The organism is Sutcliffiella sp. FSL R7-0096 (assembly GCF_038595065.1).
GTDB lineage: Bacteria > Bacillota > Bacilli > Bacillales > Bacillaceae_I > Sutcliffiella_A.
In genome coordinates, this window is record NZ_CP152003.1 from 692,059 (window position 1) to 807,401 (window position 115,343).

Annotated in this window: 96 protein-coding genes, 2 pseudogenes and 1 riboswitch (2 of these 99 only partly in view); of the genes and pseudogenes, 74 read left to right on the forward strand and 24 right to left on the reverse strand. The window is 39.1% G+C overall.

Going from position 1 to position 115,343, the window contains the following annotated elements:
• The 6 genes in view from MKY77_RS03720 to MKY77_RS03745 are tightly spaced (at most 1 nt apart) and all read left to right on the forward strand, a layout consistent with a single transcriptional unit that may run on beyond the window.
• On the forward strand, positions 1–1,778 hold the 3' portion of the coding sequence (locus tag MKY77_RS03720; RefSeq protein ID WP_339148942.1) for an IucA/IucC family protein. It extends 49 nt beyond the left edge of the window; only the last 1,778 of its 1,827 coding nucleotides appear in the window; its start codon lies off the left edge, out of view; the stop codon is at positions 1,776–1,778.
• Positions 1,750–3,480: an IucA/IucC family protein gene (locus tag MKY77_RS03725; RefSeq protein WP_339148943.1), complete on the forward strand. Its 1,731-nt coding sequence runs from the start codon at positions 1,750–1,752 to the stop codon at positions 3,478–3,480. The genes MKY77_RS03720 and MKY77_RS03725 overlap by 29 nt, the downstream gene beginning before the upstream one ends.
• A gap of 1 nt (position 3,481) precedes the next feature.
• Positions 3,482–4,717: an AMP-binding protein gene (locus MKY77_RS03730; protein ID WP_339148944.1), complete on the forward strand. Its 1,236-nt coding sequence runs from the start codon at positions 3,482–3,484 to the stop codon at positions 4,715–4,717.
• Positions 4,714–4,989 (forward strand): petrobactin biosynthesis protein AsbD, encoded by a 276-nt coding sequence (asbD, locus tag MKY77_RS03735; protein WP_339148945.1) that lies wholly within the window; start codon positions 4,714–4,716, stop codon positions 4,987–4,989. Before MKY77_RS03730 ends, asbD begins: the two co-directional genes overlap by 4 nt.
• Positions 4,986–5,969: a DUF6005 family protein gene (locus MKY77_RS03740; RefSeq protein ID WP_339148946.1), complete on the forward strand. Its 984-nt coding sequence runs from the start codon at positions 4,986–4,988 to the stop codon at positions 5,967–5,969. The genes asbD and MKY77_RS03740 overlap by 4 nt, the downstream gene beginning before the upstream one ends.
• Positions 5,966–6,811 carry a sugar phosphate isomerase/epimerase gene (locus MKY77_RS03745; RefSeq protein WP_339148947.1) on the forward strand — a complete coding sequence of 282 codons (846 nt, stop codon included), beginning with the start codon at positions 5,966–5,968 and terminating at the stop codon, positions 6,809–6,811. The genes MKY77_RS03740 and MKY77_RS03745 overlap by 4 nt, the downstream gene beginning before the upstream one ends.
• 377 nt (positions 6,812–7,188) lie before the next feature.
• Here MKY77_RS03745 and MKY77_RS03750 read toward each other — a convergent pair whose 3' ends face one another.
• A complete protein-coding gene (locus MKY77_RS03750) occupies positions 7,189–8,538 on the reverse strand; it encodes a mechanosensitive ion channel (protein WP_339148948.1) in 1,350 nt (449 codons plus the stop codon).
• Positions 8,539–8,903: 365 nt separating this feature from the next.
• Between MKY77_RS03750 and MKY77_RS03755 the strand changes: the two genes are divergently transcribed.
• The 5 genes from MKY77_RS03755 (at position 8,904) to MKY77_RS03775 (ending at position 13,714) form a co-directional block, all read left to right on the forward strand.
• A complete protein-coding gene (locus tag MKY77_RS03755; RefSeq protein WP_339148950.1) occupies positions 8,904–10,094 on the forward strand; it encodes a glycerate kinase in 1,191 nt (396 codons plus the stop codon).
• Positions 10,091–11,548 (forward strand): SLC13 family permease, encoded by a 1,458-nt coding sequence (locus MKY77_RS03760; RefSeq protein WP_339148951.1) that lies wholly within the window; start codon positions 10,091–10,093, stop codon positions 11,546–11,548. The genes MKY77_RS03755 and MKY77_RS03760 overlap by 4 nt, the downstream gene beginning before the upstream one ends.
• A 415-nt stretch (positions 11,549–11,963) precedes the next feature.
• Positions 11,964–12,461, forward strand: coding sequence for a DinB family protein (locus tag MKY77_RS03765; protein WP_339148952.1), 498 nt, complete (start codon positions 11,964–11,966; stop codon positions 12,459–12,461).
• 89 nt (positions 12,462–12,550) lie between these two features.
• Positions 12,551–13,240: an aspartate/glutamate racemase family protein gene (locus MKY77_RS03770; RefSeq protein ID WP_339148954.1), complete on the forward strand. Its 690-nt coding sequence runs from the start codon at positions 12,551–12,553 to the stop codon at positions 13,238–13,240.
• A gap of 84 nt (positions 13,241–13,324) precedes the next feature.
• Entirely contained in the window at positions 13,325–13,714 is a 390-nt protein-coding gene (locus MKY77_RS03775) for an ASCH domain-containing protein (RefSeq protein WP_339148955.1), read from the forward strand.
• Between the two features lie 69 nt (positions 13,715–13,783).
• On the opposite strand, the gene MKY77_RS03780 is transcribed toward MKY77_RS03775, so the two are convergent.
• The 3 genes from MKY77_RS03780 to MKY77_RS03790 all read right to left on the reverse strand — a co-directional run bounded on the left by MKY77_RS03780 (position 13,784) and on the right by MKY77_RS03790 (position 16,747).
• Positions 13,784–14,224 (reverse strand): hypothetical protein, encoded by a 441-nt coding sequence (locus tag MKY77_RS03780; protein ID WP_339148957.1) that lies wholly within the window; start codon positions 14,222–14,224, stop codon positions 13,784–13,786.
• A 342-nt stretch (positions 14,225–14,566) separates the two neighbouring features.
• A complete protein-coding gene (locus MKY77_RS03785; RefSeq protein WP_339148959.1) occupies positions 14,567–15,295 on the reverse strand; it encodes a FadR/GntR family transcriptional regulator in 729 nt (242 codons plus the stop codon).
• Positions 15,296–15,382: 87 nt separating this feature from the next.
• Positions 15,383–16,747 (reverse strand): sodium/glutamate symporter, encoded by a 1,365-nt coding sequence (locus tag MKY77_RS03790; protein WP_339148960.1) that lies wholly within the window; start codon positions 16,745–16,747, stop codon positions 15,383–15,385.
• A gap of 165 nt (positions 16,748–16,912) precedes the next feature.
• Between MKY77_RS03790 and MKY77_RS03795 the strand changes: the two genes are divergently transcribed.
• From MKY77_RS03795 to MKY77_RS03810, 4 genes are read left to right on the forward strand one after another with little or no spacing between them, the layout of a single operon-like run.
• A complete protein-coding gene (locus tag MKY77_RS03795; RefSeq protein ID WP_339148962.1) occupies positions 16,913–17,836 on the forward strand; it encodes an alpha/beta fold hydrolase in 924 nt (307 codons plus the stop codon).
• Positions 17,808–18,692 (forward strand): DUF6282 family protein, encoded by an 885-nt coding sequence (locus tag MKY77_RS03800; protein WP_339148963.1) that lies wholly within the window; start codon positions 17,808–17,810, stop codon positions 18,690–18,692. Before MKY77_RS03795 ends, MKY77_RS03800 begins: the two co-directional genes overlap by 29 nt.
• Positions 18,685–20,094, forward strand: a complete 1,410-nt coding sequence (locus MKY77_RS03805) for an FAD-linked oxidase C-terminal domain-containing protein (RefSeq protein ID WP_339148965.1) — start codon at positions 18,685–18,687, stop codon at positions 20,092–20,094. Before MKY77_RS03800 ends, MKY77_RS03805 begins: the two co-directional genes overlap by 8 nt.
• Before the next feature lies 1 nt (position 20,095).
• Entirely contained in the window at positions 20,096–21,436 is a 1,341-nt protein-coding gene (locus MKY77_RS03810) for a (Fe-S)-binding protein (protein ID WP_339148966.1), read from the forward strand.
• A gap of 145 nt (positions 21,437–21,581) precedes the next feature.
• On the opposite strand, the gene lgt is transcribed toward MKY77_RS03810, so the two are convergent.
• The 3 genes from lgt to MKY77_RS03825 are packed head-to-tail and all read right to left on the reverse strand — an operon-like array spanning position 21,582 to position 24,807.
• Positions 21,582–22,406, reverse strand: a complete 825-nt coding sequence (gene lgt / locus MKY77_RS03815; protein WP_339148967.1) for a prolipoprotein diacylglyceryl transferase — start codon at positions 22,404–22,406, stop codon at positions 21,582–21,584.
• A gap of 50 nt (positions 22,407–22,456) precedes the next feature.
• A complete protein-coding gene (locus MKY77_RS03820) occupies positions 22,457–23,545 on the reverse strand; it encodes a class II aldolase/adducin family protein (protein ID WP_339149946.1) in 1,089 nt (362 codons plus the stop codon).
• A gap of 38 nt (positions 23,546–23,583) precedes the next feature.
• Entirely contained in the window at positions 23,584–24,807 is a 1,224-nt protein-coding gene (locus tag MKY77_RS03825) for a zinc-binding dehydrogenase (protein ID WP_339148968.1), read from the reverse strand.
• A gap of 332 nt (positions 24,808–25,139) precedes the next feature.
• On the opposite strand from MKY77_RS03825, the gene MKY77_RS03830 reads away from it, so the two are divergent.
• The 7 genes from MKY77_RS03830 (at position 25,140) to MKY77_RS03860 (ending at position 31,739) form a co-directional block, all read left to right on the forward strand.
• Positions 25,140–26,027, forward strand: coding sequence for a diacylglycerol kinase family protein (locus MKY77_RS03830; protein WP_339148969.1), 888 nt, complete (start codon positions 25,140–25,142; stop codon positions 26,025–26,027).
• 549 nt (positions 26,028–26,576) lie between these two features.
• Positions 26,577–26,774, forward strand: coding sequence for a hypothetical protein (locus MKY77_RS03835; protein ID WP_339148970.1), 198 nt, complete (start codon positions 26,577–26,579; stop codon positions 26,772–26,774).
• A gap of 23 nt (positions 26,775–26,797) precedes the next feature.
• Positions 26,798–27,637: an MBL fold metallo-hydrolase gene (locus MKY77_RS03840; RefSeq protein ID WP_339148971.1), complete on the forward strand. Its 840-nt coding sequence runs from the start codon at positions 26,798–26,800 to the stop codon at positions 27,635–27,637.
• Between the two features lie 24 nt (positions 27,638–27,661).
• The gene (locus MKY77_RS03845) at positions 27,662–28,795 is read left to right on the forward strand and encodes a zinc-dependent alcohol dehydrogenase (RefSeq protein ID WP_339148972.1); all 1,134 of its coding nucleotides are present in this window, start codon (positions 27,662–27,664) and stop codon (positions 28,793–28,795) included.
• A gap of 111 nt (positions 28,796–28,906) precedes the next feature.
• Positions 28,907–29,010, forward strand: a riboswitch (TPP riboswitch).
• 143 nt (positions 29,011–29,153) lie between these two features.
• Entirely contained in the window at positions 29,154–29,843 is a 690-nt protein-coding gene (gene tenA, locus MKY77_RS03850) for a thiaminase II (RefSeq protein WP_339148974.1), read from the forward strand.
• 376 nt (positions 29,844–30,219) lie between these two features.
• On the forward strand, positions 30,220–30,549 hold the full coding sequence (locus MKY77_RS03855; RefSeq protein WP_339148975.1) for a PadR family transcriptional regulator: 330 nt from the start codon (positions 30,220–30,222) through the stop codon (positions 30,547–30,549).
• A complete protein-coding gene (locus tag MKY77_RS03860; protein WP_339148976.1) occupies positions 30,546–31,739 on the forward strand; it encodes a DUF2812 domain-containing protein in 1,194 nt (397 codons plus the stop codon). Before MKY77_RS03855 ends, MKY77_RS03860 begins: the two co-directional genes overlap by 4 nt.
• Positions 31,740–31,802: 63 nt before the next feature.
• On the opposite strand, the gene MKY77_RS03865 is transcribed toward MKY77_RS03860, so the two are convergent.
• The 3 genes from MKY77_RS03865 to MKY77_RS03875 form a co-directional block, all read right to left on the reverse strand.
• Positions 31,803–32,291, reverse strand: coding sequence for a hypothetical protein (locus tag MKY77_RS03865; protein ID WP_339148977.1), 489 nt, complete (start codon positions 32,289–32,291; stop codon positions 31,803–31,805).
• Entirely contained in the window at positions 32,291–32,497 is a 207-nt protein-coding gene (locus tag MKY77_RS03870; RefSeq protein WP_339148978.1) for a helix-turn-helix transcriptional regulator, read from the reverse strand. Before MKY77_RS03870 ends, MKY77_RS03865 begins: the two co-directional genes overlap by 1 nt.
• A 194-nt stretch (positions 32,498–32,691) precedes the next feature.
• A complete protein-coding gene (locus MKY77_RS03875; RefSeq protein WP_339148979.1) occupies positions 32,692–33,315 on the reverse strand; it encodes a glycosyltransferase in 624 nt (207 codons plus the stop codon).
• 174 nt (positions 33,316–33,489) lie between these two features.
• Here MKY77_RS03875 and MKY77_RS03880 point away from each other — a divergent pair, with 174 nt between their 5' ends.
• The 12 genes and pseudogenes from MKY77_RS03880 to MKY77_RS03935 all read left to right on the forward strand — a co-directional run bounded on the left by MKY77_RS03880 (position 33,490) and on the right by MKY77_RS03935 (position 39,986).
• A complete protein-coding gene (locus tag MKY77_RS03880) occupies positions 33,490–33,864 on the forward strand; it encodes a hypothetical protein (protein ID WP_339148980.1) in 375 nt (124 codons plus the stop codon).
• Between the two features lie 129 nt (positions 33,865–33,993).
• Entirely contained in the window at positions 33,994–34,185 is a 192-nt protein-coding gene (locus tag MKY77_RS03885) for a DUF4083 domain-containing protein (protein WP_339148981.1), read from the forward strand.
• Positions 34,186–34,351: 166 nt separating this feature from the next.
• Positions 34,352–34,822 (forward strand): GNAT family N-acetyltransferase, encoded by a 471-nt coding sequence (locus MKY77_RS03890; protein ID WP_339148982.1) that lies wholly within the window; start codon positions 34,352–34,354, stop codon positions 34,820–34,822.
• A 458-nt stretch (positions 34,823–35,280) separates the two neighbouring features.
• A complete protein-coding gene (locus MKY77_RS03895) occupies positions 35,281–35,664 on the forward strand; it encodes a hypothetical protein (RefSeq protein ID WP_339148984.1) in 384 nt (127 codons plus the stop codon).
• 39 nt (positions 35,665–35,703) lie between these two features.
• Positions 35,704–36,360 (forward strand): Type 1 glutamine amidotransferase-like domain-containing protein, encoded by a 657-nt coding sequence (locus MKY77_RS03900; RefSeq protein WP_339148985.1) that lies wholly within the window; start codon positions 35,704–35,706, stop codon positions 36,358–36,360.
• Positions 36,361–36,393: 33 nt separating this feature from the next.
• Positions 36,394–36,558, forward strand: a complete 165-nt coding sequence (locus MKY77_RS03905; RefSeq protein ID WP_339148986.1) for a hypothetical protein — start codon at positions 36,394–36,396, stop codon at positions 36,556–36,558.
• A 43-nt stretch (positions 36,559–36,601) separates the two neighbouring features.
• The gene (locus MKY77_RS03910; protein WP_339148987.1) at positions 36,602–37,018 is read left to right on the forward strand and encodes a GNAT family N-acetyltransferase; all 417 of its coding nucleotides are present in this window, start codon (positions 36,602–36,604) and stop codon (positions 37,016–37,018) included.
• Positions 37,019–37,176: 158 nt separating this feature from the next.
• Entirely contained in the window at positions 37,177–37,623 is a 447-nt protein-coding gene (locus MKY77_RS03915; protein WP_339148988.1) for a DUF2500 domain-containing protein, read from the forward strand.
• Between the two features lie 16 nt (positions 37,624–37,639).
• Positions 37,640–38,140 carry a ClbS/DfsB family four-helix bundle protein gene (locus MKY77_RS03920; protein WP_339149947.1) on the forward strand — a complete coding sequence of 167 codons (501 nt, stop codon included), beginning with the start codon at positions 37,640–37,642 and terminating at the stop codon, positions 38,138–38,140.
• 23 nt (positions 38,141–38,163) lie between these two features.
• On the forward strand, positions 38,164–38,622 hold the full coding sequence (locus tag MKY77_RS03925; RefSeq protein WP_339148989.1) for a hypothetical protein: 459 nt from the start codon (positions 38,164–38,166) through the stop codon (positions 38,620–38,622).
• A 383-nt stretch (positions 38,623–39,005) separates the two neighbouring features.
• Positions 39,006–39,362, forward strand: coding sequence for a GNAT family N-acetyltransferase (locus MKY77_RS03930; protein ID WP_339149948.1), 357 nt, complete (start codon positions 39,006–39,008; stop codon positions 39,360–39,362).
• Positions 39,363–39,522: 160 nt separating this feature from the next.
• A pseudogene (locus MKY77_RS03935) lies at positions 39,523–39,986 on the forward strand (GNAT family protein).
• A gap of 80 nt (positions 39,987–40,066) precedes the next feature.
• Here MKY77_RS03935 and MKY77_RS03940 read toward each other — a convergent pair.
• Positions 40,067–41,347, reverse strand: coding sequence for an HRDC domain-containing protein (locus tag MKY77_RS03940; RefSeq protein ID WP_339148990.1), 1,281 nt, complete (start codon positions 41,345–41,347; stop codon positions 40,067–40,069).
• Between the two features lie 147 nt (positions 41,348–41,494).
• On the opposite strand from MKY77_RS03940, the gene MKY77_RS03945 reads away from it, so the two are divergent.
• The 3 genes from MKY77_RS03945 (at position 41,495) to MKY77_RS03955 (ending at position 44,046) form a co-directional block, all read left to right on the forward strand.
• Positions 41,495–42,529: an HNH endonuclease gene (locus MKY77_RS03945; RefSeq protein WP_339148991.1), complete on the forward strand. Its 1,035-nt coding sequence runs from the start codon at positions 41,495–41,497 to the stop codon at positions 42,527–42,529.
• Positions 42,530–42,875: 346 nt separating this feature from the next.
• Positions 42,876–43,757 (forward strand): hypothetical protein, encoded by an 882-nt coding sequence (locus MKY77_RS03950; RefSeq protein ID WP_339148992.1) that lies wholly within the window; start codon positions 42,876–42,878, stop codon positions 43,755–43,757.
• Between the two features lie 109 nt (positions 43,758–43,866).
• A complete protein-coding gene (locus tag MKY77_RS03955; protein ID WP_339148993.1) occupies positions 43,867–44,046 on the forward strand; it encodes a hypothetical protein in 180 nt (59 codons plus the stop codon).
• Positions 44,047–44,252: 206 nt separating this feature from the next.
• Here the strand turns inward: MKY77_RS03955 and MKY77_RS03960 are convergent, their stop codons facing one another.
• Complete coding sequence (locus tag MKY77_RS03960) at positions 44,253–44,969, reverse strand: hypothetical protein (RefSeq protein WP_339148994.1); 717 nt, start codon at positions 44,967–44,969, stop codon at positions 44,253–44,255.
• A gap of 278 nt (positions 44,970–45,247) precedes the next feature.
• Here MKY77_RS03960 and dcm point away from each other — a divergent pair, with 278 nt between their 5' ends.
• Positions 45,248–46,495, forward strand: coding sequence for a DNA (cytosine-5-)-methyltransferase (gene dcm, locus MKY77_RS03965; RefSeq protein ID WP_339148995.1), 1,248 nt, complete (start codon positions 45,248–45,250; stop codon positions 46,493–46,495).
• Positions 46,496–46,527: 32 nt separating this feature from the next.
• Here the strand turns inward: dcm and MKY77_RS03970 are convergent, their stop codons facing one another.
• Complete coding sequence (locus tag MKY77_RS03970; protein WP_339148996.1) at positions 46,528–47,898, reverse strand: Sau3AI family type II restriction endonuclease; 1,371 nt, start codon at positions 47,896–47,898, stop codon at positions 46,528–46,530.
• 254 nt (positions 47,899–48,152) lie between these two features.
• On the opposite strand from MKY77_RS03970, the gene MKY77_RS03975 reads away from it, so the two are divergent.
• The 9 genes from MKY77_RS03975 (at position 48,153) to MKY77_RS04015 (ending at position 57,080) form a co-directional block, all read left to right on the forward strand.
• Complete coding sequence (locus MKY77_RS03975; RefSeq protein ID WP_339148997.1) at positions 48,153–50,336, forward strand: hypothetical protein; 2,184 nt, start codon at positions 48,153–48,155, stop codon at positions 50,334–50,336.
• A 20-nt stretch (positions 50,337–50,356) separates the two neighbouring features.
• Positions 50,357–50,944: a hypothetical protein gene (locus MKY77_RS03980; RefSeq protein WP_339148998.1), complete on the forward strand. Its 588-nt coding sequence runs from the start codon at positions 50,357–50,359 to the stop codon at positions 50,942–50,944.
• A 724-nt stretch (positions 50,945–51,668) separates the two neighbouring features.
• Complete coding sequence (locus MKY77_RS03985) at positions 51,669–52,595, forward strand: hypothetical protein (protein WP_342515653.1); 927 nt, start codon at positions 51,669–51,671, stop codon at positions 52,593–52,595.
• Complete coding sequence (locus MKY77_RS03990; protein WP_342515654.1) at positions 52,573–53,061, forward strand: hypothetical protein; 489 nt, start codon at positions 52,573–52,575, stop codon at positions 53,059–53,061. The genes MKY77_RS03985 and MKY77_RS03990 overlap by 23 nt, the downstream gene beginning before the upstream one ends.
• Positions 53,062–53,420: 359 nt before the next feature.
• Positions 53,421–53,576: a hypothetical protein gene (locus MKY77_RS03995; protein ID WP_339149001.1), complete on the forward strand. Its 156-nt coding sequence runs from the start codon at positions 53,421–53,423 to the stop codon at positions 53,574–53,576.
• A complete protein-coding gene (locus tag MKY77_RS04000) occupies positions 53,573–55,096 on the forward strand; it encodes a sodium/proline symporter (protein WP_339149002.1) in 1,524 nt (507 codons plus the stop codon). The genes MKY77_RS03995 and MKY77_RS04000 overlap by 4 nt, the downstream gene beginning before the upstream one ends.
• Before the next feature lie 130 nt (positions 55,097–55,226).
• Positions 55,227–56,018, forward strand: a complete 792-nt coding sequence (locus MKY77_RS04005) for a YwqG family protein (RefSeq protein WP_339149003.1) — start codon at positions 55,227–55,229, stop codon at positions 56,016–56,018.
• Positions 56,019–56,031: 13 nt separating this feature from the next.
• Positions 56,032–56,634, forward strand: a complete 603-nt coding sequence (locus tag MKY77_RS04010; protein ID WP_339149004.1) for a GNAT family N-acetyltransferase — start codon at positions 56,032–56,034, stop codon at positions 56,632–56,634.
• A 5-nt stretch (positions 56,635–56,639) separates the two neighbouring features.
• A complete protein-coding gene (locus MKY77_RS04015; protein WP_339149005.1) occupies positions 56,640–57,080 on the forward strand; it encodes an HIT family protein in 441 nt (146 codons plus the stop codon).
• Between the two features lie 56 nt (positions 57,081–57,136).
• On the opposite strand, the gene MKY77_RS04020 is transcribed toward MKY77_RS04015, so the two are convergent.
• Complete coding sequence (locus MKY77_RS04020; protein ID WP_342515655.1) at positions 57,137–57,286, reverse strand: hypothetical protein; 150 nt, start codon at positions 57,284–57,286, stop codon at positions 57,137–57,139.
• A gap of 382 nt (positions 57,287–57,668) precedes the next feature.
• Between MKY77_RS04020 and MKY77_RS04025 the strand changes: the two genes are divergently transcribed.
• The 7 genes from MKY77_RS04025 (at position 57,669) to MKY77_RS04055 (ending at position 64,801) form a co-directional block, all read left to right on the forward strand.
• Positions 57,669–58,952, forward strand: coding sequence for an extracellular solute-binding protein (locus tag MKY77_RS04025; RefSeq protein ID WP_339149006.1), 1,284 nt, complete (start codon positions 57,669–57,671; stop codon positions 58,950–58,952).
• 80 nt (positions 58,953–59,032) lie between these two features.
• Entirely contained in the window at positions 59,033–59,965 is a 933-nt protein-coding gene (locus MKY77_RS04030) for a sugar ABC transporter permease (protein WP_339149007.1), read from the forward strand.
• A 12-nt stretch (positions 59,966–59,977) separates the two neighbouring features.
• A complete protein-coding gene (locus MKY77_RS04035; RefSeq protein WP_339149008.1) occupies positions 59,978–60,805 on the forward strand; it encodes a carbohydrate ABC transporter permease in 828 nt (275 codons plus the stop codon).
• 13 nt (positions 60,806–60,818) lie between these two features.
• On the forward strand, positions 60,819–61,835 hold the full coding sequence (locus MKY77_RS04040; RefSeq protein ID WP_339149949.1) for a LacI family DNA-binding transcriptional regulator: 1,017 nt from the start codon (positions 60,819–60,821) through the stop codon (positions 61,833–61,835).
• A gap of 33 nt (positions 61,836–61,868) precedes the next feature.
• A complete protein-coding gene (locus tag MKY77_RS04045) occupies positions 61,869–62,474 on the forward strand; it encodes a DUF624 domain-containing protein (RefSeq protein WP_339149009.1) in 606 nt (201 codons plus the stop codon).
• Between the two features lie 31 nt (positions 62,475–62,505).
• Positions 62,506–63,849, forward strand: a complete 1,344-nt coding sequence (locus MKY77_RS04050; RefSeq protein ID WP_339149010.1) for a GH1 family beta-glucosidase — start codon at positions 62,506–62,508, stop codon at positions 63,847–63,849.
• Between the two features lie 202 nt (positions 63,850–64,051).
• Entirely contained in the window at positions 64,052–64,801 is a 750-nt protein-coding gene (locus tag MKY77_RS04055) for an SDR family oxidoreductase (RefSeq protein ID WP_339149011.1), read from the forward strand.
• 21 nt (positions 64,802–64,822) lie between these two features.
• Here the strand turns inward: MKY77_RS04055 and MKY77_RS04060 are convergent, their stop codons facing one another.
• The 3 genes from MKY77_RS04060 to MKY77_RS04070 all read right to left on the reverse strand — a co-directional run bounded on the left by MKY77_RS04060 (position 64,823) and on the right by MKY77_RS04070 (position 67,279).
• Positions 64,823–65,596, reverse strand: a complete 774-nt coding sequence (locus MKY77_RS04060; RefSeq protein ID WP_339149012.1) for an ABC transporter permease — start codon at positions 65,594–65,596, stop codon at positions 64,823–64,825.
• Positions 65,593–66,540 carry an ATP-binding cassette domain-containing protein gene (locus MKY77_RS04065; protein ID WP_339149013.1) on the reverse strand — a complete coding sequence of 316 codons (948 nt, stop codon included), beginning with the start codon at positions 66,538–66,540 and terminating at the stop codon, positions 65,593–65,595. Before MKY77_RS04065 ends, MKY77_RS04060 begins: the two co-directional genes overlap by 4 nt.
• A gap of 139 nt (positions 66,541–66,679) precedes the next feature.
• Positions 66,680–67,279: a TetR/AcrR family transcriptional regulator gene (locus tag MKY77_RS04070; RefSeq protein WP_339149014.1), complete on the reverse strand. Its 600-nt coding sequence runs from the start codon at positions 67,277–67,279 to the stop codon at positions 66,680–66,682.
• A 107-nt stretch (positions 67,280–67,386) separates the two neighbouring features.
• On the opposite strand from MKY77_RS04070, the pseudogene MKY77_RS04075 reads away from it, so the two are divergent.
• Both MKY77_RS04075 and MKY77_RS04080 read left to right on the forward strand, forming a co-directional pair.
• Positions 67,387–67,674, forward strand: a pseudogene (locus MKY77_RS04075) (HIT domain-containing protein); the annotation flags it as partial.
• A 92-nt stretch (positions 67,675–67,766) separates the two neighbouring features.
• Positions 67,767–68,069 carry a hypothetical protein gene (locus MKY77_RS04080; protein WP_339149015.1) on the forward strand — a complete coding sequence of 101 codons (303 nt, stop codon included), beginning with the start codon at positions 67,767–67,769 and terminating at the stop codon, positions 68,067–68,069.
• A 62-nt stretch (positions 68,070–68,131) separates the two neighbouring features.
• Here the strand turns inward: MKY77_RS04080 and MKY77_RS04085 are convergent, their stop codons facing one another.
• Entirely contained in the window at positions 68,132–69,610 is a 1,479-nt protein-coding gene (locus MKY77_RS04085; protein ID WP_339149016.1) for an Lsa family ABC-F type ribosomal protection protein, read from the reverse strand.
• A 1,160-nt stretch (positions 69,611–70,770) separates the two neighbouring features.
• Here MKY77_RS04085 and MKY77_RS04090 point away from each other — a divergent pair.
• The 3 genes from MKY77_RS04090 (at position 70,771) to MKY77_RS04100 (ending at position 72,462) form a co-directional block, all read left to right on the forward strand.
• A complete protein-coding gene (locus tag MKY77_RS04090; protein ID WP_339149017.1) occupies positions 70,771–71,190 on the forward strand; it encodes an SRPBCC domain-containing protein in 420 nt (139 codons plus the stop codon).
• Positions 71,191–71,508, forward strand: coding sequence for a metalloregulator ArsR/SmtB family transcription factor (locus MKY77_RS04095; RefSeq protein ID WP_339149018.1), 318 nt, complete (start codon positions 71,191–71,193; stop codon positions 71,506–71,508).
• A 204-nt stretch (positions 71,509–71,712) separates the two neighbouring features.
• Entirely contained in the window at positions 71,713–72,462 is a 750-nt protein-coding gene (locus MKY77_RS04100; protein ID WP_339149019.1) for a YqcI/YcgG family protein, read from the forward strand.
• A 112-nt stretch (positions 72,463–72,574) separates the two neighbouring features.
• On the opposite strand, the gene MKY77_RS04105 is transcribed toward MKY77_RS04100, so the two are convergent.
• Positions 72,575–73,021 (reverse strand): GNAT family N-acetyltransferase, encoded by a 447-nt coding sequence (locus tag MKY77_RS04105; RefSeq protein WP_339149020.1) that lies wholly within the window; start codon positions 73,019–73,021, stop codon positions 72,575–72,577.
• Between the two features lie 322 nt (positions 73,022–73,343).
• On the opposite strand from MKY77_RS04105, the gene MKY77_RS04110 reads away from it, so the two are divergent.
• Positions 73,344–74,633 carry a hypothetical protein gene (locus MKY77_RS04110; RefSeq protein WP_339149021.1) on the forward strand — a complete coding sequence of 430 codons (1,290 nt, stop codon included), beginning with the start codon at positions 73,344–73,346 and terminating at the stop codon, positions 74,631–74,633.
• The gene (locus MKY77_RS04115; protein WP_339149022.1) at positions 74,630–75,184 is read left to right on the forward strand and encodes a hypothetical protein; all 555 of its coding nucleotides are present in this window, start codon (positions 74,630–74,632) and stop codon (positions 75,182–75,184) included. The genes MKY77_RS04110 and MKY77_RS04115 overlap by 4 nt, the downstream gene beginning before the upstream one ends.
• A gap of 77 nt (positions 75,185–75,261) precedes the next feature.
• On the opposite strand, the gene MKY77_RS04120 is transcribed toward MKY77_RS04115, so the two are convergent.
• Complete coding sequence (locus tag MKY77_RS04120; protein WP_339149023.1) at positions 75,262–80,166, reverse strand: DUF4132 domain-containing protein; 4,905 nt, start codon at positions 80,164–80,166, stop codon at positions 75,262–75,264.
• Between the two features lie 59 nt (positions 80,167–80,225).
• Positions 80,226–80,651 carry a hypothetical protein gene (locus tag MKY77_RS04125; protein WP_339149024.1) on the reverse strand — a complete coding sequence of 142 codons (426 nt, stop codon included), beginning with the start codon at positions 80,649–80,651 and terminating at the stop codon, positions 80,226–80,228.
• 173 nt (positions 80,652–80,824) lie between these two features.
• Here MKY77_RS04125 and MKY77_RS04130 point away from each other — a divergent pair, with 173 nt between their 5' ends.
• Positions 80,825–81,385: a hypothetical protein gene (locus MKY77_RS04130; protein WP_339149025.1), complete on the forward strand. Its 561-nt coding sequence runs from the start codon at positions 80,825–80,827 to the stop codon at positions 81,383–81,385.
• Between the two features lie 103 nt (positions 81,386–81,488).
• Here MKY77_RS04130 and MKY77_RS04135 read toward each other — a convergent pair whose 3' ends face one another.
• On the reverse strand, positions 81,489–81,632 hold the full coding sequence (locus MKY77_RS04135) for an Ltp family lipoprotein (RefSeq protein WP_339149026.1): 144 nt from the start codon (positions 81,630–81,632) through the stop codon (positions 81,489–81,491).
• Between MKY77_RS04135 and MKY77_RS04140 the strand changes: the two genes are divergently transcribed.
• From MKY77_RS04140 to MKY77_RS04150, 3 genes are all read left to right on the forward strand, one after another.
• Complete coding sequence (locus MKY77_RS04140) at positions 81,626–81,916, forward strand: Lrp/AsnC family transcriptional regulator (protein WP_339149027.1); 291 nt, start codon at positions 81,626–81,628, stop codon at positions 81,914–81,916. The two genes, MKY77_RS04135 and MKY77_RS04140, sit on opposite strands and share 7 nt — an antisense overlap.
• Before the next feature lie 263 nt (positions 81,917–82,179).
• Entirely contained in the window at positions 82,180–86,292 is a 4,113-nt protein-coding gene (locus MKY77_RS04145; RefSeq protein WP_339149028.1) for a S8 family serine peptidase, read from the forward strand.
• Between the two features lie 225 nt (positions 86,293–86,517).
• The gene (locus MKY77_RS04150) at positions 86,518–90,549 is read left to right on the forward strand and encodes a S8 family serine peptidase (RefSeq protein ID WP_339149029.1); all 4,032 of its coding nucleotides are present in this window, start codon (positions 86,518–86,520) and stop codon (positions 90,547–90,549) included.
• Positions 90,550–90,679: 130 nt separating this feature from the next.
• Here the strand turns inward: MKY77_RS04150 and MKY77_RS04155 are convergent, their stop codons facing one another.
• A complete protein-coding gene (locus MKY77_RS04155; protein WP_339149030.1) occupies positions 90,680–94,747 on the reverse strand; it encodes a S8 family serine peptidase in 4,068 nt (1,355 codons plus the stop codon).
• Between the two features lie 507 nt (positions 94,748–95,254).
• Between MKY77_RS04155 and MKY77_RS04160 the strand changes: the two genes are divergently transcribed.
• From MKY77_RS04160 to MKY77_RS04190, 7 genes are all read left to right on the forward strand, one after another.
• Positions 95,255–99,355 carry a S8 family serine peptidase gene (locus tag MKY77_RS04160; protein WP_339149031.1) on the forward strand — a complete coding sequence of 1,367 codons (4,101 nt, stop codon included), beginning with the start codon at positions 95,255–95,257 and terminating at the stop codon, positions 99,353–99,355.
• A gap of 225 nt (positions 99,356–99,580) precedes the next feature.
• Positions 99,581–100,816 (forward strand): helix-turn-helix transcriptional regulator, encoded by a 1,236-nt coding sequence (locus MKY77_RS04165; RefSeq protein WP_339149032.1) that lies wholly within the window; start codon positions 99,581–99,583, stop codon positions 100,814–100,816.
• Between the two features lie 392 nt (positions 100,817–101,208).
• On the forward strand, positions 101,209–101,748 hold the full coding sequence (locus tag MKY77_RS04170; RefSeq protein ID WP_339149033.1) for a signal peptidase I: 540 nt from the start codon (positions 101,209–101,211) through the stop codon (positions 101,746–101,748).
• Between the two features lie 18 nt (positions 101,749–101,766).
• Complete coding sequence (locus MKY77_RS04175; protein WP_339149034.1) at positions 101,767–102,477, forward strand: hypothetical protein; 711 nt, start codon at positions 101,767–101,769, stop codon at positions 102,475–102,477.
• Positions 102,478–102,645: 168 nt separating this feature from the next.
• A complete protein-coding gene (locus tag MKY77_RS04180; RefSeq protein WP_342515656.1) occupies positions 102,646–106,044 on the forward strand; it encodes a S8 family serine peptidase in 3,399 nt (1,132 codons plus the stop codon).
• Positions 106,045–106,133: 89 nt separating this feature from the next.
• Positions 106,134–106,394: a hypothetical protein gene (locus MKY77_RS04185; RefSeq protein WP_339149036.1), complete on the forward strand. Its 261-nt coding sequence runs from the start codon at positions 106,134–106,136 to the stop codon at positions 106,392–106,394.
• Between the two features lie 235 nt (positions 106,395–106,629).
• Positions 106,630–110,796, forward strand: a complete 4,167-nt coding sequence (locus MKY77_RS04190) for a S8 family serine peptidase (RefSeq protein WP_339149037.1) — start codon at positions 106,630–106,632, stop codon at positions 110,794–110,796.
• Between the two features lie 287 nt (positions 110,797–111,083).
• Here MKY77_RS04190 and MKY77_RS04195 read toward each other — a convergent pair whose 3' ends face one another.
• The gene (locus MKY77_RS04195; protein WP_339149038.1) at positions 111,084–112,313 is read right to left on the reverse strand and encodes a helix-turn-helix transcriptional regulator; all 1,230 of its coding nucleotides are present in this window, start codon (positions 112,311–112,313) and stop codon (positions 111,084–111,086) included.
• Between the two features lie 216 nt (positions 112,314–112,529).
• Here MKY77_RS04195 and MKY77_RS04200 point away from each other — a divergent pair, with 216 nt between their 5' ends.
• Positions 112,530–113,786, forward strand: a complete 1,257-nt coding sequence (locus tag MKY77_RS04200) for a helix-turn-helix transcriptional regulator (RefSeq protein ID WP_339149039.1) — start codon at positions 112,530–112,532, stop codon at positions 113,784–113,786.
• A gap of 211 nt (positions 113,787–113,997) precedes the next feature.
• On the forward strand, positions 113,998–115,343 hold the 5' portion of the coding sequence (locus tag MKY77_RS04205; RefSeq protein WP_339149040.1) for a spore germination protein. 106 nt of this gene lie beyond the right edge of the window; the window shows 1,346 of its 1,452 coding nt (coding positions 1–1,346); the start codon lies at positions 113,998–114,000; its stop codon lies off the right edge, out of view.

Here is a 115,343-nt window from a genome sequence, read left to right on the forward strand (position 1 = left end):
TTATAAATAGTTACTTAAAAGAAGTGGACTGCGGAAATTGGATGGGCATGAAGGAATGGGTGCGGGAGCAGAAACCATCCATGACGCTATCAGGGGAGTCGGTAGTGGAGATGGAACTACCAGGGCAGTCTGCCACCTTTGCGGTGGAAGTGATGTACCGATCGCAAACAGGCAGGCATCGACTTGGATTTGTTCTTAAATATTGTGACCGAAGCCGCGAATGGGTTCCCCAAGACAGGCTGCCGATGATGATCGCCCTTATCCATGAGCTCCACCTGATGGCCAAATCAAATGGGTGCCACGAACTTGCATCCCATTATGATGAACTGGTGCTCAGGCTGATTGAGAGCTACCAGACGATGGCGACTTACATAGAAACTAGAAGGGAAGATGGAATGAGCCTTTATTCTGAAGATAGCTCTTTCCTGGAAGCCGAGCAATCGCTGTTGTTTGGTCACTGGCTCCACCCCACACCAAAGAGCAGGCAGGGAATGGCTGGCTGGCAGCATCCAAGCTATGCCCCGGAGTTGAAAGGCCGTTTTCAGCTGCACTATTTTCAACTAGACCGGGAGATGGTGAGGGAAGGGTCCAATGATATGAGACGTGCGAGCGACATGATTCTCCATTCCTTATCGAAATGGCTGCCGCAGCTCACTGTACCGCAACATGCTTGTCTCATTCCAATCCACCCTCTTCAGGCACAATGGCTGCTTCAGCAGGATTATGTCAAAAAGGCGATGGAAAAGAATCTCATCAAGGATCTTGGGCCAATGGGGGCTTATTATTCAGCCACCTCTTCGATCAGAACCGTTTACCATCCTGATGAAGAATGGATGTACAAATTCTCCGTTCCGGTAAAAATTACGAACTCTTTACGAACGAATCGACTCCATGAGCTAAGGGCGGGTACAGAAATAGCGAAGCTGATGGAAAAAGTGCGTTTTACGGAAAAATATCCAAGGTTCCGGATGATTGAAGATCCTGCCTATATTACTGCTCAATTTCCGGGAAAAAAAGAGTCGGGATTCGAGGTCATCATTCGATCCAATCCATTCCCGGAAGGAAAAGACAAAGGCATCAGCACGATCGCGGCATTGGTGCAGGACCCTCTGCCAAATGAAAGTTCAAGATTGAAGCAGACAATCGATAGGCTTTCGCAATCAAAGCGGCGCACACTTGAGGATGTAAGCATGGATTGGTTCGAGAAGTATTGGAAATGTTCGATTGAGCCACTTATCCGTTTGTATGACGAACACGGAATTGCGCTCGAGGCCCATCAGCAGAATAGTGTCCTCGACCTTACATCTGGCTATCCCGAAGCGTATTACTACCGCGATAATCAGGGGTATTATCTATCAAACTCTTATAGGGGAATTTTACATGAGCAACTTCCGTCCCTGGAAGAATGTCCGGAGCTTTTTTATGAGGATGCGCTCATTCAGGAAAGGTTTACGTACTACCTTTTTATGAATCAGCTATTTTCGGTCATTTGCCGCTTTGGTCAGGAAGGCCTCCTGAGTGAAGATAGGTTACTTGCATGGTGCCACCAACAGCTTACTCGACTGGAATTGGAGCTCACAGGACAAGGGAGAGCATTTATCCGCCATATACTCCATTCCGAGAAACTGTCCTATAAAGCCAATCTGTTAACCCGTTTTCATGATGTGGATGAGCTGATGGCGGAGAATGAACAAGCCGTTTACACCTATATCCCCAATCCCTTTACCCTTGTGAAGGAGGAAGAGAACTATGCAGAAGCTGCAACCGCTGCCGTCTAGTAAGGTGGGAAAACGGATAGTCCGACAGCTGCTCGAGGCAATCCTTTTTGAAGGGTTGATGGATATGGAAAAAACAGCTCCCAAGCTGGATGACTCTCTAGTAACCTTCACCATTTTCGGAAAAGGACGGACCTACAGCTGCGAGGGGAAAATCACTGCGTTTGACCGGGTGCGAATAAAAGAGGAAAGCATCCGCACCTTGCGTCCTGATGGCTCTAGCACAGTAACCAGGATGGAAGAATTGGTGGAAGACCTTGTATCAGATCCTGAGAAAAAGAACTTGCTTATTCGTGAGCTTGCCCAAACAGCCTTACTGGTGGAGTGGAATGAAGCGAATCTCTTAGCACCCCTCTCCAGGCGGGCATTCCCATACGAAGAACTGGAATCGGAGATATGGGAAGGGCATCCGTATCATCCTTGTTTCAAGGCAAGGACCGGTTTTACGCTCAAAGATCATGCTGCATTTGGACCCGAAGCAAGGCAGTCATTTAGCCTGCAATGGGCGGCTGTCAGACGGGAGCACAGCAAGATTGTACTCCTAGAGGATGAGAAGGACTTCTGGGAAAGGGAGCTCGGAACTTCCGTGTTCAATCAGATGCTTGCTGAACTACAAGAGCGAGGCAAAGATTTTCAAGAATACACGTTTCTGCCGATCCACCCGTGGCAGGTGCAAGTTGCACAGGATGAGATGGACAAAGGGGAGATTGTTCTTATAAAAACGACAGGGGATCCTTACCGGGCAACACAGTCCGTCCGAACACTATGGAATGTGTCGAATCCTGAGAAAGCGCATGTCAAACTGTCGATGAACATGGTAAATACCTCATCGCTAAGAACCTTGGACACGCACGCCATCTGTGCGGCACCTCCCATCTCAAAATGGATCGCGGATACGGTGGAAAGGGATCATTTCTTAAAAGAAGAGGCTTCCTTCATCGTTTTGAAGGAATATGCGGGGGTGGCCTATCAACCTTCTGAAAAGACGGAAATTAAGCTTGGAGCCATTTGGCGAGAAAGTATCCGGCTTTACATGGAAGAGGAAGAGGAGGCTGTGCCTTTTACGGCCTTGCCCTTGATTGAGCGGGATGGCTTACCGTTTTTGGATGACTGGCTGAAGCGCTATGGAACCGAAAACTGGTTGAAGAGATTGATCGAAGTAAGTGTGGTGCCGGTCTGGCATTTGCTTGTCTCCCATGGTATTGCCGTGGAGGCACATGCACAAAATATGATTCTATTACATAAGAATGGCTGGCCAACCCGTGTTGCCCTGAGGGATTTTCACGACAGCACAGAGTATCATCATGCATTTTTGAAAGAACCGAACAGAGTCCCGGATTTTTCAAGGATACATGAGCAGTTTAAAAAAGGAGAACCTGACGAGTATTATTGGATGTCTTCTGTGGAAGCCTTGAGAGAGCTTGTGATGGATACGTTGTTTGTTTTTCATTTGAGTGAATGGTCCTTTGCACTACAGGAGCAGTATGGATATAGCGAGGAAAGATTCTGGGAGATGGTACAGGAAGCAATAGCCGGGCACTTGAACCGCTATCCTGAATTACTATGCAGGAATAGCATGCTTGAGCATACGGCACCTACCATCTATGCCGAGTCGCTTCTGAAAAGGAAGACCCGAAGTGAAGAGGTTGGCGGATTACGCCATCTTGTCACAAATTCTTTAGCAGATAGCAAAAAGGAGAGTTGAGATGTTTTTTGTAAATGATCAGTATTACACACTGGATGATTTGGAAAGGCAATATAGAGAGTTTGAAAAAATTCCATATTTAAAAGATTGCCGGAATAGAAGATTGGCAGTTTGCATGCCGGATGTCTTTCAATGGCTTGCACTTTGTTTATTTGTGCGCAAAAAAGGGGGATCCATCGTGCCGATCCATCCTTCCGTACCAAAGGAAGGGGCGATCCGGATGGCGAAGTCGGCAGGAAGCCATTTCTTGTTTTTTGAAAATATCGACTCCCCCCTCCACCTGGCAGATCAACAAAACGAAAGGGAAGGCGTACTGGTGCAAATGAGCTCTGGTACGACCGGGTCTCCTAAATGCATCGAACGTACATGGGATTCAATTGAGACCGAGCTTGAAAGCTATGTATCTGTATTGTCGCTTGATCAGGATACCACGTCCATCGTTGCCTGCCCGGTCACCCATTCCTATGGCTTGATCTGCGGGGTGTTTGCCTGCATGAGGCGCGGGGCGGAACCGGTCATTCTGACAAATATGAATCCAAAATATGTGCTTAAAAAGCTGAAGGAACATCCTAAGCATATTCTCTATGGAGCACCTGCACTCTTGTATATCTTATCGAGCCTGGTCCGTGATGATCAACGGTTTGATGCGGTGATGACATCAGGCACCCTCATGCCTTCAGCATGGCTTGCGGCATTAAAGAACGTTTCCAATCGCGTGTCTCAACAATACGGCTGCTCGGAAGCTGGATGTGTGGCTATACAGCCGGATGTGAGCGACTCGTGTGACATGGGCTATGCCCTTCCACATCTGAAGGTGGAGGCCGGAACCGTGGATGCTCCTGGTGAAATCATCATTCATGACAAGGAGAAAACCATCCATACAAAAGACCTTGGTTATCTGGAAAACGGAATATTGTCCTTTCTGGCAAGGATGGATGACACCATCAATGTGGCTGGCTTGAACGTCTACCCGCAGGAAGTGGAGGACGTTTTGATGGCAGAGCCAAGGATCCAAGAGGCGGTTGTGTATAAAAAGGTCCATCCGCTTTCAGGGGAAAGAGTATGTGCACAGTATGTCTGCTCCGCTCCAATAGAGGAGCAGGAGTTACGGGAATGGTGCAGGGATTATCTCGCTCCCTATCAAGTACCGATGGAATTCATCGAGGTGGAAGCAATCGAGAAGCTGCCAAACGGCAAGATCAGCCGAAAAATGCTTGGTGAAGGGGTGTTGGCATGACAAGGCAAGAATTAGTGCAGGTCTTACATGAAATTATGCAGCACCATTTAAAGCTGCCTGCCATGGAGGCTTTTCATGAAGATGCCCGTTTAAATGAAGATTTGTATATGGATTCCATCATGATCCTGCAAATGATCCTTCATTTGGAAGTGGACCTTGGTTTTGAGATTCCGGATGAAATGCTTGTGTCAAAAGACTTCCGGACAGTGGGAAGCTTGGCCGATTTTCTTATACAACAGCAAAAGCCGGTATCAAAGGAGGGAATCCTATGATCAAAGTCCATTGCTTTGTAAGCTGTGTGTGCGAGGCCGTAAAAAAGAAGGATGGTGCCGATCACAGGCCCTATTATTTTGGGGTATGGGATGCTGATTTTGATGTGTTGGAAAATGGCGTCCTGACCTATCACTCCCAGCGGATCGACCATGATTTTTTCCACCAATGGTATGAAATGCTGTATGGCATCAAGCTACATAAATGGTATGACGAACATAAAAGCAAACAGGAAAACATAGAGGAAATGCTGAGACTGCTCAAAAATAAGCAGGCTGATCAATATGTAATGGTCATGCTGGACTTGTCCAAGCTGCCGGAACGGGAGAATAAATTCCATCAAAGCCCATTTCCTCATTATGTAATGCTCGAAATGACAGAGAACGATGAAGAGTGGATGATGTATGATCCGGACTTTCGCTGGGAAGGGGTGCTTTCAAAAGATCGTATCCTCACTGCCATCGAGGACCCATCTGCAAAGGGTGGTTATTTCTTTGATGCATCGAGCCTCATCGTGCCATCCTCAGAAACGGTGGAAGCGTATTTCAACACATGCATCAAGCATGGCAGTAACCCGATGACAGAGGCGCTCCGTAAGATAATCGACCTGCACACTGCCGGAGATGACAGGTTTCCCCATTCAGGACTGACACTGGCTTTACGGGAGCTGCCCGTTCTCGCCATCCGAAAATACGCCTATGAACATGCCTTTGCTTATTTCTGGAAAGCACTTCAGTATGACGAGGAAAGCTTTGAAGCTTGGTGCGATGATATCGAAAGGCTTGTGAAAGGCTATACGGCAATCCAATATCGGGCCATGAAGCTTGCCATGACCGGAAACATGCTTTTAAAAGACGAGATTTCTGCAAAGCTTGAAGAACAAGATCTCTTGGAATTCAAGATTAAGAGAGGTTTACAGGAAAGCTTTGAGGCCTGGGTAAAACAGGAGCAATCCCAACACATGAAGGAGGCAATTCTATGAAACTTTCTCTCTGCACCATTTCATTCCGGCACCACCTACAGTCGATGGACCAGATTGCCCATTTTGCCCAAACAAACGGGTTTCAAGGCATTGAACTATGGGGCGCCCATGCCAAAAACTTGGCGGAGGATATCCATTATGGAAGTGAGTGGCTGAGTTCATATGGTCTGGAAGCGAGCATGCTGAGTGACTACTTGCCACTGGATGCACCTCTCCCTGTTCTAATAGAAGAGATGAATGTGTTATGCGCACTGGCACATCGCTGGGGAACGGATAAAATACGGACGTTTGCCGGGAACAAGGGCAGCGCGGATATCAGCAGATTAGAGCGAATCGAATTAGTTTCCCGCATGAAGATGCTCTGCAAAATGGCGGAAGCAGAAGGGATGCAGCTTCTTGTTGAGACACATCCGAATACCCTGACAGACAATCCATCCTCCACACTTCAGCTTATCGAGGAAACAGATCATCCGGCACTCCGGGTCAACTTCGATGTCCTTCATATATGGGAATCAGGGGTGGATCCACTCTATGCGCTCAAGCAACTGCGGCCATATGTGTCCCATTTCCATTTAAAAAATATCGAATCACGCACCCAGCTTGACGTCTTTGCCCCTACCAATGTCTATGCTGCAGCCGGAATCAGGGAAGGAATGGTCTCCCTATTCGAAGGTACGGTGGACTACCGCCTGTTTCTGAAAGAAGCTGCCGAGATGATGGAGATCGAAGCATCACTGGAGTGGTTCGGGGGGAATGTGAAGGATGTCCTTGCTAGGGATAGTAGGGAAGTGAGAAGAGTTGTGGGGGCAGATGCCTTGACCAGTTTTACAGCGAGCACTTAGCTAACGGCTAGGTCTGGAAAAAAAGTAAAATGCTGTTGATGACTAACTTCACCTGCATTTCAGACTGTTGACAAACCCTAATAATCTTTATATTTGCATTTACTTGTTGATCTTCGTTCCAGGCGCTTCGCTTCCCTGTCCCTTCCTCTAGCGGGAGTCTGCGCGCCTTTCACTACGATCAACATGGGAATTGTACATCCTGAAAATAAATTAATTCTTTCTACAAGCTGAAATGCAGGTGATTACTAACATCACCTGCATTTTTATGTTGTTTGATATGGATATAACCTATCTGAATCCTCGAGGCGGGGCTGGAAGCTTTGTATTCGAGGAAAAGAAAGTCGCCAGGTCCATCACCTGGCGTCCATTTTCCGTTATTAAATTTTAGGTCCGTTAAAGTCATTGTTATCAAACTTATTCGGTGTGTTAGGTGTATTTGGTGTGTTCGGCATTTGAGTATTTGGCGTGTTTTGGTCTTTCTCCATTTTCTTCTCAAAACGCTCCAGGTTTCGTTTGGCGAAATCTCTGCCTCCGATACCAAATGAAATGGCAAACGCTATGGATAACGCACCAAGGACCAGCAAGAAGCCGATGTTCACAATGGTTTTAGCAAATCCTAATTGGTCTAAAGCCATGAATACCGCGAACACGATGATGATATACTTCACAAGTGCTGCTGCAAAGGAGCTGTTTGTGTATTTTTTCAACACTTTCTGCAGCAGGTTGCCTCCAAATAAAGCAAGTCCGAGAATAATTAGCGCACTGATCACCATTGGCAGATAAAGAATAATCGCATTCCCGATATTATTCAATACGTCAAGGTTCAATACATTCAGTGCTTCCACTGTGAAGAATAGAATGATTAAGATCTTCACCGTTTGTCCAATGATATTTACAAGGTCAAATCTTGGCGCTTGAGATTGTTCAAGCCCCATGGATTGGTAGATGTTGTTAATGCCTGTACGGCGCAATAGCCCTGTGAGGAGCTGTGCTGCAAATTTTGCCAGGTAGTAACCAGCCAGCACTAAAATAATTGCAACGAAAATATTAGGAATCATATTTAAGATGGTAGTTAACACAGACACGATCGGCTCAGAGATCGTACGGATATTCAGTGTTTCCAAGGCAACTGTCACAATCGGAATAAGAATGACAGCAAAAAGGATATTGGAGATGATTTTTGCCAATGTACCTTTATTGATTTGGGCTTCGTTTGTATTAGGTGAAGCTGCAGTACCTCTTGCAGTATTGCTCGTTCCTCCTAATCGATCAAACCAATGATCAATATTGAGGCTTAATAGAAGATTATGGATAAGGTCTCGAACCAGTCGAGCAATAAAGTAACCGATAATCAGGAGTATAGCTGCTGCAAATAAATTTGGCAGAAAAGCTAGGAACTTCTGTACCATATCAGTGATTGGCTGAGATACACTTCTCATGTTCAGTGCATCCAGAATACTTGGCAGGAAGAGGATGAACACTAGGAAGTAAATCACTTTCCCAATGGAATGGAGGACGCTTTTTCCTTGTGCCTCACTCTTGACCATTCTCGATTTAGCCATTGCTTTGGTCAAACCGACCTTTACAAACAACTTTACGACGATAGCCTTAACGACCGTTGCAACAATCCATGCCAATAGTAGCAATAGTAGGGCCACAATAACATTAGGTATAGCTTCGATTAAAGAATTTAGTGCATTCTGAAAACTATAGTTCGCATCATTCAATAAACTCACTCCTTCTTTGTTGTATGTAAAAGCAACAGGAAAACTATTTTTCTATAAGTTTTCCTGTTGCTTTTACATTTATGATTGTAATAGCCTCTTTTGTAGTATTTTAAACTATTTTGTTGAAATCTATTCTAAAATAGAATACTTGCACAATGAAGATACCAGAATCAATAGTTTTGGCGGGTCGGGCGTGCCTGTCCCTTAAGTCTAATCCTCAGAAGGTGGGTTTGAGGTCTTTTTATACTATTTTTTGTTTGTGTGAGATGCGTCCCATTTTAATGTTTTTTTAATGTTTTATTAATTTTCTATTCTCTTTTGGGAGGTAGATTGATAATCATCAACATTAAAGGAGGAACATTACGATGAAGTTAGTTGTCATTCCATCAGGATTTAAAGAATGTTTGGATGCTTGTGAGGTTGCATCGGCTATGGAGAGAGGTGCGAAAGCCTTTGATGCCTCGATAGATATGGAAGTCATCCCGATGATTGATGGTGGGGAAGGGTTTGCAAAACGAATTGCTGATTTGAAGGGTGGAGAAATCGTCTATCATGATGCGACAGGACCAGTCGGACAAACGATTAAAAGTCATTTTGGCATGTACAGAGAAAACGGGAATGTGTACGCTGTAATCGAAATGGCTGCCGTTGCAGGATTAAGCCTGGTACCGTCCATGCAGAGAAACCCGCTTCTTACTAGCACACAAGGTGTCGGGGAGCTAATTATAGAAGCTATTAATCAAGGTGCTACCAATCTATTAATTGGTTGTGGAGATTCCGGTACATCTGATGGTGGAGCAGGTATGGCGCAAGCACTAGGGGTTAAGTTTTATGATAACCAAGACATGTTGTTAAACATTCAAGGAGCGAAGGATTTGCCAAAGGTCGCTAAGCTTGATATCAGCGAGATAGACCCACGCCTCCAGGACATTACAATGGATGTTGCATGCAATTGGACTAACATTTTGTGCGGTGAAAAAGGTGTGGCAAGGGTTTTCGGCCCGCAAAAGGGAGCGTCGACTCAACAGGTGGAAGAGCTTGCATATGCACTGGAACATTTTGCATCCCTTATTGATCGTACAAAAGGTCACGATGTCCGGACCATCCCAGGCGGAGGGGCATCTGGCGGATTGGGTGCCGGCCTTGTTGCGTTTGCAGGAGCAACACTCCATCCTAGATTTGAAGTCATCATGCAATATATCGATATGGAAAAAGCGATTTCTACGGCAGATGTTATCTTAACAGCGGAAGGAAGCTTAGATTTCCAGACGCCGAACGGCAAAATACCAGCAGAGGTGGCACGTATCGCAAAAAAATACAACATCCCGGTCATCGCGCTGACAGGGACGATTGGAAAAGGCGCTAAACGCAACTGTCTAATTGGCATCGATGCCTACATAAGCATCATCCCAAAACCGACGTCCTTGGAGCATGCAATAAAAAAAGCGCCAAAATGGATTGCGGAAAGTACAGAAATGGTGTTAAGACAGATTTTTGTTGGGGTAACCATCGCCCAAAAACAAAGTTATTATCAAAAGGAACGTGACTTGGTATGAGTACTCGTACCGAAAAACATGATAAAAAAAACTGGATCATCAATTATTTCTTACAAATGGATAGGAAAATAAAAGTCTTATCGAGCCTCCACTTATTCTTTTTCATACTAATAATGGCGACAGGAGGAGCATTGAGTTATCAAGGGAAAGTCGCATTATTTTCCTTCCTTTCCGCCATGGCTTTATGGATCTTAACATCTCTTCCTGCGGGATATGTGGCAATAGGACTTATCTTCTTCATGATTGTGATGCGTGCACAACCGTCAGAGGTGCTTTACCACTCGCTATCGGAAGAAGTGGTCTGGCTCATGATCGGCGCATTTATCATTGGGGAAGCATTCAGAAAATCGGGTCTTGCTGACAGGCTCTCGTCATTTGTCCTTCAAAGGTCATCAAATGTGTCTTCGGCATTGGACGGGGTGAGCACCATCTTGATGCTCACGGCCTTCTTTATCCCTTCCACATCAGGAAGGGCAGCCTTGGCAAAGCCTTTTATTGGAAAATTCGGGGAGCGGCTGTCAGTCAAAGAGCAAAGCCTCTTATCACTCCTAGTACCAGTCATTATATTAATGAGTACATCGGCAACATTGATCGGCGCGGGCTCCCACATAATCGGAGTCAGCCTCTTGGAAAGCACAGTGGGAGAAGGAATCTCCTTCATTCAATGGTTTATTTGGGGAATGCCTTTTGCCATTGCCATTTCAGCGCTCTCTCTTTACGTCATAAAATGGAAGATGTGGCCAAAAGAGGAGGAGATGGATCCAAAAGTAGGGTTTGACGCAGATAGAAGCTCACAGTTACAAGCCGAACAGCCACCATTTGGCAAAAAAGAAAAGCAGACGATCCTATACGTCCTATTATTGATTATCGGTTGGGTCACAGAAAGTGTGCATCCCTTTGATATAGCATTCATTACCATGGTAGGGGCTTTCTTTTTCATGATGCCAACGTATGGAGTCATCAGCTGGAAGGAAGGTATACAGTCAGTGTCGTGGAATCTAATATTATTCGTTGCAGCAGCTACTGCGCTGGGAAAAGCCTTGGTGGGTACGGGAGTTGTCAACTGGGCACAAGAGCATATGCTATCCTTTCTCGGTGTCTTTGAATCGGCGCCGGAGTGGTTACTGGTTCTGGCCGTCCTGATCGTTTCGGTCACCAGTCACCTATATATCACATCCCATACCACCCGTGCCGTCGTCATTATACCTGGCATCATCTTGTTCAGCCAAACAGTCGGTATCGACCCGGTCGCAATGGTATTTATCAGTCTGATCGGCATAAACTACTGCGTCACCTTTCCAGTAAGCTCCAAAGCATTGCTCCTATTTTATGAAGAAGGTAAAACCAGCTTTGAAGCCAAGCACCTTCTCAAAGCCAGCAGCATCCTCATGCCGCTCTATATTGCCGTCGTCATGCTGTTTTACTTTACCTACTGGCAGTGGACGGGGATGTAAGGGAATCAGGGGACAGGCAGAGCGAGCCGTTTAGTAAAGTAAGCAATGTACTTATCAGGAAAATGCAGGTAATCTTTATTGGTACCTGCATTTTCTCATTCTAGCCATATCTAGAGATATTGTAGGAAAATAAAATTTAAACAAATGTTGGTTTAAGTTGAAAATTAGCACCGCAGGATAAATCACAAAATCCATTCGCCAAACCTCAACCATTTTCGCGTTTTATATCAAAATAATTTTCACCTAGTAACCGGAGCAAGCCTCACAAAAACTGGGTCGGCGCTCCTGTCCCCTTGAACTAAATTATTTTTTGCTTTGTAGGTTTTGAGAGAAGCGGATGGTTGGCAGAACGTGGTAGAATTATTTGAAGGGTTGTTTAAAAGGAAGAGTTTTCCTAATATAAGGAGGGAATGGAATGTTTACTTCAGTAAATGATTTTCTAAATGAGTGGAAACAAGAAGCAGCTGTTACCCAAAAATTGTTGGATGTGCTGACAGATGAATCGTTGAATCAGGAAGTTTCCCCAGGATTATACAGTGTTGGAAGCCTTGCTTGGCATATTACAGGATCCGCTTACTACTTTCCTGCTCAAGTTGGTATAAAATTTGAGGTTCCTGATCTTCAAAAAGAGACCCCAAAATCAGCTGCTGAAATCAGCGAGACCTACAAAACAATAAGTCAGCGCTTTACACAAGCATTTTCTGAACAAATTACAGATGAAACGATGAATAAAATGGTGAATTTATTTGGTGGAGACATGCCACTTCAGGCTGTTTTTCGTCTGCTGATTCAACATCAGGCACATCATCGTGGTCAATTGACTGTCCTTATGAGACAGGCAGACTTGAAAGTTCCTGGAGTTTATGGTCCTAGTAAAGAAGAATGGGAAGCAATGAATGCTCAAAAGAGCTGATATCGTCATGATGCAAAAAGCCGGCCTACGCCGGTTTTTTGTATTGGCTGTAATCTTAAACAATGAATAAGGATAATGAGGTGAATAAAATGAAGGTTATTGGTCTTATTGGTGGAATGAGTTGGGAATCTTCTGTTGAGTATTATCGGATTATCAATCAAGAGGTTAAAAGAAGAATGGGGGGATTACATTCGGCGAAATGTCTATTATACAGTGTCGATTTTCAAGAAATTGAACGTTACCAATCAGAAGGCGCATGGGAAAAGGCTGGTGAAGTGTTAGGTGATGCAGCGAGTTCTTTAGAAATGGGAGGAGCGGACTTTATTGTCATTTGTACGAATACGATGCATAAAGTTGTAAATGACATCCAATCGAAAATAACTATTCCCCTATTGCATATCGCAGATGCAACCGCAGCCCAAATTAAAGAGAAGGGAATTAATTCGGTTGGATTACTAGGCACAAGGTACACAATGGAGCAAGACTTTTATAAATCACGTTTGGAGATGAACGGAATAAAAGTCATTGTACCAAATGAGGAAGAAAGAGTGATAATAAACAAAGTCATTTATGAAGAGTTATGTTTGGGTAAAATTCAACAAAAATCTAGGGATTACTATAAAAAAGTAATCCAAGGCTTAATTGAATCTGGAGCCAATGGGATTATCTTAGGCTGTACAGAAATTGGATTATTGGTAAAACCGGAGGATTCAGATGTTCCTCTATTTGACACGGCCTACATCCATGCTTTTGAAGCGGTGAATATGTCATTAGAATGAAAAATAGTTTTATGTGTTAAAAAATAAAACCTATATTAATGAAAACTTTCGGAACTGGTTTAATGATAAATAGGAGATGGAAAGATGAAAAAAATGACGTTATGGGGAAGAGATGAACAGGACGATAGATTGGTTTTAGAAGTCATAAGAGGAGAGAAAACAGCAACATGTACACCGAAAGTGTGGTATTATGATTCGCCAGAAGAACCACCTACGGAAGTAGGGGATCTCGTAGCGGTATATGATCAACAGGGGAAAAACAGGTGTACGATTTTGATTACGGAAAATTATGAAATTCCTTTCGGGGATGTAGACGAGAGAATTGCAAAAGCAGAAAACGCAATTTCAGTAGAGGAGTTCCGCAAAGACCACCTCGTTAGCTGGGAAGAAGCGTTACGACAAGAGGGTATTGAATTAAATGATCATACAATCATCGTAGTAGAGCATTTTGAGTTAGTGGAAATAGTCACCTGATAAAAAGTCGGAGGACAGGCACCATGACCCGTCTGTAAAAAAAGGTGCCCTCCCTTCCTCAGCTAGTAATCACTCGCCTCCCGAAACCGAACGAAACGACGACTCCTTTCCGTTATGAAATAGCTTAACTGTATCATACTCTCTGTTGAGGTTTACTCTATAAATGGGGCCATGTTCCGATGAAGAACCGGAGAGGTCAGTTGTTTCTTCACTCTTATATATTATGTTTAAAACATCCTTCTCGATCTCAACATCGAATTCAGTAAAGATTTCGGCTTTCTCACCCTGTACAACATTGGAGGAATTCAAGTATACAAACATAGAGTTATTCTCTTTATCAAAATAAAGATGAACGCCATTATCCGCTTCTACACTTTGAAAATATGATTGTACCTCCTTGCTTAAATCCCCTTGTGATACATTTAAATAGTTCACTGAGGTAGCTGTGTAACTACATCCACTTAATACTGCTACTACGATACCAAACAATAAAAGCCATATTCTTCTCATCCTGAATCCCCCTGTGTCTTTAACATTGCCCACGAAAACTATCATTTCACTTTATACATTTTACCATGAAATCCCATAAATTAACATCACTAAAAATCTCGCCTTTTCCCACTCTTTACGCGCTGCACTGCGCACACTCAGGTTACTGCATTGCATTTTCAACAAGGAATCAAGCTTTATTTTGTAACGTTTGTATTTCTTTTCGATAGGAAAACGCAATCGTAGGTAGCATCGTGTTTGGTATTTTAGGAGGATGGTGCTTGTCAAAACACTTCGGCCAAGTGTACCCCTGCCAAACTATAAAAATAAAAAGCAAGACCATCCTTTTTAGTGGTCTTGCTGTCAGTCTTCATTTTTAAAATTTGTCTCTATAAATTCATTTTTTCGAGCTTTTAGCTTTTCCAAACTGTTTGATAAATGGTTATACATTGCTGCTTCTGCACTTTTTGCATCTCTAAGGGAAATGGCCTTCAGAATAGATTGGTGTTCTTCATAGACTTGCTTTTTCTTTCCCTTAATTTTCGTGTTGATGGTAAGAGAAGCTCTTAATGCACGATAATAGGTATCAGATAGGTTCTCCTGCAACGTTATGAGCACTTGATTTTTAGTAGAATAAATAATGGACTGATGGAAGAGGAAGTCTGCTTGGTCATTAATTTTTTCTGGATTATTCAATTCTTTAAAGAGTATTTCCTGAGCTTGATACAGTTTGTTCAGATCTTCATCATCGTGTCTTTCGGCAGCAAGTGATGCGGCTTTTGTTTCCAGAATAATTCTGGTTTCCAACAGCTCCATTATCTGTGTGTACGAAATGACCTCGATTAAAGGTTGATTGAGGAGCCTTTCGAGCGGCAAAGGTCTGACCCAACTTCCCCCCCCATGGATAGATTCTATGATGCCGTGGGAAGATAGGGCACTTAGAGCTTCACGGATAGGGACCCTGCTCACATTAAACATTTTTGCTAATTCATTCTCTGATGGAAGTTTGGTATTGACCGGAAATTCTCCCGATTTTATTCTGTTCTTAATTTCGTCCATAATTTGATGGGATACTCGTTTTCTTACAATCATACGGATTCTCCTTTTATTAAAAACCCTTCCATTTCCTAATAGTATAACATGATATTCCAATAGTCATGGAAGGGCATTTTTCAATGCTTAACTTATTTTTTTGTTATAGGTGGTATTATTTTGGCTGGGCCCCCATAAACCAAAGTGTTTATGAATGGCGATGATAGCTGCTCCAATAAGAAGAAGGAGAATCGGCATTACCCAAGGATAGCCAATGGAAAATAAGATAGGAGAAAAAGTTATAATAACAATTTCTACCGGAACCATCCCTATGTATCCCAGTGCATAGTCGTCTGTCGTTTTGCTTTTAAGTTCCGGGTCTACAATGCGAAGAAGGGCTAACCCCATTGCGACCGTTCCTGTACTCCAACCCCAGCCGAATAATGACTTTTCAAACCAGAAATTCTTAAAGATATTTGGACCGATAAAACGAAATATTAGATAAGCCCAAAACGTTCCGAAGACAAATAACATGATCAAAGGTACAGCATAATCGATTACAACGGTGATATTGATGGATGCAATACCAATTGCAACCAAATAATCTGTTGCACTTCCCCCTATTCTTTCCATTACACGATGGTCCACATAGGAATCAGCATTCATTTTTCTAATAGACATTTGAAATAATAGAGCAATAACGAAGGCGATGCTCAGTAAAGGAACAGCAATTCCTAATAGTGATCCTAATTTACTAGTCAGCCAATAGGATATTCCAACGACGAAAGCAACGATTGACAGGTGTAGGACCAATGGGTCAATGGAGCTTGGGGAAACAGTTTCCTTTCCCATTCCGATACGCTTATCCGGGTGGGTCAGGCCCGATTTTAGTTCATTTGGAAGATCGTTAAAACTAGAGATGAAATTAGTATTTCCTTGTTCTGTGTTCTTTTTAATTAGAAATAACCCACCCAGGACTGCTACGAGTATTCCGACAGTAGCAGATGTCATCCCAAGCGTCATTGCCTCTTCCCAGCCATATTTACTGAATCCCTCTCCGATGGCAGCAGCTGTACCGTGTCCTCCTAGGAAACCAGCTCCTAATATTAATCCGAATCCACTTGGTAAATCTTTAAAAATTTGATTAATAACGATAAGGCCGAACAGGGCTCCGCCACCCCACATCAATAGTGTAAGGAGCATGGAATACGACCACATTTCCCTTACCCTATGAATGATTTCTTTAACGTTCACCTTTGCAGCTCCAAGAGGAATGGAAGCGAAGATGACTGCAATGAGCAGTCCCGGATAGGTGGAGAATTGGGTGGAAAAAGGTAACAAGTTTATTCCACTGGGACCCAGCCCCAACCCTATAAAACCAGCAATCATACTTGCAGGGAGAAACAATCTTTGAATCCACTGAACTTTTGCCCTCAAGATAGTTCCAAGTAGAAGTAATCCAGAGATAATACTAATATCGACCATTAATGACCAAATTGAAAAATCGTTCATTATTCATCCTCCTTTTAAACTAAGTAAGCGCTACCATTTGTAATACAAGTATACAGCGAATTTAGAAAATTACAATTATATATTGAAAAAAATAAAATAACTAGTATACTTGTATTACAAGTTAAGCGTTTACATTTGTTAAAATAATTTTCAGAGGTGATGAAAGTGTTAGAGAAAAAAGTGGAGTTTTACAGTGATGGTTTAAAGTTAAAAGGTAGCTTCTATTTTCCGGATCAGTTTAATGAGTTGGAAGAACATCCTGCTATTATCATTAATTCTGGTTATCAGGGATTCAATGAGTTTTATCCAAAGCTATTCGCTGAAAAACTTACAAAAAAAGGATATATTTGCTTTGGTTTTGATTATCGCGGCTTTGCGGACAGTGAAGGAGAAAAAGGAAGAGTACTCTTAGAAGAACAGGTCCGCGATATCCAGCATGCAATCAGTTACATCTCCACTAATGAAAATGTAAATGAAAATCAAATCGGACTTATAGGGTGGGGAATGGGAGCTTGCAACGTAGTTCATGTTGCGGCAAAAGACAAGCGAGTAAAGGCTGTTGCAGGGTTAAACGGATTCTATAATGGAGAAAGATGGTTGAAGTCTATACACTCCTATATAGAGTTTGCAGAAATGGAAGAAACCCTTAAAGAAGATCGTAAATTAAGGGCAACTACCGGCAAGTCAAAATCTGCCCCTACTTTCATTCATTATCCACTTGATCCTGCAACAAGGGATTACGTTGAAAACGAGTTGGCTTCTGTATATGGATTTGGCCACGAAACGCAGTTGTTATTCACGGATTCCATTTTAGAAACCAATGCAGAAGATGTGGTTGGGAATATTTCTCCAGTCCCTTTATTTATAGGCCATGGAAAGGATAATCTTCTTCATCCATATGCTGAATCGGTCTCTCTTTTTAAGAAATCGGATGCTCCTAAGGTATTCTTCAGAATTGAAGGGAAGCACAACGACTTTATGTTTGGGGATCATCCTGAGTTTATTCGCCTAAATAATCAACTCGACAAATTTTTTCAAGAAGCTTTAAAAGGTGATTTATATGAAAAATCCATTTCACCCATTGCTTGAAGGAGCATACGAGTTTCATGTTCATAGTTCTCCAAGTATTTTTGAGCGTAAACAAACGGATTGGGAACTTATAGAAGACGCCAAGCGGGCAAAGATGGGCGGTTTGGTCCTAAAAAGTCATGAATCTTCCACTGCAGAACGGGCCTTTCTATTAAATGAAAAAGATCCTGCTGTCCGAGTGTATGGAGGAATCGTGTTAAATCAGCATGTTGGGGGGCTTAATCCATATGCTGTAAATACTGCATTAAAGATGGGCGGTAAAGTCGTTTGGTTTCCGACACTTTCTGCAGGGCAGCATCAACAGTACTTTAAGCAGAAAAAAACGAAGCTGTTTAATGGGAATCCGCTACTATCCGAAACAACTGTTGAGGTTGAGAAAGACGGGCAATTAATCGATGAAATAGAGGATATATTCCGCCTTATTAAAGAATATGAAGCTGTTTTAGCTACCGGTCATTTGTCTTTAAGGGAGCAGCATATTATTGTCGGAGCAGCGCTAGAAGCCGGTGTGAAAAAAATAGTCATTCAGCACGCAGACATGGGAATATCGAGGATTCCGCTTGAAGACCAAAAGTATTTTGCCTCGCAAGGATGTATGATTGAAAAGTGTCTATTAGCCTGCAGTTCTGATTTTAATGATCTAACTATTGAAGAAATGGCAAAAACAATAGATATTATTGGACATGAATCTTGTATCCTTGTAACGGATTATGGCCAGGTTCATCATGAAGCTCCAATTTATGGATTAAGTCGATTTGTGGAAGAACTTTTACGGTATGGGATAAGCGAAGAGCAAATAATAAAGATGGTGCAAGACAATCCTCGTTCCTTATTAGGTGTTGAAGATAATGAGTAAAATATCAAATGAAGTACTGGATAAGTTAAAAGATATCGTTCACGAAACGAGAATTCTTACGAAGAAGAAAGATCTTTACTCCTACAGCTTTGATGCCTCGTTTGGAGAATATCTGGCTGACATCGTCCTTCAGCCACAATCAAAAGAAGAAATAAGCAAAATTCTGTTACTTGCGAACACCTATCACATACCTGTCTATCCAAGGGGAGCCGCTACTTCTTTAAGTGGCGGACCGCTCCCCACGATGGGCGGTATTGTTCTTGATATGGCCCAATACCCTAAATCCTTGAAGATTGATAAAGAAAATATGCTTGCCATTGTAACACCAAGCGTGATTACCTCGGAGATACATGAAAAAGCCGAGTTGGAAGGGCTGTTCTATCCGCCTGATCCAAGCAGTTCTCATGTTTCAACAATCGGGGGAAACATTCTTGAAAATTCGAGTGGTCCCAAAGGATTGAAATATGGTACAACGAAAGAATATGTAATCGGGTTGGAAATGGTCACCCCGACCGGGGATATTGTTCGTACTGGTGGGAAAACAGTAAAAAATGTTACTGGGTTTGACCTGACAAGGCTCATTGTCGGCTCAGAAGGGTTGCTTGGGGTAGTGACGGAAATCACCTTACGCCTTATTCCGAAGCCTGCCTACAAAATGACATTGATCGCATCCTTTCAAAGTGTCGTTGATTCAGGAGTAGCCATAACTAACATATTGTCAGCGGGAATCCTGCCGGCTGCCATGGAGCTTATGGATAAATATTGTATACAGGCAGTCGAGCATTACCAGCCTTCAGGTCTACCGTTAGATTCGGAGGCTATCGTCATTATTGAGGTAGACGGGCATAGGGCGTCAGTTGAAGAGGAAATAGAAAAGTGCTCTGACATATGCAGGTCTTTTCCAAACTCAAGGGTAAGGGTAGCAAAAACGGAAGAGGATCGCCTTAATATATGGAAAGCTCGGAAAATGGTATCTCCTGCCATCACCCAGCTAGGACCAACAAAAATATCGGAAGATGCCACGGTTCCTAGAAGTAAAATTCCGGAGATGATTGAAAAGCTTCATTTCATACGGGAGAAATATGAACTGAACTTAGTCGTTTTCGGTCACGCAGGCGACGGTAACCTGCACCCGAACATCATCACTGATAAAAGAAATATTACTGAAATGAAAAAAGTCGAGTTGGCGGTAGGGGAGATCTTCCAGGCGGCAATCGACCTTGGGGGAACCCTATCAGGTGAGCATGGCATCGGAATTTTAAAGGCTCCTTATATGAGAAATGAGTTGGGGTTAACACTTGATTTAATGAAAAAGATTAAAGAGGCATGGGATCCGAACAATATTCTCAATCCTGGAAAAATGTTTCCTCAGAAGGGGCAAACTAAGGTGGTGTTAACGTAGTATGAATAGTACGGAAGCATCAAAAGTGCTTCATTCGAAAGCCTATGATGAGCTAAATCAGTGTATACAATGTGGGTATTGTCTTCCGGCATGTCCCACATATGCGTCCATGCAAACGGAAAGTGCATCTCCTAGAGGGCGTATTAATTTAGTGAAAATGGCAGCAGAAGGAAAAATTGATATACTGGAAGATTTAAAGGAACCCATCGATCTTTGCCTAGGATGTCGTGCTTGTGAAGTGGCTTGCCCTGTAGACGTCCCTTATGGATCCATATTGGAGCATGCCAAAGAAAGCATTTATAACATGGAAGTTCAATCCAAAACCAATAACCGATACAAGGATTTTGCGTTAAACCAGCTCTTTATGAGACCGGCAGCAATGAAAATTTCTAGTAATCTATATCACTTTTATCAGCAAAGTGGAATTCAAAAGGTGGTCAGGTCCACCAATCTTACCGAAAAGCTTGTCCCTAATGTTGGAGGCTATGAAAAGGCCCTTCCAAAAGTCCCCTCTAAGAAATATCAGATTAAAAGAGGAAAACTCTATAAGTCGAAAACAGGGAAAGCAAGTAAAACAGTTGCCTTGTTCCTCGGTTGTATCAGTGACGCACTTTTCTATCACGTCAATTATCTTACATTGGAGCTTCTAAGGATATCAGGCTGTGATGTGTATGTACCCGACGAACAAACCTGTTGTGGCGCTCTTCACGCTCATCAAGGGCAAATGAAACAATCTCGTCAATTAGCAAAGGAGAATTTACTGGCATTTGAACAATACAAAGTAGATGCAATTATAACAAACGCCGGTGGCTGTGGTGCAATTCTCCAGGAATATGAGCATTTACTAAACGAAGAAACTGATATTGCTTGGAAGGAAAAAGCTCGAATTTTCTCTGCTAAAATTAAAGATATAGCTGAAATTCTACACTCCCTAGATAAGCTGCCTTTCACTGAAAATATAAATAAAACAGTAACATATCAGCCATCTTGTCATCTAAATAATGTTCAAAAAGCAGGTGCATATCCAGAGAAGTTGATTAAACAAATATCTGGCCTGCATTATGTGGAATTACCGAGTAAGAACTCATGCTGTGCCTCGGGAGGAGTTTATAACATTGAACAACCTACCGAATCAATGAAAATCCTTGGAGGCAAAATGGAAGAGGTTAATCAAATAAAACCTGATATTATCGTCACCTCTAATCCTGGCTGTCTTATTCAAATGACGCATGGAATTAAAACTTTTTCTGAAAATAAGCAACCGGAATCAATACATTTAGTAGAACTTTTGGCAAGAGCGTGCGGTGTTTATACGGAAGATACTAAGAAGCTAAATAACTAAAGGAGCCAAGATTACAATGGCTCCTTTTCATTTTTCTATTACATGTCACCGTTTTTTTCAAACTGTAATATTCTACTTCTCTGTCCCATCACCGATGAATTCAGCTGCAACCTTGGCTCCGTCCTGAGACTCTTGATATTTAATTTCACTCAGACAAGCTATTATCAAGGTATCGCACTTCTGCATACCCCTTTTTTCGGCGGAACCAACAAATCATAATGGCAGTAAGGATCAATACTAAAGACATGACTTGGGCAATGCGCAGATTTTCTGTGAGCATCAAGCTGTCCGTTCTCATACCTTCTATAAAAAAGCGGCCTATAGAATAGTAGGTGAGATAAGTTAAAAATAGCTCCCCCCTCCTTAAGTTAGCTCGCCGTAGGGAAATCAGGATGATAAACCCTAAAAAATTCCAAATGGATTCGTATAAAAACGTCGGATGATAATATGTACCATCAATGTACATCTGATTTATTATAAAATCAGGTAAGTATAGATTCTCAAGAAATGCTCTAGTGACGGGACCACCATGAGCTTCCTGATTAATAAAGTTCCCCCATCTACCTATTGCTTGTCCCAGAATAAGGCTTGGTGCAAGAATGTCGGCAAGCTTCCAAAAGGAAATGCCTCTATACCTTGCAAATAAGAAAATGGATAGGACTGCACCTGTCAATACCCCGTGCATAGCCAAGCCGCCCTCCCAGATTGCGATTATTTCATTGGGATGCTGTGAATAATACTCCCATCGGAAAATGACATAATATATGCGTGCAAAGATGATGGAAACTGGAAGTGCAAAGAAAACGAGGTCAAGGAAAGTATCTTTAGGAAGATTGCGGCGTTCACTCTCCCTTATGATTAACCATAGACCAAGGAAAATACCTCCAGTGATGATGACTCCATACCAATACACATTTATCGGACCAAAACTAAATAAAACCCTGTCGATCGGTTCACCAATATTATTCATTTTCTCATGCCTTTCTTTGGATATTAAAAAAGTTGATAAACTTAATATGTTTATCCCATAGGAATCTGGGAAACGACCTGCCCATCAATACGCTCGAATATCTCTTCCAAATTTCGTCCAGTAATGGTCAGCCCATGATTTTTCAGCCCAATAACTGCCCGCGAAGGGTCTTCCGCTTTCCTTACCAGGTCAGCTACGGTTTCGGCCAATTGAATCGTGCCACAAGGGTAGTTAATCTCAGTTGCTTCAATCCCATCCATCCATGCATGAATATGGACAATCGCCCCTACATTTGGGTGTTCTTTATAAATCATCCAATGTTCAATGGCATCAACCGACGCCCTTTTTGGCGTTATTTTTGGAGGAACACTCACTTCCATTGCATTTTTATTCGGATTAAACCCTTTTATAAATAAGATATCTTGTCCGATTATTCGCATGTCAGCCTTGTTGACTCCGCTCGCACTCATCCAAAATGTTTTATCATCGTGTCTGCTGCTGAGGTTCCCATAGCTTAGTCCGCCTATACCATATAATTTTTTTAGCTGTCGCATGTCTCGTTTGGATAAATAGTTTTCAAGTGGAAACGGGGCCGGGAGCAAATTCATTTGATCTAGTTTCTGTCCCGAGGCATACATTCTTTGTGTTATCTCGTTCCCTTTCCATAATTGATAGTCCAAATCCTCTGCAAAAAGGTTGTCAATGATCAATTGTGCAGAGGCAACAGGTTCAAGCCTCCTATAATTCAGATGGAAAAAGTCTTCATCATCTCCACTCTTATAACTTATTTTGTAGAAGCCTTGTTCAGGAGTGATAAAATATACATCTGTGTTTTCCTTGGTGTGGACAATATATATTAAGTGGTTGGCTAAAGAGCGTATAAGATATGGATACGCTGCTTCAAATATATCCTCGATCTCTTTATCCATCTCCATAATGGATACAACAAAGGTCGCCTGAGATTTCCTACGATAAGGACGCGGTTTTTCCTGGTTGATCACATTAAACACTATCCCGATACCATCATCTGAGTCTTCACAAAACTGATATCCTTTTGAAGAGAATTTCTTCTTTAACCCTTCTGTATACCATGTTAGAAATGGAGTTTTTTCGCTTCCGGATATGGTGAATTTCTTCATTTTCATTTCAATCATTCCTCCTATGTAGAATTGAGCTATTATGGTTCAAAAACGACTTTTATTGCTGAACGGCTTTTTTTATTTGAGGCTGTGACAAGTGCATTCTGGTACTCTTCCAAAGGATATCGGTGAGTCACAAGCGGTGATAAATCCACCTTTTTGGAACGCATTAAATCAATGGCAATTTCGAAGGTGCGGACATTTTTCCCTTGGTATAACTCTGTACTATAAGCAAAGCTCCCTTTCACATCCAATTCATTAAGCCAGACAGTCGTCCAATCAATTCCATCAATGATACCTGCCAAACCCAGTAGAACCACTTTTCCGCCATTTCGAGTAAATCGAAGGGCATCACTAATACTCTGCTTCTTCCCCACACATTCGAACACCATGTTCGCTCCCCCCTGAATCACTTCCGGTCCGAAAAGGGGCTTGAGTAATTGCGCTCCAAGAGAATCCTTTAAATCCTCTACATATTTTTGTTTTCGTAGCAGGACTGTCTCGGTCGCACCATAATGGGATGCTAGTTCGGCTTGAAATGGATGCTTGACAAGTGCCACAATTCTGCATGGAATATCCAATGCCCTTATAGCAGCAATTACGCATAACCCGATTACTCCACCCCCGATTACCAATACCGTATCGTCTTTTGTAGGGGTATTCCTAAGTACACTGTGTAAAGCACAGCTGAATGGCTCGACCATGACTCCGTTCAAATCATCAATTTCTTTTGGGAGTTTATAGACCTGATTTTTGTGAGCTACTAATATGGAACTCCAGCCACCTCCAGTCTCACGACATGCACCTATCAATAAACCTGGTGACAAGATTCCTTCTGTTTTAAACTCACACAAGCTGTAATCGCCCTTTTGACAGGAGGGACAAGGTTGTTTGATCCCCCTTGCTACACAAGATAATATCGGATCAACTACAACTCGATCTCCTGGTTTGAATTCCGTACCTAGTGAACTTCCCTCTGTAATTTGCCCAACGATTTCATGACCTATGGTGAAAGGAAATGATACATAGGGGGAAGTGGCAGGACTATCATTTAAAGAAAGTAGATTAAGGTCACTGCCACAAATGCCGCCGTATTTGACTTTTATTTTTACCCAGTCATCATTAGGAAGCTCCGGCTCGGACTGTTCAAGGAACCGTAAACAGGATAGCTTAGTATTCCAATATACCGATGGAGTAAAGCTACCGACCAATTTGGTTATAAGATAACGGGGCATTCTATAATCGAATTGCAAAGCTTTCATCCTACATCACCTAATTTCATCCATGTTATTTATTTTTATATAATCTCACCTATCCATTCCTTTAATATTCATATTTTAGATAAATATGGAAGAAAAATATAAAAACAATGTAGATTACGCATAAATAATAAGCGTTAGTTGAAGGTGAATTTTATTATGAGGGATTGCAATATGAATAAATGGAATAAACGTGGAGTCCGTCAAACAATGCGAAATTTGGAATGCAGTACATATAGGTGGATGTCCATTCGGATGCAGTATGTGATTTAGAGAGTATAACCATGATGAAATTCGGCTATAATTTTGTAAAAAAACTTGAATAGGTGAGACTTTTGTATTGTTTTATTGTCAATAAAGCATCAGGTAACGGTAGAGCTTATAAAATTTGGAACAAAATAGAGAAAAAGCTTGTAGAAAGAGATATTGCGTACTGTGTATATTTTACACAGATGCCTAAACACGCTACTTTATTGGTGAGAGAACTGATCAGGAAAGAAGAAGTAAAAGTCATTGTGGCGGTTGGGGGTGATGGGACTGTCCATGAAGTGATTAATGGGTTAATCGGTTCTGATTTGCCTTTTGGAATCATTCCTGCCGGTTCTGGAAATGATTTTTCAAAAGGTCTTGGTATATCGTCAAAATATGATAAGGCTTTAGAGCGAATATTAAAGGGTAGACCGAAACACATCGATATAGGATGTGTGAACTCTACCTATTTTGTTACAGTGGCAGGAATAGGGTTTGACGGGGAGGTGGCTCATGTCGCCAATACTTCGATATATAAAAAATTATTCAATTTATTTCGGCTTGGTCATATTACCTATCTTATGAGTGCCATTAAAGTGCTTACTCAGTATAGGCCGATGGATATATCTATTATGATCGATAAAGAACTTCACACATTCAAGAAGGTATGGCTGATAGCAGTAGCCAATCTACCCTTTTACGGTGGTGGACTTATCATCTGCCCCAATGCTAAGAATAATGACGGTGTATTTGATATATGTATTGTTCAGGGAATCTCCAAGCTAGAGTTTCTCCGTCTTTTTCCATCAGTTTTTAAAGGGAAGCACATTGATTTTCCTTCAATTAAGACGTATAGAGGAAAAGAGCTCGAAATACATTCCGCCATGCCCTTAAAGATTCATGGAGATGGAGAACAAATTGGAAGATGTCCCGCCCATATTAAAATTATTCCCCTTGCTTTAAATGTTTTTTAGAAATAGTAGACCTAGGAATCACTTACCCCTATATCCGGCCCTTCATGGAATAGGGGTTTTCTCTAGGGTTTAATTCTTTTTTTCCATATCTTTCAAAGCTGCTTCATAATCAAATTCTACTAATGCCACAATCATCTCGATTATGGTTCTAAAAAATCCTGTTATCAACTTGATCATTTGCCTGATACACTCCTCTCATAAGAAGAATTAGCTTTCTTTTACCCTTAACCAAAGCAATCAACTGAGTAGCAAAGGAAAAAGCAACATTTCCAATGTAATGCAACAAAACCTAAGCATCCCATCACCCCTGACATACTGATTTTTTTATAATATGAACAGTAGATTTATCGATTATACATAAAAATCATATTGATATAGCTGGAATACTTATCCCCACGCCTAACTATTGGGAATGATTGTAGTATATTACTGTTTTTTTCAACAAAAGAGTGGCCTGTCTTGTTGATCCTGATACAACTTTCTCCACAATGCAGGGGAAATAACAAGTATTTTGGGGTAGATGTAAAGTAACATCCTGGATGTCATGTAATGTTTGTGCAACTTCCAGGCTTTATGATTTTTGCCCGTTTTTTTAATCTAGGGACATCAAAAGAAACAGATAAATTACTTGATCAAATTATAAAAGTTTACGATATCTTTTGCTCAAAAAACACGTGGTTATTTTCCCTCATTAAACAAATACTATCCAAAGTATCCATTAGAAGAATAGGGTTGATGCTTGGATAAGAGCAAAATAGGAGTGTTGAAATATGGATAATAAGGATATGAACTACAGCAAGGACAATAAATTCATTCCGGTAACCTCGGTTTCCGCGCATTCTGGACACGCGGTCACCGAGGATTTATATTATTACACCAATCAAGTGGTGAATGTTTGCCTTTATGGAAATACGGAGGGCTGGGTACTGATTGATACAGGGATGCCGAAGTCCGCGCGAGAGCTTCTTTCCATGGTGGAGAACCATGTAGGCAAAGGTGCCCGCCCGAAAGCGATCATTCTGACGCATGGTCACTTTGATCATGTGGGGGCATCGGTGGAACTAGTGCGACATTGGGACGTTCCGGTGTATGCACATGAGCTGGAGCTTCCGTACCTGACAGGCAAAAGCGATTATCCAGAGCCAGATCCGAGTGTAGAAGGGGGGCTCGTTGCGAAAGTGTCCTCCTATTTTCCTAACGAATCAACCGATCTCAGCGGGCATGTCCATGCACTCCCTGCAGATGGGACCGTACCGGGCATGGAAGGCTGGCGCTGGATTCAAACGCCAGGTCACTCTCCGGGTCATGTGGCTCTTTTTCGAGAGACGGACCGCACTCTGATTGCAGGGGATGCCTTTGTCACAGTTAGGCAGGACTCCCTCTATAAAGTGCTTGTGCAGCAACAGGAAGTCTGCGGACCGCCACGATATTTCACGACAGACTGGAAAGCGGCTTGGGAATCGGTGAAAAAGCTAGAAGCGTTAAAGCCGCGTGTTGCCGTGACGGGACATGGAACGGCCATGGCAGGCGAGGAGCTGGCCAGCGGACTAGCCAAACTGGTGGAAGACTTTGAAGCAGTAGCTATCCCGGACTATGGAAAATACGTATAAACACCTACATCCAAGGAGGACAACATGAGAGCAGTTACGTACCAAGGAAAAAATACTGTAGTGGTTAAAAAAGTAGAGGCCCCTAAAATCCAGGACCGGGAAGACGTCATTATCAGGATAACGTCCACCGCCATCTGTGGGTCAGACCTTCATCTGTATCAAGGGAACTTCCCATTACCAATCGGCTATATCATCGGGCATGAACCGATGGGGATCGTGGAGGAAGTGGGACCAGACGTGACAAAGGTAAAAAAGGGAGACCGAGTTGTCATCCCATTTACCGTCGCGTGCGGGAGATGCCATTACTGTGAACACGAGCTGGAAAGTCAATGCGATAACTCAAACCCGCACTATGACTCCGGTGGCTATTTCGGCTATTCCGAGAAATTCGGAAATCACCCAGGAGGACAAGCGGAATACTTGCGCGTCCCGTTTGGCAACTTTACCCCATTCGTCATCCCGGAGGACTGTGAGCTTGAGGATGAATCACTCCTCCTCTTATCGGACGTCCTGCCAACTGCCTACTGGAGCGTGGTGAATGCCGGTGTGAAGGAGGGAGACACGGTCATTGTCCTAGGTTGCGGACCAGTTGGACTCATGGCCCAGCAATTTGCTTGGCAACAAGGTGCCAAGCGAGTCATCGCCGTCGATTATATCGGCAATAGGCTCCAGCATTCCAAGCAACACATGCAAACAGAAGTCTTCGATTTCACCAAATACGACGACATGGGCGAAACCCTCAAGGAACTGACCAAAGGTGGAGCCGACGTTGTCATCGACTGTGTGGGGATGGACGGGAAAAAATCTCCGCTAGAATGGGTCGAGCAAAAAATGAAACTGCAAGGCGGGACACTTGGGCCGATCCAGATCGCAACCAAAGCGGTGCGAAAAGGAGGAACCCTGCAAATTACTGGTGTGTATGGTGGATTGTACAACATGTTCCCGCTAGGGCCGTTTTTCACCCGGAACATCAATATCAGGATGGGGCAGGCGCCTGCACGTCATTTTATGCCACATCTGTATGATCAGATAAAGAGTGGGAAGATTGATCCGACCAAGATCATTACACATAAGATGTCCTTGGATGAGGCAGCACATGGATATGACATTTTTAACAAAAAAGAAGATGACTGTATTAAGGTAATTTTGAAGCCTTGATTGTGTCCGTTAGATTGTGCAGGGCCTTTGACCAACTTAGGTCAAGGTTCCTGTCCGCAAAATATAAAACGCTTGGAATAAATAACTATCTATTGTAATATATTCATATAGAATATCCACTAGGGGAGCCAATTGGCTGAGACGGAGCGTTACGCGACGGACCCTTTGAACCTGATCTGGTTGATACCAGCGGAGGAAAGTGGCGCATTGAGTTTAGTACGTACATATACTCATGCTCCTCTTTCCCGTGGAAGAGGAGCTTTTTTCGTTATGAAATAAGATAACGATTTTACTAAGTTTTGTTCTTCTGTGGGAAAAGGTGGGTATTCTCCTAATTAATTTTGAGGAGGAATACGACATGAAGTTTTCTGAGCAGTTACGAAGAGAGGCAGATCCCATTTTTCAGTCGATTTTTGAACATCCGTTTGTAAAAGGGATCGGGGAAGGTAATGTACCAAAAGAGGCACTTATTCATTATGTAGAACAAGATTTTGAGTATTTATCGACTTTTTGTAGAATTTATGGGCTGGCTGTTTCTAAATGCACAGACCGAGAAGATATGGCATTTTTCCAGCAACAAATAGGGTTTGTGTTAAATTCCGAGGTGCATCCACATAATAACTTTTGTGAAGTAGCTGGCGTACGTTATGAGGATTTGCAAAAAGCCCCAATTGCTCCGACTGCCCACCACTATACTCGACATATGATGGAAGCAGCAACAAACGGCACATTAGGCGAAACCCTTGCTGCCCTTGCCCCTTGCCCTTGGACATATTGGGAGATTGGGAAAAAGCTCATCCAAGAAGTGAAGCCAACACCTGATCACCCTTTCTATGAATGGATCATGTTTTATGGAAACAAGGAAGTGACTTCCATCACAGAAGTGTTCATGGACAAAATTGATGCTTGTGCATCAACAGCGGGTGAAGAAGAAAAACAACGTATGCGTGACCACTTTATAACGAGCACACAATTAGAACACCAATTTTGGACAATGGCTTATACCCAGGAAAAGTGGCCAGTTGCTTTGGATCGGGTGAGGGTTTAGTAAATAGATTAGTAACATTAGGGACGGTAAAGGTCCTTTGACCGGCTGAAAAATGCAGGTGATCATGATGATTACCTGCATTTTGTCTATGTTCTAGTGCTTTCTTAGAATAACAAAAATTAAACAAACGTTTGTTGAAACGGAAATTTAGCATCGTAACGAAAGCTCTCCTAACCATTCGTCAAACCTCAACCATTTTCGCATTCTATTTCAAAAAAGCTTTCACTTCACATTTGAAGTGAAACTCCATCAAAATTGGTCACCTCGTCTGTCCCTTCCCCAAAAAATCTCTTGCTCACTTATGTCACAACGTGATATACTCACGTCGTGACATATATCACGTTGCCACATAGCAAGAAGAACAGAGGTGACCACATTGGAACTTTCCAAAATCATTAAAAAATACATACCCATGACAGAAACCGCCTTCTACATATTGCTCTCATTAACAGAACCACGCCATGGCTATGGCATCATCAAACACGTAGAAGAAATCTCGAACAGCCGCATCCGTCTGGGCTCTGGTACGATATACGGAACACTGACAAAAATGCAAAAGGATGGGGTCATCACCGTGTTCTCGGATGCAGAGCGAAAGACGGTGTACGAAATCACCGATAGCGGCAAAGTGCTGATCACCGCAGAGATTACACGATTGAAGGAGCTTCACGGAAACGCACTGAAGTACGAGGGGGGATTCAAATGAAAACAAACATAAGACCATTATGGAGCTATGATGTGCAGAAGACCGAGCAATGGCTCAGCGACCAGGCAAAAGAAGGCTATCACCTGAAAGAACTTCACCGCTTCAAACGGTGCTTCACATTCGAAAAGGGAGCTCCAAAGGATGCCACCTACCGAATCGGCTACGACAAAATAAAACCTACCACTTTATCCAATACCATGTGCAATGACGGCTGGGAAAAAGTTACGCAAAGCGGAAAATGGTATGTGATTGCAAATGAAAGACCACAGGCAGAAGTGACCACGTCCACGAGTCGCGATGCCATTATCAAACGGAATAATTATATCTTTTACGCATTCATGGCCATACTCATCTACTTTACAGCTGCGACACTGGCAAATGTGGCCATGTTTGCCACAGCTTATACCGCAAGTAATGGCAATGTGGAAGTGGTGGAGAGTCCATTCTGGATCATCACCTATATCGGTGCAGCTTTAGCACTCGCCTTCTACTTTTTCATGATCTACTCTGTTTGGAAAATAAAGAAGACAAACAAAGCGCTATCTACTGAGAACCAAACAACATTCACGACACCACACACATTGGATAGGAAAAACCTTAATAAAGCAGAAGAAAAACAACTTAAGCGAGATGGGCTGCTTATCAAGCGCCGCAAGTTCGGATGGATGTATTCCCCGGATAAACTCGAAAGGTTCCTAGAAAAAATGGCAGCAGAAGGATATCGCCTATACCGCCTCAACAAACTTGGCACCACCTACTACTTCCGAAAAGGCGAAGCACAAAACATCAAATTCAGCGCAGACTACCAAAACCTCTCGGATGATAGCTATTTCGAGATTCATAGACAAGCAGGTTGGAAGGATGTATTCAGCTCCAAGGGTGCCCTCCAAAAGTGGACCATCTGGAGTAAGGAATATGAAGAAGGCGAGATACCACCAGACTTATACAGCGACAAAACACACAAGCTCAAGCATGCCAAGAAAGTTGCCTTCTCCTATACCATGCTGTTTCTGCCAATAGTACTTATGTACATTTTTATTGCCAGCATGAACATCGGTTATTTGCTCCGACAAGGGGAGACCTGGACCTTAATGAATACCAACACAGTAATGTTTTTCCTATTAATACTAGTATTTGGAACATTCATCACAAAAACCTGGATGTATTATTTTAGGTTGCAAAGAGCTTGAATAAACATTGAAAAAAGACCATTAAAACGCACAAGGTTTTAATGGTCTTTTTCTATTAGTTGATTAGAAGGTCTCTTCACTACCTCGTTCCGGAGTCAATGCCCATATCAATCCAATCAAGGTTGGTGGGACGCTGGCAAGCAGGAACCACCAGTTGTCGGTTGCAATAGAAAGAACTAGAAATAAAAGTAGTGATAAGGCCACAGTGGCTATCCCGAATTTAACTCTAGAAGGCTTCAAAGGCTCTTCCATATTCATATTGATGGATAAGACCACGCCTGTAATCCCCCAGCTGGCAAAATGAACAAGCATAACGACTCCGAGAACCATCGCGGCCGTTAATTCCATTCCGAATATGACTAAAGTGAATAGAATGTACATGGAAGCAAGCGTGAAGAACCAAGAAATGGCCCGGGCCTTTTGCCAAATATGGTCATGCAGTTCATCCAAACCACGCTGCTTTTTGGCCATACGGCGTCCAAACCACCAAGCTAATATACCTATCACAGCTCCTCCATATAATCCGACCAACCCACCAATTTGTACCCCCATTATTCCTCTCCCCCTTCTTCTAAAATAAAGACCTCTTCAATGATGCAATCAAAAACCTTTGAAATGTTGTAAGCTAGTTCGAGTGAGGGGTTATATTTCCCTGATTCAATCGCAATGATGGATTGTCTCGAGACCCCCACCTGAATGGCCAGCTCCTCTTGCGTCATCTTCGTAGCTTTGCGCAGATCTTTAATCCGATTTTTCAACGTATCTACACCTCTGATTATTTTGTAAAGCTAGCTTTACAATTAGTTATAAGTAAAGCTTACTTTACATTTTAACGAATGTCAAGGGTACTTTACATTATTTAGGTGTTGCGAACAATTATTGGGCATGAGCTTCAAAAAAAAGACCGCCCAAAAAGTCAACTGCATGACTTTCTGGACGGCCTCTAAGACAATTATTTAAATTTATCAGGAAACTGCTTCACAACTCCCGCAGAGATAGCATCTGCCATTAGGATGATATGTGTGACTCCTTCGACAATTGCAACGATTCTAGCTTCCCAGTCTTTTGCTAAACTTGCAGATAGATCATTTGCCACTAATTCCAGATGCATATACAGCATTTTCTTTAAATCTTCATTCTTTAAATGGGGGTTGGCTCCACTAAGAAAAGCTGCGATGTCATCGGCATTTCTAACCCATTCTTTGTTTAGCTGCTTCACCAAGGCTTCATTTCCGCCCTTAGCCGCATCAACAATCTTTCCTGCAATCACAATATGCTCCTTAAGCAGCTCGGTAAGTTTATTCCCAGCTTCTTCTCCATACACTGGCTTTATCGCATTGCCAATATCCTCCTGATTTTTCAGGAGCCTAGCCAGTACCTCTTTTTGATCCTCCGCACCTGCTGTTGTGGCACTTGTAATATAATTACTTGTCCACAATACATGATCTATCCAAAGCCTTCTGAAATCATTCTCGAACTTCACCTCAGATTCGCTAACGGCATAAGCAGTAGTAGTTCCACCAAACATATTTAGAGAAAGTAAAAAAACAAATCCAATCAACCATATTTTTCTCATAAATCCTTCTCCTTCCAAAATGTGTCCTTTTTATTATGAATAATTGGGATTTTTATTATTCCTAAATCGCATGACTTATTGTAGGAATATGTAGATTATGAAATAATTGGTATTAAGCAGTTGGGCAGGATTATTCAATAAGAAATTGCTTATTGTACAGATAGGAGAATGCTAATGGACTGGAATACTGTTAATAATGAAGAGCGAGAAGAAACTAAGTTTTACACTAAAATTGGCTGTTTCTTCGGGGTAGTGATAATAGGACTTTTAATTATTGCATTCATTATTGGGATTTCTTACCGTGTATTTGTCCCTAGTGAAATTCAGTTAATGGTCAGTGATTCTCCAAATAATAAAAATAAAATTGAAATTGTTAGGGTAGAAGATTTCCCCGATCCTACATTAAGAATTAATTATGATAATAATTCTATTATAAAAACTAATCTACCTGATGATATATCCATTGAATGGAAAAATGATTATGAAGCTAATGTTATCCTTGTTAGGCAAGGGCAGGAACCAGATGTTGTTAAAGTTGAATTTCAGTAGCAATCACAGAAATGTTCAATCGTTCTTCAATAAACTTGGAGCGATTGTTACAAAGTCGCTCACTCTTTACAATAGATTTAGGCAGTACTAATCAAAAAGATGAGTTATCTTAAAAGAAGGTGTTGTGTTATGGGAAGTTTTGATTTTAGTTCAATAGTTTATTTGATACTTATTGGTCTAATAGTATTGAGTGTTGTTTCCTTCACATTTATCATCCGAAGTTTATATATTAATTCTTCTGCTAAAAGAAAAAAAACAGGTGAGATTGAAAAGAAACTTGATAAAATTATAGCTTTACTTGAAAAGGATAGAAATTCCTAATAGTACTAACTTTAATGTACCAATAATTGATTTTTAAATTACGATTACTCAACAAACTGGAGCTTATATTTAATAAGATTAAATGTCTTTAAAAACTGAGAGGTAGTAGGCTTAAACCAGGGCAATTCAAGCTAAAAAATACATATGAACGGCAAGGGAGTTTAAAATGAAAATTGATTTTTTATCAAACCATCCCGATATGACGAAAATAGTTGCTGAAATGGTTTATCAGGAATTTGTAGTAAAAACAAATAGTGTTATGCAGTTTGAAGATGTTGTTAAACATTTTTCAAATACGCATACAAATATCTTTCCGATAACACTTGTGGCTATAGAGAGCGATGAATGTCTAGGAACTGTATCGATTCTAGAAAATGATTTGAAAATAAGAAGTATATATAAACCTTGGCTTGCATCTTTATATACAAAACCTGAGTATCGCAGTAAAGGTGTAGGACAACAATTGGTAAATAAAACCATAGATGTAGTTAAGGAATTAGGGTTTAGTGAACTTTATTTAAGAACAGAAGATACATCTGAGTATTATAGAAAAAGAGGTTGGACTTTTATTGAAACTGTTTCTGACGATAAATACGAAGAGATTAATGTATTTAAAAAAAGCGTGAATTGTAATTAACTTAGTAGCTTCCTTTGATTTTGCTATTTTAGTTATTCAAATGGAAGCATAATGGATTGTTCCATACATAAGTATAGGGCAGTTGAGATGAAGAAAAATTAGAAACGCCCATAGGGAAAAGGAGAAGCGATGAATCGAAAAATTGGTCTTTTTTTATTGATACTCTGTTGTTATTTAATATGGCTATATCTTGCAATATATGAATCTTCAATAAATGACTGGTGGACAGTTAATGACATAAAACATAAAACTGAAGATACTATGGAAGTAGGGGTATCAAATGTAAAGTTTATTGTTGGTACGGTTATCTTCATTTTAGTTGGAACGGTTCTCTACTTGTTGATAAGAAAAAGGAATTAGATATTTATTCAGTTAATTGGGAGCGATAGCAGGAGAGTGGCTCGCTCCTGACTTAAGGATTAGACAGGATAGATGAAAATTAGGAGGAGGTAACATAATTGGATTTTGTCTACTTAGCAGCAATAACTGTCGCAGTTTTTTGCATGTCCGTAGCTGTTTTCCAGGTGTTACTTTCACTTGGCTACCCTTTTGGTGAATTTGCAATGGGGGGATACTATAAAGTATTGCCTAAAAAATTACGGATTGTGAGTGCGGTAAATGCTTTCATTCTCATATTTATGGGCTTCGTTTTTCTGCAGCATACTCATGTTTTAAATAGTTTAGATTTTTTATCTACAAATATATTAGTATGGGTCATTACAATTTTCCTGGGATTAAATACGATAGCAAACCTAATGTCTCGAAGTAAAAAAGAAAGACTTTTTATGACACCGTTATCGGGTTTTATTTTCATACTATGTTTATTTATTTCTTTAGCATAAGGGACTGGGAAAAAGGCAAAGTGAACTTTGGGGGTACTTATGAAAACACACTATTATTTAGGTTGGTTCAACAATTTCATTCCTGAGAATTTGACTAGGGTGTTACAGGAGGATATTACAGATAGGAAATCGATCGCCATGATTAGCTCGAATCCAGATATTTATGAAGAGGATGGCGCTACGGAACGTTCGTGGCTTGACGTGGCCGGCATTACATTTGATGAATATCATTTAGTTAATTATCAACTACAGAAGGATGATGCCCATACATTGATTCAGAAGGCTTCCGTTATTTTCTTATTGGGCGGAAATCCGCTTAAACAAAATGAATTTCTGATGGAATATGAATTGTCGGAGCCAATCAAACAAAGTAAAGCGGTTGTGATCGGAGCTAGCGCTGGTGCAATCAATATGTCCGCTAAATGGCTATGCTCGAAAGAACTTGGATTTGAAACGGAAACAAGCTCTATTTACTCTGGAGTCGGCCTCGACGATATTTCCGTCCTATCTCATTATGACTTAGAAAATAACACCGATCAGATACTAAGCGAGTTGTCTCCGTTATCCCATGAAATGGACATTTATGCGTCAAATAAAGATTGCGCTATTCGCGTAAAGGGAGATCAAATCGACATTTTTGGTGATGTGTATGTAATTTCTAATTCAGTCATTCAGAAATTGGTTGCGACGCTCTAAATTTATAGACGAATAATTAAAGGTGGGTTACATATGAAAGATCCAATCAGAATAATGTTATTAGGTATCGCAATATTGATAATAAGTATATTCGTTCAGAACATACCTACAGGCGGTACAGAGTCCATTTCAAACACTGTGCAAATCATCTTTGCACTAGGAGTCATTACCACTTTAATAGGTTTGTTCAAGAAATAGAGAGGGGGAAGTTTTATCTAAAACTTCGTAGAGGTGCGATTGCATGCGTATACACCTGAGAAATGAAAACTGGCTTGAGGTTAGAGAGTATAGAAAAGAAGGCTTTATACATGTTAATAGATTAAATGAAGAGGAAAAGTGGAATAACCTTGTTGAAAATAAAGAGAGTACAAGGGAAGCCTGGAATCACTCAAACATTGCTTATGTTGCAGAAATAAACGGGCAGCTGGTTGGATATATTCGTGGGCTTACAGATCAATCTATCACCTTGTACATCTGTGAGTTATTAATAGATTGTACCTATCGTGGGTTAGGGATTGGAGAAATATTGCTGAATTATGTACATCACTTATACCCAACCACAAGGATAGAAATGCTAGCAAACAGTGATTCTCGAACTTTTTATGAGCAAAAAGGTTACAGAACGTTTTACGGATTTAGGAAGACAAGTAAAGAATAATGGGGAGTTACTTACTTAACTACCAGGCGCTATTCTTGTTTCAAGGATGAGCGCTTATTTTGTATAAAAGGGTTTTGCAGAAACCTATGATGAAACTTTTCATTATAATGCGCGTATATATTTCAAAGATAAAGATGTAATCAAAGGAGGAGTGTAACATGTCAGATCCATATAGTGTGGTGGCTGGTGGTAATCCTATGTTTGAGATTGTACCTATTTTCATTGGCATTATTTTTGTGATTGTTATCGGTAGTATCTTAATTTCGGTTTTCAAAGGTGTTGGGGAGTGGCAGAAAAATGAGCAGTCTCCGAAGCTAAGTGTGCCAGCTGTTGTTACATCAAAACGGATAGATGTTACCAAAAGGTCTAATATGCATCATAACAACGATATCCATCATCACCATTCTTCCAGCACGCATACAAAATATTATGTGACGTTCGAGTTTGAAAGCGGTGACCGTTCGGAGTTTCAAGTTTCTGGTAAGGAGTATGGGTTACTTTCCGAAGATGACAATGGAGTATTAAGTTTTCAAGGGACGCGGTATTTAGGCTTTGAGCGGAACAAAGTGAGTATATCGGGAGGAGACCAAGGTGACTACAAGTGAAAAAGATATTCTACTGATGAATAGTGACAAAAACTTTAATAGATTACTTGCAATTATTGAATCCGTACCAAGTAGAAAAAGAGGCCTTTCCATTGAAACGCTAGAAAGAGATAAGAATTTCCGTGATGTCGTCATGCACCTGTATGAATGGCATGCCATGCTGGAGAGATGGTATAGGGAAGGTATGAATGGGGATATCCCGTTTATGCCGGCACCGGGTTATAAATGGAGTAAGATCGGGCAACTCAATATGCGAACTTGGGAAAACTACCAAGACGTATCATTAAATCAAGCGATGAAGAAATTGAAGTTAAGCCATGAACGAGTGATGAAACTTATTAAATCACATACCAATGAAGAAATCATGACCAAAAAACAGTATAAGTGGACCAAAACTAGTAATTTATATAGCTATTTTGCAGCAAATACTTCCGATCATTACATTTGGGGGATAAAAAAATGTGAGGTTATTGCAAAGTCTATAAAAGGAATGGAAGAGAAGCAACTTGTGAAATAAAGGCTGATGACTAGGTGGGGACTATGAAAATACTCTTAAAGGATAAACTACTACAATTCGTTGTGATATCGCCAATATCCATACTATTGATTACTGCCTTATGCATCATGACTCCAGTTTTTGATTTACGATATCCCAAGATAGTGGATATCCGTGATACAGTTACGCTTGTTTCATTCGCTTATTTTCCTTCTAGCTTTTATGCCATCCCAGTAGCTATCATTACGGAGATGTTAATCAAGAAAATTCCTTCTGGGGCCAAAGCTTTTAAATTTATCCTATACGTCTTTTGGGCATTCCTGTTTTTTCTACTATTTCTAATTCCTTCGTTTGGATTTAGCATTTTTGGATTTGTTCCTTTTCTGTTACTTTTCATCTATGAAGAATGGAAAGCTAGGTTCATTCATAAATCTTACAAACTGCTTTCCGCAACAAGTGTAATAGCAATACTTATCATTTATTTAGTAAGCCTATTCTATTGAATATTTATTTAAAGCGAATTTAGGGGATCTAAGAGAGGGAAGGATGAGGTGAAGGTATTGCTAATTATAGTAATCATTATTAATTGTTATTACCCTTTTATCCATAGAAGTGCAGTTAAGGCGAGCAAACAAACAAAATGAAGAAATAATAGATTTGTTGAGACAGATAAAGGATAGAGTTGAATAAGACTTCTTAGGGATAATTTCTTGAAGAAGGGAAAGTTTAGCATTTCTTTTTAGAAAGTATTGAGAGTTTAATAGAATAAGTGTCTAGAAGAGAATGGAGGGCTTAACATTATAAGTATATATATAAAGCAGGAACAAGTGATATTGAAGGTATAAAAAGAGTCTGTTCTGAAGGTTATAGAGCAACTTATGAAGATATTTATTCAAAAGATTATATTGAGAAAGTGATAAAAGAGTTTTATAACAAGGAAAGAATACTGGATGAAGTAACAAAACCTAATAGACATTGGGGAGGTTATTTTGTTGCAGTTGAAAATGATGAAGTAATTGGTGCTGGTGGAGGAGGAATGATTGGTGAGACGGAAGGTGAGATCTTTGTCTTATATCTCAATCCCCACAGACGTAATGAGGGAATGGGTACTATTTTGTTAGAAGCTATTACTAAACAACAAAAACAAGAATATAATGCAACAACGCAATGGGTATCTGTACAAAAAGGTAACCTAAAAGGTATTCCTTTCTATGAAGCTAAAGGATTTATTTACGAACACTAACAAAAGACGTATGGGAATGAGAATGAGGACTATATTTCTTTAAGATATTCCCGTCAAATTTAAGGATACACTATACTTGGAGCAGTCCACGTAAAAAAAAGCATGTGTATAGGAAGAGGCATAAGATGGTGAATTATAGTTTGAGAAAGAGATTTTATATATGATGTATAAGTTTGAAAAGATGACTCAAGAACAAGCAGAAGAGATTGCACATAACTGGCACTATAATGGCGAATATGCTTTTTACGATATGGAAGCAGATGAAGAAGACTTAGCGGAATTTCTGGATTGTAAAGCAAGAGGTAACGCTATGTTTGCGGTAATGATGAATGATGAGTTGATCGGTTTCTTCAGTGTGAGTCAAGCAGCAGCTACTGTATACGATATAGGGTTAGGAATGAGACCGGATCTAACTGGTGATGGAAGAGGGGTGGAATTTCTATATGCCGGTATGAATTTTATCCAATCAAGTAATACAGTAGATAAAATTACGTTATCTATTGCGACTTTTAATCAAAGAGCGATAAAAGTATATAGAAAAGTAGGGTTTAAGGATATGGATACCTTTATGCAGGATACTAATGGAGTACATATGAATTTTTGAGAATGGTGTATGAATGCTAATTAGGAAGTAAGAATGTAAAACTCAGTTCGTTACGAGCTGGGTTTTTCTAATATAAAAAGCACTGCAAAGGCAGTGCGATTTAAGGTTTCTTCGTAAAGATAAGAACAATTCCTTCTCCAAACTCTTCTGCTTTCTTCGGTCCAATGCCTTCAATTTTTAGTAAAGCCTGTATGGACTTCGGCTTTTGTTCCAGTATTGCTTCCATCGTTTTGTTGGTGTAAATATAGTATGGCGGAACATTCAGCTCCCGGGCATGAGTTTTACGGTATTCCATCAGAAGAGAACGAAAGTCTTTAGGTTCATCTGAAGAACTTTCCGCGTTCTTACCTTGTAAAAGGTGCAAGATCTCGTCCCCATAATCCTCCGCTTTTTTCTGTCCAATGCCTTCCACTTCCAGCAGCTGTTCTAAAGTCTGTGGCATCTTTTCAAGGAGGATATCCAATGTACGGTTGTTGAAAATATGATACGGTTTTACTCCGGACTCTTTGGCTTTTCTTGTGCGGTATTCGGTAAGCAACATCTTTAGATTGTTGTTTTCCATAGGAGTAACGGGAGGCAGTTCCTGCTCTATAGTGGCTGCGACAAAAGCGGATGCCCCTATTTGTTCGTCTTCCAACAGATATTCCTGTTCAATAAAAGGTTTCAATTGGCTAGCTCCCAAGATAGCATTAGTAACCTTATAAACAAGTGAAGCATGCATCTCGACAGGAGAGCTCTTCTTCATTTCAGCTTTAAAAAAAGCACTTATTTGGTCATGACGGATGACGCAGTTCTGAATATGGGTTGGAGCGTTTTTGGAAATCTCCAGGATCGTCTTCGGATTGGCAAACGTCACCGCATATCGAATAGGACACTTTTTGATAATCCCTTTGGCCTTAAGGAACCTCTCCAATATCATCACATGTCTTTCCACTTGGTTGATCGGGCTATACATTCCCTCTTTATTTACAACTCTATTACTCTTTCTGATGACACGCTGAAAGTCACCCTTATCCGTGACAAGAATATCTCCAAAAAGCTTCTTTACTTCCAGTACAAGAATGAACTTAGGGGTGACAAGTACAAAATCCATCTGGGCTTGATAATCCTCAAATTCAAGGTAAATATCATGGAGAATCAACATCGGAACCATGGAGTTCTTCAACTCAAACATCACACTTTCTTCTCCTGCATGCCCGATGGAAAATAGCTTGAGATGGTTTTCTACTTTCTTGAAGTCCACAGAAGGATTGCTGCTTTTTGCGAGACTTTTTAGATTTTCTAATAGAATAGGATTCTCGCTGATATGCTTATGTACGATAGGTTGCTTTATTTCTCGGTTATCTTTAAACGCGTCAATGACATTTTTGAAAAAGGACATGGGTTACCTCGCAAGTAGTATTTGTTTAACTTGGTAATATTGTAACATTATGTAATAATATTATAACAGATGATGTATAAACATTTAGGGAATTTAGACTATGAGAAATTAACAAATTAATTTAATATCGTTAGGAGAGAAAATATCATGGCTTGTCCGATTACAATCTATAAAAATGGAGATGAATTCTTCCAAGCTGAAAATATACAACAAGCTGCTATCCTTTTTGCGGAACAATTTAATTCTTCAAAGTATAAATTTTATGATTACATTGAGAGGGGTTATGTTTATAACATACCTTACTATAGTGGTATGGATGAATATCGATTTGTTGCACCTATTGATATTGCTACCAACCGACGAAGAGAACTTGAAGTAAGTGGACATAAAAATGCTCGTAGATTTTGGCTTATTCCTGCAAACTCAAATGATTATGATGTTGAAGGGGCATTTAAATATTATGATACGTTAGATTGGAAGCGTTCATATAACTATGAAAATGGAGATGTATTATTTATATATGTATCTGGTAGTGTTAGGAGAATTCGTTTTAAAGTAGAGGTAATGGAAGGTCTAGTGCAAGAAACAAACCTTACATATGATAATGCTTTTTGGAAAGATAGTGAAAAATATGAAAAATCACTAGGGTACGATCGTACACGGGTTCGACTGGTGGATGAGGCGAATACTTCTGATTTATCTCTTTCAAAATTACGTGAATACGGATTAAAAGGTAACATTCAAGGTTCGATGAAATTAACAGGAGAGCTTAGCGATTATATTGCATCTTTCTTTGAGCAGGATTTGACGAAAGATTTTTTTCCTGAAGAAGTTCCGGCCACTTTAGAAGAAGGAAAGCGTAAGACTATCAATGTAAATGTATATGAAAGGAACCCAATTGCTCGAAAGCAGTGTATCGACTTTTACGGTGTCAAATGTCAAATATGTAATATTGATTTTGAAGACACATATGGTGAAGTCGGTAAAGATTTTATACACGTTCATCACATTATTCCTCTTCATGAGATTCAGCAAGATTACACAGTAAACCCTAGAGAAGATTTAATTCCTGTTTGTCCAAATTGCCATGCGATGCTACATCGAAAAGAGAATGGTAGTTATTTGTCTTTAAAACAGTTAAAAGACCGATTGAAAAGTAAAAACTCTACTATAGTTGTTTAAATTTCACATAATACTAACTAAAGAGTATTTCAAAGCTAATTAGTTATGGTGCCTGTTTCCTTGTGGTGTCACATGAACAAAATCTCAATAAAAAAACGACTAATCGAGAGGTCGGAAATGACAATATAAAAAGACACCTGCATTAAAAAGCTTATCTCCAGGCACAAAGAGAAGATACAAAAGTATATGAATATTTGAAATTAAATTAGCAAGGCAGTTTTCTGATTACCATCATATGTATCAAAAAGGGAAGCAGGAGTTTGTGAATGAGTTGGTGGAGAGGTCAGCTGAATTAATCAAAATTGATTGTATAATAGAACAATAGAGCATATAAAGGTGGTTTCCTATGGGTTTCTTTAAAAAAATCAAACAATTATTTGCAGTTGAGGAAGCAAAAAAAGAAACACAAGAAAAGTCTTCAATAAGGGTTGAAGTGGCAAAGAGGTCGAATTCTCCAGAGCAAAAACAAAAGATGCAATTGGAAGAAGGAATGAAACGATTAGAGGACGCCACATGTCCTTACTGCAATCACTCTTTCGACAAGCCCTTATCAAGAAAAAAAACATGTCCGCTCTGCAAAAATGATGTATATGTCCGTACATTACCTTTTGTTCAAGAAAAGGAACGGGTAAGAGTTGCGGTGACAGAGGAGCAAGCTGAAAAGATAGAAATAGCTTGGGCGAAACAAAACGGTACATATGGAGAATTAATGGAGTCAAAAAGAAAATATGACAAGATGAAAAAACAGTTAAATCGTGACTGGGGAAAAGAGCCTGGTGAAGAGGATGTTCAATGGCACTTAATGATGCATGAGCGAATTGAGCATGCTAACCTTCATCAATGGGGATTGTATCGGAACACCACACTCCATATGGGAGAGCTCTTATATAAACAGAAAAAATATGATTTATCATTGCGGCTATACTTGGAAGTAGTTTATCTAGATATAAATGGTCCAAACAACTTAATGTTAGTTGATGGTAAGCCGAGGTCGAGCAAAGAGAAAGGGTTTAATCCAAGTAATGGGAACGACAGAATGGCTCCTGGAACTATCAAGAGGGTGGTAATGTTGAAAGATAAGAAGTTGAAAGTAGATGATGCAAAGGTCGAGGAGTTGTTCATGGATGTGGCCGCGCAACTAGGAGGAGCATTAAAACTCCCTGTATCTCCTGAAAGGGCATGGAATAAGTTGCTTAAGGACGAATTGTATAGGGGACATGAAGGTTGATGAGTAATGAAAAGGTGCATGAATTTATTCATCAGCTTTATTGTTTGTTTTATTCCTGGGTTTATATAATTTAGGAAGCGAATACACATTTAACGAGGGGGATTATAATATGGAGATTAAATGTACTTACTGCAGAAGAGAATTAAGAAAGAATGAAGAAGTTGTAATTGATGAGGTGAACTCCTTATATCACGCAAATTGTTATGGGGAGTTTGATATTTTTGAAATGCAAGTTAATTGGAAGGATTTTGGTACAATTGAAACTATCTTGAAAAAGCATAATCTATAAATTAGCCTTGAAGTTATACTGTTTTCTTATTAAATTATTCAATAAATAAACAAATCAAACCTTTTCAAAATTAAAAGAATAAAAACTATAAGGATTTGGTTTATACACAAAGTTTACAGGGTTAACCAAACCTTATAGTTTTTTGAAAAAATATTTATGTTTAAAGTGTAAATTTTCCCTCGAAGCGAAACAATTATCAATAAATGTTAATATTTATTGTAACAATAAATTCTTCCTTTATAAGTTCCTCCTTTGTTTCTAATAGAAAAACTCCCACTTGGATTTTTTTTGAAATTCACAATTAATTTTACTCTCCCTAGTTTTTTTCTAATCCCAGGGATTTGATAATGTTCTATCTTAAACGTTCTAGGAGGAAGTAGCCCAATTATGTTTAAGGGAGCTGTCAATTGAAATTCCATTGGTTTTAGGTATTGAACATATTTTTCATAAGGTCCTACAACACCGTCAAAACCACCGACTTTTTTTAAATCTTTTGTTGCGGTAATTACAATTCCAATCTGAGTAACTGTTTGCCTTGTCATCAAGTTGATATTACTAGCTAACACTGGCTTTATTAAATTCCAAGAAACTGCTTCTCCATGGTTGTATGCGACTTCTATAGCTATAGTACCTGATTTTGCAAAATCTAATCTCCATGTACTATCAGTTTGTAAGTGGGGAGCTTGGAAAATGTATGGTTGGTTATTCCAGCCTAATGCAATAAATCGTTCCCTAAATAAGGCGTTCAAAGCAATTGAGATACTCTTGTCTTTACCTTTAGAAATTTTATTAAAAGCTCTAATTATATCACCATCATAGATACTTTTAATTACATTTTTCACTTGTTTCCAATCAGATGAAAATTGAGGGTCATTTTCTAAGATTATTTCGGCAAAGCGATGAGATTCGGTTAAGAAGTTCAAATTATTTCTCCTCTAATATAATCATATTTACTTCAAAGAATTATTAATAAGTTAACAGTTGAATAATAATGGTAGGATTAGGGTGATTTAGTAAAAGGCCCCTTGAGCAACAAACCTTAATTTACCTAGAAAAGTAGTTGTTTTTTCTGTTATAATTAGGTTTTATCAATATATTATTAAAGCAAATATTATTATATTTTACAACTAAATAGTTGATCTTAAACAAAATATCAATTATAATAAACTTAATTAACTACCCGAAAGGATGTTCGGTCTTAATGAATGTAATTGAATTATTTGCCGGTGTAGGTGGTTTTCGCATTGGGCTAGAGGCCGTAGGTGGATTTCAGGTTGTATGGGGAAATCAATGGGAACCATCTAAGAAAATACAACATGCCTTTGATTGTTATTCTCGTCAATTTCATAATAACGGAGTACATTCAAATGAAGATGTATCAACTGTAGATACAAATATATTTAATGGAAAAGAAATAGATTTAATTGTTGGTGGATTTCCTTGCCAGGATTATTCTGTGGCAAGAAGCCTAAGCGGTGAAAAAGGCATACAAGGGAAGAAGGGTGTACTTTTTTGGGAGATTGCTAGATTTGTAAAAGAAACAAGCCCAAAGTACATTTTATTGGAAAATGTAGATCGGCTCTTGAAGTCACCTTCTAAACAACGTGGTCGAGATTTTTCTATTATGTTAGCTACTCTAAGGGATTTGGATTATACAGTTGAATGGCGTGTTGTTAATGCTGCGGATTATGGACAAGCACAAAGAAGAAGAAGAGTTTTTATCTTTGCTACAAAAAATCAAACGCCATATGTGATTAATAATAGAAATCGAACCGAAAGTGATATGTTACATGATGCAGGTTTCTTCGCGAAAGCTTTCCCAGTTAAAAATGAAATTAGCGAAAAGAAAAAGCCACAATCATTTATTATGAAAAAAGACCTTGTAGAGATTTCAGATGAAGTTTCTATGAATTATTACAATGCCGGGATAATGAGGGATGGTTTGGTCTATACAGAAGAAGTATCTCCCATTGAAGAAAATCCTGTAGTACTTGGAGAAATCCTTGAATCCAATGTGGATGAAAAATATTATCTATCAGAGGCATCTATAGAAAAGTTTCAATACCTAAAAGGACCTAAAAGAATAGAAAGAACATCTGCCACAGGTCATAAGTATACTTTTTCCGAAGGAGGCATGTCTTTTCCGGAACCATTAGATAAACCTGGAAGAACCATGCTGACTAGTGAAGGAACTGTCAATAGAAGTACGCACGTAATAGAAGACCCTATGACAAAGAGGTTAAGAGTATTGACCCCAGTAGAATGTGAACGATTAAATGGTTTTCCCGATAATTGGACTGAAGGTATGACTGAAAGAATGAGATACTTCTGTATGGGTAATGCACTAGTTGTAGGCCTAATAGAACGAATGGGAAAAAGAATAATCGAGATTGAAAAAGAAAATAGTCGTGGTCGCCAAGAAGAGTTGAATTTGGTATTTAAAGATTAAAAGACTGGGAGCCTACGTGTGCTCCCAGTCTTTTAATTATCCAAGATACTTAATACGTACTGTTTGTCTAGCCAATAACATTGCTTTGTAATATATTGACCATCAGGTAGTTTTACTTTATCCTTACTATCTTTTGCCTTTGGTCTAACATGACAAAGGTTATTAAACTTAGGCCCAGGAAGATTATTGTAAGTTTTACTTCCTTTAATAGTTAACTTTACTTCGCCCCTTAATACATCGCCAATTTCACACCATAACTCGTATAACTCTTCTTCAATTGTTTTTTGCGGCATATTCCACAATTTTATTCCTTCAAAATATGGGATTCTTTTTACTTTTGGCTGGTATTCTTCGGTATAACGGAACACTAAAAAAAGAAACTTTTGTTCTGCAAACAACTCGTAAAGTTCACTCTCTTCCCAATCCGCATGTAAGAAGGTGTTGAAATTTATGTTTTTAAAAGACATATGTTCCCTTAAACTACCGTTAGGTTCTAAGCTAACAGTTTTAAATGTGATGTTTGCTTTTGCGAACTCTTCAATGTCAGAAAGATTATTTTTTTTAACCCCGAGTAACTTTGTCATAATATGAGGAACCATTGATTTGTTTCTGGGGTTATATGGTACTCCAACTTCAAGACAAAGTTGATCTATTTTTTTTCCATAGTGGGGCTTGAATCTCTCCTCTAAAATTTGCTCTAAAGTTTTCTCTTTTAATTCCTGGTGGGTAGAAAGACTTTCTAAATGTTCAGGTGTTAATTGCTTACGGATAACCCCCGTCATATAAGATGCCTTTAAAGCAAATGCACGTTGTTTTGCTCTTAACAAAGAGAAAGGCTGTTTTCGAACTGAATTCTTGTCTGCACCTTTTGTGCATGCAGAGAGGTACATGGTATCAGCTTCAGAAATTAAATGAGCCTCTCCAGCTTTTATTTTGGATACGATAATCTCCCAATCCCTTTGAATCACAGCCAAGTCTGCTTCAGAGAACTCGTTTAAAAATACTTTTAAAATTCTATAATCCCCTAAACTTTGTTCCTTTTCATATTGATAAAGCATAATCAAAATTTTATTGGCTTTTGTATAAAAGGAAGAGGTTTCAAAGGTTAATTCAAACTCTTTCATATAATCAATAATATTTAATACTAACCGTTCTTTTGAGGAAAGAGTTCCGTTCTTATTCCTCTTAATAGGAGTTACTTTTAGCTCCACACCAAGTTCGACAAAGTCTGGCTCTGAGATTGAATTAACAGAGTAACCAAAGAAACTTTCTTCAATTATATGTCCTAAAGTCCCTTTAGATTTGATTTTTTTTATCCGTCCGGTTTTATCTAATTCCCCAAAAGTTTTACCTTCTGCTTGATACGCTTTGTCCATAAGTTCATCTATCGTTTGGTAATTCATCAGCATGCTCCTAAAAATTAATTTTAAAGGGTAATATAACTTATTTTAACAAATGAAAGTTAATATCTGCACAATCATTTGCTGAGAAGAATCAAGTTTCCTTACTAATTTTGTATAATATTGTACTCCTATACTTCTTTTTTAAAAAAAGTAAATATTCCTAGGAGGTTGTTAATTTCATACTATTATATTACTATAAAATGGTATGATTGTATAAAATTTAAAATTTTTCAAAAGAACGGAGGGGGATAAACGTGAATAAATTGGGAGGAAAAATAAGGTTCAATCTAGACAATGGACGAAAAAACATAGGATTTAAGTATTCTGAAGCTATTATGGAATCAGTAGATGATTCTTTTGATGCGGCATTTAATTTAAGTGCAATCAGTACTAACCGAATAGATATATACATATATGAAGATTCTTATGAGGAGGAACTAGACGGTAAAAAAGTTACATCAAATAGATACTCTTATTTAATATTAGACAATGGGCCTGGAACGAAAGTAGATAATATCTTTAATTTTGGAAGCGATAAAAAAGATAGATTTACTAGTAAAAGCGCTCTAAATTCGCTAAACGGAATATTTCACTATGGAATGTCTTCACATTTAAATGTAGGAAAAAGACTATGTTTTTATTCAAGGGAAGTAAACAAAGAATGGTGGCTTAATTGTATTGAAAGTAGCGACCTTTCTGATGAAACTTATTCATATATGAAACAAGAAAATCCTTTAATTATTTTGGATGGTAAAGAACTTCAGTTAGAGGCACCCGAGTTTACTGTCAGAACTATTGTAGAAGTAAAAGGCGTACGGAAGTCGGAAGTAGAGGCAGATAATCTTAATGATTTGGTTCAGACTTTAAAAAGGCATTTTGGTATAACATATAGGCACTATATTGAGAGAGGTAATGAAATTAATATTAATGGCTTAAATGTAAAACCAATAGATCCTTTGCTGATAGGGATTGAATTTGTGGAAAATGGGATTGCTTCTGACTTACTTCATGAAATTGAAATTAATCTAAGTGAGTTACTTAAGGAAGAAGATGAAATTGTTAAACAGCGTATAACAAATAAATATGGCAATCTTTTTAATAATGAAGATGAGCTTTTAAAACAGACAATAACGTTAAGTATGTTTCATTTAAATACAAAGTTTAGAGACCACAATCAAAAAAAACGTATTGAAAATGAAATTCCAAACGCCTTATTACCCTCTCCGGATTATTCTGGTTTCTACATTAAAAGGAATTTGAGATATATAGGAAGGGCTGCAAAAATACTTAAATTATGTACCGACCACCCACAGTATAACTACTTTAGAGCCGAGATATCATTTTCCCCTATTTTTGACGAATTTTTTGGTATACAAGTAAACAAAAATAAATATGATATAAAAAATTCATTAGCGTTACTCATAAAAGAAAAGGTTACTGATAAGCTTGGTGGTAGCTTATCTACATTTCTTAAAAAATATAAAAAAGAACCACCAATTGAAATACCAATTGATTATAGGTTAAACATACTAAAACAAAGATTAGACAAAGGAATTTTACAACTAGATGCAGCAAATGCAGAAGCCTTAAAAATAGGCTTGATAGATGATGCCCTTACCGATGCTAAAGAAGCTGTTGGGGAAGTGCAAAAAAGAAAAGAAACTATCTCAGTATTATTAACTAATTTTTCAAAGGGTACTAATATTACTGAAGAATTAAATGCAATAGAAATAGACGTAAACAATTTACTTGAAGGTATAGAACAATTGCTAGCAAGAATTGAAAATGCTATTTCAATGAGAAATGAGCGTTTAATAGAACCTGCGTTACTTCTTAAAGATAGAGCTATGAAAACACTTGGTCCAAATAGAAAAGTATTAGTTACTAAAGAAATTGGTTCTTTAATAGAGTTTCAGGGTTATATGTTAGAACCTTTAAACGAAGTTCAAATGTATGGGTTATTATATAAGTTTATTCAGCTATACCCTGACGTATTTGAATTTGTACTCTTAGATTATAGTGAAAATAAATCCTTAGACTGTTTGGTAAAGATTAAAACTAAAGAAATATATGATAAGCTGCATTTGAAGAAACGGTTTGAAAATCAATGGGAAAGTGAATGGGACAAATACCTACTACTTGGAGAAGGTGCTTTTTCTTTTTTAGAGCTTAAGTATATACTTGGCGAAAAGGAAGATTTGGGGCATTCATTAGCACTTGTTTCTCATTTAATATGTTGGGATTTTCACGAGAACAATCAGAAAGAATTTAACGCAATAGATGGGAAGTATAAGCTATCAAGTGATAAAAAGTACTTATTCCATAAAAATAAATTAAAAATTGTAAAAGTAATTTGCCTCAGGGAAATGCTTGAAGAAATTTTAGAAGCGGAGTTTAGTCCATCTAAAGAAAGACTTTATGCTTACTTAAATAGATAGTAATAATAGGGGGAAGAATTATGAACTTTGATCAAGGGGTAACATTTATGAGCACACAATCAGCTACTATAAAAAACACGGGGGTTTATTCTAATAAACTCCACCCCGTGACGGATTATATGCAATTAATAGTATTTTATCCTGGTAGAAAAGGTAGAAGAGACTATAAAGTAGAACATAATGGAAGTAATACTACTCATGTTGATATTGTTTTATATCTATACGACTTAGCATTACAAAACAATAGTACTGTCCTAGTTAATTTTATCTTGGATGTATACAATAATGGGCTATATTCTAATCATGCTATTCCACTTAACATGAATAGGGTTCGACTTAATGGGGTTATTCTTACAGTAGAGCAATTTAAACACATTCTATTTTGGGTGGCATTACAGGAAGATATTAATTACCCAAGGCCAAAAAAGCAAGGTGTTAGGTTGCCATTTAAAAGATATTTAGAAGCTATTACTTCAGCTTACCACCCAAATGTTATTACATTAAATCAAGTTATAAAAAGAACCAATAATCATCATGGAAGCGTGCCTGTTCCAATTAACGTTCAACAGTTGCCTGTTCTATTTTCAACTGCTTTAACTTCTTTTTAAGTTATATAAACATATAAATATACTTGGAAAACAAATAATATACTTTTATTAAAGCAATCAATAGATGCATTCCATTAGTCTTCTATATTATGTAAAATAAAAAGGAAATCTAGTTAATGCTATAGTGTTTATTTGGGAAGATTTAAGATTTGAAATTTCAAGATTAGATAATGATTTTTTCTGATTAAAAGATAATTGGGTTAAACATCTCATTTTATGGGATGTTTTTTTTTGGAGGGAAAAGGATGAACTAAAGGCAGAAGAAAAAACAGCTAAATAAGGAAATGGAAGCTAATACATATGAAACTTATTATCGTACTATTGAATAGTTTATAGAATGTTTCAAACGTGGAAAGCGAAAGTTAGAGAGGAATTTATGAATGGAATAAAGAGAGAGATTATGATTGATTCTGAAGGGTTACAAGTACGTGTATTTTAAAGTGATTTAAGTGAGGATCAAAAAGCTTCTTCGTAATTATTTTGACTTTAAATAAATACCCTTAAGTTATAATGATAAGAAATAATGGATAATTTGTTAACATTATAATTGTAGCAATTTTTTGGATTTATATCTCAATGGCAGAGCAACCAGAAGAAATGTTGAGTGGTTAGTTGGTTTTATTTCAATAAAATCCACCTCACGGAAAGTGATGTAAAAAGCAGGAAACTATATATTTTTTGTCGAATTATATATTGTATAATGACTTAATTTAGGGGGATTACTGTGGAGGCATATAAAAACATCTACTTTCATAAATTAGATGTATATAAAAGAAGGTTTTTAAAGAAAAAGAAAGCTGCAGATACTATGCTTAAAGATTGGTTAGATAGTAAATCCATTAATAGCTTATTTGACGATATTATACAAACAAAACTTTCTAATAACTGCGTTGTGATTAATGATGAGACTGGTCAAAAAACATTAGAAATTTTAGATTTCAATGACCAATATATATTTGCCAGAATTGGCCGGTATCAAGACCTGATATCTGTTCATTTACGAGATAGAACAACCCATGTTTCTGAAACTATTAGTCGTACTGCAGACCAAGATTTAGAGATTTTTACGTATTTACTTATTGATCGGGATAATTTTATTATTTCTTTTCTGAAAGAGTTCGCAGCTCCTTCTATAAGAACCTTACAGTTTTTAATTGACAACAATTACTTTGGCAGGGAACTATTCGGAGAAGTTTCTGGCGTCATTGTAGAAGATGCCATTCCATTGTTAAAAAGTAAGGATACAGTTGGAACAATCTCCTATAAAGTACAAGTACCCACAGACAACATACTCTCATATGATGATATTGGCCTTTCTCAATCCGAATTTATACATTTAAGAAACCAGAAGCACGTTGAAATAGAAGTAAAGCTTGTAGCAGAAAGAAATAAGTCTGCATTTAAAGATGAATCAGGAATTGAAAAGGTTTTAAAAAAAATATTAGAAAAAACAAAAAAGGTTAAAGTAAGGGCGAAAGATAATGAGGGCTTAATGCAAACTTATAGTGTTGTTGAATCACTTTTAACAAAACGTATAAAATTTGAGTTTGACAGAAGCGTAGAGGAAATCCAAAAAGAAATTTACAATAAATTAAAAATTACCTATGAAAGTAATAAACAGGAAATCATTGATTACGTTAGAAACGAGTGATTTTATGAAAGGGAAAAAACATTTAAGGCGAAATAAATATAACATAGCAATATCTATTCTATTTTTTATTGTTTGTTATTATTTATATCAACAGGGCTACATGAATGTGGTAAACAAAGATTCAACATTCCATCAAAGTTTACTAACGGTTAATACAATATTTTTAGGATTTTTGTTTACTGCATTAGGTATAATGGTTGGATTTGCTAGTAAATCCCTCATAAAGGCTTTAGATGTAGCTGGATATATGGATAATTACTATAATTCAATTTATTTCGGAATGTTTTTCCATGGAGTATCTACCGTTATTTCGACTATCGCTGTTGTACTTGGACATGAACTTATAAAAGATGAAGTAATAATTTTACAGCAAATAACATTGCTAGGAGGAGTACTGTTCTTTATAAAGTCTATATTAGGCATATTGAAAATTATTAGCGAGATAAGAAATGATATAAATAAATAGCAGTCTCTTGAGGGTGCTTTTTTATATGGGAATGGAAAGGAATGGAATCGGTACTTTTGATATGATGGAGTATCTACTCGAGATATGAAATGTATGCAAGCACACTTAGGTATTAACAAACTTTATGAAGAAGTGTTGATACCAGGCAAGAGAACTCAGGAAGGAAAGAAAAGAGGTAAAGAAGAGCCTTATTTTTATGGAGTCGAATATGAGCCTCTTAGTCTTACAATGAACATATATTTTCTTATGTATTGATAGATGATGAGGTACGTGAATTCTAAAGGTGGATTCAGGATTATTATAATAGTTAAGATTAATTTATAAGAATATTTTTTTAAAAAAGAAAGGAGGATAGCAACATGAATTTAGAAATCTTTTTCGGCTTAATTGGTTTACCTGCTTTTATACTGATTACGGCAGTTGTTTGTTACATACATACAGGTAGAAAAGATAAGAAAGTAACGAGTAGTAGGGTTTCAAATGATATGAATTCAAAAGGTGGTGTTTCTCAATGATTACGGTAGAACCAATTGCTATTACTATTTTAGTCTTATATTTAGTAGGTCTTCTATTAATAGGATTCATTAGTTCAAGAAAAAGTTCAGAAGGGTTAACGGATTTTTTCCTTGCTGGTAGGAATTTGAATAAGTGGACGGTTGCATTGTCTGCGGTAAGTTCTGGTCGGAGTGCCTGGTTGGTCCTAGGGGTAACGGGAACTGCCTATGCTACTGGTCTTAACGCAGTTTGGGCAATCGCAGGTTATATTACAGTGGAAGTTTTTATGTTTTTCTATGTGGCGAAGAGATTTCGGGCGTACAGTGAAAACACCGGCAGCATTACTGTACCGGATATTTTAGAAACTCGTTTTAATGACAAAAAGCATATATTAAGAGCAGTAAGTGCCATTATTATTATTTTCTTTATGATTGCATACGTAGGAAGTCAGCTGGTTGCTGGTGGGGGAGCATTTGCTACGAGTATGGGTGTGTCACCTACGGTAGGTATGTGGTTAACTGCCTTTATTTTATTGGCTTACACGATGTTAGGTGGATTCCATGCCGTCAGTAAGACCGATGTGATCCAGGCTGGGTTTATGTTTGTTTCACTCGTCCTTCTCCCGACGGTTGCCGTCATCGGCTTAGGTGGCTTTGGACCAATTTTAGAAGCGATGAATACAGAAGGGGGCGGATTCATTAGCCCATTCGCCTTTGGTTTCGGTGCCATCATCGGCTTGATTGGTATTGGATTTGGAAGTCCGGGTAACCCTCATATACTAGTAAGGTACATGTCCCTTAAAAACGTCAAAGAAATGAGACAAGCGGCATTAATCAGCTCCGTCTGGAATGTTCTAATGGGATGGGGAGCCGTCATGATTGGCTTGGCTGGTCGTGCGTACTTTCCTGAAATCAACATGTTGCCTAACGGAAATCAAGAACAGGTTTTCCTTTCATTAGGGTCTGAAATTCTACATCCATTATTCTTTGGTTTCTTACTGGTCGCCGTGTTAGCTGCCATCATGTCGAGCGCGGATAGTCAATTGCTTGTAGGATCCAGTGCCTTCATTCGAGATATTTATCAAAAAATAATCGGGAAAGACAAAGAGCTTCCACAAAAGAAGCTAGTATTATTAAGCCGAATTACGACCGTCGTGTTTATGGGTCTTTCTCTCATCCTAGCATTCACAGCCCAGGAATTCGTATTTTGGATGGTATTATTCGCCTTTGGTGGACTGGGAGCCTGTTTTGGTCCAGCTCTTCTTCTATCTTTCTATTGGAAAGGTGTATCCAAACAAGGTGTTCTTTGGGGAATGATCACAGGATTAATCACGGTGATTTTGGTGAAACAACAGCCTCAATGGACTTATGCTTTCTTGCCGGATATTAAAGAATTATTAAACACGCATTTCTTTGGTATCACGTATGAGGCTGTGCCTGGGTTTATCGTCGCAACACTTTTTACAGTGGTCATTAGTTTGTTTACGAAGAAACCAGATAATGCTGAGGAAGTTTTGGAGAGTTTGAAAGAGAGTGCTTAAGTTTACTTTAGAAAGAGGGGGATAGCCGTACATGGCTATTCCTCTTTTTGGCATAAAGAAGAGGAATTTCAAAACTATTGTCGAAAAGTGGAGTATGTAAAAAAGTATTATTATTAGGAGGCAATCTTATATGCAAAACATCGAGCAATTACTAAATGAACACGACCTATTACACCATAAGTCAGCTATCATCGCCAATTTTAATAACTCTATCAAACTAAACAAAATAAAAACAGACGAGAATGATATCCCACTAGGTACTTCCAAAGTAGGAGGTTCCCCAGACTTGCCTGCTGGTTGGGAGTTTCCTCGTTATGAAGATGACTATCTCACTTTTATGTTGCAGGTGAATCTGTCAGAAACAAAGCCATATGACAAAGATAATCAGTTGCCTGAAAGGGGTATTATGTATTTATTTTATGAGGCGTTAGAGCAACCTTGGGGATTTAAAGAGGATGAGGGATGCTTTAAGGTGCTTTATTTAGATGGGGACATGGGGGAGTTGGAAAGGAAAGAAAGTCCAAGTAGTAGAACTGAATTTGGTGCTATTCCAGCATTTCAACTGTCCTTTGAGTCGATGGTGACGCTCTCTGAAAATCCTGAGAACTTGGACTTTTCGGATGAAGAGGAAGAGGAGAATTACTTTAATTTCCGTCAGGAGCTGATGCAGCCGGAGGACGAAAATGGGAATATCGTGCAGGCGCATTATATGCTGGGCGAGCCGATGAATATTCAAAATGATGTTTTTGAGGAGCTTTTTGATAATGGGAAGGATCCTGTACTGTTGTTCCAGATTGATTCGGATGAAGAGGACCTGGGTGTCATGTGGGGAGATAGTGGCATGTTGTACTTCTGTATGGAGAAAGAGGATTTGATGGAGAAGCGGTTTGATCGGGTGAGATTTACGTTGCAGTGTTGTTAGGGGGCGGTGCAAAGTGATTACATACATCGGAACACCAAAACTGGAAACAGAACGATTATTCCTGGAAAAGTTTAAGCTCGGTGATGCCCAAAAGGTGTTTGATCACTGGATTTCAGATGAGCGGGTGACAGACAATCGAGTAAATGCGGCGCATACAGACGTTTCGCAGACGGTGGAGAGAGTGGCCACTATTGTGTCGCAATATGAGAAGGAAGATTTTTGTTATTGGGCAGTGAAGCTGAAGGGTAGTGGAGAGCTGATTGGCGAGATTGATTTGTATGACTTTGAAGAGGCAACCGGAAATTGCGAGGTGAGTTATTCCCTCGGTTACCGGTGGTGGAATCAGGGGTATGGCACGGAAGCGTTGCGAGCGGTGATCGAATTTGGCTTTCGGCACATGAACCTTCATAAGATTGCTGCTGCACACAACACCGACAACCCAGCGTCCGGTCGTATCATGAGCAAGGCTGGGATGGTGCAAGAGGGGATAGTGAGAGATATGATCCGCAATTCCAAAGGGCAGTATAAGGATTGCGCAATTTATGGGATTTTGCAGGGTGAGTATTTTAGTAAAGGGTTGGGGGATACAGGATATATTTTGAAGGTAAAGGGGTGAGGAAGTTGGCATATGGAAACTGCCTGGGCTGCCGGTTAGCCAACAAAAGCGATGCCATCTATATGGTTTACGAAGATGACTATGTCACATGCTTCCTAGACCACGACCCATTTAACGAGGGACACACCTTAATCCTCCCTAAACAACATTTCCATGATGTCGATGAACTTGACGACAAAACCGCCACTGCCATTATGAAAGCTTCTATATTAATTTCCAAGGCATTGAAGCACCTTTACCAACCGGATGGTATCACCATCAACCAAAATGGTGGGGTGTTTAATGAATTGACTCATTATCATATGCATGTGGTGCCTAGGTATAAGGGGCAATGGTTTGGGGATTTTTATAGGGAGGAAGCGGTGGGGGAAGTGGATATTAGGGAGTTGGAGCGGGTTAGGGGGAGGATGGTGGAGGTGATTCACATAATCAAAAGTTCCTTGTAATGAAGAGGTGTTACTTATGACAGATAAGACTATGATCATCTTACAAATTCAGAAGGTCATCCATTTAGTAATACAGAAAAAGAGTTTTTCTCTTCATCCCAGTCTTTATCCACAATCTTTTCCACACTTAAGAGAGTTTCTGTGATATTTTCAGTGTCTACGATGACCTTGTTAATTTCTCTTTGAACGTTTTTTTCTCTATACATTTTGATTGCTAGGTTAATATAGCGTGTGGGGGAAATAATGCTCTTTTTAGAAACCGATTTACATCATTTTGTGAAATATAGAAAAATGTTATTGATATTTTCTGAAAATAAGCATAATATATAATTATGAAAGCGGTTTCTATAGGGATAATGAAATATTTAAGTATATTTTTTTAAAACTCATGTAAACCGGTTTCGATAAGTTTTTGTATAGATAATCTACAACTTTTAAACAACATGAATCTACGTGGAAAACTATTTTCAGGGTGATGTATTGATATTAATGAATTTTCGTAGGGAGGTAGTGGATAACAGAAGGGGTTTGGAGAATTTCGGTTGAATGGGAATCATTATTATTTCATTTATTGAGGGGGAAATGAAAATGCGAAGACTAAAGAAATGGCTTGGTTTGGGGTTGTCCGCAACATTGCTTACCTTTTCACTGGCAGCATGCAATGGAGACAAGTCATCGACAGAATCAACAAATGGGAAAGTAAATTTGAACTTTTGGGTTTTCGGAAGTGCTGGGTATGATGTTTTAGTGGAAGAGTATATGAAAGATAATCCGGATGTAAATATTAAAGTGAATTTTACGGAAATGGGAGATTTGCATAATAATCTATTTACTTCTATTGCTGCAGGAAGTGGCGCTCCTGATTTAACGATGATAGAAGTTAGTCAGGTATCCAAGTTTTTAGATGCGAAGGACAGCTTTTACAATCTTTATGATTATGGTGCAAAGGATGTACAGGAAAATTACTTGGATTGGGTTTGGAACAATGGCCAAACACCAGATGGTGCATTCATGCTTGGCCTCCCTACTGATATTGGGCCGACAACCATGTATTATCGTACAGATGTGTTTGAAGAAGCTGGATTACCGACTGATCCGGAAGAGGTTGCTGCCCTAACAGATACTTGGGAAGAGTATCATCAATTAGCAAAAACGATTAAAGACAAAACTGGGAAAAATATTGTCGATGGTCCGGAATTGCTTTTCAACGCCCTACGTGATCAGTCACCAGAACAGTATTTCAATGAAAAAGATGAGTTGATTATTGAAGATTCTCCATATGTAAAAGAGGCGTATGATTTTACCACAAAACTTATTCAGGAAGGGTTGGTTGGTCAGAATGGCCTTTGGTCTCCTGAGTGGGGTGCGGCGATGGCCGAAGGAAGCTATGGTACATTGCTTGCGCCATCATGGATGGTTGCTAATATCAAAGCGAATGCTCCAGATGCAGGTGGGAAATGGAGTGTAACCACAATGCCGGAAGGTGCAGGGAACTGGGGTGGATCCTTTATTGCAATTCCAAAAGAATCAAAGTACCCAAAAGAAGCTTACGAGTTTATTGAATGGTTGACATCGCCTGAGCAGCAGCTGAAATCATTCTCCAATAATGGATTATTCCCATCTGCTCCATCTGTATATACACAAGATGAGTTTACAGGCTTTACAGATGATTATTTCAACGATCTTCCAACTGCCAATATATTTGCAAAAGCTGCAGAATCAGTGAAACCTGTCTACATGGGCAAACATTATCCAATTGTGAATGCTGAGCTTATAACTGCATTAACGAATGTAGCAGTAAACAAGGCTGATCCGCAAAAGGAATGGGAGGAAGCGATTAAAAGAATTGAAGCGCAACTCAAAAGGCAGTAAGGTTTTTTTAGCCTTTAGATAACTCTACCTGGGCAAAAAACTGCCCAGGTAGTCCATTTTAAAGTTAGGAGAGGATGAAGATGGAAGTTCTTCGAACAGAGCCGGACCATAAAAAGCTTCCGCCTCCAAAAAGAAGATTATCAGAGAAAACAAAAGATGCGCTATCTGCTTACTTATATATCTCCCCCTTTTTTATCCTTTTTGCCATATTTGGTTTATTTCCAATTTTATTCAGCTTTTATCTAGGTTTTCAGCGTTGGAATGGCTTTGGGGAAATGGAATTTGTCGGACTGCGTAACTTCGAGCTCATTTTGGGAGACGCTTTATTTTGGAAGTCTTTAGGTAATACCCTCATAATCGGGATTCTTGGAACAGTCCCGCAATTGTTTGTTGCCATTTTATTGGCATTCGCTTTAAATTCAGCTATTGTTCGCTTCAAAAACTTTTTTCGTGTTTCTATATTTCTACCATATGTAACTTCTACAGTTGCTGTAGCGATTGTTTTTGGCATTATGTTCAATAACCAAGACTTTGGGTTAATTAATATTATTGTAGGATGGTTCGGAATAGATCCTATTTCCTGGGGGACTACCGAATGGGGAGTGAAGATTGCGATAGCGACGATGATTTTTTGGCGCTGGGTCGGCTATAATACCATCATTTATTTAGCGGGATTACAAAGTATTCCTCATGATTTGTATGAGGCGGCAAAAATTGATGGAGCTACCATTTATCAACAAATTCGTTATATCACCATTCCGATGCTGAAGCCGGTGATTATATTCACTGTTTTTCTATCAACGATCGGATCCTTGCAAATATTTGCTGAACCACTCGTTTTCTTGGGAAGAACATTCAGGGAAGAAGGAATGACAGTCGTTCTGTACTTATGGAGAGAAGCATTTGTAAATATGGCTTTTGGTCCAGCTTCGGCAACCGCCCTGATTTTATTCGTCATCATTATTTTGTTCTCATCTATTAACATGTACATTGCAAACAGAATCGGTAAATAGGAGGTGGATGTGATGAAAAAGTTCTCTATGTCAAAACTATTTCTATATTTTCTTTTATTTGCATCGGCCATCCTTTCGGTATTTCCGTTTTATTGGATGTTTGTTATGGCAACCAATCATAATAGTGCCATTAATAAAGTTCCTCCTGCTATGGTTCCGGGAAGTGAGCTTGTCACAAACTTTACGAACGTATTGGCGAACATCGATTTTTTCGGCGCAATCATGAATACGCTGATAGTCGCGACTCTTACAACTGTCGGCGTGTTGTTCCTTTGCTCCCTAGCAGGCTTTGCCTTTGCGAAATTTCAGTTTAAAGGGAAGAATGTCTTGTTTGTGGCCATACTGATCACGATGATGATCCCGCCGCAATTAGGGTTGATTCCAACTTATTATATTATTACGAAACTGGGATGGCTGAACGATCTGAAAGCGTTAATCGTCCCGGGGCTAATTGATGCATTCGGAATCTTCTGGATGAGGCAATACATTAAAAGTGCTGTTCCGGATGATTTATTAGAAGCTGCCAAAATAGACGGATGTTCCAATTTCAGAACCTATTGGAACATTGTTGTCCCGGTCATCCTGCCTGCCTTTGCTACCTTGGCAATAATAAAATTCATGTATATGTGGAATGACTTTTTATGGCCGCTTGTCGTCCTGCGCGAAGAATCGTCCCATACCATTCAAATCGCCATCCGCACGCTTATTGACAACTATGTTCGAGACAATGGTATGATTATCTCTGGAACATTCTGGGCGACGGTGCCACTTGTCATCGTATTTTTATTGTTTAATAAAATGTTCATATCGAGTTTGACACAGGGAGCTGTGAAAAGTTAATCAAGGGAAGAAGATAAGAGGGATATCCATGAATTTAACGATACGAGATATTGCAAAGATGGCGGGTGTTTCTCCTGCCACTGTTTCAAAAATAATGAACAACTATCATGGTGTCAATGAAAAAACAAAACGAAAAGTCCTTGATATCATAGAAAATACCGGCTATCAGCCAACGTATTCTGCAAAGGCGTTGGCAACGAAAAAGTCGAATTTGATCGGCTTGATCTATGCCGGAAAAATAAACGTTGATTTTAATCACCCCTTTTTCAATGAAGTGGTAACTGCCTTCAAAAAAGCGGTAGGGTCGCTTGGATATGACATCCTTATTTTTTCCAATGAAAAATTTCAGCAGGACAATGGAAGCTATTTGGCGAGATGCCGGCACTTCCATTTGGATGGCTGTTTAATTATTGCTGGGGAAGAATTAGAATCTGCTGTTCATGAGCTGATTCAAAGTGAAATTCCATGTGTCGGGGTGGATATCCCGATTACTGGATCAAATTATAGCTATGTGATGACAGATAATACAAAGGTTTCGGCAAAAGTCGTAGAATACTTTTATTTACAATCCCTTAGAGATATAGCTTATATTGGCGGTAAAAAAGATTCAGTCATAGCACAATTAAGAAGAGAAGGCTTTCTTCAGTCTATGAAACAGTTTGGGTTGCCTGTAAAAGAAGAGTGGATCCAATATGGAACCTTCTTCGAAGAGAGCGGTTATGAAGCAATGAAGAGTATTCTACAATCAGGTTCACTGCCAAAAGCTGTCTTTGCAGCGTCTGACATGATGGCATTGGGAGCTTTAAGGGCTATAAGAGAAACGGACGCTACTGTACCAAACGATATAAGATTAATCGGCTGTGATGATATTGAAGCGTGTCGCTATAGTGACCCGCAACTATCCACAGTAAGACAGGATAAAGAGAAAATCGGGAAATTGGCAGCCTATATGCTGAATGATTTAATCAATGGACTTGCAGGAATAGAGTCAGCACTTGTGGAACCGGAATTGGTTATTAGAAAATCGTAGCAATAAGCTCAGAAGGATATGGGGGGATAATGAATGATAGAATCGGCGAGGAACAGTCTTTATCGAGTGCTAGAAATTTTTACAGCGTTTCTGCTGTTAAATAGTATTTGGCTGTTAGTTTGTCTGTTCATTGTCCCAATCTATCCAGCTACTGTAGCGATGTTTGGTGTAGTAAGAAAATGGAAGACAGAAGGGATTGATTACGGTTCTGTAAAGCCATTCATGAAGATGTTGAAAGAGAATTGGCAGAAAAACTTTCTTGTAGGTGTCATTTGGAGTTTGGTCGGTATGGTGTTGTTCATAGATTTCTATCTTTTAAATCAGTTGCAATTTGAAGGGAAACTGTTTTTCATGTCCCTGCTTTTGTTCTGTGGAATGATCTATCTTTTTACCACCATCTATCTCTTTCCTATTTTAGCAAACTATGAATTGCCGATAAAAGCGGTATTGAAGAATAGTCTACTTCTTTCTATAGGAAAGTTGGGAACCACCCTTCTTTGCTTTATCACCATGGTAGCTATGATAGTCGCTGTTTATTTCGTACCGCTTCTTTTCTTGGTTTCGGGAAGCCTTCTTGCTTTTCTCACGTACTCCATGTGCAGCAAGTCTTTTGAAAATAGAAATGAATACTTAAGATGACCATCCTATAAGTAAAACGGAGGTAATGTAAATGGCAATCATTCAATTCCCCGCTGATATGAAATGGGGAACAGCAACTGCTTCCTATCAAATTGAAGGTGCTTATAATGAAGGTGGAAGAGGTCCATCCATCTGGGATACCTTCTCCAAAACACCTGGTAAAATAGTAAATGGTGATAACGGGGATGTAGCTTGCGACAGCTATCACCGCTATGAAGAAGATGTTGAAATAATGAAGGATCTTGGCATTGATATGTACCGGTTTTCTATTTCATGGCCAAGAATTTTCCCTAATGGGACAGGTGAAGTGAATCAGGAAGGGTTGAATTACTATCACCGTTTAGTAGATGAGCTTTTAGCAAATGGAATGGAACCGATGTGTACGCTCTATCATTGGGACTTACCTCAGGCGCTGCAAGATCAAGGCGGCTGGGATAACCGTGCAACTATCGATGCGTTTGAAGCCTATGCAGAAGTAATATTCAACGAGTTCAACGGTAAAATAAAACATTGGATCACCTTCAATGAACCTTGGTGTGTATCTTTTCTCTCCAATTATATTGGGGCACATGCACCAGGAAATCGTGATTTACAGCTAGCGGTCAATGTCGCGCATCACCTTCATGTTGCACATGGAAGAACGGTCAAACGCTTCCGGGAGTTAGGAACGGAAGGGCAAATAGGTTATGCGCCAAATGTGGAATGGAACGAACCATATTCAAATAGCCAAAAAGATATTGATGCTTGCAGAAGAGCTGGCGGCTGGTTTATTGAATGGTTCTTTGATCCAGTATTTAAAGGGACCTACCCGGATTTCATGGTCGATTGGCTGGGGAAAAAAGGTGTGTCTGTCCATATAGAAGAAGGCGATATGGAAATGATAAAGCAGCCGATTGATTTCTTGGGAATCAACTACTATACCGGTAGTGTAGGCCGTTTTAAAGAAAATGAGGGGCTGTTTGATCATGAACGTGTCGATCAAGGTTATCAAAAGACCGATATCGGATGGAATGTGTATCCGGAAGGGTTTTACAAAGTCCTGACATATATCAATGAAAAATACGGGACGATTCCTATATATATTACGGAAAATGGTTCCTGCTATAATGAGGGCCCTGTAGACGGCCGGGTGAAAGATGAAGGAAGAATAGATTACTTGAAACAGCATCTTATCGCTTTGAATAGAAGCATAGAGAATGGGGTGAATATTAAAGGCTACCTTACTTGGTCCCTTTTAGATAACTTTGAATGGGCGGAAGGGTATAGCATGCACTTCGGTATTGTCCATGTGGACTACCGGACATTGGAGAGAACAAAGAAAGACAGCTTCTATTGGTATAAACAAACGATCGAAAACAATTGGTTTGAGGTATAAGAAATCGAATGGAGGCAGGTAGAAAAGAATTTTCTACTTGCTGGCTCTTTTCCCAGTTATACCTAGTAAACTATATGCCTATGTAAGAGTAGGTAAGCTGGGAAAAGTCCAATTGCCGACTATTCATTCGGGAGTAGCAACAATCTTTGAGAAAAGAGCTTAAGGGAAATGAGATTTTGATATTTTGGAGGAGATTGTAAATATGGGGAAATTGGAAGGTAAAATAGCACTGGTAACTGGTGGTTCGAGGGGTCTTGGGAAAACAATAAGTGCTGTTTTGGCCGAAGCTGGAGCTACTGTCATCGTCAATTATGCTAATAATTCTGTGCATGCGGAGGAAACGGTTCGAAATATCCGATTGACCGGGGGAAAAGCTGTTGCCATTCAAGCAGACATCACAGATGAGAAGATGGTGGGGAAGCTTATTCAGAAAGCGGAAGAATTTAGCGGTACCACCATCGATATATTAGTGAACAATGCAACCGGACCACAGCCGGAGCTCTCTATTGAGGAAAGTACATGGAACGATTATTTGGATCAATTAGTATTTTTCGTCAAAGCGCCACTCCTTCTCACCAAAGCAGTACTGCCAGGGATGAAGAAAAAAAAGGAAGGTAGAATCATCAATATTGGAAGTGAAGTCGTCCAAATCGGTAATCCGAATTTCTCCAGCTATGTAACAGCAAAATCCTCCCAGCTTGGGATGACCAGATCTTGGGCCAGTGAGCTTGGGGTTCATGGGATAACAGTAAACCTCATCCATCCTGGGTTTATCCCAGTGGAAAGACATGAAGGTATCGACCCAAGGGATTATGTCAAAAATGTTCCTCTCCAAAGAGTCGGTCTACCTCAGGATATCGGATCAGCCGTCCTTTTTTTAGCATCCCAAGATTCTAGCTTCATCACTGGCCAAACCCTTTCCGTAAATGGAGGCAACACATATGGAATATAAAAAGGGATTATGAGGGAGGATTCACTTCCCTGTTTGCCTATTAAACACCACAACGGCCCCAATTACAGCAAATATTAACAAGCCTCCAAACCAAGCCACACTCAACCAAGCATTGCTGCCGATCGGTGTTCCAATTAATAAGCCACGGAGCGTCTCAATCAGTGGTGTCATTGGTTGATTTTCGGCTACGAAATGCAACCATGAAGGCATCGTCTCCGTTGGAACGAAGGCACTGCTTACATAAGGTAGGAACATGAGGAAAAACGTAAAGGCACTAGCTGTTTCCACACTGTCGGCAATCAATCCAAAGATAACCGATAGCCAGCTGATCGCGAGCATAAATAAGCTTAAAAAGGCTATGACGCCGATCCAGTGGAGGATGCTAGCCTCTGGACGAAAGCCCACTAATAGAGCGACGATGAATACTAACGTCGTGCTGATCATATTTCGGACAAAGCTTCCCGTTACATGCCCGACTAATAATGCGGATGGATGGATCGCCATACTTCGAAGTCGGTCGAATAATCCGCCGACCTTATCTTGGCAGACACTCACCGCTGTCATGGAACTACCATATCCCACACAGATGATAATGATCCCAGGCACCACATAATTAACATAATCTGTGCCTATTTGGATTGCCCCTCCAAAGACATAGACGAACATTAACATTAATATAATCGGTAAAATAATACTGATAAATAAAGACTCTGGATTCCGGAAGATGTGCTTAAGATTGCGTTTGAACATCTCCCAGCCATCACTGAACCCCCATAATATGGATGAAACGTTCATAGGGAAACGACCTCCTTCTTTTTTTCACTGATCATTTTCATAAAGACGTCATCAAGAGTTGGCTTACGGAACTGAACACTAGCCGGCTCCACCCCAATGTGGTGCAAGTCATTCAATAAAACTCTTAATCTCTCACCTGATCCATCCGTGTTTACAGAGAGACGCAGCTCACTTTTTTCAGCGAAAGCCCCTATACCCACGTGCTCCTCAGCTTTGGCAAAATCATGCTCATTTTCAAACTGAAATACTACTTTCTCTTCGCCAACAAGACGTTTCAACTCAGCTGATGATCCTTCTGCAACGATTCGTCCTTGATTTATCACTGCTATATGGTTTGCGAGCTGATCTGCTTCCTCTAGATATTGGGTTGTTAAAAATATGGTTACTCCATTATTTGCTAAGTCCTTTATAATACGCCACATGTTCATTCTGCTTATTGGATCCAGGCCTGTCGTGGGTTCATCTAAAAACACAATTTTAGGAGAACCAAGAAGGCTGATAGCGATATCCAATCTTCGCTTTAATCCACCTGAATAGGTTTTTACAGGACGTTTGGCTACTTTTATCAGATCAAATTTCTCCAGTAGTTCCTGAGTTTGTTGTTTTGCATCAGCGCCCCGGAGATGATTTAGTCTGGCCATCATGTGCATATTTTCTTCTCCGGTCAACAGTTCATCGACGGCAGTAAATTGCCCGGTAAGACTGATTAACTTGCGTACCGACTTCTTTTCTGACCCACAATCATAGCCTGCAACCTTAGCAATCCCTGCATCTGAACGAATCAATGTAGATAGGATCTGGACCGTGGTGGTTTTACCTGCACCATTTTCTCCAAGTAGTGCAAAGATAGAACCTTCATTCACCTGAAAGGAAAGACCATCAAGAACAATTTTCTCGCCATAGGCTTTCTTCAATTGATCAACGGAAATAATAGGTGTATTCAAACTAACACTACCTTTCTAAGAGCTTGTTTATGATTGACTGAATCAGTCAATTTAAAGATAAATGAAAACCCATCCATTGTCAATCAAAAAAATGGGATGGGAAGATGAATTTATATTGTATAAAATTTTATAGGGTCAGTTAACGTACAGTGAACATTCTCAATATCAAATTTACTTTGTGATCAAGGTTTTCGCTCCAATAACTATGATCTCCTTCCATTAGGACACCTGTTATAACCGTTAAGAATAAGCCTAATAATTCCTCTGGGTCGTCCTCGATTATATCGCCGTCACTTTGTGCCTGCGAAAATAGGGGGTAAAGCTGTTGGATATAAGTGGAGCCTTGTTTTTCAATCATGTCACTGGTAGCTTGGGGCACGGCATCTTTGGCACGCATGACATGTTGAATGACCCGAAATGTATCACTGTTCCCTTCTGACAGGGCAATTTTAGTAAAGAGTCGAATCTTCTCTATGGCAGAATCATTGAGATTGGTTATTTCATCCAACAATTCATTCGTTCCGGCAGTTGCCCATTCAAGGCTTGCATGTAACACCTCTTCTTTTGATTGAAAATAATGATACAATAAACCGTGGCTTACACCAGCTTCTTTGGCAATGACACTAATTTTAGTTAGTTTGATCCCGTTTTCCGAAAAAACCTTAATGGCCGCAGCTAATATTTGTATCTTTCTTTCATGACGCTTTTTTTCAAGTTGTTCTTCACTTAATGGAGCCATTAAATCAAATCTCCTCTTTGTTATTTTCTTTATTTTAGCATAACAGAAGACGTCGGGGAAAAGGCCAGGCTATCTGAAGTTGCCACATAAAGATTGCATAGGCTGCCGATAAACTTGTTGACGAAACTGCCAATGCCATTATGAAAGCTTCTATTCTATTATCCAAAGCCTTGAAACACCTTTACCAACCAGACGGTATTACCATTAACCAAAATGGAGGGGTGTTTAATGAATTGACTCATTACCATATGCATGTGGTGCCGAGGTATGAGGGGCAATGGTTTGGGGATTTTTATAGTGAGGAAGCAGTGGGTGAAGTGAATGTTATGGAATTGGAGCGGGTTAGGGGGAGGATGGTTGAGGTAATTGCTGAGATTATTAAAAGTTCTCTGTAGTTATGAGGAGTTATTTACTTAAAATGGAACTTTTTTATTCCTAATCCGTATGTTACCTATATCACTTCCACTAAGAAAAGGGGTACATACACATGAAAAAGCTCTTTCTCTATTTTTTCTTAACTTTAGTAGTCTTGCTCGGTATTATCTACATGATCTCCCACCTTTTTGACTTTCGATTTAGTAATGTCGCATTCATTACAGGCATTGTCGCTGCCTTTATCACGTATAGTGGTGGTGCTTCTAAATTTGGAGCAGCCACTGTAGCGGTTCAGTATTTAGGGAAATATACTCCATCTTCTAATGAAGAAAAGAAAAGTTACATAAACCCCTTTTTCCTTGCATCATGCTCTATACTTCTTGGATGCTTTGCTTCTTTCTTTTTCTTTTATTAAATCCAAACCTAAAAACAAACAAGCATGAGGTGATAAAAGTCTCATGCTTGTTGCTTGCAACCTCACATTTTTACCGTCTTCGTCGCTATTTTCTCTTGAAACGTTTGGTCATGCTCGACGAAAATCATGGTGGGCTGGAAGGTCTGGATCAGTTCTTCGATTTGCATACGGGAGTATACATCAATGAAGTTTAATGGTTCATCCCAAACATATAGGTGGGCTTTTTCACATAAGCTCTTTGCGATAAGCAGCTTCTTTTTCTGCCCGCCTGAATAATGGCCGATATCTTTTTCGAACTGTATCCTGTCAAAATCCATTTTTCGCAGGATGGATTTGAATAGTGTCTCATCGAGCTGATGTTCCTCAATGAATTCTGCTAGCATCCCCTTTAAGTGAGAGGTGTCTTGCTGAACATAGGAAATGATGAGATTGGACCCGGCATGAATGGTGCCGGTATGTTGAATGTCATCTCCTAGGATCAGTTTCAATATACTGCTTTTCCCGCTGCCATTCTTTCCATCTAATACGATTCGATCTCCTTGTTCCACCTTGAAGCTTATCGGTTCATTCACTGCCTGGCCGTCATACATAATAGATACGTCCGTCAATTGAAGGAGCTCATTCGTTTTCGGTTCTAATTGCGTTAATTGTAACGAATCCATTTTTTCCACGTTCTTTAAAAGCTTTGATTTTTCCTCGATTGCTTTTTGCTGTCTAGCCTCAAGGTTCTTAGAGCGCTTCATCATTTTTGCGGCTTTATGTCCGACAAACCCTTTATCTAGTTTCGATCCGGAGTTGGTTGTTCCGTTCTTGGAGGCTTCCACTCGATTTGACCAGCCTGCTGACTGTTTGGATGCCTGCTTTAAACGGCCAATATCCTTTTGCAAGCGTTCGTTTGTCGCTTCTTCATGCTCCTGCTGGCGGTCAAAGTTCAACTTCCAGGAAGTATAATTGCCGCTTTGCACCTCGATATTGGCCTTGTTTATCGATAAAATATGATCCACGCAGCCATCCAGGAAGTTACGGTCATGGGATATCAAAATAAACCCTTTTTTCTTCTTCAAATAACTAGAAACCAGCTTTCGTGCTTCCGTATCTAAATGGTTCGTTGGCTCATCAATTAATAAAAATTGACCTTCCTTTAAGAATAGCGCAGCCAGCAGAACCTTCGTTTGTTCCCCATTTGATAAGGTGTCAAATGGACGATACATGACCTCTGCCTCGACATCTAAATAGGCAATCTCCCGAAGAAACTCCCAATCCTCTGCCTGCGGGCAAATTTCCTCCAGCACCTCATGGGTATCTTTACTTTTATCCTGTACCGGATATGGAAAGTAATTAAACTCGACGGCACTAGAGACCTTCCCGCTATATTCAAACTTTCCTAATAACAAATTAAAAAAGGTTGTTTTCCCACGTCCATTTCTGCCGATGAACCCGAGCTTCCAATCTGTATCAATCTGAAAGCTCACATCCTCAAAAATAGGATCAAAGCTGCTTGGATAAGAAAAAGTTAATTGTTGTACTTGTATCATTGACATATTTCATTCCTCCTTTGTATATCACTCGCTTCATACAAAGTCGGTATATCCATCTCGTCTACTCTGCTCCGTATAAGTGTGATGGAGTATAACGACCTATACGGAGTACTTCATGCGTAACCTCCCGCTCCATAGACATACTATCTCCCCCTTTCCAGAAAATAAAAATCCCTCCATACAATGATGGAAGGATGTAGAAAATCATATTTAAAGTCGCTAATAGTATAAACATCGAACCGACTTGTAAAAATGACCAGACTAATCCTATCCCCTATAAAACCGCAAAATATTAACATGCAAAGGTTAAGAATTAGAGAATCATTAGTATAAGGTCAGTCCTTTCTTAATTGTCATTTATTCTACTATAGGATAACATGAATACCCACCATTTGCATCTCCCTAATTTCAGGAAGTTGGGTAGAGGGGCTGGGCCTTAATTCTTTAATAGAGGAAATACACTCACTAACTTCACTTACCGCCTTTATACATCCTCAATCACTAACTATTCGAATCATCAATTCTCTCCTTTAAAGTCTGAATGAGAAGGTTTCCTATTTTCGCTTAAAGATATTTTTATAGGTCAAACATTCCGATTTACAAATTTATGTAGGGATTTTTCCAAACAGGTCGAAACGTGATAGTTATGTGTATACAGTTTTTGTGAAATATTGCTGGATCTTCAAATCTATGTCACTATCTTAACAGCAAGCCAGGCATGCTCACCGGTTCAGCTCTTAGAAAATATTTGAGCTATGAAATTATTTTTTCTGGATTTATGGTCAAAATACCTTGAACAAAATACAAAACAGTTGGAGTAAATACACCCCACCCAAGTAGCATATCATATGGAATACCATTGCAGGATGAAAACCAAGGAATTGATCCAACTGTATGGAAACCGATGGACTTGATTCACCATCCAATGTGGAGATGTACTCTTTCACCACTTCATACACTTTTTGGGTTGAGAGGACAGGAACGCTGGCCCGTCACTCCTTTAAAGTGTGAATGGGAAGGTTTGCTATTTTCGCTTATTATAGGTCAGATCTATGTAGGAATTTCTCAGAACATAGGTGTTGTTGACATGAAACCTAAAGGTGTTATATACTCGGATACGTAACCAAATGGTTTCGTATTTTTATGGAAAAGGAGAAATTTGAATGGAGACATTACAAGATATTAAGCAAACAGTTATCTTTGAAGCACCTATACAAAAAGTATGGGCTAAGGTATCAACTTCTGAAGGTATTGCGCTATGGTTTATGCCTAATGATTTTGAGGCTAGAGAAGGACATGAATTCCATGTACAATCCCCATTTGGTCCATCTCCATGTAAAGTATTAGAAGTGGATGAACCAAACAAAATATCTTTTTCATGGGATACTGATGGATGGATCGTTTCTTTTCTATTAAAAGACCTGGGCGAAAAAACAGAGTTTACATTAATACATGGTGGCTGGAAATCACCAGATACTGTTCTTCCAAAAGCAAACGAAAAGAGTAGTGTAATTCGTGAGAGAATGAATTATGGTTGGGTGGATATTGTTAATGAGCGACTTAAAAAGGTTGTTGAAGGATAAGTGACAGCAGTAAAGCATGATGTATTTCAAGCTATTGCTGACCCAACAAGAAGAAAAGTTCTCGGATTGCTTGCTAACAAAGAATTAGCTATTTCAGAAATAACATCTCATTTTCCTATTAGTCGTACAGCCGTAGCAAAACATCTTCATATTCTCTCAGAAGCTAAATTAGTCAGTGGTAAAAAGGTAGGGAGAGAAAAGATTTATCAATTGCATCCAGAACCGCTAACAGAAGTAAAACAATGGTTATCTTATTATGAGCAGTTTTGGGATAACAAATTGTCAATCCTTAAACATATTGTTGAAAATGATGATTAACATATAAGAAGAGACATGCCAATGCGACATGTCTCTTTTTCGTTATAGAACTTGCGTTGTAAATAGTTTAAAAGGTTGGCGGGTCGAGGAACCTGTCCCCTCGCACCACAGTTCTTATTCTAATTTCACCCCTCTGGGAATAATCTGCAGTCACCCATCCCTTTAGCTTTCAATATACTGAATATGCTTTAGGGGGTGAGTGAGATGAAGAAACTGTACCAAAACAATCCTTCAGATATGAAGTTGTTAGCACCTTGGCAGAGAAGGGCGCTGGAAAGGTTTGAGGTTAAGATGAAAGACAAAGAGAGGCCGTTTCCTTGCATACCTGCCACACAAGGTTTTGCCATGAATCAGTTCCGCTATGGTTTCGCCGGGGACCCAAGAAGTGATAAAGCCATCGAAGAACTGGGGGAATTGCTGTCTATCTATACGGGCTCTGCCAAGAAATTTGGAAAATACACCTCACTTCTCGTATTCTTTGAAACTCCTTTTGAGATAAAAGAATCCCTTCCTACAGAACATTGGGAACAACTGTTTTGGAGACAGCTGAACGGGCTTACTCAAATAGATGAAATAGAATGGCCGACCCAGATCCCTTCCGACCCACATCATCCATTATGGGAATTTTGTTTTCATGGGGAACGATTTTTCATGTATTGCGGAACTCCCTCCCATACAAACCGAAAAAGCAGGCACTCAGAGGATTACTTACTTGCCATTACCCCAAGATGGGTTCTGGAGGAATTCGGCAAGCAAGAAGAATACGCACAAAAAATCAAATCGCAGGTGCGGAAAAGAGTGGAAAACTATGACTCCATTGGGATACATCCAGCCCTAAACAGCTATGGAAACCCGGAAAACTATGAATGGAAGCAATACTTTCTCCATGATGACGATACGGCTCTATCTAAATGTCCGTTCCGTCGCAGTATAAAAGCAACCAAAAAAATATAACGGGAAAAAGCGCAAATGTTGCGCTTTTCCTGTGAGTAATGTAGCCAGGGAAAGTCGACTCCTTCTCCCTTTAAAGTAGTAAGGGAGTTTACGAATATAAACCAAAATGAAATCACTCCTTAAGTTCCAAATAATAATGATAAAACTCCTCATCTCTCTTGTATCCATTTCTCTTATATAATCTTTGAGCCACTTCATTGTCTGGTGCAGTTTCAAGCGTAATACTTTTAGCACCTGTTTCCCTAGCAAACTCTTTTGCCTTTTGTAAAAGGTTTTCTCCGACTCCATGGTTTCTCGCCTTTGCATCCACAAACATGTCATTCAATATCCATGCTTTTTTCATAGAAATGGATGAAAAGGTAGGGTAAAGTTGGGTGAATCCGACATATTCATCGTTTATCTTTACAACGAATATTACAGAATCCTCATTTTCTAAACGATTTTTTATAAAGGTTTTTGCCCCTTCTAGATCGGATGCTTGTTGATAAAAAATGCGATACATATTAAATAAATATGAAACGCCCTCTAAATCTTTTATGGTAGCTTGATAGGTTTCCATTTGAAATTCTCTCCCTTCTTTAAGTTTAATTATATTTTATAGGGTGCATTATTTTAATTACATAATTTTTTGAAGGTTATTATAAAGTCAGCATTCGATTTTATTATAATAATAGAATATAACCTAAATATTTAAGGAAATGTTTGGTTCACTTGATTTCGCGAAAACCAATACATATTCCTCATTCGGGAGTTATATTTTTGAATATTTAGTCAATTATAACTATTGTTAATTCGCTGTAAGATAAAGTAAAATATTTCTAATCTTGTATAAAGCTTCTAAGAGTATTTTACATATAAAAAAACTAAAAGGAGGTTGGAGAATGAAAAAGAAGTTTCATGTTGCTTTTGGGTTATGGTCTTTAGTGATAGTCTTGTTGATGAGCACGACGTTTAATGTATCAGCAAGCGGAAAGAGTACAGCTAGTGGGGGAAAAGCTGAGTTTGAAGGGTGGTTAACGGAGGTCGCTGATACGAGAGACTTAAATGTCAACCCGGTTGTTACCGGTCAGATCTTGAACTATGACGGGGGACAAGCAGCTAAAAACGCTGCCGTTTATCTTCAGGCATGGCCTAGTTCAGAGAAACTTGGTTCGATGAAAGAGGGTGACACATTCGATCTTGTTCCGATTGCCAAAACAGTAACAGATTCGAAAGGACACTTTAAGCTTAGTATAGACCCAAGTATAGACATATCTGATTTATGGTCTAAAGACGGAATGATGGATGTAGACGTTGTTGCTTGGACTGAGTCAGGAACGGTAACGTATAGTTTCACTATCGAACCCACACAAAAGGAAAGTGAAAATAATCCTTTTGGGGCGCAAGTTGACCACACCACGGGTCAGGTAGTTAATGCTATAGGTGTTAATTTGCTTTTGAACAATCCTGCAGCTTCTACGGTAGTAGGTGAAGAAATAGTCTCTGAAGTAGATACAGGGCTTTACACAGAGGTAGGAAATAATTCATTACCAGCAGACTTTTCAAACGGCTGTCCTTCCACAGGTACAAAATTAGTTGAGAATTTAGGGGATCGACTGGTGAATGTTGGCTCCATTCATACAGCAACAAGTGGAAAGAATATGAAATTTACGTATTCTGGCAGTGCTTCCAGTACTTTAGGTGTCGGTATTTCCGCATCTGGTAAATATGGATCGTTTAGTTCAAGTGGTACTGTTACTAGATCAAGAAGCACTACGACTACATGGCCATGGTACACTTCAGCCACTTCACGTCATCTAGATACTTACTTTTCATATGGAAAATATTGCACTACTACCCGTAGCCCTGGCCCAAGTTTTTCTTGGTCTGTTAGACCGATCAAACATGAAGGCGGTACCAATCATCGAAACGTAAGTGTCCCTACAACATCTAGTAGTTACTGTGTACCGTACAGATCAGCTGGAAGTGGCGGAGAAAAGGCGAGTACCAAAACTATAACATGGTCTAATGGCGCAAAGCTTAGCGGGAAAATTGGAATTGACTTGTCCAGCCAAACCGGATACACAACCAATTCCAAAATAGAATATGAATTTAAAACCGCCGGGAGACTTTGCGGTACACATGATAAACCTAATGGGTCCCCGAAACGCTTGGTGATGAGGTCGTTATGATTCGAGTAAAGTCTCTCTTATTGCTCACCTTACTTTTATTCATCAGTGGGTGCACGAACTCAAATCCAGTCGGAAGCAGTTTGAACCTTGGTGAAACACCGGGAATGGATTGTGTACCTGGAGGGGATGGAGCAAGCAGAATGTTTGGGGATACATTTCTCATACATGAGGGAGATGAGGAAATTACTATTACTGATATCTCTCTGGTAAATGCTGATGGCCTGGAACTTAAAGAAGCGGTTCTTGTAAAGCTTAACCATGATGAAGCGCTGCTGGGATTTGGTGAGTGGCCACCAACAGACACCCCAGAATTCCCACTGCCGGAGAATTGGGATGAGCGGGTAGAAGCGTTTGATGCGAAAATAAAGCCAAATGAGGAATGGAATCTAGTATTTGCTTTAACTTCCACTTCTGAAGATACTGCTTCTACTGATGCAATTAAGATCGTATATAAAGACTCAACAGGTGAAACTTTTGAGCAAGAAACACTTATCCGCTATTTCATAACTTCAAGTACGTGTGAGGAAGTTTTAAAGGCTAACCCTCTGTAGAATAAAAAGACAGTTTTCACATTTACAGGTGAAAACTGTCTTTTATTATGTGCCTTAGAGCATTGGGACGGGCATGATTAGGAGCTTCTCCCTTTTAGCTGCTCCAACACGCTTGGGTCTTTCATTTTCTTATCGTCCGCAAGCATGATGACCTTCGATAAAATCTCTGCTGTTTTTGGATCTTCATCTAAGAATGGCAGGAATAGCTTTCCTCTGTGCTGCGAGTGGACTGGTAGGATGTGCAGGCTTCCGCTTGCTTGTTTGTAGGCCATGGTACTTCCCAGGTGGATAGCGTATTCTCCGAGAATTCCTTTTATGTGTGCGAATTTCCCTTCGATTCTTACATTTTTTATTTTCATCAATCTTAGAGATTCCTGCATGATGGCTACTCGCATTTCGATGGTTGTTAGGCTTGCTTCTGGATCTACTCCACCGATATGTGCAACACTTACGACCAAGTCCACATCTCTCATTGTTTCAGAGAAGATGATTTTTGGAATGTTGCTTAAACTTATGCTTTTATGCGTGTTCCGGTCAAAGAATTCTACCGTCTCAAGGGTTGGGCTTTCAACATCAGAAGGGGAGAACCAGTCTGCCATTGCATAGATTTTTGCAATGATGTTTTCCTTGTGATAGACCTTTTGCAATCCCTCTTCATAGTTGACGGTCCACATGCGATTTTTTAATAAGGCAATCGTTTTCTTTGGCTGAATTTGGTGTCCTGCATAGCGCCTGGATTCTGTTCCTGCCGCTTTTTCGTCTGCATTTAGTCGGTATAGCTCACGGAATACCTGTTTGAAGGGCTGCTTGATCTGCTGATCGAATAGATATTGCTGGTAGTCACTCCAGCGTCCACTTTCATATAGGTGAACCGGATGGGCGATGGTTATCTTATCGTCTGATTCAAGCTGATAGCTTTCCCCTGTTGGAGCTTGAAACGCTTCCCCGGAGAAGAAGCCAATTTTGTCATCTGCCTTGAACACAAGCTTTTCCACAAGTGGTGCAACCACTGGGTTTTTAATCATGTTACTTAGCTCTTTTAGGGTGAAGGGTGTTTCTAGCTCCATAGAGCGTTCGAGCTCTGTTTTTGCCCGGCTATATTGCTCCTTCAGCGCTTTGTTTACTTCTTTGAGCTCTAAGATGTATGCATGCTTTTTAAATTTTGATGGGACGGATTTCAGCTCTTTATTATTTTTGATAACCTTGATGTCACCTTTGCCGTTTCCATCAATAACTAGCTGAACGGTGATATCATCGATCTCCACCGGCTCTAAGAAGTAGATGACCTCTTCCATCTTCCGCGCTTCCATATCCCAGCGAAGTCTTGTTACATCCTTATACCCGGCATTTCGGGCAAGGTTATCAAGTGCAATTGCGACAATCTTTGCTTCACTTGCACGCCGTTGTGCGCCGAATTGCTTGCTTTCTTTTAAAAACTTCTGTATAAATTCGTAGCGCTCGAGGATATCATTTGTGTTGGCTTTTTCAAAAGGGATCAAGCTATAGCAGAGAAGGTGATCCTTGTTTCGCTTCGTTTCAACGGAGGTTTTCATGTCCGCCAAAGTCAGCTTGCCAAGTGTCGCATCAGCAAAAAATTGGGCTCTGCGATGGTTGGCTCCCGAGGAAATATATTTTGCACAATCATATAATATAGCGAAGCGCTCCTCGCCTAATTGCCCGTAAGCTTCTTTGAACCAATCGATATCAAAGGCACCGTCATGAAATTCCTCTGGTGTAATTGGTGAGTAATGCGCAACCTTCGTTTCTTTTTCGGCGGAGAAGGCTTCATTTGTATGCGCATGGAAATACCATGCTGCACTCTTTAAACCGTCCCATTTTAAATAGGCTGCTACAATGTCCAGCCATTGTGGAGCATACATGGCCGCCTCAAGTAGGCGTTTGTCAGAGATTTTCTTATCTTTTAGAAGCTGTCTCAACAGCTCCTCGTTTTCGCCTTCCTTTGGATGACAGACCTGTAGTAAGTGGCTAAAGGATTCCTTTTTTGTCCTATTCAGACTGTCATAATAATAGAAATAGCCTCGGACAAACGCTTCCTTATCAAGACCTGTTAATATCGTAATAAAATACTCCATGCCCTCGTAATACTGGATTCTCGTTGCAAGTGTGGTGACCTCTGTTTGGAGGTCACCACGCTTTAGTTCCATCTCAAGGATACGAGCGATGACTTTTTCTCTTATCGGCTCAATGGAAGGAGGCATTTTTGTTGTGTCCGTCGTCGTTCTTGTTAACTCAAAGATGTAATCTTTACTATTTTCTCTTCCTAATAGTGCTTTGGTAAGCTCGGTATCCTTGATAAGCCCCAAATCATAGGCTCGCACTAGCTTTTCAAGGGATGGACCAAATCGTTTGAAGTTATTTATCGTGTAAAGTTTATATAATAGTAGGAAGTAGGTTTTATAAGATGCATCATCATACACATTTGCTTTAGCCCAGTCTAGCCATGGGTTTGTAATAAGCTGATACATCTGACGCTCAGAATGCTGCTTCTCTTCAGGGATAGATTCCATCATCGTATGAAGCATGCCGCTTACTGTTACGAAAACCTCTTCCTTGTTTAGTTCCTGGAAATAAGACGAGACAATTTCGTTTATCTGACTATAATAAGGTAGCTCTGGGGCAAAGGTATAAAAGACTTTTACCTTTTCTAATGGATATACGCTATCAAGAAACTCCTTGCGCCAATCATTTGGCGTTATATAGTCATCCATTTCCCATCTGCTAACCCTTTTATAGCGGTAGCGATAGACAATATCCAGACTGATCATACTATTTAGCTCGATAAGCTCATGTGTAGTGATTTGTATCGTTTTAAAGAAGTCACGCCACACCTCAGCAAGAGGCAGGTCATCTATTCCTTCCCGTTTTTCATGGGTCTCGTTGGTGTGATTGCGTGTGAGTGTTTCGCCGACTAAATGCGTTTCCTTATAACCGTACCATTCGACTTCATATTGGTGCTCGCGATGCTCGTGAATCAACTCCGAAAGACTTGTTAGAATTTCTCGGATTCTTGTGAAGTCGGTCGAAAACACATTATTGGCTGCGACATTTGGAATAGGTACTTTAGGCAATTCCCATTGTTCTTCTGGATCGTATAGACCAAAACCATTCTTTAGGCTATATTCCTCTTTTGTTGATAGCTTGTCTATTAACAGCTTTTCTTTTCCCGTCGGCGATTTGATTATCTTGCTTTTGTCCCTTACCATTCTGAACTTTTCCTGTGAGGCTTCTTTTAGCTCTGAGATCATTTCTAGTCCGCCGACCCGTTGCAGTTCACTTTTACTTGTTAAAAGTCGGTCCAGTGATGCATCTAGTTTTTCGTTTTCTAGCGTGAGTAAAAGCTTTAAAGCACTTTGCCGGAGACTTCCTGTTTTTAATTTAAGTATGGCTTCCACTTTTACTATTTCTTCAGGTGCCAGCGTTAAGTTTAGGATCCGCGTCATAGCCTTTTCACGGTTGCTCATGCTTTTATCCGATAAGCATGTAAAAATATACTCGCGTTGAGTAGGGTTGGATGGATTTGTTGTAAAGCAATCAAGTAAATAGCCTCTTGTATCTGCGCTGTACCTGTCTTTATTCTCGATGAGCTGCTTGATGAGATCCTCATCCATATCATAAGCAGTAAGATAAAGCATTTTCTGTACAATAGAGTCAGCAGAGTAAGCTATCTCCATTCCATTGAAAGCTCTGGATTTGATGGTGATGTCTTTATTCGGAGCCTTGTCTAGCATGACTTTAAAAAGATTGAACTGTCGTAGTCTCTCGGCCTTCTCTTCCAGTTGAGGAATGCGTTCGAACTCGATTTTATAATTATATTGATCAGTCTTCCGGTTCCAGTTATACGAAAAATAACATTCATACGTATAGTTAGTGAGCAGAAAGTATTGGAGCTCACGATCGGTTTCATGCAGATGCTTGGACGCGATCGTGTATTTGAGCAGATCGTTCTGACTCTGAGAGAGCATGGATTGAGCGACTATCTTATGGTAGGTTTCGCCTGTATTCATCACCTCTATTACCAGGTCGGTGAGGTCATCCTCCTCGATTACTGCACTTGCCCACAGGCTTGTGTACATCTTGTTCAAATTATCACTCTTTAACCACTTTTTGCGGAGGTCAGGATTTGTCAGGCTATCATGAATGTATTGAACCACTTGCTTAGTGACACGGGCTTGTTCCGCTTCGAGTGTTAAGCCCGTCCACACGTCGATTGCTCTAACAACAGAGCTGTATCGGATTAGGTTGTTGTCAAGGATAACATTAAGCAGGTGCGTTGTTGCCTCTAATGTGCCTTCATCCATTGTTTCAACAATGCTTTGTCGGAGTCCTTCTTGAAGTCTCGCTGCCACAAGGAGGTCCCCGATGATGGTATAAGCTTCTTCCCGATGGCTAAGCAACATGCCTTTTATCATTTCTCTTGTCAGGAGGGCAGTGTTGTTGTCACCATAGATGATTTCTTTAAGTGAGCTTAGAACATTGGCGTTTTGCTCATCTAGCTCATAAGCGATGATATCACTGATCACTTGGTTGTTTATGTCAAGGTTCCGGTTTGTAAGAATGTCCAGGATAGTGACGCGATGCTTGGCCAGATCATGGAGGGATGCGAATTTTTCAATGACTCTATTTAAATGAACTGTTAAATTTTTGGTGCGGAATGGTCTCCGATCATAGCCTGTTGAGTAGGGATACTCTGTTGCGTGATGGATGATGTATTGCATGACATTCGCATGGTAATCGCCGAGTAAGTTCCGAGTAAAGTCCACTAGCCGCTTGAGCTTGTCTTGGTCGGTTTCTTCTTGGGTGTTGAGTGTTTTAGTAATACGGCGAGCATGTCGACCCTGGTCATACTCGTCCGTTTGCATATATTTCAGAAGGTGTCTAGCTATCTTTTGATCCTGTTCATTTAGTGTTGCAATGTTTGCTTCATAATCTATTAAATAGATTTCGCTTGATTTTAATGTCATCCCGTATTCTCCTTTTTGTAGCCTACTGGTATAAAAATTGAGAAATTATTTGATGCTGATTACCACATTCGGCCTGTGAGCATGGTCAGGCGTATGAATACAACTTCCGCCCCGTCTGGTACTTCTAGTGTAGTATCTAATTGCTCCGCCTCTTCGTCATTTATAAACACTCGGTATAAGCCATCTTCAAAAGCTTGGATGGCGGTTTCGATAGCTTTAGCATGATTTGCTTGCTTGTCGCTATATAGTGCTTGGAAGCCTACTTTCCCAGTTTCGGCCTGCTGCTCGATATCGGAAGGTGATAGGAAATGTAAAAATGGTGTTTCCGGATTGCTAGCCTTCTTGTTGAAATGTTCCACGTTTTTCGTTACGACTTGAGTAATGAGTTCTCTTAGGGTGTGTGGTTTTTGAGGCAGTTCATAGGGTTTTTTTGTGATAAAATTTTTACGTTTTGCTATGGATTTTAGTGATAGGTATATGTTCATAAACGGATTCCCCCGATTCTTCATTAGTTACTATTCTATAAAGGTTAGAATAATCCTTTTAAGTATGGGACGAAGAACAAAAGGACTTCTACTCTAGTTTAATATAGAAGTAACAGGGAAGCAGTTTAGTATAGGATGAGTCTCTCCTAAATACTCCATTGGAAGTGATGGCTGTGAGGAATTCAACTCTTAAACCAGATAGTAAAGTTGTCGGCACAGATCAAACCGCCTTGGATTTTTGGCAGTGGGGATTTTCAGACATACTAACGAATAATCTCAGAGGTGTGTTTGCAGAGTTTCTAGTTGGGACAGCACTAGGGTGTCTGGACCAACCGCGTGTAGAATGGGATTCGTTTGATTTAGTTTATCAGGATAAGAAAATTGAAGTGAAGTCTTCAGCTTACATTCAGGCATGGCATAAGGATCGGTATTCCAACATCAGTTTTACGATTGGTGCCAAGAAGGAATACGATTATGTAACAAATACGTATAGTGCTACAGCAAAAAGGTCTGCAGATTTATATGTGTTTTGTTTGCTTAAGGAAAAAGATACAAATGAGGTTAATCCATTAAATACAGCGCATTGGGAGTTTTATGTGGTTTCAACAAAGGAACTGGACTTACATTTCCCACACCAGAAAACCATCTCCTTGGCTTCACTGCAACGAATAGCTAAACCCTACTCATATGATGGGATAAAAGGGGCAGTAATGCTGCTTGATTGTGAACTATAGTGGGTCTAGGAACTTGTTCCCTATAGTTGAAAATGAAAAAGGATCACCCAATTTGGATGATCCTTTTGTTATTCTATTAAAGCCCTTTTTGTTCGAAACTTTATTATAGACCTACTTCGTCCACAGCATAAGTGGCATCAGCATTACTGAAACCTTCATATCCTAACCGTGCGATTAAGCCACTTCTTGAAAAAGCAGTGTAATTCAAGTAATCTTTAGACATTTTTACTGCTTGGGTTTGTGACATCGTTTCAGCATTTCTTGCTGCTTGACCCTGAAAAACTTGATAAAAATGTAACAGCCTTTATTCTATTTGATACAAAACAAGGGAAGAAATTCATGGATTTTTGCAAAGAACATCCGGTCGTAGTAGAGTGCCATAGATTAGCTGGCCAGTACAGTTATTTAGTTAAGGTGGTTGCGGAATCAGTGAAGATACTCGAGGAGTTCATTGATGCTACGTTACCTTTTGGAGAGCCGTCTACTTTGATAAAACTATCTTCTGTAGTGGAGTTTAAACCGGTGATTTAAGGGTATGCCTCATGTGGTGTTCTGAGGGCTAACACTCATGACGATGAAATTTGCCGGTATTGCCATAAATACAGAAGCTAACAAGGATGTCCAGAATGTCTTAAGAATTGATATTCTGATACCCTTGTTTTTATTTATGTCTTAAAAACATATATATTTCGTTTCTCTAAAAAAAATGACTTGATGGAATTTTGCAAAAATAATATCTCGTAAAATGTCGATACAATGAAACTATTAAAGGAGAGGAAGAGGGGAAAAGAAAAATGAAAAAGAGAGTTTTCAAGAAGGCCACAACCTTGACATTGGCAACAGGCCTTTTGTTCAGTGCTATGGTACCGGTTTCCAACTCGTATAATGTCCATGCCGAAACATCTACAAGTATTAATCAGGTTTTGACAAATCTCACACCGTCCCAACGTGAAGCGTTGAATAAATTACAAATCAGCGATCAGTCTGGTTTGCAATTAACGTCTGAAGTGAATTTGGAGAGCGATGATAAAGTTTCCGTTATCGTTGAATTCAAGGACAAGCCTGCTAAGACGGCAGTAGTAGAAGAGGCCGCAAAAGGAAAAAAAGTGTCGTTAGCTGAGGCAGAGCAAAAGGCCGATGCTGCTCATGAGACGTTCAAGAAAGACTTACAGAGCATATATCAAGAAGATGTAAAAAAGAAAAAAGATATCTATAAGATTAAAAGATCGTATAAGCACTCTCTTAACGGGGTATCTATGGAATTACCTTCTAATAAAGTGGAGGCATTATTGCAGTCCAAGGTAGTAAAAGCCGTTTGGAGTAATGAAACAGTGCAAGTAGATCCTCCTGTTGAACAAAAAACATCTGATGAAACGACAGAAGCCAAACGATTGACATTCCCTGGTGTGGATCAATTGCACCACGAAGGATTAACAGGTAAAGGAATTAAGATAGGGGTTATCGATTCAGGAATTGATTATAATCATCCTGATTTAAAGGATGCTTATAAAGGCGGTTATGATTTTGTTGATAACGATAATGACCCGATGGAGACAACATATGAGGATTGGAAAAAATCGGGGTATGCAGAAATTAATCCTTTGACAGGTTCCACTTATTATACGCAACATGGAACCCATGTAGCGGGTATCATTGCAGGTCAAGGTAAAAATAATGCAGATTACGCCGTGACTGGTGTAGCACCGGAAGCGGATATTTATGCGTATCGTGTATTAGGACAATATGGTTCTGGTACCACGGAAGCTATATTAGCAGCAATTGACCGGGCTGTTGTAGATGGAATGGATGTAATCAATCTATCACTTGGCAGATCCTACAATGATCCTCTCTATGTCACTAGTATGGCATTAAACAATGCGGTGCTGGCGGGAGTGACGTCAGTTGTTGCTGCAGGGAACAGCGGAGACAATATGTACACACTAGGGTCCCCAGGTACTGCTGCTTTAGCTATTACAGTTGGAGCAAGCGATACACCAGAAACGATTGAAACATCTAAAGGTTCATTGGAAGATGTAACCGCAGATCTTAAACTTCTGGCAAAAAGTCTAGATGATAAAGTAGAAGAGCTAAAGGGTCAGAGTCTTCCAATTATATACGCTGGATATGGGTCTGCTTCTGATTTTAACAACAAAGATGTGAAGGGGAAGATTGTCCTAATCGACAGAGGAATTCTCACATTGGATGCCAAGATTAAAGAAGCGCAAAAACACGGAGCAAAAGCAGTATTGATGGCTAATAACATCCAAGGAGAAGGATTCATTCCATCTTATTTAGGAGAAGGGTACGGAATGATTCCGACATTTTCTCTATCCTATGAACAAGGAACGATGTTGAAACAAAAAGCAACTGGCACTTTGGAATTCTCCTTTGATGAAATTGGGCAAGTGATCAGCGAAGGAAACAAGCTTGCATCCTTTAGTTCACGTGGACCGGCTCGTACGACATATGATATCAAGCCGGAAGTAGTTGCACCAGGCGTATCTGTTTTCTCTACAGTACCTTCGTATATGCATGGGGAAGATCAAATCGGAAACTATCAATATGCCTATAAAAGACTATCAGGAACATCGATGGCAAGCCCGAATGTGGCTGGGGTAGCGGCATTATTATTACAAGCGAACCCAGATTTCACTCCTGAACAAGTGAAGCAAGTATTGATGAACACGGCAGATCCACTAAACGGTGAATATAGCGTTTATGAAGTGGGAGCAGGTGTAGTGGATCCGTACGAAGCAATTCATTCTCAAAGCCGAATCGAAGTAAACGATGAAACACAAGGGAAATTAGATAATAAAGGCAATTATAAGATGGTGAAAGATAAAACGGGGGCAATCAGCTTTGGAACCTTTGCACCGGATGGAACCAATGTGACAGATCAACGTTCCCTTACTATCTACAACAATAGTAAACAAGCAAAAACATTTGATGTAGGTATAGAGTTTCAAGTGTTGAAAGGGCGATTTCAAAACGATTATCGAACATCAAACGACGCAGAAGCTAACGGTGTTCAGATTTCCACAGATAAGAAAGTAAAAGTGAATGGAAATGGGAAAAAGAAGACGAATGTGTTCATTACGATTCCCAAAACGGCAGCGCTAGGAACGTATGAAGGCTATATTACCTATACAAACCAAGTAAATCCGGAAGAATCATACCAAGTTCCGTTTGCTATCCGCACGACAAAGGAAGGAATCGAGTTTGTAGAAATACTTAATAAAGCAATTACCACTACGAAAGATTATAATGCGGCAAGACGATACACAGATGTATATTTGAATTTAACATCCCATATGCGTACACTCGATGTGTTTTTAGTGGATGGAAAAACAAACGAAGAATTAGGATTTATTGGAACATATGATGGTATGTTGATGAATGAAAAAGTCGATCTTGGGATTAAGCATGTATTTGAAGGATATTACTATCCATTTACTGGTGATGCGGACAAGCCAGTCGCTTATAACCCGAAATTAGCCAAGCAAGGATCTTACAAATTGAAATTCGTAGGCACGAATGATTCAGGAAAAACTTTCTCTAAAGAATCTACCATTTATATAGAGAGTATCGCACCGGAACTTGATCTTAATATAAAAGAGGATGTATATGAGTACACCCCTGAAGAAACTACGATAAACGTGACGGGTTCTATTTTCGATAAAGAAACGGAAGATATGAAGGCCGCAGGATTTGATGTTTCACAAGGAAGTAACGAAATGTTTTATCATGATCAGCTTGGTGGCCGACCTATACAGATTCCTGTGAATGAAGATGGCACTTTCTCTGTTGATATTCCAATCAATCAAACAAGGCCAATGCAACTTTGGTTTTACGGGAGAGATGCTGCCTCCAATCAAACATGGAATAATAGTAGAATGATCTACATTATCCGTGAAGGCGAACCGCATGCAAATATGCAGGCTGAAAAAATATCTGCAAATATGGGAGAGTCTGTCCAAACGACATTAACCCTAGATAATGTAAACAATGTAAAAGAAGCTGTGTATTCGTTGCAGTATAATACAACCTTGGCTGAACCGACTGTAACGCCGCACAGCAGTACCAGTGGTTCAGTGGATGTAAAAGTTGAGGATGTAAAACATTTTGGAGATTACAACAAATTGACAGTTACAGTATCAACAAAGGAGGGACTCCCGGCAGTGTCTGGTGACCTCTCACTAGCGAATATAGAGTTCAAGATGAAGGCCGCAAACTATTCTCAGGCTCCTTTATTCTATGCCAATTATTTGACTGCCTCTTACACTGATACGAGTAATGAAAAGAAGGAAGCATTGAGTGCAAATCCGATGATCTTTGTCAAGGCAACGTATTCAATGGTTTACGGTCCTGTTGCTGCAGAAGCATTTATGAATCCGAGTGGAACACCAAATTCAAATGATTACAAGAAGGCCGGTGTCAAAGTTCAGGTAACAGGTAAGGACGACAAGGTGTATCAAGGAGGGTTTTTAACATCTCCGTCAACAGGTTATCAGATTTCAAATTTACCTTTACCAGATGAAGAATTCCAATTCGAGCTCAATGTCCCTGGCCACTTTACTGTGCACAATGCAATCACCGTTGGATTCCATGATGATGGCAAAGTAACCAGCCAAAAAAAATATCTGCCATACAAACCTGCGATCGGTGGGGATGTTAATAAAGATGATGTCATCGATGTCATGGACGCAGTGTACATCCAAACGCATTGGGGTACTAATAAACGCGAAGCCGATATTAACTATGACGGCATTGTAGATGAAAAGGATATGGCATTTGTAGTAAACAACTACTCCATGCAAAATCCGACCATCCAAAATGCGCCAAAACCTAAGAAAAATTATAAAGGACAAACGTTAGAAAAGATCTTAAACGAGCTAAATATGCAATAAGAAAGTAAGAATTTAATAAAATTTATACCACATCCACGATGAAATTCGGGTGTGGTTTTTATTGTGCGGAAAATCATTTAAAACTTTTCAGCTCGGTTTAATTATCATTAATCCCCTCTTCATACTTTTTACCTAAAAATTTCCCCCAATAGGGAACTTTCACATTTTCACGAATTACTAGTAATGACTGAGGTAATCAGTACTATCAAGTTGGGGGAGAGGCGTTTGAAAAGGAAAAACATCTTAGGATTGATGTTGGTTGGTGCATTATTAATAAGTAGTATTACACCAGCTATTTCGAATCCTAACACAGTTGTAGCAGAGGGAGATATAGGGATAAAGGATGCGATGACATCACTATCAGCAGAAAAAAGAAGGGCCATTAATGACTTAACGGCTTCGGTAACTTCAGAAGTGAACCTTCCTGGTGACATTGATTATTCCAGTGATGAAGAAATCTCTATTATTGTGGAATTCAACCATTTCACTCCAAAAACAGCAGTAGCTATAAGAGAAGCAGAGGGGGAAACAGCCTCCATTGAGGAACAGCAGCAGTTAGTGGAGAAAGATCACCAAATTTTTGCGAAAGAATTATTAGAATTAAATATCGACGGAGAAGTTACACAAAGCTACAAAGAAGCATTTAATGGGGTCACCGTTAACCTACCAGCTTCTGATATACCAAAACTAATAAAATCAAAAGCGATAAAAAACATTTGGGAAAACGAAACAATTCAATTAGAATTACCTGAAAACAAGGAGAAAATGGTACAACAAGCGTATGACGGGAAGCATCCACTTGAATTGACAGGAGTAAACAAATTACATGAAAAAGGGCTAACAGGCAAAGGTATAAAAGTTGCTGTACTAGATACGGGTATAGACTATCATCACCCAGATTTACAGGATGTATATCGTGGCGGGTATGACTTCGTTGATGAAGATGATGATCCAATGGAGGCTACCTATTCAGATTGGCTTGAATCGGGCCTCCCAGAATCTCTCGGTTCTAACGCCTATTATACTTCCCATGGTACACATGTTGCCGGAATCATAGCAGGTCAAAATGAAAATGACTCGCCTTTATCCGTATTAGGTGTAGCACCTGGGGTGGAATTGTATGCTTATCGTGTTTTAGGGCCATATGGGACAGGGACGATGGAAGATATATTAGCAGGGATTGAATATTCTGTTCGAGCAGAAATGGATATTATCAATTTATCGTTAGGGAATAACATAAATGATCCGCTATCACCCTTTTCAGTGGCACTTAATAATGCTGTACTCGCTGGCGTCACGACTATTTCCGCAGCAGGGAATACTGGTTCCGCGTTATATTCGATCGGATCTCCTGCTGCTTCGGCTTTGAATATTACCGTTGGGTCTACTGACACGATGGTGGCATATCCAGACTTTGAAGGAGAATTCTTATATGAGGAAGGCAAAGAGTCGAGCGAAGTTCGATATGCAACTGCTGGAATGGAGAATTCACCGAGATCATTAGAAGGAAAAGCTTTCGAGGTAATAGATGCTGGGAATGGACTGCAAAGCGATTATGAAAATATAGATGTAAATGGAAAAATAGTCTTGATTAAAACGGGTTCTATTCGTACAGATGAGAAAATTGCGATTGCTAAAGAACATGGTGCAGCAGTAGTGTTCAGTTATACGCCAGGGTATGGGAATTATAATGGGGTTGTATATCGCGAAAATGAAAACTTTGTACCTACCTATCATTTGCGAGGGGTGCAAGGAGATAAAATTAAACAAATTCTAGCAATAGATGATATGACTTTTACTTTTACTAAATTAGTTCCCACTGTGGTTGTTCAGGATGATACGCTGTCTTCTTTCAGTTCACGTGGACCAGCAAGACTTACGTATGATATAAAACCAGAAATTGTTGCGCCTGGCGGGAATATATTATCCACTGTACCACATTACTATGGTGGGAAAGAAAAGAATTATTCATCGGCATATGCGAAATTATCTGGCACATCAATGGCAACCCCTTATGTCGCAGGGATTGCTGCTTTGTTGTTAGAAGCAAACCCTTCTCTAACTCCTGGAGATATCAAAGCACTTTTAATGAACTCAGCGGAGCCAATTAATGGTTCGAACAGCGTCTTTGATATCGGGGCTGGTAGAGTCAATGCTTGGAAGGCAGAAACTGCTTCAGTGACCATTAAAGTGATGGATAAAACTGAGACATTTATAGATGGCGAGAAAAAGTGGGTTCCATCCGTAACAGGTGCTTTAGCTTTGGGGACCCTTATCACTAATGATTCACATCATCGAGAGAATGCAAGTATTACCCTTACTAATCATCTAGATAAAAAAGTGACTTTTACTATTGATTCACAATTTCATGTAGGAATTCGCGGTTCGAAGGATGGAGCAAAAAATGGAGTAAAAGTGAATACAAAGAAATCAGTTAGTATTGCAGCTAAAAAACAAGCAACAAATAATATATTCTTAACTATACCAAAGACGGCGGAAGAAGGAGTTTATGAAGGCACAATTACCTTCACTAATGTAGAAGATGAATCAAATAGCTACCAAGTTCCTTTCGCATTTAGGCTCTCGAAAGATGGTATAGAGTACTTAACGGCGAATGACACCTTATCAACCATTAGAGAAAACTATAGTGGTGGTCCAAATGCCATGAACGCAAAGTTTTCCCTCTATTCACATATGAGAGATATCGATGTATATTTAACGGACGCTAATACTGGGGATGAATTAGGTTTTGTAGGAAGCATTGACGGAACTTTTCTCCAAGTGGAAAAGCCGTATTCATTCTACACCTTCTCCAATGGGGAATATTACGCTTTTACCAATGACCCTAACTCACCGATTACTTATGAAACGATTGAAGCAACTCCAGGGTCGTATTATTTAAAATTTGTTTTTACTAAGGATGATGGGGAAGAGCTTTTGGTAAATATGCCATTTATTATTGATAAAGAAATGCCAACGCTAGAAATGGATGTAGAAACAGAAATTATTGAAGTGGAGCAAGAAAAAACTACTTATTTATTGGAAGGCAGCATTCATGATAATCAAATTGAATCAGCTAAGACAACAGGCATTGATGTAAATCAAGGAAATAACTCGGTAAGATATAAGGGTAGTGGCAGTTTTTGGCAAAATATCCCTTTGGATGATGATGGTGGATTTGCCATCAATGCTTCTTTTCCTCGTCATTTAAATGTAATGAACTTAAGTATCCTAGGAAGAGACCGAGCAGGAATTGCTTCTATACAAAAAGACTACCACTTTGTAAGAAAAGGAGCGCCATACGTTGCTAGTATTCCAACGCAAAAAGAAATCTTGTCAGGAGATAGCATGGAATTTGCATTCCGTACAAATAATCTTGCTCCGTGGAAGGAGCTAAGCTTTTCCTACCAATATAATAAAAATGTGATAGATATCAAGGAAATATCTGTAGTGGAGGACTGGAAGGAGAAGGTTCATCTTGAAACTACTGAATCAGATAATGGCACCTTAATCACATTAACGACGACAGAATCTAACCTAGAAGACGTAACTACCTTATTAAACGTTAATGTAACTATTAAGGATGATGCGTTTGTAAGTGATTATTTCTCACTTACCGCAAACTCGGTATCATTGACAAAAGCAGATAACTCAAAGGTATCCGTTTCTTCTATTTCACCACCAGTTAAAGTTTGGTCAAGCTACTCTGAATTGCAGGGGAATATTAATGGAGAAGCTGTATATGAAAGGGATGGGTTTGGAAATTTACGCTCCACACATATCGACTATTTTGCATTAGGGGCGAATATTCGTGTATTGGACGCCGAAGGTAACGAATATCCTGCCGAAATCAAAGATGATGCTAAATTCAGTGTTCTAGGATTACCCTCCACTCAGGAAAAAATGTTCCTTCTTCTTGATATACCAGGACACTTTACTGTTATAAAAAGTTTTACTATCGGTAGAGAACATAGTCACTTAGGAGAGCAAAAATTCTTGAATTTTCTCGGGGCACTTGCAGGAGATGTGAATAAGGATGGCGTCATCGATATTTTGGATGCTATCTATCTCGAAGAACATTGGGGATCTAACGACAGGAACGCAGATATCAACTTTGATGGTGTAGTGGATCACAAAGATATGAGCTTCATCCAAAAGAATTATTTACTAAAAAATCCGACTGGAGAAGCTTCCAGAGAACCTACAGAAGTCGAGAACGGAAGAACAATAGATGATATATTAGAGGGTTTAAATTAAGAGATATCCCCCCACGATGCTTATGTGGGGGGATGTTTTAAATAGCAATGGAAATTTAAAAAAGATGACCTCTGTTCATTACAGAGATCATCCTTTTTATTAGGAGCCTTGCGTTTTTTTTTGACTTGGGTTACGGATTAGTAATCCCTAATTCCTTTTTTACTTTCTCAAGGGTCATGCCTTGATGTTTCAGAACAACATCCTTTAATTCATCTAAAGTGTGATTTCTCATTAGGTAGTTCGCTTCAATATAACTCCAATCCTTCTCATCGACAATGCCATCTAAATTAATATCTGCAGAGCGATCACTTGACTGCCAATTTTCTTTTAAATATAGAACATCAAAAATATCAATCACATCGTCTTGATTCACATCACCTGCATACGTAAACGCAGTAATGGAAGTTAAAGATCCTGTAATTTCTCCATCTTCCTCTTTATTCACCATGATATCTTTAATATAAGGGAAGTGACCGGGAATATTCACCTTTAACGTATATGGCTCGGCATTTATCGGTATGTTATGGAAGCTGAAACCTGCTCTTGTGTTAATGTCAGCTGTAGATTTGGTTCCGTCCGGACTTATCAGTTCAACGGAAGCACCAACTTTTGTATAGTCTCGGGAAAAATCAACGGATGTATCCGGTTTTAAGAATCCTTGCCCAACAAAGCCACCACTGATGACACCTGTTTGATTCAGCATTTTCAGTCCTTCTATATATCCTTGTGCTGTAATGGTGTCTCCATTTGTGTCAATGTATCGATTGCTTGTAAAGTTAAATCCTGCGAAGTCAGTCCATCTCTTATCTGTTACGCTAAATGTAACATCTAACAATGGCATCTCACCTGTGATTTCTTGATCTCCAGTCAGGATAAGATCCACTTTTGCATTGGAGGTGGAGCCAATAGTCAAATCAGTTTGTAGGTCCACATCGTAATTGGATAATGCATCATTTTCCTTGATATCGAGAATTTCCATTGAATCAATGAAATACAACGTGAATTTTGCTTCTTTTAATTGTCTAACATTATTGGCAGTCATCGTAAACGTAACAATGTCTCCAGGTTTCGCGGACCTTTTACTGTAGACTCCTGTCATATAGGAAGTACTTTCGGGAACAAAATTATAGGTTCTTTTCACCGTTTTGTTCGTCGCAGCATCTAGGGCATCCAAGCTTGCTATATTATTTGTTGGTCTAACAAGTGGGACTTCCATTTCAAAAGTGCCATCTTCTTCTGGGAATATACGATAATCAGGTAACATCGAGTACAAATATTCATAAATGAAATTATCTGCCTGACTAATATCGATACCTGCTTCTTGAATATCCCCTACTTCATTGTCAATTAATGTTCCACTTACAGGATAGGTTTTTTGTCCTTCAGAAAATTCATAAACGAGCTGATCATCAATACTTGTTTTAAATTCTGGTTTATTATTATCGACAAATATGTCATCTACTTCCGTAAACGTTTTGCCGCTTTCATTGGTAGCAATAAATTTCAACTTATAGTGTCCTTGTTCTGCGAAGGTTTCCTTTAAATGAACTGGATAGTCCTCATCTCCAGTAAATGGATAATAATTTCCTTCATAACCATATAAACCGTAAGGGACACCGATTTGTAAGTCACTTCCATTGAAATATCCAACATAACCAATATCTTCACCTGTTTTTCCATCTGCTAAAACTACATCCACTTGCTCTACGTTAGAGTTAAGCTGGAAACTGAAGGTAGCAACAGGAAATGAACCAAAATAGGAGCCTCCTGGATTGGTAGTTAGGACTTGTTTATCAAATGTCAAAAAGTCAAACCCTTCTTCTGCAACACGGATGGAGAATGGGACTTGAAAGGCTTCATTTGAGTCGTTTATATTCTCATAAGAGATATATCCTTCATAAAACCCTGATTCTGCTGTTTTGGGAATCAGGACAAACGCATTGGTTTTTTTAGATTTTCCAGGATTAATGGAAATTTTCTTATCAAATTGAACTTGTACACCGTTCTTTTTTGCATCTAGCGATTGATTTGTAAATTCAACTTTTCCCACAAACGATTTCTTATCTGTGCCATGATTACTCACTTCTATTGTGCGTTGATCGCGAATGTGTTTTCCATCGTTGTATTGTAGGCCAAAGCTGATGGAGCCAGTCTTTTCATCAATGATAATACTATCTCCATCAGATATGTTTGTTGTTTCATCGATCACCTGGAATAGCATGGTGGAATGAACTGCTTCATACGGGTCGACTCGTCCCGCCCCAACTTCAAATACGCTGTAATCCCCATTTAACGGATCGGCCGTGTTCATCAGAATTGTTTTTATGTCCTCGGGTTGTAAATCCTGATTGGATTCCAACAAGAGAGCGGCAATTCCAGCTACTTGAGGAGCGGCCATGGATGTGCCTGATAATCGTTGATACGCATATTCATAGTTATCCCCATTTTCGGGGTTTACCATGTAGGATGGAACTGTGGATTGAATACCAACTCCAGGTGCAATAACCTCAGGCTTAATATCATAATTAAATTTTGAAGGTCCTCGTGAACTGAAGTCAGCTAAACGATCTCCCTCGGTTTGAACGGTGCCAAGTTTTTCGAAAATAAATTCCTCTAAAAGTTCCATTTCTTCCAGTAATATTTCTCCATCTTTTTTTGTTAAACTGAATGTTGGAATGAAGTCTTTATTTTCACCCAGGAAGTAAGGGATATGCCCGTCCTCTTCATTGTTGTACATAAAGATGGCTTTAGCCTCGTTTAGTTTTGCATGTTTAATTTTGTCATTTAATGAAATCTCTCCACGTCTAACAAGAACAATCTTATCCTTGACATCTTTCCCAGAATAATCCTCTGATCTTCCTAACCCAACTTCTGTGATTGGTAGTGTCTGACCTTTAAAGTCTTCTGCTTTATCACTATAGTGTTTTCCTAGTAATTGTAGATTAATAGGTTGTGAGTATAACTTCCCTTCGTATGTAAGGATTTCCAAGGGAGTATCACTTGCCCCAACCGTCAATGCTAGTGCTGAAGAAGCTGGCGAGCCGAGAGTATAGGCTGCATCCCCTGAATTTCCCGCTGCTACAATGGCTGTTACTCCACTAAGGACTGCATTGTTAACGGCGACACTAGTCGGGAAATATGGATCATTAATGGAAGCACCTAAAGACAGGTTTATGATGTCCATCCCATCTTCGACCGCTTGATCAATTCCTTTTAACACATTTTCCGTTGCACCGCTACCATATGGACCGAGTACTCTATATGCATAAATGTCTACATCTGGAGCCACTCCCTTCGTTGCATAATCACTATTATTGGAACCTTGACCAGCAATAATTCCAGAGACATGTGTACCATGATTGGTATAATATGAACTTCCCCCTGAAAATTCTGGTTTGTAAGTGGATTTCCAATTTTCGTAAGTTGTTTCCATTGGATCCGAATCGTTATCTACAAAGTCATATCCACCTTTGTAGGCATTTCTTAAGTCAGGATGATTATAATCTATTCCAGTATCGATTACGCCAATTTTTATCCCTTTTCCGGTCAAACCTTCTTCATGCAGTCGGTCAATTCCTAGGTGGGGGTTGCTGTCTGCCATTTTAGTAGTAATTCCGAGATTAGCCACTTCACTTAAATCTGGTGGATTAATGCTGATTGTTTCATTTCCCCAAATAGTTTTTACGGCCCCGGTTTGCATTACTGTTTTTATCTTGTTAGCAGGCAATGTAATCGCCATTCCGTTAAATATTTCTGAGTATTGATGTTTAATGGAATAAGAGTCACTTTTCCCACTGTCTTTGAAAATGCCACTTAACTCTTCTTTGAATTTCTTCTGTTCATGGTTAATATTGCTTTTGGCTTTTGATTCTGCTACTTCTTCCCCCTTCAAACTTGCTATTAGTTGTGCAACCTTAGCTGGCTTTTGATGAAATTCTAAGATAACAGAGATCTCTTCATCAGTGTCCAAGTTAACTGCAGGAGGCAATTGCAGCCCAGTTTTATCGTTTAATTCTAAATACTTCATGGCTTTTCTTTGTGCGTCTGTAAGATTGTTTAGTATTTCCATGCTAGAAGAGCTTATTTTTCCTAGTGATTCCCCAGATACCCTTTCAGGAGAATAAGATATAGTACTGAAAAGCATACTTAATGACAATCCGACTACAGTGACACTTTTAAATAACTTACTTTTGTCCAAGTGATACACTCCTTCTTCAATATTATTAAGAAATCATAATCTTCTTAATAAATTTAATAATCTCACATGTGAATTGAAGAATGTATGGGGGTAACATAGGAGAGTACGGGCAGCAACAACGAAGCTTATGTCCTAGTTAAATCGTAATGTTTATAGAGATTTTCAGGATTTTTTAAGCTGGCGTTTTAACGATATAGTTCATTAGAACTGTTTGTTTTTCCCAAGTTGTATAATTTAAAATAGGCGACTCCATTCAACTATGCATTAGTAGTTTTGCTGATAGTAATATCCCCCAAATTTCATAAGTATTTAGAACTGGTTCTTTGGATGCGGTTCGTATCAAATAGAATAGAAAATCTATGAAAAGTGTGATGATTCAGTGTTTAGTATTTAGTTATTAAAATACTTTTAAGTTTTCCCTTTCATAATTTGACAAAATTACCCCCAATGACATGAAAGCGATTCGACACTAAAATTATTAGTAGAATGACACAGGGGGTAAAAAGGATGAAAAGTAGTAAGTTGCCGAAGATCGTGCTATGTGTTGGAATACTTTTAGGTTCTGCTTTGCCAATCAGTTCAGAACCAGTTGTCCGTGCAGAATCAACGCAGAATGCCATGAGTATTCTTGCGAGTCTATCAAAAGAACAACGTGAGGCACTCGATAAATTAGAGACAAATCGTTCGATTAAAGGCCTTCAATTATCTAGGGCAATTGATTTAAAGAGTGAGGAGAATGTGACAGTCATTGTTGAATTCGAGCAATTACCTGCGAAGGCAGAGACAGTCTACAAGTCACTGCAAGGGGAAGAGGTCCCTCTTGAAAAGGCGAAAAAAATGGTGGAAGACTCACATGAAAAATTTAGAAAAGAATTAGATGATAAGCTTGTGCCAAAGGCGAAATCCGGGAAAGCGAACTACGAAGTAAAGCACACCTATAAAAATGCTTTTAATGGAATTACCCTGTCCTTACCGGCCAACAAGGTTGAAAATCTATTAGACTCTGAGGTGGTTAAAGCAGTGTACAGCGAATTGGAAGTACAGCTTACTCCTCCACCTAAATTAACGGAGGAAGAAGAGGCAACAACCAAAGTGGACAGTATCCTTTTTATGAATATCGATCAGTTACATAAAGAAGGGTTCACAGGTAAAGGGGTAAAGGTTGGCGTTATAGACACAGGGGTTGATTATAATCATCCAGATATCAAAGATGCTTACAAAGGTGGATATGACTTTGTAGACAATGATGATGATCCGATGGAAGCCACATATGAGGATTGGAAAGCAGCTCCTGGGTATCCTGAAGTGAACCAAGGTAACACATACTATACAAATCATGGAACACATGTATCAGGGACAATTATTGGTCAAGCTGAAAATGATTCGGACTATAAGGTCATTGGTGTTGCTCCTGAAGCCGATTTGTATGCTTATCGTGTATTGGGGCCTTATGGAAGCGGATCGAATAGCTCGATTATTGCCGGCATAGATCGTGCAGTTGCAGACGGTATGGATGTCATTAATCTATCGCTTGGAGCACAAACGAACAATCCTTTAGATGCTGCTAGCTTAACGGTCAATAACGCCGTCTTAAGCGGTGTGACGGCAGTCGTAGCTGCTGGAAACTCAGGAGATTTAGGTAACAGTACATTAGGTTCGCCTGGGGCTGCTGCACTTGCTTTGACGGTAGGAGCCAGTTCAGCCTCCTCTTTTGTCACGACATATAATGGTATGTTTTCTTCAAATGGCAAGGAGTCGGACGGTACCTTGCAGTTAATGACCAACAAATGGACGGATGATTTCAGGAAGCTCAAGGGACAAAATTACGAGATGGTCGAAGTTGGAGAAGGCGGACCTGCTGATTACAACGGAAAAGATGTAAATGGAAAGGTTGCATTCGTTGCCAGAGGGACCTATGCCCTTATTGATAAAATGAACTATGCTAAACAAAATGGCGCAGCGGGTATTGTAATTTATAACAATATACCAGACGAAGGCCATATTCCACACTATCTAGGAGAAAACAACGGAAATATCCCTACTTTTTCTCTATCAAATCAAGATGGTTTAGCAGTAAAAGAATTATTCAAAGAGGGTACACCAACTATCACACTTGGAGAAATGGGTGAAGCGGAAATTAGCGGAGACGAGCTTGCTTCTTTCAGCTCAAAGGGTCCATCAGGCACATTATATGATATCAAGCCAGATGTAACGGCACCGGGTGTGAATATTTTATCCACCGTCCCAGCATATATGCATAATAAAGAAGATCCTACTGATTATTCCTTTGCATACCAACGCTTATCAGGAACATCCATGGCAGCTCCTCAAGTTGCCGGAATTGCCGCGTTACTATTACAAGCACATCCGGATTACACTCCGAGTGATATTAAATCTGTCATCATGAATACAGCAGACCCATTAAAAAATCAATATAGTGTATTTGAAGTAGGAGCGGGGCGAGTCGATCCAATGCAGGCACTTCACTCAGATACGTTAATTTCTGTGCTGGATGAAACGCCATTTATTGAAAACGGAGAAGAAATACTCATCCCAGAACAAACGGGTGGCTTAAGTTACGGTTTCATTCCAATGGGGGATGAACATATCACCAAAACAACGAATCTATCGATCACAAATAATAGTAAGAAAAACAAAAAATATGATATCACCGTTGAGTATAATGTTGGAGCAAAAGCATCAGGGTCGCTGGACGCAGAGAAAAACGGTGTAAGACTGAATATTCCTAGTACGATTCAAGCGAAAAAAAATAAAGAGGGACGCTTTAATGTTTTTCTTACAATTCCTAAATCCGCTCAAAAAGGAACCTATGAAGGGTATATTGTCATTAAAAACCAAAAGGATACAGAAGAAATCTACCGTATTCCATTTGGAGCAAAGGTAGTGGAAGAAGGGATCGGATACTTCGAAGTATATACACCGAGTATTTCTACTGACCGGGTGAAAAATCCTTACAGTAGGAAGGCTACAGATCTTGACTTTAGATTAAATTCCCCAATGGAAACATTGGATTGGATATTGGTGGATCCGGCTACGAAAGCAGAGTTGGGGTGGATTACAGGAGTAAACGCAACGGGAGCAGCAATTGATTATGACTATTTTATTGATGATGGATTTGCGGGTTATTATTTTCCGTTTACGGGTCACGAGAAGAAGCCAATTAGTTACACAAGAATTAGAGCAGAAGATGGCATATATGAAGTCAAGATGATTGGAACGACAAAGGATGGCAGGCAATTTGCCAGAACGTCGACCATAAGCCTTGATAATAGTGAACCAAAAGTGACCTTTGATGAGACAAATGCCATGCCTAAAGGGGACATTCCGATAGTTGTCCTGCCAGAAGGACAAGACACCGTAACGCTTTCAGGTACTGTGATAGATCAAGAACTACATGAAGCACAACAAGCAGGCATTTCATTGAGTCAAGCAAATAACAATCTTTGGTATGGTCCAAGCGGTCCAAATTATCGACTTGAGGTAGATGAAAATGGTAAGTTCAAAACAGAGTTAAATGTTGCAACAAGCTCCATAAGAGAAATGCAATATCTTGGTGCCGATTATGCGGGAAATACCGCTATTCCTAAAGTCGTTTATTATGTAAAAGAAGGATCACAGTTTATATATGCAAAGCCAGACAAAGAGTCTTATCAAATGGGTGATAAAATAAAGTACACGTTCTATGCACATAATCTAGTAAATGCTAAGGACTTCTCTATGACTCTAAATTATCAAGATAAGTTCTTTGACGAAGCTATTGATTTCCAATTAGGGGAGCAGCTGCCGGAAGGTTCGGAATTAATTGAAACAACTACTAAACCTGGTACAACCAGGACGATTATTGAAATAACCATTCCTGATGAAGGTGTTTCGGGGGATGTAGCATTATTTGATATGATTGCGGATACAAATGCAGATGAATTCAGACATGTTTATTCACCACTTTTCAGTACTACCACTATGCAGATAAATAAAGGACCACGAATACCTACAAAAATCGGACTTCACCCAATTTATCCAGCAATTTCCCAAGTTGATGCAGGGTATTTAAGTGCTGAAGGGTTGTTAACGGATAAAGGTGGGATCGATTATAGCAGGGATTATTCGATGGTGGGAGCAGCTATTCAATTAAAAGGCATGGAAGGAACCTCGTATCCTGCGAGATTAGAAGCGAATGGTCGAATTTATGTCGATAAACTCCCAGTAACAGTAAAGAACTATACCATGGTTATCGATGTACCAGGACATTATACGACGTACACGCCATTAGAAGTCGGTTACCAAGCAAATGGGATTGATATTGGAGAATGGATTTCCTATAGAACTGCAGTATCCAAGCCAGGAGATATAAATAAAGACGATGTTGTAGATATTTATGATGCATTATTACTTCAAGAGTATTGGGGGACAGATAATAGAAATACGGATATAAATTTCGATGGCACGACAGATGAGTTGGATTTTCAGCTTCTTGAAAAGTACTATCTATCAGAAAACGACTTTGTCCTTGATACTCCAGACCCTCAATCTGAAGCGAGTGGAAAGAATATTGAAAAGATTAAACTAGAGCTAGGAATGACTCCTTAACATAACGTAAAAGGCTCTGACAGACACTTACAACGATGAACAAGGGTAGTCCTAATCTTTAGGCTGCCCTTGTTCTATTGCATCATTTAAAAATGGATTAAATTTTAGATTATAAATTATCTCAAAAAACTAATAATACTACTGCATCTGAATGCAAATAAAAGGTATGATAAGAAAAAGCACCATACAGTGTATAGTATATAGAATAGTTGGGAGTGTGTTGCATTGAGTTTGGGAATCCTAATCAAATTCCATAGGGAAAAAAATGGCCTGACACAAGAAGAATTGGGAAAAGGGGTCTGTTCTGTAACTCATGTAAGTAAAATTGAGCGGGGAACGACTCAGTTTTCATCAGAGATCACCAATTTATTAAGTGAGAAGCTAGGAATTAATATGGAAGAAGAATTACAATCGCTTCAGAAATTTGAAAAACTTCTGCATCAATGGCACGATTGTATGGTTTTGCAACAGAACAATGAAATTGAACGACTCAAAAATCAGATTGAAAAGAATTCTCTGTTTTTAATCCAATCGGTGAAAAATAAATATTTTCTTCTGCAAGCTAGGTATTTTCTATTGCAAGGGGAAATAACGAGTGCCAAAGCACTTATTAATAAAATTTATAACGTCCGAAAAGATTTAAATATGTACGAAACTCACTTACTCCACCATCTATTAGGAATATTAGAACTTCAAAAAGGTAACTTCAAAAAAGCACTTGAATATCTTCTTAAAATAAATGAAAAAGAATATCAGAACCAGGAATTCTATTATCAGATTGCAATTGCCTATCACAATCTTCAATTTAAAGTAAAAGCTTACTATTATAGTGAACTTTCACTTGAATATTTTCAAAAGACAAATAATTTCAAAAAAATTGTTGATGCAGAAACTATCAAATTAATCAATGAAGGAAGAAACGAGCTTTGGGATATTGATAATCTTGTCAATCGATATAACCAATTGATTGCGCAATGCGAAATAATAAATGATACTTCAAAAAAAGCCAACTTGCTAAGTAATTTAGCTTATGAATATTCTTATACTGGGGATAATGAAAACGCAAGAATATACTATAAAAAGACATTGGACCTGCTTAAAGGTAATAAAAAATCTTCTATTTTCTTGAATAACCTTATAGGATATATTTACTGTTGCTTACAGATAAAAGAAAATAAAGTAGATAGTATGCTGACGCAATTGATTCAAACGGGTATGGAAATATCAAAGGAAATCAAAGATCATAGTAGCTTAGCATTCTTTCAAATGCTTCGTTTGCTGCACGATGATGAAAAAGAGCTTTATTATCAATTTATTGAGGTGAAAATCATCCCTATGCTTAACAAAAACGGGAATTATCATCAGTTGCATACTTATGAAAAAACGATGTTTCAATACTACCTAGACCAAGGCAAGCATGAGGAGGCTAACAGATATGCTAGCAGACTCCTTAACAATTAGTAGGATGAGAGAGTTTACTGCTGGTCTTCCCTGTGAGACCCATACGATTAAAGGATTTCTAAACTTATAATACATTTTTGCTGTTCCAATACTATTGGACAGCTTTTTTTGTTTTGATTTTATAAAGTGTGAAAGTTGGGGGAATGCACTAGGGTTATTGTACTGGTTGTTTTTACCCCCTTCTTCTTTTTCTATTAATATATTCCTATTCTATCGAACTTTGAGAGGTTTTTTTGATGAAAAGTCATCGTATTTGCAGAGCAGATTACTATTAAATCCCCCAATACCCTTCCCCTCATAACTGTGCAATAATTTTATTAGAAGTAAAAATCAGAATATTATCCTTCAACTATAAACCTTATTGGGATAACAACTAGAAACGAGGGTGAGAAATGGAAAAGGCTGCAGCATTTTTTAAAAAAGGTTTAACGGTCACAATCATCTTATTTATTATGGTCATCCTATTTTCCATTTTCGCTAGCCTTAACACTAACAAACCACTAAGCGTTTTGGGATTAAAGCCTCTCACCGTTTTATCGAATAGTATGGCACCAGTTTTTGAGGCTGGGGATGTCATTATTACTCGAGAGGTTGATCCAGGTGATCTTAGCAAGGGTGACATTATTTCTTTTTACAACGAAGAGCAACTATTGATCACTCATAGAATCACGTCCATTGTTGAGGCAGATGGGGGGAGGCATTTTTATACAAAAGGTGATAACAATAATTCAGTAGATGAGCATGTCACTAAAGCTAATGAGATTGTAGGAAAAAAAGTATTTCTGGTTCCGTTCTTAGGCTTCTTCTCTCAATTTACAAAAGGCCCACTAGGTTTCTTACTGTTCATAGCTCTACCTTTAACAGGCTATGTATGTATAGTGGTATTTGAAAAAATGAAACCAAAAAGTAAGAAAGAAATTAAACAATCATAATGGATATGGGGGATACACATGTTTAAATTAAAAAATGCTTTCTTAGGTAGTGCGTTGGTAGGAACGATTGTAGTCTCGGCGAGTTTCGGTACATATTCTTGGTTTACTTCTGAAACAAATGCTAATGGACAGATTACAAACGGTATTTTAGAAATTAATAACGGACAAGACATGGAGACAATGATAGTTGATCATAGTGGCTTTGCACCATCTCAATTAGTTTACGGTGAATGGTTAACAATCGAAAACACTGGGGATATGGATGTTTATCTAAAAGCAACATATAACCAGTCTGTAGATGCTGATGTTTCTCTTGATGCTTATAAAATAGGATATATTGCCTACAAGTTCTCTGAAGGAGAAGAGATGACGGATGACATCCTGGAAGAATCAAGAATCTACTTGGATCAGCTATTCAATGGGCCAACAAATGAAGCCAAGACTTTATCTAAAGAGATTACTCCTGGAGTTGAAATGGTAGTTGGATTTGTAGAAGAAGATATCCAACCAGGGGCAAAAAGCAGTAATGGAAAAGCGAAGATGGTATTAGGTGAGGGGTCTAAAGAAGGAGAGAAGCATGAGTTCTGGCAATTGAACGATAATCAATATATCGACCTTTCCTTTGCTATTAAATTGGATCATAAAGCAGGAAATGAATACCAAGGCGTCACATACTCTTCAAACTTAAATATACAAGCAAAACAAATGGTTGATGGGGCTAAATATTAATAGATAAAGGATTTAATATGTGCAGTAAAGACAATCAATAGGAGATATCCCTGTTAGGTTGTATTTTCTAAAAGGTTGCATTTGTATTGAACTTCTATGAATCTACTTAATTAAATCTATTAATAAAAGGGTGAGAGGATGAAGGGTTCATCATCAAAAAGGCTATCGTTGATTTTCATAATCGTTTTGTTTTTTAGCAGCATTGTCACACCAGCTGGTGCAGAATTCTATCAGCAAAAAGAGGGCCAATTAGTGAATCCTCTGCAACAAGATAGAGAACTTCCAATGGATGATTTGAATGAGAATAAAGAAAACGATCCATTATATGGGCAGGATATGACATCTTTTGATCCAAATGAAAATGTGCGTTTAATCGTCCAAGTGGATGTAAATGATAAAGCGAGAACTGTACCTGAAAAACAAGTAGAGCAAGTAAAGGATACGTTCATAAAGAAAAGAAATGGTTCCACTGAAATAAGGCATACCTATGCCACAGACTTTTATGGATTCAGTATCGAAACAACCATGAAGGAAGCAGAGAAGTTAAAAGAGGTTGAAGGCGTAAAAGATATTCGCATCGCTAAAACCTATGAGCACAGCGTGTTGAAGAGTAAGGAAATTGTGGAAGCAATGAATGTATGGACAAAGTATCATTATAGAGGAGAAGGAATGGTCGTTGCCATTGTTGATAGTGGAATTGATTACGAGCATGAGGCAATGCAGCTTTCAGAAAAAGGGAAGAAGGAAGCGAAGTATAATATAAATAATATCCAAAAGAAGTTGGATGAAACAGATGTAGAGGATATTTGGTACACGGATAAAGTACCGACTGGATATAACTGGGCAGATAAAAACACAAATGTCAAATCAACTAACAATTCTCACGGTACGCATGTGGCAGGAATTGTTGGAGCATATGAAGAGTCTCAGAAGAAGGCAGTAGGAGTCGCTCCGGATGTCCAGTTGCTTGCCGAGAAAGTATTTTCTGATAGTTTAGGATTTGCATACGATGATGACATCGCGGCTGGTATTTACCACGCTGTTGAGCTGGGTGCAGATGTTATTAATTTAAGTTTAGGTTCAGAGGCTGGGATGGTGGATCCGGATGATATCGTACAACGGGCAATCCAATTTGCTACGGATCATGGGGTGCTGGTAGTAGCATCGGCTGGAAATGCTTCATACAGCACAAAACAAAGCCTGCTAGAACGCTCTCAATTACCATTGGCCAAAAATCCCGATATCGGTCTTGTCGGTGACCCTGGTATTACGCCATCTGCTCTGCAGGTTGCTTCTTCTGAAAGTGATCTGATGAAAGTAGATTCCCTTAAAATGAATGATGGAAGTATACTAGGCTATCAAATTCAATCAAGATCCCAAAAGATTATAGATAACCTAGAAGTTAGTAAGGATTATGAATTAATTTTTGCAGGTGAAGGATTTGGAAAGCATTTGGACGGATTGGACTTAAAGGGGAAAATCGTTGTTGCACAACCGGAGAAATCCTATTCAACGTATAGCACTCTTCAATTTGATACGGCAAGAAATGGGGCGGTCGCACTTATTGTGATTCCGCCAAGTACCGTTCCTTCGTATGCCAATTTACTTTTTACTCCCAATAGCATTCCGGCAGTAACAACCAGTCACGAAATGGGGTATCAGGTGGTAGAGCGGTTAAAAAGTGGAGAAAATTTAACGGTACAATTATCAAACGATGGACTTTGGGTGCAAAACCCTGCAACCGAGCCAATGTCAGATTTCTCATCATACGGTTCACCTACAGACCTAAGCTTTAAGCCTGAAATTACGGCTCCTGGGGGAAAAATAAACTCGACCGTCCTGAACAATCAGTATGAAACAATGAGTGGAACGTCTATGGCTAGTCCGCATGTCGCAGCAGGTGGAGCTTTACTTCTTCAAAAATATTACGAAAAGCTTCATCTACCTAAAGATAAAAATACTATTTTACTAGCAAAGAATGTCTTAATGAACACCTCTGAAGTAATCACAAATCCGAATCACCACAATTTAGCGTATTCTCCACGAAGACAAGGGTCAGGAATGATGAAAATTGAACAAGCAATTAAGACTCCATATATGCTACATCATGTTGATGCCCCTTTAGAACAAGCTTCATCTGTTGCTTTAAAAGAAGTGGACCGTACTTTTGATTTCACCTTAGATGTAAAGCCGTTAGCCAAAAATTTAGAAAAGGCGAATCACCAGTATGAAATCGTTGTAGATGTGTTGATGGATGAAACCGAGAATAGAACTTATAACGGAGTAGAAAGAGAGTATTTAACATTAAACTCTATTCCTATCGAAGAAGCCAGCATTAAAATTAATGGAAAAAAACAACATAAACATACTAAATTCCAATACAAACCAAGAAGAGACGGGGAAGTAAACATCTCTATAACATTACCAGAGAATTTAAGCGATGGAAGATTCGTAGAAGGATTCGTTCGTTTTATACCAAAAGGCAGTTCTGTAAAAGATTTGACAACGTTAACAATACCATTTATGGGCTTCTATGGTGAGTGGGATTCCATTGGCAATCTTGATGAAAGCCCAGTTGATAGCGACCCATTCTTGGGCTATACAGTATTGTGGAATGACATGCTGGAGCTTCCAATGGGATATGATCAGACTACGGGAACATTTGAACCAGAAAAGGTTGGGTATTCACCAAGATCCATTGCGACAGGAATCTACCCTTCATTTACGGCATTACGAAATCTGAAAGAAGTGTCTCTCAGTATCCAAGATAAAGATGGGAACATTATCTCCAGCATCTCTAACTTTAGTGAATTCACCGAGGATGACAGCCCTTATGCTTTTAGAAAGAACATCATGAGCCGTAACGATTTCTACTATAGTTTTGATTGGTTATTTTGGAGTGGCCACGATGACGAAGGAAAGATTCTACCGGATGGAAACTATTACTATGTATATGAAAGTATATTAAATTATGAGGGAGCAGAGCCTCAGCAAACCAAAATTCCAATTAAAATCGATTCCGTTTCACCAGTAATTGAAAATATAAAGATAGAAGACCAACCAGATGGAAAATATAAAATATCTTGGGATGTTATCGAAGAAGATAGTGGCTATATAGGAAGCAAGCTTTGGGTGAATGGTAAATCTAAGAGCTTGAATTCCAAAAAAAATGAATACATTTCGGATGAAAGTCCTCAAATGGTGATGGTTTCAGCGATTGATGCGCTCCGTAATGTAGGGGTGGGATATGTTGGAGAAGATGAATTGCTCCATGCAGAACCATTTATCAACTATTTGCACGTTTCCGGAACGAATGTAAATGAAACGAAGCCAGCTTCCATCCTACTCTTTGGTTATAAGCGTTTGGATTGGCTCTTTGAGATTTCGGATGCAGATGGTAATGTGTTGGAGTATGCCGAAATCGAAAATGAGCATTCTATTTATGGGTTGAAATGGTCCCCCGATGCTGACTACCCAGATGGTGAATATTATTTGACTGTAACAGGAACGGATGAAACAGGATTGTCGTTAACCTCTGTGCCAAAGGTTATAACGGTAAAACAATGATGTTAAAGGTCTAGTTTTTCTACTTGAAAGCTAAATTTTGGTATTCTCTTTGTCACCATTGCCACAACATATAAAAAGGGAGAGATTCCATGGAAAACCAGGACAGACTGATAAATTCATTTAGTGAGATCAATTTTTCAAAGTATAAAATGCCGATCATAGTTATATTTTCTAGTCCGACAGATTATCAGGACATGTATATAGCAAGGATATTCGATGTCAATAAACCTACTAACTATATCTTGATGAGAACAAATTTAGAAGCTATTAGAAAGGAAATACCTAAGGGATTTTCTCTAATAAAAAAATCACCCGGTGATGATCCAACAATTGTTGAAACTTGGATTTGATATTTAGGCTCTGTTAAGCGCAGCTGTTGATTTCCGCAGCAGACTGCGCTTATTCAAGGGCGAGCTTGAGTCTCCTCGGGCTTCTCCCTGCGGGGTCTCAAGATTGCCGGTACCTCTGCAGAAGTAACAGCTACAACCCTACTAATATCAACAATCAGAGCCAATTATTATGAGTCTACTACATTTCTTGATTACCATGCTTTAGGTTTAGAATAAATTTTTCAGGAGGAACGTTATGAAATTTGGAAAAATAAAACATATAATTACAGGAACATTAGTTGCTAGTTTGTTATTTTCCACGGGGACTTCATATAAAGCTATTGCTGAAGATAATTATCAGAATAATAAAAATAGTTTGGAGCGGATGTTAGTTAATTTAACGGAGCAGCAAAGGAAAGCGCTGAAAGAACTTGAAATTACACCAGGATTTGTTGTTTCACCAGATATTAACAAAGAGAGTTCAGAATTAGTCAACGTGATTGTAGAATTTAATTCTGACCCAGCAGAGGTGGAAGTGGCAAAGAATGCTGTAAAAGGAAAAAGAATGACTCTTTCTACGGCAAAAAGTAAAGTGAAAAAAGATCACGATACGTTTCAAAAAGAATGGAAAACTATCAAAAGCTTAAATAGACCAAATGAAGAAAAGATGAAAGACTCCGAGATTACGAGAGAATACCATGAGGCATTCAATGGAGTAGCGATGACATTACCGGGAACGGCAGTGCAAGAGTTACTTAGTACAGGAGTTGTCAAACGTATTTGGAAAGATGATGAAGTGAAGCTTGATCTGCCAGAAGAAGCAAGTGAAATGAAATCATCAACTTCATCAAAGATAGATGATAGCCTTGTGCAAATTGGTGCAGACAAGCTGCATCAAGAGAATATTTCCGGTTCGGGAGTAAAAGTAGGGGTTATTGATACAGGAATTGACTATAATCACCCAGATTTAAAAGATTCTTATAAAGGTGGATACGATTTTGTTGATAATGATTCGGATCCAATGGAGGCAACTTATCAGGAGTGGAAGGATTCCGGAAGACCTGAATTTGAAGGTGGTTCCAGTTACTATACATTACATGGAACACATGTAGCTGGATCTATCGCGGCACAAAAGAAAAACAGCTCGGCATCTGCAGTAAAGGGAGTAGCCCCTGATGTGGATCTATATATGTATCGTGTGTTGGGTTCTTATGGGAGAGGCTCGCTCGCTTCAGTCATTGCAGGTATTGACAGGGCGGTTCAAGATGAGATGGATGTTATCAATTTATCGTTGGGATCAAGTATTAATGACCCGCTCAATCCGACATCTATAGCGGTTAATAATGCGATGCTCTCTGGAGTTGTTACGGTCGTTGCGTCAGGAAACTCAGGACCTGGTGAAAAGACGCTAGGATCTCCTGGAGCAGCAGCATTCGGAATTACGGTAGGGGCCAGTGATGTTTCGGTAACCATTCCAACGATTACTGCAAGTGCAGGGGAAGCCAAGATCACTGATATGAAATTATTGGCACAGAACTTTACAGATAAATTAGAAGATCTCGAAAATAAAACCTTGCCTACTGTCGATGTGGGAATAGGAACTAAAAGCGACTTTAACAATAAAGATGTTGCTGGTAAGGTAGCAGTCATTCGACGAGGAAATATTACATTTGATGAAAAAATACAAAATGCCAGGGATGCAGGTGCTAAAGCTGTAATTGTCTACAACCATGTTGATGGTGAAATAGAAGCTTATCTTGGAGAAGGGATGCATTATATTCCTACTTTCCAGATTACAAAAGCTGACGGAGAACAGTTGCTTTCACAATCAGAAATTACCTTTGAATCATTAGGCAGCATCAAGACAGAAGGAGACCGCTTAGCTGAATTTAGTTCGAGAGGTCCTGCTAACGGGAATGATGACATTAAGCCAGATGTCGTTGGACCGGGAGTAGCAATATTTTCTACTATTCCTGAGTTTATTAATGATCCACAGGACGGGGAAGATTACGATAGCGCGTATGCTCGTCTTCAAGGAACATCCATGGCTGCTCCTCATGTAGCTGGGACTGCCGCACTTATCTTGCAAGCAAATCCAGATTATACGCCTTTTGATGTGAAGGCTGCCATAATGAATACAGCGGATAAAATGAATGGTGATTACTCTGTCAATGAAATTGGATCAGGCAGGATCAATGCGTATGAAGCTGTCCATGCGGATACATTAGTGAAGGTAATGGATAAAACGATGCATGAACAAGATGGTAGTTTAATAGAAATTGATGAAGAAACAGGTTCCATTGCTTTCGGCAGTCATTTCAAGGAGGAAGACGGCCCTGTTGAAGACAGCAGGAAAGTAGTTATACGGAACTTAGATGAAAAAGATGTGAAGGAATTTAACACAAAGGTCGAATTTATATCAGCTAGGGGAGAAATCAAAGATGCTGATAAAAATGACGTAGGAATAATAATAGAAAATACTGTTTTCATTGAAGCAGGAAAATCTAAAGAGATAGAGCCGAGTATACGTGTTTCAGAAGCAGCGGAATTCGGGCGGTATGAAGGATATATTCATCTAGTAAATTCGAACAATGAAGAAGAGCACTACCAAATACCATTTTCCATCCGTGTGGCAGAAAAAGGATTTGAGAAGATGGTATTGACAAGGCCGATGATTGCGAATGATTCGAAGGCACATCCGTATTATACGCCATATACCAATGCAATCGTAAAATTATCAAATCCATTAAAGACGATTGATGTGGTGGTAAAAGATGGGGAATCAGGAGAAGCGATTGGATTCATTGCAACCATCAATGCAAGCCATTTATTGACAGGTATAGATTATTGGGCAGATGCAATTTTTAAAGGAAGGGTGTACCCATTCACCAATGATCCTTCGCAGCCAATTTCTGATAAAGAGGTGAAACTGCCTGAAGGTGATTATACGTTTGAGATGATTGGGTATGATGAGCAAGGTATTCCCCGAAGTAAAGGCGCAATTGTGATGATTGATAATACGCCTCCTGAAGTAGAGGTATCCATGGATCCTGGTATTTATGAAGTGGATGATTCGATGTACACGAAAGAAGACGGATATGACGGCCCTGCAGTATGGGTGCATGGGAACGTATATGATTCGACAGTCGATGCTCTCAAACAGAAAGGAATGGCTATCGATCAATCTGTGAATGGGGCACTTTGGTGGGAGTATAACTACTATAATCATTATTTCCTTGCGGTGGATAGCGAAGGGAACTTTAGATTTCCTGCAACGAAGGAAAGAATTGACCAAATGTCTTATTTAGATTCCAATTTATTTGTATTTGATAATGCAACAGCTTCAGTAGGATATCCGCAAGGTATAAATCGTTACCTGTTCATAAAAGAAGGGACGGAATACGCGGTTCCAAGTTATGATAAAGAAAAGGTGCGTCTAGGGGACGAAATTACAATGACATTGAATTTGAACAATGTTAAGCAACTGGCCTCTGGAGAATTCAATGTATCTTTCTATAATAAACACTTTGAATTTCTGAATGTCAAAGTCAATGAGGCCTTTAAAAAGTACGCAGATGAAAAGGGTGTAAACCTTATATTAGATGAACCAACATTAAATGCTAGTAATGTCAAAGTGGGAGCTTCGATTGAGGAAGATGATTTAGCTATCGATCAGAACCTGCCGTTCTTGGATGTCACATTCAAAGTCATTAACGACGAAAACTACAATTACCAAGAGGGATTATCATTTGATATTACAGCCTTTAAATATAAGAAAACATCTGATTCTAATACTAATACAATTCGAGTATATAAAGACAAGTCTTTTATAATTCTAGCAAAATACTCCATCGTAAATGGAAATATGAAACCAGAAGCATTCTTGAGAGACAATGGTCAATGGGATACTACAATTGATTTCTCTAAGCTTGGAGCGAAGGTATATGCGAAAAATAAGAAAGGAAAAACCTTTGAAGCATCGATTATTCATAGTAATGCTTACTATACAATAGATAAACTACCAACTACAGAACCAGAGTATGATATCTATGTGCAAGTACCAGGTCATCTTACGAGCAAAACGACTGAGACTGTAGGGACGTACATTGATGGTGAGATAGTGGGGACACGACATATAGCCCAAATAGAAACAGGCTATGCGGGTGACGTAAATGGTGACAATATGATTGATATAGAAGATGCGATTATTGCGGTTTTCTCCTATGGGAAAGAGAATGTAGGTGTAAACAAAGGAGACATTAATCAAGATGGTAAAGTAGATGAAAAAGACCTTCGATACATCGAGAAAAACTTCTTGAAAGTAGGGGCAGATGTCAAAGGGAATAAAAAACCTAAAGAAAAATCAGGCAAAGTAACGTTGGAGAAATTATTCCATTCAATAGGGCTTGAATTGAGAAATTAAATAAATGCAAAAAATGCCAGGGAGAAATCCCTGGCATTTCAGCGTGTAGACAAAGCTTAAAATAATGAAATTCTCTAGTTGATCGCAGTGGAAGGAGCGAAGACTCCTGCGGGAGGAAAGGACATGGAAGACCCCGCAGGGCGTAGCCCGAGGAGGCTTCCGGACTGCCCGCGGAAAGCGTAGCTCCTGCAACGAAGATCAACTCTTCCAACAGATAACCTAACTAGTTTATAGTTTGTCAACAGTCTGAAATCCCTGGCATTTATCTAGAACATACTCTACATTTTTTAACCATTATTAATTAATAAATCCGCAAGTTCTAGAGCATTATCGATTTGGCCGGTTTTTAAATGATAGTTAAAAAGTTCCTTTTCATAGCGCCTTACTAAAGAAACATAACCACATTTTTTATAGTAAGGTAAAGCTTTAGTACTTAAGTAATGAAGGTATTCCGGATTTTGATTGTTGATCTTATACAGAAGAAGTTGGAAATTTATTGTATAAAGAGTTTGGTTAATCTCTCTTGCAATCACTAATCCCTCGTTTCCAAGCTGTTCTAATTTATCATTTGATAAAATTCTTCCTTCATAGCAACATCGTATAAAAGCTTCCAAAGAAGTTAAGTATTCAGCTGATTTTTTGACTTTTAGTAGCATGGATTTATGATACAGTCGGCTAGAAGCCTTATAATCTTTTCTGCAATAATGTTCATGTGCTAAATTATGAAGAACGCTTGCCTTTTTATCATGGGCATGGCAAAGATCACAGGTTTGAATTAAAACTTCATACTGCTCGACTGTTTTGTGGAAATCACGTTGCCCTTCACCTTCCCGAGTTATTAGCATAATCAGTTCGGCATCTATAGCCCTTAAGTAATTATTGGTTCTGATGAAAAATCGCAAAGATAATTCTGCATAGTAATAAGCCAATATCTTCGAATTCACTGTAAGATAAGCGGTTGCTAAAGTTAAATAATGGTCTGGATGATTATAAACATCGCTGTTAATCGTTCGTAAAATATGGACTGCCTTTATCATATCCTTAGTAGCGAGGTAATAGATCCCTAATATGTGCTTTAGTAGGTTATTTTCATATGGAGGCAATTTTATTTGTTTTTTTTGGACAGTATTTATAATTTTGTCTGCTTCTATTAAATTGTTATGTAGAAGATGATATCTCGCTCTAAGTAAATCATAAAGGATTTGATATTCACTGATTTTGATTAGTTCTTCTTTTTCTAATTCCTTTTTTATTGTTTCAATAGCTCCGATTCGTTGCATAATGATCGCATCATGCCAGCGAGTAAGAGTTTTCTTTAAGTTATGAAAACGGCTTAATTCCTCTTCGATATTTATTCCAAGCCGTTTAGATAGCAGCATTGTGACCTCTGGGGAATATTCTGTCATCCCCCGTTCGATTTTACTTACATGAGTGTCAGAACATATCCCATCCCCAAGCTGCTGTTGTGTTAATTTAGCTTTCTTGCGAAAATATTTTATTATTCTTCCTTCATGCATGTTATTTTCTCCCCTAACAAAGTTAGATTCTAAGTTTATCCGAATATATTTAAAGGAATGGAATTTTAAAGCTTGAAAAATCCTATCTTGCACCTTTTATAACCTTATTCCTTTTATTATAATTAGATTTGATAGAATAATAATTTTGAAAAATTCTATCAAATTTTTATACCATAATTTGTTAATTTTTTAATAAGAATAGGGTGAATAGGAAATATGAATGTTATGCTTTTTCTTGAGATCCAAAAATATATGCAATGGAAAGAGTGGAATAAAACGGAACTTTCGAAGAATTCAGGAATTCATATTAGCGAAATAAGTCGTATCCTCAATCATAGACAGCCGCTTTCTTTGCAAAATTTAGATACTATTACAAGTGCTTTCGGACTAGCTGAAGGTACACTCTATTCATACTATATAGAAGAATGCTTGAATGAAGGAAACCGCATCGATAAACGAAGAAGTACACAGTTCTTATATAAGTGCGCATCCAAAGGCTATAAAAAGCATTGTAATGATTTATTAAGTTTTATGTTGGAAGAAAATTCGAAAACAATTAGAAAGAAAAACTTACTATACATTTTTTCAGTGGCGGAAAAGCTTTTTCATGAAGGAAAAGAAAAACAAGCACTACCTCTGTATGAGGTAATTATTGATAATGAGGTGGATCGCTTTTCTGAAAAAATATCGGTTAGCTATTTTCGGAAATTTTATATCGTAAGAATGACATACGAGGGCCAGCATGCACTAACTCATTTACTAGATCAACTGGCAAATATGCCAATTGAAAATAGGAAAGAAGCATTCATGTGGATCATGGCAGATTACTATCGGCGCGAAGATTGGAGTCAGGTTCTGAATTACGCTGAAAAATTAGAGAAATTGGCATCTGAAGGCGAGTACTATGGGCGGGCTCTAATGTATAAGAGTTTTGCGTTGACAAGATTAGGGGCTTCGCTTGAAGCAGTGCTAGATCTTATAAAGCAGTATGCACAAATAAACCATTTTTTTGCGGATATATCTGTTGGTAATCGGTATGTTGCCCTATTGGACTTTGGACAGACAGAATATGTAGATGAATATCTCTCCTGGCTGGAGGGGAGAGAAGATTTGTATGTGGGCCTGCCTAGAATATTGGAGACATATGTTCGATTAGATCGTATAAATGATGCTAAATATTTAACAAGAAAATACAAACATATTATTGATGATATGGCTGTAAGTAAGGAACCATGGTTAAAAGAAAAAATGAATTTGGATTTCCGCTATGCATATGCTTTGTTTCAATGTAAATGCAGTCAATATGAAGAGGGGATGATAGAGCTATTAGACGTGGCAGAATTATCTAATAGAATAGGAAATATGGAAAGGTTTAAAAAATGTTTGTTAGCGTTTTGGCAATATAGATCCTATGCTACTTGGGAGCATGATGAGAAATATACCAATTTATTGAGAACAGGGAACAGAATTTAAAAGATACGAACCTAAAAACAAGGCAGGCGTTTGTAATATAAAATTAAAGTTGAAAAGCAACAATCTTAGAGAAAGTTATAAACTCCATTTTTCAGTAAGATGCATGCTTCTACTATATGACTCTGTCCCATTATGGACGGAGTTTTTTTTTGAATAACATTCCCATTGTTGCAAAAACTAAATATTACTTAATATCAAGTAGGAGAAAAGCATGAAACTAAATGAATCAAAATCAGAGCAATCAGCGAGTGCGAAGAAATTAAGTAAAGACCTTGACAGTAATATGAAACTCCTTAAAATGGTCATGTCCCATACGGATGAATTAAAGGAAAGAACGATATGTGTTCATAAACACCAGGTAGTAGTGGTTTATTTGGATTCTATGATCGACAAGCGCGCATTAGAGACGAATATTATAGAACCGATAGTTGAATTACACACAAAACAGACTAGTAAAAGGTCTTTCTCTAAAGATTTTATTATGTCATTAATCACAGCAGCTGAAGTTAGCTTTTCCGAGAATTTAACAGAGATCTCATCGGGTTTGCGGTCGGGAGCAAGTATTCTTTTTTTAGATATTGAAAATACCGCTATTATAGTATCGGTACCGAATTCTGAAAATCGATCGATTCAGGAACCAGAAGCCGAAAAAATCATAAAAGGATCTCGTGAAGGATTTTCAGAAAGTCTAAATACAAACATATACCTTCTACAAAGAAGGAATCAAGATGAAAATCTCATTGTGAAAAATTTTTCAATAGGAACTAAATCAAAAACGAAAGTTTCTATGATGTATATAAATGATCTTGTAAATCAGGATATTTTGTCTGAGGTATTGAAAAGAATACAGAATATTAAAGCAGAAAACATACAGTCTTCAGGAGAATTAGAAGAGTTAATAGAAGATAGTCGGTATACCATTTTCCCCCAAGTGTTAACAACTGAGAGGCCCGATCGAGCAAATTCTTATTTATTGGAAGGAAAAATAATTATGATTGTTGATCGAACTCCTCAAGTATTGATACTGCCAATCACATTCTTTAGTTTTTATCAATCCCCTGATGATTACAATAATCGCTGGATGATTGGTCTGTTTTTTCGCTATATCAGATTATTGAGTTTTTTAATAGCAATCACTTTGCCTGCCTTATATATTTCCGTTGTTTCTTTGCATTCAGAGATTCTTCCAATTGGATTGCTTTATGCACTTAGAGTTCAAACGGAATTTATACCATTATCCCCACTTTTCGAAGCAATAACTATGCAAATAATTCTGGAATTATTGAAAGAAGCAGCGATACGACTCTCCTCCCCAATTGCTCAAACGGTTGGTATTGTTGGCGGATTGGTGATAGGAACAGCGATTGTGGAAGCAGGTCTTGTCTCGAATATCATGATTGTGGTGATAGCGTTGACGGCTATTGCATCATTTGTAGCGCCAGTCAATCAAATGGGGACCGGTGTAAGGATACTCGCTTTTCCTATTATGTTAATGGCGAACAGTTTTGGATTTTTAGGAATAACAGTGTCCTTGGTTATCTTATTCACACACCTTTG

Bases quoted from the DNA above. Each gene is read 5' to 3' on its own strand.
- MKY77_RS03765 (WP_339148952.1), top strand. From the start codon at position 11,964: ATGTTTACTTCAGTAAATGATTTTCTAAATGAGTGGAAACAAGAAGCA.
- MKY77_RS04100 (WP_339149019.1), top strand. From the start codon at position 71,713: ATGAAGAAACTGTACCAAAACAATCCTTCAGATATGAAGTTGTTAGCA.
- MKY77_RS03950 (WP_339148992.1), top strand. From the start codon at position 42,876: ATGGGTTTCTTTAAAAAAATCAAACAATTATTTGCAGTTGAGGAAGCA.
- MKY77_RS04175 (WP_339149034.1), top strand. From the start codon at position 101,767: ATGTTTAAATTAAAAAATGCTTTCTTAGGTAGTGCGTTGGTAGGAACG.
- MKY77_RS03825 (WP_339148968.1), bottom strand. From the start codon at position 24,807: ATGAAAGCTTTGCAATTCGATTATAGAATGCCCCGTTATCTTATAACC.
- MKY77_RS04050 (WP_339149010.1), top strand. From the start codon at position 62,506: ATGGCAATCATTCAATTCCCCGCTGATATGAAATGGGGAACAGCAACT.
- MKY77_RS04035 (WP_339149008.1), top strand. From the start codon at position 59,978: ATGAAAAAGTTCTCTATGTCAAAACTATTTCTATATTTTCTTTTATTT.
- MKY77_RS04195 (WP_339149038.1), bottom strand. From the start codon at position 112,313: ATGCATGAAGGAAGAATAATAAAATATTTTCGCAAGAAAGCTAAATTA.
- MKY77_RS03865 (WP_339148977.1), bottom strand. From the start codon at position 32,291: ATGGGGGTACAAATTGGTGGGTTGGTCGGATTATATGGAGGAGCTGTG.
- dcm (WP_339148995.1), top strand. From the start codon at position 45,248: ATGAATGTAATTGAATTATTTGCCGGTGTAGGTGGTTTTCGCATTGGG.
- MKY77_RS04070 (WP_339149014.1), bottom strand. From the start codon at position 67,279: ATGGCTCCATTAAGTGAAGAACAACTTGAAAAAAAGCGTCATGAAAGA.
- MKY77_RS03800 (WP_339148963.1), top strand. From the start codon at position 17,808: ATGAAAAATCCATTTCACCCATTGCTTGAAGGAGCATACGAGTTTCAT.
- MKY77_RS04085 (WP_339149016.1), bottom strand. From the start codon at position 69,610: ATGTCAATGATACAAGTACAACAATTAACTTTTTCTTATCCAAGCAGC.
- MKY77_RS03770 (WP_339148954.1), top strand. From the start codon at position 12,551: ATGAAGGTTATTGGTCTTATTGGTGGAATGAGTTGGGAATCTTCTGTT.
- MKY77_RS03880 (WP_339148980.1), top strand. From the start codon at position 33,490: ATGGACTGGAATACTGTTAATAATGAAGAGCGAGAAGAAACTAAGTTT.
- MKY77_RS04020 (WP_342515655.1), bottom strand. From the start codon at position 57,286: ATGTATAGAGAAAAAAACGTTCAAAGAGAAATTAACAAGGTCATCGTA.
- MKY77_RS03885 (WP_339148981.1), top strand. From the start codon at position 33,994: ATGGGAAGTTTTGATTTTAGTTCAATAGTTTATTTGATACTTATTGGT.
- MKY77_RS03945 (WP_339148991.1), top strand. From the start codon at position 41,495: ATGGCTTGTCCGATTACAATCTATAAAAATGGAGATGAATTCTTCCAA.
- MKY77_RS04170 (WP_339149033.1), top strand. From the start codon at position 101,209: ATGGAAAAGGCTGCAGCATTTTTTAAAAAAGGTTTAACGGTCACAATC.
- MKY77_RS04160 (WP_339149031.1), top strand. From the start codon at position 95,255: ATGAAAAGTAGTAAGTTGCCGAAGATCGTGCTATGTGTTGGAATACTT.
- MKY77_RS03890 (WP_339148982.1), top strand. From the start codon at position 34,352: ATGAAAATTGATTTTTTATCAAACCATCCCGATATGACGAAAATAGTT.
- MKY77_RS03840 (WP_339148971.1), top strand. From the start codon at position 26,798: ATGGATAATAAGGATATGAACTACAGCAAGGACAATAAATTCATTCCG.
- MKY77_RS03955 (WP_339148993.1), top strand. From the start codon at position 43,867: ATGGAGATTAAATGTACTTACTGCAGAAGAGAATTAAGAAAGAATGAA.
- MKY77_RS04030 (WP_339149007.1), top strand. From the start codon at position 59,033: ATGGAAGTTCTTCGAACAGAGCCGGACCATAAAAAGCTTCCGCCTCCA.
- MKY77_RS04080 (WP_339149015.1), top strand. From the start codon at position 67,767: ATGAAAAAGCTCTTTCTCTATTTTTTCTTAACTTTAGTAGTCTTGCTC.
- MKY77_RS04190 (WP_339149037.1), top strand. From the start codon at position 106,630: ATGAAATTTGGAAAAATAAAACATATAATTACAGGAACATTAGTTGCT.
- tenA (WP_339148974.1), top strand. From the start codon at position 29,154: ATGAAGTTTTCTGAGCAGTTACGAAGAGAGGCAGATCCCATTTTTCAG.
- MKY77_RS03760 (WP_339148951.1), top strand. From the start codon at position 10,091: ATGAGTACTCGTACCGAAAAACATGATAAAAAAAACTGGATCATCAAT.
- MKY77_RS03905 (WP_339148986.1), top strand. From the start codon at position 36,394: ATGAAAGATCCAATCAGAATAATGTTATTAGGTATCGCAATATTGATA.
- MKY77_RS03820 (WP_339149946.1), bottom strand. From the start codon at position 23,545: ATGAAGAAATTCACCATATCCGGAAGCGAAAAAACTCCATTTCTAACA.
- MKY77_RS03915 (WP_339148988.1), top strand. From the start codon at position 37,177: ATGTCAGATCCATATAGTGTGGTGGCTGGTGGTAATCCTATGTTTGAG.
- MKY77_RS04135 (WP_339149026.1), bottom strand. From the start codon at position 81,632: ATGTCACAAACCCAAGCAGTAAAAATGTCTAAAGATTACTTGAATTAC.
- MKY77_RS04060 (WP_339149012.1), bottom strand. From the start codon at position 65,596: ATGAACGTTTCATCCATATTATGGGGGTTCAGTGATGGCTGGGAGATG.
- MKY77_RS04125 (WP_339149024.1), bottom strand. From the start codon at position 80,651: ATGAACATATACCTATCACTAAAATCCATAGCAAAACGTAAAAATTTT.
- MKY77_RS03730 (WP_339148944.1), top strand. From the start codon at position 3,482: ATGTTTTTTGTAAATGATCAGTATTACACACTGGATGATTTGGAAAGG.
- MKY77_RS03790 (WP_339148960.1), bottom strand. From the start codon at position 16,747: ATGAACGATTTTTCAATTTGGTCATTAATGGTCGATATTAGTATTATC.
- asbD (WP_339148945.1), top strand. From the start codon at position 4,714: ATGACAAGGCAAGAATTAGTGCAGGTCTTACATGAAATTATGCAGCAC.
- MKY77_RS04110 (WP_339149021.1), top strand. From the start codon at position 73,344: ATGAAAAAGAAGTTTCATGTTGCTTTTGGGTTATGGTCTTTAGTGATA.
- MKY77_RS04045 (WP_339149009.1), top strand. From the start codon at position 61,869: ATGATAGAATCGGCGAGGAACAGTCTTTATCGAGTGCTAGAAATTTTT.
- MKY77_RS04005 (WP_339149003.1), top strand. From the start codon at position 55,227: ATGCAAAACATCGAGCAATTACTAAATGAACACGACCTATTACACCAT.
- MKY77_RS04025 (WP_339149006.1), top strand. From the start codon at position 57,669: ATGCGAAGACTAAAGAAATGGCTTGGTTTGGGGTTGTCCGCAACATTG.
- MKY77_RS03980 (WP_339148998.1), top strand. From the start codon at position 50,357: ATGAACTTTGATCAAGGGGTAACATTTATGAGCACACAATCAGCTACT.
- MKY77_RS04105 (WP_339149020.1), bottom strand. From the start codon at position 73,021: ATGGAAACCTATCAAGCTACCATAAAAGATTTAGAGGGCGTTTCATAT.
- MKY77_RS04055 (WP_339149011.1), top strand. From the start codon at position 64,052: ATGGGGAAATTGGAAGGTAAAATAGCACTGGTAACTGGTGGTTCGAGG.
- MKY77_RS04090 (WP_339149017.1), top strand. From the start codon at position 70,771: ATGGAGACATTACAAGATATTAAGCAAACAGTTATCTTTGAAGCACCT.
- MKY77_RS03925 (WP_339148989.1), top strand. From the start codon at position 38,164: ATGAAAATACTCTTAAAGGATAAACTACTACAATTCGTTGTGATATCG.
- MKY77_RS03740 (WP_339148946.1), top strand. From the start codon at position 4,986: ATGATCAAAGTCCATTGCTTTGTAAGCTGTGTGTGCGAGGCCGTAAAA.
- MKY77_RS03900 (WP_339148985.1), top strand. From the start codon at position 35,704: ATGAAAACACACTATTATTTAGGTTGGTTCAACAATTTCATTCCTGAG.
- MKY77_RS03805 (WP_339148965.1), top strand. From the start codon at position 18,685: ATGAGTAAAATATCAAATGAAGTACTGGATAAGTTAAAAGATATCGTT.
- MKY77_RS04120 (WP_339149023.1), bottom strand. From the start codon at position 80,166: ATGACATTAAAATCAAGCGAAATCTATTTAATAGATTATGAAGCAAAC.
- MKY77_RS03725 (WP_339148943.1), top strand. From the start codon at position 1,750: ATGCAGAAGCTGCAACCGCTGCCGTCTAGTAAGGTGGGAAAACGGATA.
- MKY77_RS03970 (WP_339148996.1), bottom strand. From the start codon at position 47,898: ATGAATTACCAAACGATAGATGAACTTATGGACAAAGCGTATCAAGCA.
- MKY77_RS03910 (WP_339148987.1), top strand. From the start codon at position 36,602: ATGCGTATACACCTGAGAAATGAAAACTGGCTTGAGGTTAGAGAGTAT.
- MKY77_RS03755 (WP_339148950.1), top strand. From the start codon at position 8,904: ATGAAGTTAGTTGTCATTCCATCAGGATTTAAAGAATGTTTGGATGCT.
- MKY77_RS03995 (WP_339149001.1), top strand. From the start codon at position 53,421: ATGAATTTAGAAATCTTTTTCGGCTTAATTGGTTTACCTGCTTTTATA.
- MKY77_RS03875 (WP_339148979.1), bottom strand. From the start codon at position 33,315: ATGAGAAAAATATGGTTGATTGGATTTGTTTTTTTACTTTCTCTAAAT.
- MKY77_RS03845 (WP_339148972.1), top strand. From the start codon at position 27,662: ATGAGAGCAGTTACGTACCAAGGAAAAAATACTGTAGTGGTTAAAAAA.
- MKY77_RS03780 (WP_339148957.1), bottom strand. From the start codon at position 14,224: ATGAGAAGAATATGGCTTTTATTGTTTGGTATCGTAGTAGCAGTATTA.
- MKY77_RS03785 (WP_339148959.1), bottom strand. From the start codon at position 15,295: ATGATTGTAAGAAAACGAGTATCCCATCAAATTATGGACGAAATTAAG.
- lgt (WP_339148967.1), bottom strand. From the start codon at position 22,406: ATGAATAATATTGGTGAACCGATCGACAGGGTTTTATTTAGTTTTGGT.
- MKY77_RS04185 (WP_339149036.1), top strand. From the start codon at position 106,134: ATGGAAAACCAGGACAGACTGATAAATTCATTTAGTGAGATCAATTTT.
- MKY77_RS04145 (WP_339149028.1), top strand. From the start codon at position 82,180: ATGAAAAAGAGAGTTTTCAAGAAGGCCACAACCTTGACATTGGCAACA.
- MKY77_RS03835 (WP_339148970.1), top strand. From the start codon at position 26,577: ATGTTTGTGCAACTTCCAGGCTTTATGATTTTTGCCCGTTTTTTTAAT.
- MKY77_RS04000 (WP_339149002.1), top strand. From the start codon at position 53,573: ATGATTACGGTAGAACCAATTGCTATTACTATTTTAGTCTTATATTTA.
- MKY77_RS03775 (WP_339148955.1), top strand. From the start codon at position 13,325: ATGAAAAAAATGACGTTATGGGGAAGAGATGAACAGGACGATAGATTG.
- MKY77_RS03810 (WP_339148966.1), top strand. From the start codon at position 20,096: ATGAATAGTACGGAAGCATCAAAAGTGCTTCATTCGAAAGCCTATGAT.
- MKY77_RS03745 (WP_339148947.1), top strand. From the start codon at position 5,966: ATGAAACTTTCTCTCTGCACCATTTCATTCCGGCACCACCTACAGTCG.
- MKY77_RS03940 (WP_339148990.1), bottom strand. From the start codon at position 41,347: ATGTCCTTTTTCAAAAATGTCATTGACGCGTTTAAAGATAACCGAGAA.
- MKY77_RS03860 (WP_339148976.1), top strand. From the start codon at position 30,546: ATGAAAACAAACATAAGACCATTATGGAGCTATGATGTGCAGAAGACC.
- MKY77_RS04200 (WP_339149039.1), top strand. From the start codon at position 112,530: ATGAATGTTATGCTTTTTCTTGAGATCCAAAAATATATGCAATGGAAA.
- MKY77_RS04115 (WP_339149022.1), top strand. From the start codon at position 74,630: ATGATTCGAGTAAAGTCTCTCTTATTGCTCACCTTACTTTTATTCATC.
- MKY77_RS03920 (WP_339149947.1), top strand. From the start codon at position 37,640: ATGAATAGTGACAAAAACTTTAATAGATTACTTGCAATTATTGAATCC.